The sequence below is a fragment of the Microcoleus sp. Pol8_D6 genome, assembly GCF_036700965.1.
Lineage (GTDB): Bacteria > Cyanobacteriota > Cyanobacteriia > Cyanobacteriales > Microcoleaceae > Microcoleus.
Genome location: NZ_JAUBPW010000005.1, coordinates 57,672 through 158,930 on the forward strand (window position 1 = coordinate 57,672; position 101,259 = coordinate 158,930).

Sequence of the window (101,259 nt, forward strand, 5' to 3'; positions counted from 1 at the left end):
ATACTTGAGAGGAGTTAAAACTAGAGAAGAAACAGAAAGCGCCATTCATAACATGGTCCAACGTTGGGCAGAAAACAATTTCGGAATGTGGGCTTTAGTACATAAAATAGACCGTAAAATGATTGGCCGCTGCGGACTGGCTTTTCTGGATCAGACACCGGAAGTTGAGCTGGGCTATGCGCTAGACAAAGTTTATTGGAATCAAGGATTGGTTACAGAAGCATCTTTTGCTAGTCTTAACTATGGATTTCAAATATTAAAGTTGGAGAGAATAGTTGCGATCGCCCGACCCGAAAATATCGCCTCGCAGCGGGTGATACAGAAAGTTGGCATGAAATATGAAAAAAATGCTCGCTATTACGAAACTGATGTACTATATTACTCTATCTCGCGAGAAACCTACGAGTCATTCGATTTTAGATCTTAGATTTTGGATTTTGGATTGACCCCACGGATCAATTCGGGGGCTTGAGGATTTTAGATTTTGGATTGATTCCACGGATAAATCACGTGGCGGGTACTATGAAGAAATTCTCGGTCAAAAGTAGTTTTGTAAGGCGTGCATTGCACACCTTACTGCATTTAAATTACTCGCATCGCCAATTGGCATTATTGTCGGCTGACAACTAGGAAGTTTTTTGCAATTGCTTGTTAACTTTTTGAATTTTCTTAGCAAAATACTCTTGTCTGTGTCCCAATCTTTTAGCCACGTCCAACCCTTTTTGATAGGATTCCAAAGCCTTATCGTAAGCCTTCATCTCTTGATAAACTTGACCGATATTGTCATAAGTGTTCATCAATCCGTAGAAATTGTAAGCCCGCTCTTCTAACAGCAACTGCATTTGATAAATCCGCAAAGTCGGCTCCCACTGCTTTTGCGATCGATAAAGCAATGCTAATTTATCCAAAGCTTCGCTAGCCTGGGCATACTGTTGAATGGGGACGGCTAAATTGTATGCTTCCTGATAGTATTGAGCTGCTAAATTGATTTGACCTATGCTTTGGTAATCGCTGGCGATCGCAATTTTGAGCGGTGGTATAGCGCTGGGATTTTGCAGGTTGACATACACTGATGCTAGTTTTTCCCTGGCTGCGATCGCCTTTAAGGGTTGTTTCGACTGTTGGTAAACATAAGCTAACTGTCTGAGAGTATCTACCTCAGTTGGAGGAGTTACAGGCTGTGGTGGCGCGCCGTTTCCCGCAACAACAGCAGAAGTTGGCACAGCAGAATTAGCAGCAAATAAATCGCGGTTTTCCTGAATTAAAGTTGCCAATTCCTCATACACAGGAGCCGCTTTATCGTAACTCAACCAATTGATGTGAATAAGCCCGATCGCCTTCAAAATCTGACCTTGAGCCAATATATCTTCGTTTTGGCGCGCATTTTCGAGAATTTCTTGGTAAACTTCTACAGTCGGGCCTTTAGCGCGCACCTGCTGAAAAGCAGCAGCGAAGGCGGGGAGCAACTCAGTATTAAGTGGTACTTGGGATTTGACTTCTTTTTGAATTGCTTGCAACCGTTTGGTAATAAGCTGTAGTTCGAGGTTTTTACCGTTACTCCAAGCAACACTTCCCACCCGACTCAAAGCAGCAATTTCCGCCGCAGGCCCGAGATACCTACGCAGCCGCAATTCTCGGAACCAAATTTCAAAAGCACCAGCGCCGTCTCCAGCTTCCAGTTTAGCCGCTGCTTCTAAGTTTAACTGCTCCAAAGCCGCTGTCAGTTCGTCCCGCTGAGTGCTGCTCAAAGATTCGTTAGCGGGAGCTAGGGGATCGGGTGTGGTAATTTCTAGAGGATTAGGAGAAAATTGATCGAGGCCTGGTGGATTAGTTTGGGCGCTAGCAATAGAACCAGCACACAGCCACAAGAAAAGCAAGCACCCAATTGGCACAGAACTTCTCATTCTTAAAATTTGGTTGCCACGATTCGGCATCTCTTCTGGAAACATCAAGTTTTGCATATCTACAAAACGGTATAAATTATGTCACAAAGATGGCACAAAAGCAAACTGTTCAACAAGAGCAACAAAATAAAAACTACCGCACTGAGCAATTATGAGGATTTAAAGACGTTGGGCGATCCTCTTCGAGGGCTTCGCCAACGTATTTTACGCTTATTTAGTCTAGTCCTAATTCTGTTAACTGTTTGCACAGCTTGCGCCCCCCCTCCCGCAGTTGCAAAGGACCGTTCTTTTCCAGAAATGTCTCTAGAATTTTTGGGCGAGTACCAATTGCCAAAAATCAATTTTGAAGGAGTACCAGTCGGCGGTTTGTCAGGAATTACCTACGACCCCAAAGGTATTAGCGCAGTCAATTCCAAAGCTTATCGCTTTTACGCTCTTTCCGACGACCCCAGCGAAAACGGAGAAGCGAGATTTTACAGTCTCAGACTCGACCTCACATCAAGCGATCCAGCAAATATTCGCCTGAAAAAAGTTACCGTTGAAGGCGTTACATCTCTCAAAAAAGCAGACGGTGAAACCTTCTCTTGGGGTTCCATCAATCCCGAAGGCATCGCCCTTTCTCCTCGCAACTCAGTATTTGTCGCCAGCGAAGGCGTTACTCATGTTGGCATCCCTCCTTTTCTCGGTGAATTTGACCTCAAAACAGGGCAAATGCGGGGAAAATTGCCGATACCAAAGCGCTATATTCCAGATGCCAGCGATGAAAAACAGCAGCAAGGAGTGGTGGACAATTTAGGTTTTGAATCTTTAACCATCGACCCAGAAACCTTTAGTTCTGGCGGTCTAGATCCGTTTCGTTTGTTTGCAGCTACGGAAGCGCCGTTAATGCAAGATTTAGACCCGGAACAGGAAAATAAACTCCGTCTTTTACATTATGTCATCGTCGATAAAACGCCGCAATTAGTATCGGAAAATCTTTACAAGTTAGACCAAGTTCCTATGACAGTTTTGAACGGTTTAACAGAATTAGTAACTGTCGGTGGCGGTCAGATTCTGAGTTTAGAACGTTCTTTTGGGCTGTCGGGATACGGCGCTAGGATTTATCAAGTAGCGGTTGGGGCGGCTACAGATACTTCGAGAATCCAGAGTTTTAAAGGGCGAGTGGCAGTCGAATCTGTTAAAAAAAAGTTGCTGCTCGACTTAAGCCAACTCGGAATTCCGCTGTACAATTTAGAGGGGATGACCCTCGGCCCGCGCTTGCCCGATGGCAGCCAGAGTCTAGTTTTGGTCAGCGATGACAATTTTGATGAAGCGCAGAAAACTCAGTTTATCTTGTTGAGTTTGAAGGGCAAAGGTTAAGTTAGAAGGGCGGGCTAGAAGCCCACCCCACCCCACAAGAAGATTTATTCTTTGTGAAACAGGGATATTGCCTGTTTATGAAAACAGTAGAAGAAAATTAACTCTTTGTGGAACAGGCATCTTGGCTGTTCATAAAAAACTTAAATCACATTTCTCTAACTATAAAACCCCCCAATTATGCCAATGCGTAAAACTTTGCATCTGCCAGGAATGGAATTTTCATACCTAGAATGGAAGCCAGAAACAGGTAAAAAAGTTCCGCGTTTGCTGTTGTTACATGGTTTAGCAGATAGTGCGTGTGTCTGGACTAGCTTGGGCAATTATTTCTCCAACCGCTATCATATTGTAGCGCCAGATATGCGCGGTCACGGAGAGAGTAGCAAACCGAAAACCGACTATACTTTTGAAAGTGCGATCGCAGATTTAGAAGCTTTGATGGCACATCTCAACTGGCCTGACGCCCACATTTTAGGCCATTCTTGGACGGGCAAACTAGCAGCGATTTGGGCGAGGCAAAATCCCGATCGCTTTTGCAGTATGATTTTAGTAGACCCCATCTTCATCACCAAAATGCCCGCCGCGATGAAACTCACCCTGCCAATTGTTTACCGAAAATTAGACTGTCTCAAATGTGTGGGCCCGTTTGCGACTTTAGCCCAAGCAGAAGCAGCAGCAAAACAATCGGGAGAATACGCAGATTGGAGTGACGTGCAGCAAATGGTATTCCAACACCAAATCGAACAAAAATCGGACGGAACTTGGGGCAGTAAATTTGCGATTGCAGCCAGAAATCCGATATTTGCAGAAGTGATGAAAGTTGCGGGTTTAACTGAAAATATTGAGATACCGACTTTGTTTGTACAGCCGGAAAAAGGCGTAAATCGCATGGCTTGGCAAATGCAGCCATACAAGAGATACTTGAAAAATCTTACCGTTGCAAAAGTACCTGGGAATCACTGGTCTTTTTTGACTCAACCGGAAACTTTTAATCAAACTGTGGCAGATTTTTTAGAGGGCACAAGACAGTGAATTTAGAAATTATCGCACATCGGGGATTTTCGGCGATCGCCCCGGAGAATACTTTAGCAGCTTTTGAACTGGCGATCGCCAGCGGAGCTCATTCGATCGAATTTGACATCCAGCTATCCGCCGACAACGTACCAGTGATTTTTCACGACGCCACATTAGATAGAATCACTGGAGTTTCTGGCAAAGTTAGGGAAACAACCCTGTCTCAATTGCAAACACTTAATGCAGGAAAATGGTTTAGCGAGGAATTTTCACAAGAAAAAATTCCTACTTTAAAAGAATCATTAACCATACTCAAAAAGGTTGACAAATTTCTTTACTTTGATGTCAAACCTCACTGCGAGTGGTCTGACGCAGATGTCGCGGATTTTGTCAATACTTTGAAGGGCGAAGAAATCCAACACAAATGCGTTATTACCTCCTTTAACGATGGATTTCTGGAACAAGTGCGGCGGCTATCTGGCGATTTGGCGATCGGACACATTGTTGCTAATCTAGAAGCGTACAAAACTCAATTAGCTCAAGCTGTGGCCTATCAGGATAATTTGATTAGCAGCCAGTATCGCGTTTTGCTGGAAAACCCCGCACTAATTCCAGAAAGCCGGAGTCAGGGAGTTGACATTGTGGCATGGACGGTGGACGATCGAGCGGATATGCAAAAGTTAGTTGATTTGGGTATAACGCGGATAGTCACTAATTGTTTGATATGATATTTTTAATCGCAGATGAAGGCAGATAAACGCAGATAAACGCAGATAATAGATGAATTACTTTCGCAAAAGCATCCACGAAATGTCTGGCTATGTGCCGGGGGAACAGCCACCGCTAGGCACAAAAATTATTAAACTAAATTCTAATGAAAATCCCTATCCACCTTCTCCAAAAGCCTTAAAAGTGCTTCAGGAAATAGACGGAGAAATGCTGCGGCGCTATCCCGACCCAACTGGCAAAAGTTTCCGCATTGCTGCTAGTCAAGTTTTGGGAGTTGCTGACGATTGGATTATTGTAGGTAACGGCAGCGACGATTTATTAAACTTGATAGTTCGCGCTGTGGGCGAAGCCGATAAACCAGTTGTTTGTCCTGCGCCTACCTACGTTTTATACCGCACTTTGGCAGAAATTCAAGAGGCAGAATTTGTCGAAGTTCCTTATGCCGACGACTACAAGTTACCAGTCGATTTGCTAATAGCAGCCCAGGGTGCAGTGACATTTGTAGCTTCGCCCAACAGTCCATCGGGAACAGCCATATCTGTTGCCGATTTGGAGAAACTGGCGAAAGAGTTATCCGGTATTCTTGTTATCGACGAAGCTTATGTAGATTTCGCCGAACAAAATGCTTTGAACTTGACAAAAAAGTACAGTAATGTTATTATTTTGAGAACGCTTTCAAAAGGTTATTCCCTGGCAGGATTGAGGCTGGGTTTTGGCATAGCAAATCCGGCGCTGCTGGCTGAATTAAATAAAATCAAAGACAGCTATAATGTGGATGCTTTAGCTTATGCAGTGGGGGCGGCTGCGATCGCAGATCAAGACCACAAAATAGCCAACGCCGAAAAGATTAAGGCTTCCAGAGCAAAACTAGCCTTTAGCTTCAAGGAATTAGGCTTTGACGTTTGGCCTTCGCAAACCAACTTTTTGTTAGTGCGGCCACCAAACGGCGATGCAGAAAGAATTTATCAAACACTGAAAGTACGGGGAATATTGATTCGATACTTCAATCAGCCGCGATTAGAAGACAAATTGCGGATTAGTGTAGGTACGGAGGAACAGAATCAAATATTAGTTAAAACTTTGAAAGAAATTCTCTAAATAACGATCGCACTAAAATTAGTTTCTAGTGATGACTTTAGTCCTCTGATTGGTATGAAGACTTGCATTCCTCACTACCAACAGCTTGATTACGGATAATTATTAGGATTATCGATCGCCAACCCGGCCGACTGAGCAATATCCAGCAATCTGTTGTCCGCCGAAACAAAAATTAGTTGAGTATCTGGGATTGATGTTAAAACAGATTGAACGCGCAAAGCAGCCGCCAATTGCACAGCATCATAAGCCCGCAGCGGATATTGAACAATCAGTTCACCCGCCCTTTCAACCAGTGCCAGATCAACTTCGATAACTCTATACCGACTATTGAATTCCGAGCGAAATTTTTGAATAAGTGCAGCCACTTCCGCAGCAGTTATACCGCCTTCACGTTGTCTGCGTGCAAAAGCACTAAGAACTTCCACCCAGGTGATGCGGACTACAAGCAGCGAGTTACCCGTCTGGGAATCCGTGAGCGTTTTTATCCAAGGGCTGCCAATTTCAACCACATATCTTTTGATGAGGGCGCTGCTATCCAAAAAATAAATGTTTACCACGGGCCGCGATCCTCGATAATCATTTCTGACAGAGGCTTGCCCGGTTTTGCCCCTAACCTTTTAGCCAATTCATACACATCTTCATCAGTGACAGCCTCGACGTTATGGGGATTGTTAGGTAGTGGAGTCACCAATCCTCGGTCAACTAAAAACTGGATTGCCAATTCTGCCTGCTTTTTTGGGTCATCTGGCCAGAGTTGAATCTGCACAGTTTCCCCATCATTCAATGACAAAGGACTCAAGGGACGAAAAACCCCGTTTTCGTAGATAGCAGTAATAGTTTCTGGCATAATTAGCCTCTTAATTAAATGCTTTGACTTATTGTACTTCTTTTAATTACTTCGTTGCCACCACAGCCAAATTCCAAGCCAAACGCTTCATCAAAGGCAACTTCTTCAAAAAGCCATCCAACCCTTCTAACCGAGAGTATTGCGGTTTCAATCTCTCTTGTTCAATGATAATCTTTTTCCAATAACGCTCCTCATTTGGATGCACTTTTTCAATCAAATAAAAGCGCAAAAAAATCCAAAGCGATGTCAGCCAAAACGTATCGTAAGCGGTCTCGGAAAACAAAGAATTGACAAAATTTACAATATTAATATCCAAAGGACTTTCATCCTCAGTTCGCACCTCAGTCGCCATTCTACGGTAAACATTAATCACCGGATTGTGCTTCATCGGGTCCCAAAAACAAGCTTTACCCCCAGGCTTCAGGACGCGGTGCATTTCGCGAATTGCGTTTTCAGGTTCCGGTAAATGGTGCAGCAAATTAGAAGCGTAAACAATATCAAAACTGTTGTCCGGGAAATCCATAGCCATTGCATTCACCGTGCAGCCGTCTATTTTGACGCCGTTTTTCTCAGCCAATTTCAGGGCAACTTCTACCATGCCCTGAGAATAGTCTGCCGCCACACAATTTGCGCCTTTCTTCGCAAAATAAACGCTATTTTCTCCCGCGCCGCAGCCTAAATCTAACAGGCGTTTGCCTGTAATATCGCCCATTTGCTGGACAATAAATCTATTTTCTGGGGCGGTACAAGCTTCAAAGTAATCATTGACTCGAATCCCGTCAATATCGATTGTGGATGCCCAAGCATCGTGGAATTGTCGCTCTTTTTTTAAAGTTTCGTCTTGCATTTTTCAAGAGTTGGTTATTAGTAAAAAAAGTAATTTTAAACCGCAGATAAACCCGGATTAAGGCAGATTAATTGAGATTTATCTGCTTGGATATGGGTTCGTCTGCGGTTTGTTTCAAGAAAAATGGCTGACAGTAAATTTATCAGCGCTGTGCTTTTGCAACAACTTGGTTTCCGATCGCAGTTGGCTGTTCCGAGGCTTTTTCAGTAGTATGCTGCAATGCCTGATACAGGCGATTTAAAGCGCTGATGTATGCTTCTGCGGACGCTACGATAATGTCGGTATTTGCTGAGTGACCGGAAAATACTTTGCCTTCGTGGCGCAAGCGAATTGTTACTTCGCCGATCGCATCTATTCCCGCTGTTACCGATTGTACAGAAAACTCGATCAACTCGTTGGGTACGTTTACTACCCGGTTAATTGCCCTGTAAATCGCATCCACAGGCCCAGTGCCGATCGCAGCATCGGTCAATTCTTCCCCCGCCGGATTCCGCACAGTGACAGTTGCTGTCGGGCGAGATTTGTCGCCGCAGGAAACTTGCACCAATTCTAACCGGAAAAGTTCTGGCGCTTGGTGCACTTCGTTATTGGCGATGGCCTCTAAATCCCAATCCGTAATCTCTTTTTTCTTGTCCGCTAAATCTTTAAACTTGACAAAAGCCTTATTTAGCTCATCGTCGGCCATTTCAAAACCCAACTCTTTCAAGCGAGTGTGAAATGCGTGGCGGCCGGATAATTTGCCCAAGACGATTTGATTTTCAGTTAAGCCGATCGACTCAGCGTCCATAATCTCGTATGTCCGCTTATTTTTTAGCACCCCATCTTGGTGAATTCCCGACTCGTGAGCAAAAGCATTTGCCCCGACAATCGCCTTATTTGGCTGCACCAACATACCCGTCAAATTGGAAACCAACCGCGAGGTTTTATAAATTTGGCGCGAGTCAATATTTGTCAGCGGTTCCTCAGAATCAGCAGGCCGGCCCAAGAACGGATTATAATATTGGCGCCGCACGTAAAGCGCCATTACCAACTCTTCCAGAGCTGCATTTCCCGCCCGTTCGCCAATCCCGTTAATCGTACATTCTAACTGTCTGGCGCCATTTTTCACAGCTTCCAAAAAGTTAGCAACAGCCAATCCTAAGTCATTGTGACCGTGCACCGAAATAATTGCCCGATCGATATTCGGCACATTTTCCTTAATTCCCCGAATCAAAGCCCCAAACTCGCTCGGAGTCGTGTAGCCGACAGTATCGGGAATATTAACAGTAGTCGCACCGGCTGCGATCGCTCGTTCTAGAACCTGATACAAAAACTCCGGTTCCGATCGACAAGCATCTTCCGGCGAAAACTCCACATCATCCACAAAAGACTTAGCGTAAGCTACCATTTCCGGCACAATTTCCAGAACCTCAGCCCGCGTCTTTTTCAGCTTATACTCCAAGTGAATATCGGACGTAGCCAGAAACGTATGAATTCGCGAATTTACTGCGGGTTTCAGAGCCTCGGCTGCTGTTTTAATATCCTCCTTTCTCGCCCTCGCTAAACCGCAAATTGTCGGCCCATTTTCTGTGCCAACCGATCGGGCTATTTTTTGGACTGCCTCGAAATCTCCCGTGCTGGTGAAAGGGAAACCCGCTTCAATCACATCTACGCCCAATCTCGCTAACTGGCGAGCGATCGTCAGCTTTTCATCCACATTCAGAGATGCACCCGGAGATTGTTCTCCGTCTCGCAAAGTCGTATCGAAAATAATAATCCGGTCTTGACTTGGTTGAGTTTTCATAGCTCTAAAAAAGTGTTTTCCTGATTTTTACTTGTCCGTTTTTCTGGATTTTTAGCCTCCAGTCACCAGTCCCGTGTCTCGCGCCAATAACGAATAATTAATAACCCATAACCCATAACTACTGACTAATGACTGCTGACTAATGACTAATGACTAATAACTAATGACTAATGACTAATAACTACTGACTAATAATCCATCTTCTCGATATGTTCCCTAATTTCATTTAGGTCTATATACCTATCTGTAGCATTTCGTAACTCTCTAGCAATCATTCCTTCGGTTGATACCACAGTAATATGAGTATTTTTCGAGCGGAGCAGCTCGATCGCCCGCTCAAAATCCCCATCCCCGCTAAACAGCACAACTTGGTCGTATTGATCCACGGTATTAAACATATCAACCACAATTTCTATGTCTAAATTAGCCTTTTGAGAATATCTGCCCGAAGCATCGTCGTAATATTCCTTAAGAATTTTAGTGCGAACCGTGTAACCCAGACTGATCAAAGCATCTCGAAATCCCCTTTGATCTTGGGGGTCTTTGAGACCCGTATACCAGAAAGCATTGATCAAGATGACATTCGGCTGCGAAGTTTTGAAATATTCGAGCACCCTGCGAGGATCAAAAAACCAACCGTTCTTTTGTTGAGCGTAGAACATATTGTTCCCGTCCACAAAAATAGAAAGGCGGTTCATTAAGTTTGTCATAGAAACTTAGACCTAATAATTGTAGAAAGAAGTTAATCTAAATATCACATTTTAGCAACATGGAGCTAACTGAGGCAATAGATTAGACTTCAGAAAACTCCATCTCCCCAGTATTTCATATTTTCGGCTCTACCGCCAGAGGGTTCTTTTAACCCTGCTTGCATTTGAGCGAGGGGCCCTCACAAACTATACGCCTAGTAACTCAATACCGGCTGCCGTGTCAAGGTTAATGGCGCCTTCAAACTACCGTGCCCACCGCCCTACCGCCAAGCAGGCATACCGAAGCGCATAGCAGTAGATTTTGCTCCCCTGATTTCATAGCGCAGACTACCTCCGCTCAAGCCTTTTTGCTTTCAAGAGCCCAGCGAGCTAACTCTGTCCGGTTGTGCAGACCTGTTTTGCCCAGCATATTGCTGACGTGGCTTTCGATTGTCCGCTGGCTGACATTCATCACGTCTGCGATCTGGCGGTTTGCCATACCCTGCGCTAGCAACTGTACGACCTTTAACTCAGTGGGAGTCAATTCGACATTGCGGCGCGCCTTAATTTTTGGGCCACTGTCCATACCGGGATTTGAGTGGCTAATCAAGCGGGATGCTGCTTTCAGAGAAGATTCCACTTGGGCCACTAGTTCTTCTGGTTCAAAAGGCTTGACTATATAAACGTCAGCCCCAGTGCTCAAGCCTTTTACTCGGTCTGAACTTTGACCTTTTGCGGACAAGAAAAGAACCGGAATCCAGCTCGTGCGAGGGTCTTCTCTGATGTGTTTGACTAAAGTGTAGCCGTCCATTTCCGGCATCATCACGTCGCAGATCATCAAGTCGGGAACTTCTTGTTCTAGTTTTTCCAGAGCGTCTCTGCCGTTTTCTGCTGTAATGACGTTGTAACCCCGAAACTCCAAGTAGTCCTTGACCAGCAAGATCAAATTGGGGTCGTCGTCAACCAGCATCAGCCGTTTTTGTTCTCCTGAATTATTGTCCTTTGTCATGTTTATTCCCGCTAAAGTATCCCGCATACTTCCTTGTTTTCACTTCTGTTTTTTCGGTCAGTCCCCCGCCACCCGGCTGGGAGTGGAGGACGACGATCGACTGAAGGGATGGCGGTGAGGGAAAGCGGGGCGGGTATTACCGCTTCCCAACCTGTAATCGATGGCTGTTTCTGAGTGTCTTACGACCTGGAACGCAGCCAAAACCAGTAATGGACGATCGCCCTGTCAAGATCGGCCTTGATTGATTGGAGATTGCCTAACAGAGCGCAAGTTAAATATTTAATCTCGATCGGTTCAATTTCAGGTTAATGCCCCGGTTTTAAATGATACTTCTGATATAGAGAAATTTAAGCAGACTCCCTACTTACGTATTTAACTGTTTCTAGTGTAGTTTGGCAACCTCCTGAGTGTCTGCCACTGAGAAATTTTTGCACAAAATTTCACAGTTCCTCCGATCGATTTTTTTGGTGTACCTTTTGAGAAACACCAGGAACACGGGAAGCCACACAGGGAAGACAAGAACCTAACTACAGTTTTATGGAGCTGTAGCAGGTGCGATCGCCCGCAAGCCAAACTGTCTCAAATTCTCACCATTAACCTTAAATTTAACCTTTAATTATACCCATGTACTTTAACAGCGCTATAATTAGACGTTTTGCTCCGCCTCAGCAGGCACTGGCAAAGGATGAGTCAAGAAAGCGTATTCTTGAACGACCTTTGAGTTTAGGAGATGTTCCTGAATAATTCTCTCAATGACGGGTGGAGTAACGTCGCGATACCACACTCCGTCTGGATAGACTACCATAATCGGGCCAGACGCGCACACTCGCAGGCAATTGGCTTTGGTGCGAAAAACGCAGGTTGGTCGAGTGGCACTTGGCTTGTCCAACCCCAATTCTTGCAAGCGTTTTTTTAAGTAATTCCACGCCTCCAGACTGGTTTGCCGATCGCAGCACTTGGGCACGGTTTGGTCGGCACAGATAAAAATATGCCGCTCGATTTGAGCGATTCCCAGGCTTTGGACGCAAGCGTTCAAGCCTTGGCTGCAATACTCCTGGTTATTTTCTGTCATTTTATTCATCACTCAAAAGTAATTGGTTAGCGGTCTAAAGTCATCACCACAGCCTCCACTCCCAGGGCGGTTTCATTCTCTTGTAGGGGCTACCCCCCGTGGCTGCCCCTACCTATGAAATAACCGAAAAATCGTCGGTGGGGAGGGTAAACACGGGGGCACTACCCCTACAAAATCCTCGTTTTTTGGAGAATGAAACAGCCCTGCACTCCCCCCTCTCCTTCCCTTCAACTCATGCTCGGTTCGGGAACCCGTACTGACAACTAAGTTGCGATCGCCCCTGACTAAAGCTAAATTAGCACTCAGGAGTCGAGAGTGCTAATATGTCAGTTGTAAGTAGTCCGCTGTTGCTTTCATCGTGACCCCTGACGACTGACGACAATCTGTAATCTGGAGATTTATTTATGGCAGCAGTATCACTGAGTGTTTCTACCGTTAAACCGTTAGGCGAGCGCGTGTTCGTAAAAGTAAGCGCTAGCGAAGAAAAAACCGCCGGCGGCATCCTTCTGCCCGACACAGCTAAGGAAAAGCCCCAAGTAGGCGAAGTCGCGGCCGTGGGCCCCGGCAAGCGCAATGACGACGGCACCCGCATTGAAATGGAAGTCAAAGTCGGCGACAAAGTTCTCTACTCGAAGTACGCCGGCACCGACATCAAACTCGGCACAGACGAATACGTCTTGCTTGCAGAAAAAGACATTCTGGCGATCGTTAACTAATTAATCATTAGTCATCAGTCCTTAGTCCTTAGTCCTTAGTCATCAGTCATTAGTTTAAAGCGAACGCCGCCAAACAACTAATGACACGGGACAAATGACTAAAATCCATCATCCCCGATCCAAAATCTCAAATCCTCTCATCCCCAAAAACTATGGCTAAGCGTATCATCTACAACGAAAATGCACGTCGCGCCCTCGAACGCGGTATGGACATTTTGGCCGAAGCAGTGGCTGTAACCCTCGGCCCCAAAGGCCGTAACGTGGTTCTCGAAAAGAAATTCGGAGCTCCTCAAATCGTCAATGACGGTGTTACCATCGCCAAAGAAATCGAACTAGAAGACCACGTAGAAAATACAGGCGTTGCCCTGATCCGTCAAGCAGCTTCCAAAACCAACGACGCGGCAGGCGACGGTACCACAACAGCTACCGTTTTGGCTCATGCCATGGTCAAAGAAGGTCTGCGTAACGTAGCAGCCGGCGCAAATGCGATCGCCCTCAAGCGCGGTGTTGACAAAGCAACCACGTTTTTGGTGGAAAAAATTGCCGAACACGCCAAACAAGTAGAAGATTCCAAAGCCATCGCTCAAGTCGGCTCCATCTCTGCTGGTAACGACGATGAAGTCGGCCAAATGATTGCCAACGCAATGGACAAGGTGGGCAAGGAAGGCGTGATTTCCCTGGAAGAAGGGAAGTCTATGACCACCGAATTGGAAATCACCGAAGGGATGCGCTTCGACAAAGGCTACATTTCTCCCTACTTTGTCACCGACACCGAACGGATGGAAGCGATTCTCGAAGAACCCTTCATCTTGCTGACAGACAAGAAAATCGGCTTGGTACAAGACTTAGTACCAGTGCTCGAACAAGTAGCCCGTTCCGGCCGCCCGCTGTTGATCATTGCAGAAGACATTGAGAAAGAAGCTTTAGCTACCCTCGTTGTCAACAAACTGCGCGGTGTGTTGAACGTGACTGCTGTTAAAGCACCTGGTTTTGGCGATCGACGCAAAGCCATGTTAGAAGATATCGCCGTATTGACCGGCGGTCAACTGATCACCGAAGATGCCGGTTTGAAACTGGAAAACACCAAGCTGGAAGTAATCGGCAAAGCTCGCCGCGTCACCATCACCAAAGACAGCACCACAATTGTTGCCGAAGGTAACGAAGTCGCAGTCAAATCTCGCTGCGAACAAATTCGCCGTCAAATGGACGAAACCGAGTCTTCCTACGACAAAGAAAAGCTGCAAGAACGTTTGGCCAAATTGGCTGGTGGCGTCGCAGTCATCAAAGTCGGCGCGGCTACCGAAACAGAAATGAAGGATCGCAAACTGCGTCTTGAAGATGCGATCAACGCAACCAAAGCTGCTGTCGAAGAAGGAATTGTTCCTGGCGGCGGTACAACTTTGGCTCACCTGACTCCTCAATTAGAAGAGTGGGCTAACAGCAGCCTGAAGGGCGAAGAATTGACGGGTGCTTTGATTGTGGCACGGGCTCTGGCTGCTCCTCTGAAGCGGATTGCTGAAAATGCTGGTTTGAATGGCGCTGTGATTGCTGAGCGCGTCAAAGAAAAGCCGTTCAACGTTGGTTTCAACGCAGCGACAAATGAGTTTGTCGATATGTTTGAAGCTGGTATCGTTGACCCTGCGAAGGTGACTCGTTCTGCTCTGCAAAATGCCGCATCTATTGCTGGTATGGTGCTGACAACCGAGTGCATCGTCGTTGACAAGCCTGAACCGAAGGATGGCGCTGCTGCTGGCGCTGGCGGCGGCATGGGCGGCGGCGACTTCGATTACTAAGTCGATAGTTTGATGGGGCGGGCTTTAGGGTCCCCCCCATCAAACGGTAATTCCCTAATTCTACAGGAGCAATAGTTGCTCCTAATTTTTTATTGTCAATCTACCTCATAAAAAACTAAAATTTAAAATTTAAAATTAAATATAAATTTAATATTGTATCGACATATAAATATGCTACAGTGTAATACAAGCTTAAGAAAAATAAGTTATGTCATCTACAGTTACTTGTCCTTATTGTAGTGCAGAAACATCGTCTGAATACAACTTTTGTACTGCTTGCGATCGGCAGATAAAGTGTATTGACCCGAATTGTAACAAAATGTTGGTTCCTGATAAAGCATTTTGCTTTGCCTGTGGTCAGGTCCTTACTGTTACAACTAATGAGTCTTCAACGCAACTAAATAAGTATGTTCGGGATGTCAAGCAGAATGGTAAAAACTATGAAGAACACATCGAATTGAGTGTAACAGATCATGCTGTGAGTGAGCTTGCTCCATTTATTGGAGCAGAAATGATGCCACGACCATCGCAGAAATTGTACGAGGCAGCGAGCCAAAAAAGTTATAATATTCCTGCACGAAAAACGGTATCTACTAATGAGATATTTACTGAAAGCCAAGAGCTTCCGCAACTACCAGCAAATGCTGCTGATGAGGTTGAGGATACTCAAACGGGAAATGACGAGCGATCACCTTACTTTGAAGTGGATGGCGAGTTTCTGATAGCTACGGTAAAAGACTTCAAAGGTAAGACACGGGCTGACCAGCAAAGATATTTTATTCTGCTCTATGCCGATGCTTACTATCGCTATTTTAGGAAGCCTGTTCCGTCGAAAGATCACTTTAAGACGGCTGCTAAAAAGGCAAGCGTTCTTGACCCCACCAACTTCCCCAAGTATGTAGATGAACATACGCGGAAATGTTTAAGTGAGATAGGAAGTGGCTACAAACTAAACCATGATGGAGACAAAGAGGTTAAGCGCATTATCGGCATGATGAAAGATGAGAACGTTGATGCAGGCTTTGAGTATTGGACTCGAAGCCCGAGTTCAGGTACGAAAAGACAACGATTTAGTAATGAGGATAAGGATAAGTTGAACGAATGGGTGCTACAAGATGTAGAAATTGGCAAACTTAAAGTATGTGACATTACGAAGGCACGCGACTATGCGATGATTTCTTTGTGGATTATTATTGACCAATTGGGGAACGCTAAAGCTGTACGGTGCAATGACGCATACTACTTCTTCAAACAAAAATTTGAGACAATATCAGTATCAGCACAGGCATTCAGTCGTGCTATGAGAAGTTCCAAAAATACGAAATATTTTAGGTCAACTGGCGATCAATACTACCTCACGTCAGAAGGAAAGCAAACAGTTGAAAGTTGGATAGCTGGCGACCCCCTTGAATCGGACAATGAAACAGAAGACGAAACAGGTAACTAGCGATGAGTATAGCTAAAAATCAAGTCATTGCAGCGTTGTCACCGCCGCTGCCGAACGAAATTGTGACACACCTTCTTGATGAGTATCAAGATATTAAGCAGCATTTTGCCCTTCGCAAGTTTCGACCTAGTGAACTTAATGGTGGACGGTTTGCTGAGTGTGTGCTGCGCCTTATACAGCATTTGGACAATCCACCCCATACACCGTTCGGAACGTCTTTAGGAAATAGCGATAATATTATAAGGGGTGTTGAACGGAATACTGCATTGCATGACTCTATGCGGTTTTTTATTCCTCGTCTTGTAAGAATTATGCTTGATGTACGCAATCGTAGGGATGTTGCTCATGTTGGAGGTGATGTTAGTCCTAATTACTCTGATTCTTTGTTTATCTCTCAAAATGCAGACTGGATTTTGACGGAAATTCTTCGTATTTATTACAATTGTTCTATGGATAGTGCAACGAAAATTGTTGCCACCATTAATCAAGTCCGTCTACCAATCATAGCTGACATTAACGGTTTTGTTCGCGTGCAAAATACGAATTTAGATCATCGAGGCAAAACGCTGGCTATCTTGTACTACAAAAATCCTGAAAAGGTGAGAGATACAAAACTAATAGAATGGACAAAGTATTCAAATCCATCCTTATTTAAGAAAAACATTCTATCTAAGTTAGATAGTGAAGCTCTCGTACATTACGATAATGGATTTTGTACGCTTCTGCCCAAGGGAATTGTATACACGGAGAAAAATATTTCAATGGAACTGCTAGTTTGAAATTTTACTGAGGGAATTCAAGTTTCAGCAATCGCTGATTGTGGCAGGCGAGCAAATCGAATACCACAAAAAATTAATTAATCTTTATTGAAAAAGTTAAATGTGTTGTACCGGGCTTAAGCTAATCCGCATTTAAATTGCATAGTAAAATAAATTTTTCCTCTTGTGGGGTGGGCATCCTGCCCGCCCTCAACATACAAAATAAATGCACAACAGCTTACCAGCTAGAGTTTTAACTGAGACAAGATGAAAGGGTTACGTTCACTCACCATCGGATATTTTACTGTTATGAAACTTTACCATACTCCCATTTCCGCCAACTCCCGCCGCGTGTGGATCGCCCTCTTAGAAAAAAACCTCGACTTTGAATTAGTAGAAATCCACTTGGACGGCGATCACTTGCAACCTGAGTTTGTCGCCATGAATCCTTTTCACCGCATCCCTGTTTTGGTCGATGATGACTTCACTGTCGTCGAGTCTTTAGCAATTCTTGACTATCTAGAAGCGAAGTATCCAGAACCGGCAATGCTGCCGAAAGATCCGCAAGATTTGGCAGTTGTGAAAATGGTAGAATTGGTCACGGTTAACGAACTTGCGCCGGCACTTTACCCCCTCAGCAGTGAAAAGATGGGATGGGGAACTCCCCAACCGCAGGAAATCGCAAAGGCTAAGGAAAAAGTCGATACTGTGTTGAAATTCTTTGAAGGTTTGTTGGACGATCGCCCTTTTTTCGCTAGCAACACTGTTACCTTTGCCGAGTGCGTTGCCGGCACCGTCGTGCCCTTGCTATCTTGGGTTGATGTGTCCCTAGACGGCTATCCTAAAATTCAAGCTTGGTGCGATCGACTGGTTGCCCGCCCTTCATGGCAGCAAACTCAATTCACCGAGGCAGATTTGGCGGCTTTCGCATCTCGGAGACAAAAGTTTCTCGCACAATCTGAAGCCTCATGAACCAACCAATTGTCAAGCGATCGCTCTTTTTCCTAGCTGTTTTTGCCTGCATCCAAATTCCCATCGCAGCAATGGGGCAGCCCGCCGCCCGATCAAACTACGAACCAATTAACGTCAAACAGTTCCTGGGCGATCGCAAAATTACCGTCTCCAACCCCAAAGCTATCGCAGTAAAACTCTTTAGCAGTGACCAAGAATCTGAAGGCAGAAAAAGCGACCAAATTTCGGTTGAATATCCCACGCGAGAAACAGCAGTAATTGTGCATACTGTCATCGGTTTAGCTGACGATTCTGTGGCCGGAATGCGACACCGCATCGAACTCAGACTCACGGAAAATAAGTGGGAAATTGTCTGGATTGGCCGACAATCCAAGTGTCAACGAAATCGCGGACACCAAAATTGGGCAAGCGGGCGCTGTCAGTAGAAAGGTCGATCGGCTTTTTGCTTAAATTCATTCACCCCGCGTGCGTTGCGAAAAACGAAGCTAGGACTTGACGCAACCGAGGAAAAACAGAGGTCCAGAAAGATTCGCTACCGCTGACTCCCGACAGAAATAAGTTATTCCTGGGTAAGTCCTGGAAGCAATCTGGGCTCTGCGTTGTTCCCGGGTTGCGCCACAATCTTAAAACTATTTTCGGTGTCGATCGCTCTTTTAGTCAAAAAGAGCGATCAAACTCAGAAGTTTACTTGCACATGATCAAATTTCCAGCCGAGATGAATCCGGGCACAGGGCCTGAAATCTCAAGCCAATTGCGCTCTTCTCCATTCTTATCTTTCACTAATTGGAAATTGGGAACAAGCGTTACTTGACCGTTAGCCGCTACGCTGCCTTTAACAGCAGAAGTCTTTGAAGGCTCCGCGCGGATAACTAGACCCTTCGGCGCTACGCGAGGTTCTACTTGGCGACACAGACTTACAGGGCCCACTGCTGGGGCTGGTGCTGGGGCTGGTGCTGGTGCGGGCGCTGGTGCGGGCGCTGGTGCGGGCGCTGGTGCGGGCGCTGGTGCGGGCGCTGGCGCTGGTGCAGGTGCTGGTGCAGGCGCTGGTGCTGGTGCTGGTGCTGGCGCTGGTGCTGGTGCTGGTGCTGGCGCCGGTGCTGGTGCTGGTGCTGGTGCAGGCGCTGGTGCTGGCGCTGGTGCGGGACTTGGGGAAGGAGTTTGACTAATTGTGCACGAACCTAAATTACTTTCGTCGTTGGGATACCCACTAGCCACATACCCTGTGACGGGAGCGGTAATCTGAATCCAGAGGCGACCGTCGGAGGCTTTAACAGAAGTAGCACCTTGGGACAGCGTTACCTGTGTGTTAAGTGCTACCCCGCCAACTCTAGGGGATTTGGGGTCTGGGTTCTGACGAACCGTCAAACCTTCTTTGGGAGTGACTTTGCGGCAAAGGTTGCCAGCCTGGGCTATTTGAAACGTGGCGCTATCTTCAAAGGAAATATTTTCAGCATCTTGACTGACAGTGGATGTTGATGGGGCGGCAACACCGATGGCATTCGCCTGCAAACTTCCGGCTACGATCGCGATCGCGCCCAGCAATGCAGCGGGTTTATTCCAGCAATTCAAGTTTTTCATCCGTTCAAATCCTCACTTAACCACAATAATTATCTTAATTGCAGGTCAATATAGCAAAAAAATCGATTTGTCTTCCACAAAAAAGCTTTATATAACTTTTTTATGACCGCAAGTCAAGTTTTATTGATATTATTTAATGTTTGGTGAGTTGAGCGAAGAGACATAAAGCTGCTACGCCTATAAATGGCTCATTATGGCACAGCGGGATAGGGGGAGAAGGCCAGAGTGTCCGAGTCGGGGAATGGCAGAGGGGGAAAGTCAACAGTTAACTGTTTAAAGACGGGACAGTTTACTAGGAATCAAAGTCATGTGTTGTCCGCCAATATCTTGTCAGGTGTTCGTTAAACCATTTAGCTGCCTGTTGTTGCAGTTGAGTAATATGGGGCTACATTTCAGGTGAATTCTTGGCAGCTTCGAGAGCGCGATTCTGCTGGAGATGCTCCAAGATTCAGATTGACCAAGAATTTCTTGATGGTGCAAGCCCCCGGATTTATCCGTGGAATCAATCCCAAATCGAAAATCGAAATTCCTCAAGCCCCCGCATTTATCCGTGGGATCGCCTCTAAAATCTAAAATCTAAAATCGATTGACAGGCGATTGGTGCGATCGACCCCATCGTCGCAGTGGGGTGTCGGAAGCCGGATACAGTTCTTCGATCTCGCTGACATAACTCCATTGTCGATCGTACCTTACTTAAAATTGTGGTAAACAGCACCAATCGCTAGCATTGACCCGAGGGCTGGCGTCAATTTGATAAAATCTTCCAAAACGGAAACTTATCGGCTTGAGGCACAGTTGTGTTTTTCTGGCTAAAGTCGCCCCGCCATCAGCGACAGTTGCTGTAGCGGTTTGCAAACGGTTTTGTTCCTGTGGAGACAACCAGCACAAAACCTCCGAACAAAAGCAGCCCGCTCACATCAGAAACCAAATATTTGCGCCAATTCTGATTTAATTATATTGCTATAGCAACCGCGCTCCATGTTTATGAGGTTTTTACTTGCTAAAACTAATGCGGTAGATTCCTTCGGAATGGGATCATATTAATGATAGGAATTGTTTTTTTTGAGGGCGATCGGGATTAGCACACTCACAAGGAGAGGAAAAGCCCAACTAATCTCCTCCCTTATTCCTTCTGTCCCAAATAACTAAAGCCTTCTCTATTCGAGAGTTAAAGCTTCTTCCTTCTACTATATAATGACCAAAGCGTTAAATATTTTTGCAGTGACAAAAACTACTAACAAAAAAGACGGCAAATCCTCTAAATATCCCTTTGACGGTCTATCTTTAGACGATCGCAATCCCGACTTCATTCAGCTTTTGTTGCCACTCTGGGAATGGCTGTACCGCTACTACTTTCGCGTACAAAGCGACGGCTGGCACCACGTACCCGCCAGCGGAAAAATGCTCGTGGTTGGTTCTCACAACGGGGGACTTGCCGCTCCAGATATGTTTATGTTCCTATACGAATGGTTCCGCAGGTACGGAACTGAACGCTTGGCATACGGATTGATGCACCCAACGGTTTGGCAAGTTTCTCCTGATGTTGCTAGCATGGCGGTTCAGTGTGGAGCCCTCAAGGCGCATCCGAAAATGGCGATCGCAGCTTTGCGGAAAAATGCCCCAGTTCTCGTCTATCCGGGCGGCGCTCAAGATGTTTTCCGCCCCCACCACTTGCGCGATCAAATCTACTTTGCCGGACGCAAGGGATTTATCAAATTAGCATTGCGAGAAGAAGTACCAATTGTACCAATTATATCGCACGGTGCTCACGATACTTTGATAGTTTTGGCAGATTTGTACGAACAAGCAAAGCAATTGCATGAATTGGGAATGCCGTGGCTATTTGGCATCGATCCGGTGGTATTGCCCGTGTATTTGGGATTGCCTTGGGGATTGAGTATTGGGCCTTTACCAAACCTGCCTTTACCCGTGCAAATTCGGACTCGCGTGTGCGAACCGATTGTATTTGAGAGGTATGGTTCGGAGGCGGCGCGCGATCGCGATTATGTTGATGCTTGTTTCGAGCGAGTTACCGCCCAAATGCAAGAACAATTAGATTGTTTGGCTGGCAAGTAACAATTGCACAAGTCGAGATTATTCTTTGCAGTAGAAACAGATTTTTTTTACGACAAAATAGCGTGAGTCGCGAGGGATATGGGTAAAAAAACTGGTTCCTTGACTCTTGTGGGCAAGTCGTGACTGCAAACAGTTGTTGAAATAAATCTAATGATTTATTTCAACAACCGACAATTGCGGTAATAAATCGGATTTTACCCATCTTAATTACGTGAAATACCCGAAAACCGCAATCGCCAAAGTGATACTTTTTATCATGCAGGTTGTAGCGGACATCATATCAAGTTAAATCAACGCAGATGAAGAGGATTTCATCTACGTTTATCTTTCTTACTCGGCGGTGAAAAAATAGACTTGGCAAAACTAACCTGATTCTGTATAAACTCTTGATCTTAATTTTGCCTTCTGTCGAACCGTGAGTAATTGCCCGATCGCCTTCAGCGCAATACTGGGATGAAAAAGTACAGCCGGCGACTCAATCATGTGCAGAACTTCCAAAAATGCTTGACAAACTTTAGCATCTGGGACCAGCACTTTTAACACTAGATCCATGTAATCAATTGTCAGCCGCGTAGCAAGGTTTAGTTTTGCACCTGTACTTCCCAGATAGCGGGAATCCTGACTGATGGCAAACGTCCAAGGAATAGTGTGTAATTTTGCTAGTTTTTGTTGAAATTGTCGCCCAAAGCCTGTTAAATTGCCTTCTGGATGCCGCTCTCTTTGCTTTTGCAAACATTTATCTAGCATCTGAGCATCCAGTGCAGCAACGGTCATTCCCTGGCCATAAACTGGGTTGAAAGCGCAAACTGCATGACCGATAACTGCCAAATTTTCAGGATAGCGAAAGAGGCGATCGTAGTGTCGCAAACGATTTTCTGTACCTCGATAACTATAAATAGGTGTGATGGCTTCTGCGTCTTTAATCGCATGATAAATTGTCAGGGTTGGCAGACTGCGCGCAAATTCTACAAAACCTGCTTCGTCTGTGGGGGGATAATCGCGATCGCCCCCGGCGACACTCACCAGCCAGCGATTGCCTTCGATCGGGAAAATTGCACCGCCACGGGTGCGAAATGGCGGTGCGGTTGACACAAATACTGGCGCAGTGTCTGACAATTTACCGCTGCATTTATAGATGCGGCTGGCATAGCCAACAAAAGCATTGATAACGGTTTCTTGCGGAGGTTCCCAGCCCAAACTTTTCAACCATTCAGGTGTTTTGGAAACTTTGCCACCAGCATCAACTACTAAATCTGCATACAAATTCTCTGCATGGATGTTACCAGGGTTGTGACGATCGCGAAAACGCACCGATATGCCAGCAATCTTCGCGCGCGAGGCATTCGCCAGAAACCCCGTTACGGTGCCTCCTTCGAGGAAATGCACGTTCGTATTTTCAGCCAAGCGGCGGCGAATTTGCCAATCCAGTAAATCCCGACTGAAAATAATTACATCATTGAGATCCGGGCTAAATTGTGGGGCCCAACCCGCCGGACTAAACCACCCGATCGACCTGGGATCTAAACTAGGAGCACCAGCAGCTACCAGTTCGTTTTCCAAGCCGGGAAACAACTGTTCTAGGATGATTTTCCCCCGATTTAAAAGGATGTGAAGATGACGAGATTGAGGAATCCCGGGGCGAGGTGCGGGTTTTTCTGGAAAAAAATCTCGTTCAACAATACTTACTCGGTCGAAGTGTTTTGCTAATACTCTAGAAGCAAACAGTCCTGCTAAACTGCCGCCAATAATAATTGCATGACTTTCTCGCTGCACTATCGAATTCCTTGAAAGCTAATTTGCTATGGCATTGGTTGATGAATTGTGAGCAACTTGTCTGGGCTTCTGTGCCGACTCTTAATATCGATCGACCAAAGATTTTCCTGTGCGATAGTTTTAACCCGACTTACCATTACTAGCATCTATCTCGGAGGCGCCGCAGCGCACCTTACTCATAACTGAGAACTAACAACTTCACAACTGCCAATTTACATAGCACAAATATTCCTAAAGTGACAGCCTGCCGCAGACATATTTCTACACTTCCGACTGTAGGGGGATGCTTTAGCTCGACAATAAGGCGATGATTGCCATTGGGGGCATGAGTCTAAAACTATACATTAGTTAACTGGCGCCAATGAGCACGCGCACCCACTCCTTAACGAGGAATATACTATGTATCAAAATTTGCCAATAAATCCACAACTGTATAACATCGGGTTCTGGCTGGCTCAAGTGCCAGTAGAGCAGACTACTACAAACACAGCAGAAGACGCAGCACTCCTCTATTCCGGGCCGCAATTTTTTATCGCCTTGATAGCTGGAGTTGTACTCGCCTGCGCTTTCCAACTATTGCTAACAAATTTATCAGTAGCCGCGGGCCTTTCGTATATGGGACAATCCCACGACGACGGCCACCACTCGGATAGTGGCAGCCCCCCAGTCCGCCACATCGGCCGAAAGGTAGGTACTTGGACGCTAATCACCGTCACCGTTGCCCTATTCTTTGCTTGCTTGCTAGCAGTTAAGCTGAGCTTGATTAGCAGCCCCGGTTTAGGTGCGATCGTCGGTTTAGTCGTCTGGGCAACCTATTTCTCAATGCTCGTCTGGGTGAGTTCCACCACGGTTGGTCAGTTGATCGGTTCCCTCGTCAACACCGCGACATCAGGCTTTCAAGCCATTGTCGGCACCGCAGCCTCGGCCATCGGCGCCAAAGCAGCCAGCAACCAAGTAGTCGCCACAGCCAAAGCAGCAGCAGCAGCAGTGGGTCATGAACTGGGTAGCGCTATCGACCCCACAAGCTTGCGCGAAAACGTCGAAGACTACATCCAAAGCCTCAAACCGCCAGAATTAGACATCAAAGGGATGCGTAGCGAGTTTGAAAAATTGCTTAATGATCCGCAACTAAAAACGATTGCAGCCGAAAATTTGCCGAATCTCGATCGGCAAACTCTTGTAGATTTAGTAAGTTCGCGATCTGACTTATCAAAACGCGACGTAAACCGGATTGTAGACCAACTTCAAGATGCTTGGAAACAAGTAGGAAAACAAGGGCAGCAATCAGACGGCATCGCCCAATTAGTAGACTATCTCAAATCTGCCAAATCGGGAGATTTGGTCTCAGATAAATTGGCAAGTAGGGTAGAAAAAGCCCTCAGCAATCTGGGCGGTCAAAATTCTGGACAAAGCCCGACCATGATGTCCCAAGCAACGACAATGGCAGTCAATGCTTTAATGGGAATAGTATTGGGTCGCACGGATATTTCTGACTTGGATGTGGAAAAAGTAGTCGGTCAGCTCAAAGAAGCTAAAGAGAAAGTTACCCAGCAAACTGATAAAATTACCGCTCAAGTCAAAGGCGAACCCGTAACTTACAGCCCAATTCGTGCGGACGTAGAAAACTACCTACTCAACACTTATTCGTGGCAGATGAACCCCCAAGCTATCGAGCGCGAATTTCGGGACGTTCTCTACGATCCTACAGCCGATCCTGGAACTGTGCGCCGCGAATTAGAAAAACTAAAACAGTCTAATTTTGCCGAAATCCTGGCTAGTAGAGGCGTTTTTACCCAAGACAAAATTAAAGAAATTTCCCAGGAATTAGAAGCAATTAGACAGCGCGTTTTACAAACCGTGATCTTTGCCGAGGAGCAAGAAAAATCTCGCGATTTGCAGTGGCGGTTGGAAACTTATTTGAAGCTGACGCCGAAAGAAGAACTGACAGCAGCAGGTATCGGGAGCGATTTCAAAAAAATCTTAGAGGATTCCGACGCTAGTTACGAACAGTTGCGCGATCGGCTTTCTCCTTACACCCGCGACAGTTTTGTGCAAATTCTCCGAGGCCGCGAAAACTTCGGATTCCAGGAAGTAGAACAGATTGTTCAAGAGTTGGAAAGGACGCGAGATGTAGTTTTAGCAGATGCTAAAGGTCTGCAAGAAGCAGCGCAAGCCCGACTAGACAACCAGTGGCAAAGAGTACAAGAATACTTGAAGTCTACGGGCAAAGAAGAACTTAATCCCGAAGGCATCAAGCGCGATTTGAAAACGCTGCTGGACAACCCGGAAGCGGGAATGTGGGCGCTGAGAGCTAGAGCTTCTAAGTTCGATCGCGAAACTTTGGTAAAATTGCTATCTCAGCGGAAAGACCTCAGCGAAGACCAAGTAAATCACCTTCTCGACAGCGCCGAAGAAAATTGGCACAGCGCGGTGCATGCGCCGCAAAAGTTGGCCGAAAAAGCTAAGGATCAGTACGACCATACAACAACCGCCCTTGCAGATTACCTCCGCAATACGGGCAAATCCGAACTCAATCCTGAAGGGATTCAGCGGGATTTGACAAAACTGCTGCAAAATCCCAAAGAAGGAGCTTTAGCGCTGCGTGGCCGTCTGTCTCAAGTCGATCGCGATACTTTGGTAAAACTGCTTTCTCAGAGACAAGATTTGAGCGAGGAACAAGTCAATCAAATTATCGACCAAGTGCAGGAAACCCTTGGCTCGATTGTGAAAGCGCCGCGCCGTTTGGCAAAGCGGATGCAAAGCCAAGTGCAGGATTTTCAGAGCGTTTTAGAAGATTATTTGCGTAATACGGGCAAGGATGAATTAAATCCCGAAGCCATCAAGCGCGACTTGCAACTGCTGCTGCATGACCCGAAAGTCGGCGCTTACAGTTTGGGCGAGCGCTTGTCACACATTGATCGAGCTACAGTTGTTTCTCTGCTGTCTCAGCGGCCGGATATTTCTGAAGCAGAAGCCAATCGCATTGTGGATGGAATTTTGTCGGTGCGCGATGAGTTCGCAATGCAAATTCAGAAAATACAGGAGGGTATTCAGTCGGTAATTGACGGGGTTCTCGGAAAAATTCGGGATTACCTCAATTCGCTCGATCGCCCAGAACTAAATTACGAAGGCATTACGCGGGATGTGCGGAAGTTATTTGACGATCCGCAAGCCGGATTTGATGCTTTGCGGGATCGGCTGGGTCATTTCAACCGCGATACTTTAGTAGCACTAATGAGTTCTCGCGAGGACATTTCCGAAGCAGATGCCAACCGCTTGATCGACCAAATTGAAAGAAGCCGCAACAGCGTCTTGCAAAGAGCAGAACGCTTGCAGCAAGAGGCGCAGCTTCGCCTCGAAAGCATCAAAGTGCAAGCTGAAAAACAAGCCGAAGAAACCAGGAAGGCAGCAGAAGTTGCCTCTTGGTGGCTGTTTTTCACCGCTCTTACTTCGGCGGCAGCAGCAGCCGGCGCCGGTGCTTTAGCCGTCATCCGATAAAAAAAACTCAAGTTGCGATCGGATTGCATATAGTGCCTGATGTGAGTTTATACTGACATCAGGCACTAATGTTAGTAAAGGATTTGATCGGGGAGTGGGAACGGGTTTTTATTAATTTGTTAGTACGGTTGAATAATGTTATGGTAAACCAGTTCCTACCCGTTTTTTGAGGCTGGTGCCAACGGTGAATCTATACATTTTAATTAGCAGTTTTGATTAATTTAAAATATAAAAGTAAAAAGCAGATTTTATTGATTGTTGTATATTTTATGTGCAGATGTAATAAATAAAAAGTCGCTGGATATTCATTGCCTCTCCTATCACAATTTTTGAACGGGGTTCAGGCTTGCAGGCTGGATTTGCTTTGAGGCAGATTCTACAACTGTTGCAAGGATTACTGAAGAATGACAAAAATCAAAACAGTTATTGGAGTGAAAACCTTTTGGCAAAGCAAACTTAGCGGGCCAGTTCCCTCTCTCCTCAATATTTTTTAGGTACAATAATAGAGAGGGTTCTCCACCCAGCACGTCTGTTCTCCCAACCGCCCACCTCCCTGGCTGCGTCAGTATCAAACGCGAATTGTTTTGAGTTCGATCGGCGGTTTATGTTGAAGATGCCGATCGTCAGGTTATAACTTGTAGGTCATAGGTTGTAAATAATATGGAACTAAAGCTGTGAAAATACTACACTGACTGTGGGGGGCAACATACCGGATACCTTGGAAATACCAAGGGCTTTGCTTTCGTCAGCCCAGAACAGTCCAAACACGCAGGCCCTGCGATCGCCAATGCTAAACAACCTACGTCTCAAACCTCTCCTGGCTAGTTGCCTATTAGCACCGTGAGGAGGGCGACGCCATGCAACTCCGAAAAAAAACACTATTAATCATCGGTGCAGCGCTGATCAGCCTGATTGTGGTTCTCTATGCCACTGCATCAACTATTTTGCTGCATGATTTTCACAACCTGGAGGCACAGTACGTCCGCCAGGATGTCGCACGGGCTTTGGACGCATTAGATGATGACTTGTCGAATTTAGACACCAGCGCCCAAGATTACGCCGAGTGGGACGATACTTACTCTTTCGTCGAAACACGGAACGAAAATTTTGTCAAGTCAAATTTCGTCGATTCGACATTTATTTACTTGAGACTAAACTTATTGGTGCTGCTTGACTCCAACGGTAAGACGATCTTCAGCAAAGGTTTCGACCTGAAATCCCAAACCGAAATCCCGATTCCCGAAAGCTTAAAACAGCACTTGACCGAGGCACTAATAGACTCATCGACAGTCGAGGGCGATCGCCCCGCCGCCAAAACAGGCGTCCTCACCTTGCCAGAAGCCAGACTGCTGATTGCCGCCAAGCCCATTTTCAACAGCAACGCCCAAGGTCCGTCGCGGGGAACGCTGATCTTGGGACGCTACCTCGACAGCAGCGAAATCGGTTTGCTTTCAGAACTGACTCACCTGTCAGTCGATTTTAGATTGCCGAGTTTAGATTTTAAAGTGGGAGCCGCGAACTACTCCGGGCACAGCGCCAAGGCGCTGGCTCGATCGAGGCAGGAGCTGGAAAATGTCAAGCTCAAAATTTCCAACCTCAAATCAGTAGAAATTTTAGTTGAGCCACTAAGCGACAGCTTAGTCGCAGGATACGCCCTGATTCGCGACATCCACGGCAACTTAGCGCTGCTGCTGCGAGTAGAGACAGATCGCATCATCTACGGCCAAGGTCAGGCTACCTTGGAGCTGTTTACCTTATCAATACTGGCAGTAGGTTTAATATTTAGCGCCATCACCCTGCTGTTGCTAGAAAGATTAGTCTTGGCTAGATTGGCTTCCTTGAGCACCAGCGTCAGCAACATCGCAGCCAACGGCGACCCAAGCTTAAGAGTTCAGATGGCCGGAGCAGATGAGCTCGCAAGCTTGGCCGACGGCATCAACCGAATGCTAGAAGCATTGGGCAATTCTCAAGTCGAACGTAATGAAAGCGAAGACCGCTATCGGTTGATGGCCGAAAACTCAACCGACATGATCACCAGACACGACCCCACAGGCGTGTTTGTCTACGTCTCCCCCGCCAGCCGGGCTTTACTGGGATACGAACCTTCGGAACTCATCGGCCGCGTCCCCAAGGATTATTTTCACCCCGACGATTTAGAAACCATTGCCAAAGCTCACTGGAAAGTCCTGGCCCTCCCAGTTACTTACACCGTCAGCTACCGCATCCGCCGCAAAGACGGCAAATACATTTGGTTTGAAACCACCGGCCGCACGATCAGTGATCCCCAAACCGGCGAAGTCCAAGAAATTATCGGCATTTCCCGCGACATCAGCGTGCGGAAGCAAACAGAACAAGAACTGCGAGAAAGCGAAGCTGCCATCAAAGCTTTGTACCAAGTAACTTCGGCTCCCCGTACAGACCCGCTAAACCACCTCTCTACGTTTGATTTGCGCCTCCAAGAACTACTGGGAATGGGATGTCGGCATTTAGGCCTGTCCGTGGGAATTTTGTCCTGCATTCAAGGCGACAACTATCAAATAATGGCTGTTGAGTGTCCCGACGGGTCGATTGTCAAAGACCAAATCTATGATCTGGAAAAAACTTTCTGCGTCGCTACGTCAATGGCAAAAGAACCGATTTACTTTGAGTCGGTGCGATTTTCGGGTTTTTCCTTCAACAGCGACGATCGAGCTTTCCCCATCGAAGCTTACATGGGCATTCCCGTCACGGTGGGAGGTGAAGTTTACGGCACTCTGTGCTTCTTTTCTCCGACTCCTGTGACAGAACCGTTCCGAGCTGTAGACAGAGAGTTGGTGAAACTGATGGCTCAGTGGGTGGGAAGCGAACTCGAACGCCAGCAAACAGACGTAGATTTGGCAAAAGCTCGCGATCAAGCACTGGCAGCTACTAGAGCCAAAAGCGAATTTTTAGCCACCATGAGCCACGAAATTCGCACTCCGATGAATGGAGTCATCGGCATGACCGGTTTGCTGCTGGATACCCCCTTAACTCGCGAACAGCGCGATTTTGTAGAAACTATCCGCAGCAGCGGCGATGCCTTGCTGACGCTGATCAACGATATTCTAGATTTCTCGAAAATTGAGTCGGGCAAATTGGACTTGGAGGAACATCCGTTTGACATCCGCACTTGCATTGAGGAATCTCTAGACTTGGTAGCTGCTAAGGCTGCAGAAAAAAAACTGGAAGTGGGTTACTTGATCGATCGTACTGTACCGGCAACGGCGATCGGCGATAGCACCCGCTTGAGGCAAATTTTAATCAACTTGCTCAGTAATGCTGTTAAATTTACCGACGCTGGAGAAGTGGTGGTTGCTGTGACTGCCAAAAAGATTTCAGTGTCGGCGGCTAACGCTAAAGAACCCCCATTAATTGCTGGCGAATCGGTAGCAATTAACCCAGCATACGAAATACATTTTGCGGTCAAAGATACCGGTATCGGCATTCCGAGCGATCGCATGGATCGGCTATTTAAATCTTTCAGTCAGGTTGATTCTTCAACGAGCCGGCAGTACGGCGGTACCGGATTGGGTTTGGCAATTAGCAAGCGTTTGGCCGAAATGATGGGCGGCCGGATGTGGGTGGAGAGTATGGGTAGTGTCGCGGGCAATCCTCCTGCAGATTTTAGATCATCGGCAGTTTTTGATTTGGGATGGGCAGAATCTTGCGAAATTGCCGAAAAATATGGCTATGGCAAATCTGTACTCAGTAACAAGCCGATCGGCCACAATACGCAATCCGTTGGCTCTACTTTTTATTTTAGTACGATCGTTTCTGGCTGCAAGAATTCCTTACCACTTAACTTGAGCAATTCTCAACCTGAATTAGCTGGCAAGCGAGTCTTAATTGTCGATGACAATGCTACCAACCGCAAAATTTTGACTCTCCAAGCTCTGTCTTGGGGAATGGTGGCTAGGGCTTCAGCTTCGGCTCGTTTGGCTTTAGATTGGCTGGCTGCTAAAGAGATGTTTGACTTGGCAGTTTTGGATATGCAAATGCCGGAAATGGACGGGTTAGCTTTAGCGGCGCAAATTCGCCGATATCCTGATTGCGAAAAGTTGCCGTTAGTGATGCTAACTTCGATCGGCAGGCAAGAAATTAATCCCCCTGCTATGGAGATGGATTTTGCTGCTTTTTTGAATAAACCCATCAAACAATCTCAGCTTTACAATGTTTTAATCAATATTTTTGGAGAACAGACAACGGAATTTAAAGGGCAGCGCACTAGCGGGCCTTTCTTGCAAACCATACCCGTGCTGGCCGAGAACTTACCTCTGCGGATTCTGTTGGCTGACGATCATTTGGTGAATCAGAAGGTGGCTTTGCAAATTTTACAGCGGATGGGGTATCGCGCGGATGTGGCGGGAAACGGTATTGAAGTGCTCGAAGCTTTGCGCCGCCAACCTTATGATGTGGTGCTGATGGATGTGCAAATGCCGGAAATGGACGGACTGGAAACTACCCGCCGCATCCGCGAGCAATTTTCAGCAGATTTAACTGTAGAAAATCCCACGGGAGAATCAGAAGTTTCCGTAACAAATGAGCAATCTCATCATCTAGATACGACCACAAATCCCACGGGAAAATCAGAAGTTTTCGCAACTGATGAGCAATCTAATCATCGAAAATCGAAAATCGAAAATCGAAAATTGACTGATGAGGAATCTAACAATCGAAAATCCAAAATCCACAATCTAAAACCACCTAGGCCTTGGATTGTGGCGATGACGGCAAATGCGATGCAGGGTGATCGCGAAGAGTGTATGGCTGCGGGGATGGACGACTATTTGAGCAAGCCGATCGCGATTGACCAGTTGGTGCGAGCTTTGATGGCGTGTAAATCTCGATCGAACTCCGCATTCGATCGCCTGCAACCGATCATTTGTTTGGATGCCCCGGGGGAACAGATCGAAGGAACGAGTGAATTAGAAGTGCGATCGAATGTGGCTGTTGCGGGAAATCCACAACTGACAATTCCCCATTCGCCGGCTGTCGTCGATTATGGTGCATCAAATCTCGATCGGGCTTTGTCACAGAGCCACGATTCCCTGAGTGCCAAGATTATAGAGGGATTGCGAGAAGTGGAAGCTTTGGACGAGGCGATCGAGATTTACCTCGAAACAGCTCCCGAACTGCTGCGAGGCATCTCTATGGCTCTGTCCAACGCTGATCCGCTGGCTTTGCGGCGATCGGCTCACTCTTTAAAGTCGATTAGCGGTACTCTCGGTGCTTTTCGCTTGTTTGAGCTGTGCGAGGAACTCGAAATCATGGGCCGCATCGGCACAAATGCTAACCAGCCTTTACCTGATCCGGCCTGCGCGCTTTTAGAAGAGGTTGAGGCCGAGTATCAAAGAGTCGAAACGGCGTTAAAAATAGAAATGCAGTACAGCGAAACAAGGACAGAATAATTAACAAGTCATAACTAACTATTGTTCGTGGGTGGGGGAGGGTTTTTGATATGGTTGGTTTTAGGCCGAGGCATTGATGGTTGGTGAAACCCTCCCTAGGATTACAAGCTGTACCGATCGGCTAAATCTCTGGCTGCTTGTCGGTGTTTTTCTACCAAACTCGGCGGGGAAAGCACTTGGGCGTTATCCATATATCTGTTCACCCACAGACTGAATTCGTTGAGGGAGCGATCGGGCAAATCGATCTGATAATCGACATAAGCCACTTTGCCAAAACTATTCTTCGGGCCCTCTCTAATCTTTTGTCGCGGATGCCGCCGATCGCCCTCTAACATAAATCCCACCACTTCCTCGAAAAACCGCACCCTCACTTTTTCTAACTTCAGCGTACCCTGCAATTCAGCCTGCTGTTCCTCTAGATTGCCTAAGAACAACCCCCAGCCGTTTTTTAACAACTTTTGAGCGATTTTCAAACGTTGTCCTTGTAAAGCTAAGCCACGTCCTTCTGCATTGATAATTTCGCAGTAGTCGGTAAAGCGATTCACCCGTACTACCTTCAAGTGTCCGTTGTCGTAATTTTCGCAAATGAGATACCAGGCGATATCGTGATAAATCAGTTGCAGAGGCCAGATGCGGTGGAAACCAATCTTGCCTTTACCGTAAGGATCGCTTTGGCGGTGAAGTTCGATCGCCTGGCCTCGAACAATTGCTGTTTCTACGATGTCTAGTTTGTGAAATAGGGTATTGCGATATTCTTGGCGATCAAGCATTTCTACAGGATCGGTGTAAATAATCGCACGATTTAGGTGTTCGCGAACCGGATAAAACAATTGACCTTTGAGTTCGATATCTAACCCGCGCAACAGTTTAGTGAGTTTTTCACAAATTTGGCGGGCTTGGGGATTTCCCTGATATTTGGCTTGAGATGCTATTGCTTGAAATGCGAATAGTAGTTCTTCGCGATTCATTGCGCCGGTGCCGAGATAGTAGCCGAAGCGATACATTCTTTTGTCGAGGATTCCGTAGCGGCGCAAAGTTTCTAAGTCTTTGCGAATTGTGGGAGTTGCGGGATAGTTTTCGGGAAATTCGATGCTGAATTCGGCGGCAATTTTCTGCAATTGAGATTGAACTTCTAGCAAAGCGTCGTGATATTTAGTGTCGGAGGCTTCTGTGTCGGAGTGTCCGATGCCCGGATGGTTTACCAATGTGGCGATGAGGAGCATGATGCGATCAAACGTTAGTTTGTCGGCATAGGGGTGAGGAGTTGGTTTTTTTGCCATGATGGGGGTAAAGCGGGTAAAAGTCAAGGAAAAGACAATATTGACACAAAAGTATAGAAAAACCTTAAAGCCCTTATTTAGATAGCTGTAGGTTTTTCAAGAGATTTGATAAATATTGTAAATGGCGAGACTCGAAGCTGGCTCGACTGATATATTGAGTTGAGTAGAACTTAAGCAATTAGCTACTTGGGAGACTACCAGCAGCATTCAGGTGGGCAGTGCCCGCTTTAAAATTGAATTTATGTCTGCATACACTGCGATCACGTTTGCCCCGGTTCAAGGCTTTATCGAGAAATCCCGCAAACTCCGAGATTTGTATGGGGCCTCACTGATTTTATCTTTTTTGAGTTCTAAGCTCGTACAGAAAGCAGATCCTTTAGGACTTAAGGTGATTTCTCCTGGATTGCCTAATATGCCAGAAGGAATGCCAAACCGAATTCTAGTTAAAGGGAAATTTGAGCGCAACGATGTCCAAAACACTCTCTTAAAAGAATGGCAAGAAATCTTAAAGGTTTGCCGCGAGTGGATAGAAAACAATCTTGACATCCCAAAAGACCAATATTACTGGTCACAAACGGAAGATAAAAAAGGCAGACAAAAAGGAGAGTGGGAACGATGGGGAAGCTATACCTGGGAAATTTTTTGGGGATACGGTGAATCTGAAAAAGAAGCCATCAAAAAGGCAATGGATGACTTGGAGACTCGCAAGCTAAAGCGAGATTGGACAGCTATCAACTGGATTGGTGATAGTTCAAGTTTGACGGGGACGGATGCGATCGCATGGCATCAACTAGGTAAAGAGTCAGACGACCCAGGACGATTGCTCACAAAACAGGAACAGGAGTCACAAGAACTTTTTTATCGCCGATTGTCTTGGCTGCTGGACGACCCAGATTACAGGGTTGGGAAACCAAGTCTATCGCTGGAAAAGTTGAGAGACTATGAAAAATCTAAGCCTGATGGTATTGGGAAATATATTGCTGTCAACGAACGTCTGAGTATTCCCGAATTGGTCAAGCGTTTAGTCACCTACGACAAAATAGCTGATGTTATCGGGATGGAGAAACTCAAAAAACAACCAGATGATCCAGAGTTCAAAGATATTCACCGTGAAGCTGGATACTGGACAGGCTGGTTTATGGGCGATGGCGATCAAGTTGGAGATAAGCTTAAAGAACTTGCCACACGCCCTGAAAGTGATGAAAATAAGCAAGAACATGACCTCAACCGCTTCACTGAGTTAATGAGGCAGTGGGGGAAAAATTTTCAGGATAACAAACATCTGTTTCCTAAAGGTAAGGGGCGTGTTATCTATGCTGGTGGTGATGACTTTCTCGGAGTGCTTTACAGTGAGAAAACTGATACACAAGAAAAGCCTGAGAAAGTGAAACCGATAGAGGCCTTAAATTGGTTGTTAACGCTAGAAGACCACTGGAAAGAACATCAGAACACAATAAAGCAGGAATTTAATCTGGCTCAGGATTTCACCTATAGTGTAGGTTTTGTTTGGGCGGGGCATCAGGTTCCACAGCGAGATATTTTACAGCACTGTCGGGAGGCTGAAAAACGGGCAAAAAGTTTAGGGCGCGATCGGCTTACGATGCGAGTAGTTTTTAACAGCGGTCAATTTGTGCAGTGGACTTGTCCTTGGGACTATCTTCATGTGTTGAGGAATTATCGCGATCGGGATGGTAAAACTTGGGGGGAAGAACCAAACTGGACTCACATCTACAACGATTGGGCGCAACTAAAAGCACGTCATGCTATTCGGCTTCAAGAAATGGAAGAGCTTTCTATAAACAAGGAACTAGCTCTTGTCATATTCAATTTATATTTCGATAACTCGGGAGAGAAGTTTAAGCAAGGAAGGAAATGGAGCGATTTGGCAGGGGATAACTCTAACTCTGCGATCGTGAATTGGATCGATGACCTTGTTCAAGTGGGATGGCAGTTATGTCGAAAGAATTCCAATATTTAATTGCGGTTTCTCCCTTGGGATTCATGTATGGCAGTGCAGGAGCTTTTCTGTCTCCAGAGAATCTAGTCGGGCGATCGGGTAGTAAGTTTCCACCGGATAGCGCCGCGATCGCTGGACTGTTTTTGAATGCCAATCGCGAACAGAAGTTTGCTTCTCACCAAGAGCTTAGAGATAAGCTCGTAATTTCAGGCCCTTTTTGGGCAAAACAGGATACGCCTAAACAATTCTACGTGCCAATTCCTTGGCATCAAGTAATTGCTGAAAAAGAGGATGATGAATGGGTTTTTGTGAAAAAGAAATCTAATGAATCAGGCATTGTTCAAGGAGATGAGGATAAATGGTGTCTGGGTCAGCATCAATGGGAGCGCCAGAACAAAGATTTGAAACCAGAATATAGTTGGCAGTCGATTGATGCCTGGAATTTACCCGCAGAAGAACTGCGAGAAAGAAAAGCGATCGCCAAAGCACCGTGGGAATTTGTCTCGTTTCTGCATCCCAAAATCAAGACCCAAGAGCGTCACGTTGTCGAAAAGAACGGACTTTTCTTAGAAAGCGCCGTGCAGATTCCTGAAGATTACTGCTTAGTATATCTCTCTAACTATGAAATACCTAGTGGGTGGTATCGATTGGGCGGTGAAGGACATCTGGTGGAAATTGAAAGTCACTTTCTCTCAGAAAAACACAAAATCAATCGATTACTTAACCCTAAGAATAAGATTCAACAAGCCTTTGCTCTGATAGCACCTGGAGTCTGGGGGTCGAACAAATTATCATACCGTTACCCTAATCATCCCAGTTTCCCTCGGCAAGGACTCAAAATGTTGACCGATAAACCAGTGCCCTACCGCTATCGCATCGGTCATTCCCAGAAAGAGGAAGAAACAGAAGGTGAGGGCGATCGCTACGATGCCAAGAAAACCGGGCGACTCAGCCGGGGACGCTACGCCGTTCCAGCAGGAAGCGTTTATGTTTTCAAACATCCCCTCGAACTTACTTGGTGGGATTTCCCAGACGAGTGGTTCCCAAAAGAAGGATTTCCCCTCAAACATTTGGGGTGTGGTTTGTGTTTACCCATTGATATTCAAGGATTACCGCAATGTACCGCAAAGCTTACGGAGTAATTGAAACCCTTGCACCTGTCCATGTGGGCGCAACCGCAGGGGAAGAAACTGGCAATCTCAACCTGATTTTTCGCGATCAGTTTACGCAAACAGGAATTATTCCAGGCAGTTCTATTCGGGGACGGTTTCGCGCAGACTTAAGAGATAGGGAACCGGGCGAAGAACAACTATGGTATGGACATGAAGTCGTTGATGGTCGTTCTGATGGGGGGACAACCGAAGCACTTGTAAAGTTTGAATATGCTTCACTCGTTTGGTTCCCCGTGTTCTGTCCTGGTCAGCCTGTAGTTTGGGTAAGTTGCCCTCTACTGTTGAAACGGTTTAAACGCATTGCAGGCGTAACAGCAGATATTCCTGAACCTTACACCGCACAGAAAGGTTTACAGGGTCGGCAGATGGAAGACCGAGGCAAAATTCTCTTTTTTAATTTAGGGTTTCTTGAATTTGAGCATGAGGAGGACTTATCAGCTTGGATTCCCACGGGCACAGATTTAGATGCTAATAAGTTAGTCGTGGTTCACGATAACGATATTGCGATGCTGCACGATATGGCACTGTATCGCCAGAGTCGCGTCAAATTGGGATCGAAAGAAAAACCCAACGAAAAAAAAGTTGATGGTGGTGCTTTTTTCAATACTGAAGCTTTGCCAGAAGGAAGTATTTTAGTATTTCCGATCGCGTTGAAGCAAGGCGATTGGAAACCCTTTGGCGAAAATGAGAATTCATCAGAGTTATATTTCGGTGGTTTGGAATCAATTGGTTTTGGTCGTTGTCTTGTATCACTTTCAGGAGATTATCAGTAATGGGTTGGAAATCTTACGAACTCGATCGCGCTGCTCAAAAGCTAGTGCTCAACGCACGGGAGCGCGATCCAAAATCCCTCAATCAGTCCCATAATATGCGAATGGCTGTAGCTTATGGGTTAGAGCGCTTCTGGGGCGAACACTTGCGACTTAAAGGTAAAAAACTAGAAGATGAAAATAAATCTAAGTTTTGGAAGGAAACATGGGATGCTCTCGTAGAAGTCATGTACAAAGCAGGCGTAATAATTCCTAACGAGCCTTTACATCCTGATAGTAATGGCAAGATTCCGACTAGAGAAATTCAGGCGATGTCTGAAAGTCTCTGGGCATTGCCTGTGGAAGATCAGCGAGTGGCGATCGCAGTCTTGACTCAATTGTGCGATTGTCTTGTGTGGTGGACGCAACGCTATAAAGTTCGGGAGGGTCGTCAATGAAATTGATTCCTAATGCACACAAAAAGATTCCCATGATGTTTCGGGCACAGGTGCAGGGGCGATCGCAACTGCAATATCTCGATCCTGACAAGAAAAGGGCTGGCGAGCAACAAGATGTTGAAAGGTGGGCAGATGAATGGACTGACAAAGCTGAGTTTATTTCTGCGGAAGATGCACAAGACGTACAGACTGAGACATACGGAGCAAAATCTTATCAAATCTCTTGGCGGTTTGTCACCAATGGCGGGCAAGATGATGGAATGCTTCGTCCTGTAATCGGTGCTTCAGGGATGCCCTTCTATCCTGGTAGCAGTATGAAAGGAGCGTTTCGCCAAGCTTGCGAACAAGCGGAAAAAGCAGGTGATATACCGCTAGGAACCTGTAATAATTATTGTGGCGATGAGTCGGAAATTACACCAGGTATTTTGCGGTTTCAGGGCGCTTATCCTACTAATGATTGGACACAAGGGTTACTAGACTTAGTTCATCCTCAACAGGGTTGGCAAGTTATGACTCGCGAGACTGATAAAAAACCAAGAGGGGAGAGTGGATATGCTCAAGTTTCTCTTTACCAGCCGACCCTAAGATTTGCTATCTCCTGTTCTCAACCGCTATCATCCGCTCGGTGGCAGCAAATTTGGCAAATTTGGGAAGCAGCCATCGCGGCCGGATTAGGTTCAAAAGTCTCTACAGGCTATGGACAAATTACCAAAACTTCTCACCCGATTGTTTATCGGGCAAAACTCAAAGGACAAGGACAAGCTGCTAAACTGATTGATGGTACGGGGGAGTTTCGTCCTAACATTTTTCGAGCTGCACTGCGCGGTCATGCCTTAAGGATTTTTGGTGGCATAACAGATAGTGAAACCGCCGAAGAATTAGTACAGAACTTGTTTGGAGGTATCCAGCAAAAAGAAGGAACCTTGGGGTTGCTAGGGTTCCAATTTCATGCTTCTAAATTAGAGGTAAAATCTTTTGGCTCTGGGAAGTATGCTCAACCTGCCTACGAAGTAGAGGGAGAACTGATTTGGTTTTTAGCTAAACCATTATCTGACCCTCAACAAGAATCTCTTCTGAAAAAGTTGGTTAGCAAGTTAATGCAGTTTGCAATGGTTATGGGAGGATTTGGTAAATCATGGCGGCGAGTGGATCACCGCAAATTTTTTGAAGAATATTACGAAAATAACTACAAAGCATTGATTGGTTGTCACTGGCAATGGTTAGGAGAGAATACACAATCACGAAATGTGCAGGTTAGCCGATTAGAGAAGGTAGGTGAATTTTTAGAGATAGTCCAACAAATAGCTAGAGAGTGGATACAATCTCAAAACAAGCCGCTACGACAAACTGAATGGGCAAAAGATTGGCGAGAAGCTTGGCATCCAAGTAATGTTCAGGTTTGGGGTCGAATTGCAGACAATACTGATGAAAGTGCCGCAGTGCGCTGGTTTCACCAACCCTACCAACAAAAAATACCAGGCATTCAGCTAGAAGGCTCAATTTATCAATCATCTGTAACAGGAAAAATTGGGCAAATTAGTCTTATCTGGCATCGACTTTACCCTTTGATTCTTGTTAAAAATAATCCTGACAATCCGCGAAAGCCGATTATTAAACCAACTCCTCGCTATTTGGAACTGATCACGCTCTTTCCAGATGGTTCACCAGAGTCAAATGATTTTTTAGATTTTCTGAATGCTAAACCTGATGGATTTAAACTACTTTGGGGAGAGGAGCAATGATGAATATTTGGATTCTCACAATCGGTAGCAGTGATGTGCAGCTTGAGAGCGATAAAAAAAATCGTGAAAAGGGCAGAGCCGAGAAGCAAAGAAGTCATAAGGTGTGGTCTGAATGGTATGATGAGGCGATTAAAGAAGAGTGTCACGATTTACTTTTTGAACCTAAGCAATCTTATAAAGATAGTGATGAATCTTACCGAGTTGAGGCCCGAGTCTTGGGAACGGTTTATGAATCAAGCTCTCGGCAGCTACAAGATGAAATTTGGTCGTACTTAACTTTCCCTCTACTAGATAACTTTGTGGGAAACTTCACAACATTGCCTCCAGATGCGATCGCTATTCTACTAACAGATCAATCTGAGTTTTTCAAAGATAACAAAGCGAGACGAAAACCGAAATGTGCTTACTGGCAAGATACCTGCAAGTTGGAGCCAATTTTGAAGAGGTATTTTCAGCATAAATTTCCACAGGCACAATACAAACCGATTTTCTTGTTTCCGACATCTAGCGATGAAGGATTAGATGATTGGAATCACGTTCTCGATTTGGTGCGTGGAAACCTACGGGTGATCGAGTTTGATGGCAAAGAAATCAAAAATGAAGAAATTGAGACGGTATATGTTAGCCATCAAGCAGGAACTCCAGCAATTTCATCGGCTGTACAGTTTGTCACTTTGGCACGGTTTAGAAACAATGTCGAGTTTTTAGTTAGCAATGAGTATAATCTAGAAACTCGTAAAATACCTCGTTCTACATATCTCGGAGCTATTCGACTACAGGAGGCAAATGCACTTTTGGAGCGGCATGACTATGCAGGTGTGCGGGATATTTTAGGGCTGACAAAAATAGCTACAAATAACCCTAAAGAGAAACGCATCAAAGATTTACTAGATGCAGGAGAACAGTGGAATTTTGCTGAATTTCAAAAATTTAAGAAAATTTTAGCCGATCGCAATTTGTTACCAGTCGATAATTTTCCGTGGTATCAGTCAGGATATGAATCAATCTATCTCGCTTGGGTTCGCTTGGAACAAGGCAGTACGGTTGATGCGTTATTTCATAGCTTCCGTGCTGCTGAAGGCTCGATTATTAAATGGGCGGAAAAGCGTTTTCGTTCTCACATCGTTCAACATCCAACCTATGGACTTCAAATTCAGATTTCCATTTGTCAAGAATTACCTAACTACTTAAATGCACTGTCTGAAAATCTGCAAAAAAACTTTCAAAAATGGCGCAATTTAGGACTGTATGGCGATCAACTTTATGAGTTGCTAAAACAAGCTCGACCTGATTGGCAAAACCATCCAGATATTAAAACTGTTTGGGAAGTTGCTAAAAAAGAACGCAATAATTGCTTTCACCGTCTAGAAGGTTTACAAGAATCAGAGGTTTTTGCTGCTTGGGATACTCAAAATAAAGATGAGTGGAAACAGCGGATTTTAAGCTGCATGAATTTTATTGCCCAACCAGATTTGCTACAAGAATTTACATCGCTTGAAGAAGCTAGTTTGATGGCGAAAGTGCATAAGGAATTAGTAGGGGCGATCGCCCCTAACAACATTCAAGCCTAAAATTGATATATCGCAGCATCCGGTTTTATGCGGTGTCGCGCCATACTTTGGGAGAGGTGGAGGTTTTGGGAGTGGGAGCACAGGTGACAAAAGCACCGGGGTAAGTGATTATTTAGCTAAGGTTGCGAGGCTGGCGGTAAATTAGCTCAAACGACTTTTTTCCGTCGCAAGCCTCGCAGCATTACTGGGCAAGGGTTTCAGGGTTTATTTTGAGCGAACACAGGTTTAAGTTCCGGGCGAAATATCTGAGCCTCGCAAATGGCCTCTAGACACCTTGCGCTGTCTTGGGTGTATCATAGAGGCCTCCCCACTCGTTGGGGAAACTAATTGAATGGAAACACAAGTTTGTCGTCTAAGCTTTGTCTAGCTTCTTGTAGCATGGCCTCCCCACTCGTTGGGGAAACTAATTGAATGGAAACATTTTAACCAATGCCGGGGTGTAACCTTTCTTAGCCTCCCCACTCGTTGGGGAAACTAATTGAATGGAAACTAATCTACGCATTTCTCTCCTTCTACTACTACTATCTCCCCACTCGTTGGGGAAACTAATTGAATGGAAACTTCAAAGATTGGAGCAAGACTCCAGGTGAAATATTAGTTCTCCCCACTCGTTGGGGAAACTAATTGAATGGAAACGCAAACAACAAACAACACATTTGCCCATTCTTCAATTTTGACTCCCCACTCGTTGGGGCAACTAATTGAATGGAAACATTTCGTTCCAGGTTAGGCTGTCTAGGGATTTTTGGGTGTGTACCTCCCCACTCGTTGGGGAAACTAATTGAATGGAAACTGATTGGTGATACCGATGCAGATGAATCCTTTGTCTTGGTACTCTCCCCACTCGTTGGGGAAACTAATTGAATGGAAACGCAATCGTGTTGCAGTCACAGCAATCCATTTTTTTCTTAGGCTCCCCACTCGTTGGGGAAACTAATTGAATGGAAACGCTCTCATGTCAAACTTGAGGATTGGAACGCCCCACATAGCGCCGACAGTCTTTGCCCTCCCCACTCGTTGGGGAAACTAATTGAATGGAAATAGTTGGTCAAAGTCCCAGCAATCGCACAGTTGCTCCTGTAAACTCCCCACTCGTTGGGGAAACTAATTGAATGGAAACGTGCGGACATCGTTGAATTGGTTTGGCTCGTCGTCATTCAGCCTCCCCACTTGTTGGGGAAACTCATTGAATGGAAACGATATATTTTCTGGCCACCATACCTGCACCTCTCCACTCCCCACTCGTTGGGGAAACTAATTGAATGGAAACGAAATTGTAAGCTTCCTATCCCAGATATCCTGCAATCCTCCCTACTCGTTGGGGAAACTAATTGAATGGAAACCCATTAGCCGTGTCAGCGGTAGCTAAATTACAGTTGAGAGTTTTAACCTCCCCACTCGTTGGGGAAACTAATTGAATGGAAACTGTGCCAAAATTACTAAATCACCAGGAGAATGTCGCGATAAACCTCCCCACTCGTTGGGGAAACTAATTGAATGGAAACAAGTCGTTAAGGGTTCGCGTTTTTATGTAAGTCACCATCTCCCCACTCGTTGGGGAAACTAATTGAATGGAAACTCTGCTTTCGCGTGTGGTAGCACGATCGTAGCAGGCTCCCCACTCGTTGGGGAAACTAATTGAATGGAAACGAACTACAGTCGGCTTTGATATTTTTCCACCGCAGACCGACTCCCCACTCGTTGGGGAAACTAATTGAATGGAAACGCTAAAACAAAATTAGTGGAAGTCTTCTATTAATGCGACAGTTTAAGGGAAACCATAAATAGCTGTTGACAAAAGACTAGATTTCTAATAGCCTAATTTTGGGGGACGCCTCTATCGCATAGAGTGAACGTCCTTAAGGCATCGTCCTATCCCCCAGCCGAAGGGTTACGGCACTGTCTAGCAAGTTAACTTGTCACTTGCTAGAAATACATAGCTAAGACAAAGTATGTCGAAGTCTTCTATTAATGCGGAATCGAAGGAGGCTTCGACTCCACCCGACACCGCAAACAGAAATTAAAAAATCAGAGCCTTCTGTAGTGCCAAAAGCTCTAATTTTTAAGCTCTAGAAAACTCCAAAGACAAACTTTTACAACTCAAATTTCTGCAATCAATCCGAGTTGCGAAGAATTAACAAGCACAAAAAAAGCCCCATAATCGGGGCTAAATATAACTATTCTCAGTCGTTGGGTGGGGGCGGGTTTATTATATTGTTGGTTTCTGACATAGATAGTTGGTGAAACCCGACCCTAGGATAATTGGGGCACACACGATCGCTTATTTTCGAGCTATTAAAACCCAATCGTCTGCTGTTTTGAAAATCTCAGCATTCTGCAAACCTAAATGTTTTAAAACTGGTTGAATGGAAACAACCGATCGCAGCCACGGAAATTAACGTTAAACACTCCCCACTCGCTGGGGAAACAAATTGAATGGAAACTCTTGAAACCATGCACGTATACCTACAGCAGCAAAAGCTCTAAACTCCCCACTCGCTGGGGAAACTAATTGAATGGAAACCTTTTTGCAGAAATTCTAAAAGTTCGGTTTCATCCTCATTTACTCCCCACTCGTTGGGGAAACTCATTGAATGGAAACTCATAATCAGAAGATTGCCTTTGATAAGCAATTATAGTCATTTCAAATAAATGTGAGACAGAGGTAAGATCATGATAAAATCGATAAAAATAGTTAATTAGAAAAAAATGGCTTACAGTCTAGACCTCAGACAAAAAGTAGTCAATTATGTGGAAAATGGAGGGAGTATAACGAAAGCTGCCGCCATATTTAAGGTAGGAAGAGCAACAATTTATAGATGGTTAGGTAGGGAAGACCTTCGACCAACTCAGGTCAATCACCGTCAACGAAAGCTAGATTGGGAAGCCCTCAAAAAAGATGTTGAAAAAAATCCGGAAGCAAGATTAGTAGAAAGAGCAAGAACTTTCTCGGTCAGACCTAGTGCCATCTGCTATGCCTTAAAAAAACTGAAAATTACCAAAAAAAAAACACCTTCGCTATAAAGAAAGAAATAGAGAAGAAAGAATGAAATATTACAGGAATCTGAGAGAATTAATTAAACTTTATGGCAGCAAAAGTCTTGTATTTATTGATGAGTCAGGATTTGAGGAATTTGAAGGTTCTGTCTATGCCTGGGCAAAAAGAGGAAAGAAAGTCTATGGCGAAAGATCGGGAAAACGGGGGAAAAGAGAAAATTTAGTAGCAGCAAGAAGAAAAGGAAAGAAGGACTTAATTGGACCAATGCTCTTTATGGGTAGTTTAAATGCAGAAGGATTTGAAGGATGGTTATCTTTGTATTTGTTACCAGATTTAACAAGTCAATCTATATTAATTATGGATAATGCACCCATTCATCGTAAGACGGTCATTAGACTATTGGTTGAGGATGCGGGTCATCAGATAATATTTTTACCAAAATACTCTCCTGACTTAAATGATATTGAGCATGATTTTAGTGCATTAAAGAGAGCTAAAATGTATGCGTCTCCTGGCACATCTCTTGATGAAGTTATTCGTGCTTATTGTGCAGAAAGAGTGTCTCATACTTATTTGAAATGACTATAAATTCTCTCCCCACTCGTTGGGGAAACTAATTGAATGGAAACTTCATGTCGCCAGCGACCGGGATTCCCCAGATTTCTGTGAAGTCCCCACTCGTTGGGGAAACTAATTGAATGGAAACGCTCGACATCCTCAAGTTGGGTGGGGGCGGGTTTTTGAGATTGTTAGTTTTTCACATAGATTATTGGTGAAACCAGCCCCGGAGGGCGATCGTAGGGGCTGGTTTTGCGAATAATATTTAATACCAGCAGACAATCTAGATAAACCCGCCCCCACCCAACCAATAACCTAGATTAACTTTAGGGTGCGATCGTATTTCACAAATGTAGATGCCGATTTGTGGTTGGGTGGGGGCGGGTTTTTGAGATTGTTAGTTTTTCACATAGATTGTGGGTGAAACCCGCCCCTACAATCATTTTTCAGGTGCAATTTCTGGATCTACTTGTTCAAAATTCACTTTATTATAGATATCGGCCACAGCAATTTCAAAGGATACTGAAGCAAGCGCGATCGTCTCATCCGATTCATTGTACTCAGCAAACGACCATCGCTTATCATCCGTCTTAGAAAAATGTTCGATATATCTCCGATTTTGGTCGATCAATAAGTATTCTTCAAGAGTGGGAATTGTGCGGTATCCCTCAAATTTTTTGCTGCGATCGTATCCTTTAGTTGAAGCTGACAAAACCTCAATAATTACCCTGGAATTGGTAATCGTATCGGTGCGGTTATTGTAATACTCCGGCTTCCCATATACTACCATCACATCGGGATAGGTATAGATGCGCTTCTTGGGTATCCACAAGCGGACATCGCTCATGAAAACATCATAATCCTCAGTCTTGAAAGCAAAATTTAACGCGGCATAGAAATTGCCAGCAATCCGATTATGATTGGTAGAGCCACCGGCCATAGGAAATATTTCACCGTCAATGTATTCGCTTTTGTAGTCAGCAGCTTCTTCTAGTGCTAGATATTCCTCGATCGAGTAGTATCGTTGTTCAGTAAGTTGCATAGTTCTATTAGAGAGCATTTAACTGAGGCTTTTGTTTAGTGTAACATTTTTGGGTAAGCTTTTTAAGGTTGAGTTTGTGTAGGGCGTTTTTTAGATGGTTGGTTTCTCATATATAGCCATTCTAAATCATTTGCATAATTCTTGTAGGGGCAAACCCCCCGTGGTTGCCCAATCTCTCGGAGGGCGGGCACGGGGGCACCGCCCCTACAGATTGCATGAGTGATTTAGACTCGCTATAGATAGTTGGTTAAACCATCTTCTACGTTAATTTTTGGACAAACACGATCGCTTATTTTCGAGTTACCAAAACCCAATCGTCCGCTGTTTTGACAATCTCAGCATTCTGCAAACCTAAATGTTTTAAAACTGGTTTTTCTAACAGAAAATAAGGTTGAGGAAGAGTTTGCCATTTCTGTTTTAGCGTCGGTGCGTCGGCGACAATAACTTGGCGTTGACTGTAAAAATTCAGCGATGGACGGCCCAAGCGGTGAGAAGTAAACACTTGTTGACCGGCCGGAGTGCCTGTGCGGACAATTTCGGCGATCGGCTTAACCGGATAATCCTCCGCCAGTTCCCAAACCCAGTTATCAGAAGCCACTAATACCAATAGCGTCAGGTAAGTTCCCCAAATTAAAACTAATATAAACTGTCGGTCTTTGCGGTGCAGCAATACGGCCGCCATTGTCATTGTCAAACCTACAAACATCAGCATTAACTGCAAATCTCGCTCCATCGGCACAATGTATTTCCCAATTTGCACTAAGCCACTGAAGTAAATGCAGCCGACAACACCAACTACAGCCAGCACTGCCAAAATCGCGGGGTGAGGCAACAAAGAAATAGCATCAAAATGTTCTTCCGCTTCCTCTTTGATCGGTTCTGGCGGCAGCCACAGTTGCTCCCAAACTTCAGCGAGATAACTGCCAACGGCAAGAGCAAAAGCTGGATAAATTGGCAAAACATACCACGGCAATTTAGTAGTCATCACAGAAATAGCCAGCAGATATACTCCAGTCCAAACCAATACTAATTTTGGCCCTGGAAAATTGCGATTTTCCCAACTCAAATGTAGCCCTTGTAGCCAAAATAACTGCCACGGCCAAGCTAATTTTAAAATTTCTAAAATATAATACCAAGGCGGGCCTCTGTGACTGCTCACAGGTTCCGAAATGCGCCGGAAAGATTCGTTAACTAAATTAGCGTGGATGAAATATTGGCCGTAGTGCAGCCATTGGGCAAAATACCAAGCAGCTACTGGCAATGTTCCGATCGCCAATCCGCCCCAAAGATACCCAGAAGTGAGGAGTCGCGGGGTATCCCAAACCAAAAAAATACAGCCCATCCCAGCCAGCAACAGCCCCAACATCACGCCTTTAGTGAGGCAAATGAGTCCGAACCCAATCCCCGCGCCCAAAGCATAGCGCAAGTCGCGGCGCGATCGTAGCAAACACCACATCGCCATCAGCAAAAAACACAAAACCGCCCCATCCAACATCGCCAAACGTCCATGCCGCACCACCGGTAACAGCGTCAGATAAACGAGGGCAGAAAAAATGGCGATCGAACGCGGCGGAAACAACTCCCTGCCAATGGCGTAAAGCAGCGGCACTGAAGTGGCTGTCAGCATTGCCGGTACCAACCTCGCCGTCAATTCGCTAACACCGCCTGCTGCAAAACACAGCCCGATTAGCCAGTGTACCAGTGGCGGTTTGTTGAAATAGGGCATAGAGTCGATCGTCGGATACAGCCAATTTAAGTTGCCGCGCCAAATTTCGCGACTTACCTGCGCTGCAATGCCTTCATCCCAATCCCGCAAAGCCACGCCGCCCAGATTCAGCCCGAAAATCAGCACTGCAGCCAACAGAAAAGCCAGCATCCACACTTTGTCTGTAAAGCTGTCATTCCAGCGATTTTTCGGTTTGCGGCCCAGGAATGGAAAGATTTCTGACATAAGTTAAGAGAGTTTTGAGCGTCCCAAACTGAAGGTAAACTTAGACAACAGTTATTTGCGACTAGGAAAATACCATGAACTTGCCTGTAATTATAGATATTATCATTGGCTTAGTCTTTATCTACCTGACTTTAAGCTTGCTAGCTTCGGAAATTCAGGAACTGATTGCTACTGTTTGGCAGTGGCGGGCGGAACATTTAAAGAAGTCTATCGAAGTGCTAATTTCTGGAGGCAGCGAAGGCGCGAAAGATCCCCTGCAACTTAAGAGAGTTGGACAGTTAGCTCATGCGATTTACGCCAATCCGATTATCAAGGATTTGAATCAGGGAGCGAAAGGGGTTTTATCAGAGGGATTCCGCTCTGTTACACACCGCATGGGGGATTTTTACCACGGAGTTACGGGTACTAAAAATGTTTTCGGCAATAAATCCAGTGGACCTTCTTATATTCCAGCAGAGTGTTTTTCGGCTAGCCTTTTGGAGACTTTAAAGGTTTCTAGTTTGCTCAGCTCTATTTCTAAAACCCGATTGGAAAGATTTAAAAATTTACAATTAGCACAAATTCAACAGATTGGAGCAAATCTGAGTTTACCTGCTGCTACTAAACCGATTATTGAGCAAGAATTTAGGTGGCTGACTGCGGAGTTCAATCGAGTTGTTGAAGATTATCAAAACAATTTAGCAAATTTGAACAACAGCTTAGATCGGATGTCGGAAAAGCTAGGATTTTATATTAAGGATTCTCAGGTTTATCTACCAGAAACCGAGCTGGCAGGGAGAGAATTTCAGAGGCAGATGGCATTTGTCAAGGCTCGTTTTGACAGTAAAATTGAGCGGGTGGCGCTGCTGGGGCAACTGCAACCCACTTTCAGCAATCTGTTAAATACTGTTAAAAAAAGTCAAGATACGGTAGCAGAAATTATGGATATCCAAGAGGAGAGTCCGATTTATCAACAAATTCAAGAAACCTTGGACAGTATGCCAGAATCTTTGAAACGCAGCCTTTATATTTTAGCGCAGCGCGCTGAAAAAAGTGGCGGAGATACTCAAGAGCAGTTGCAGCGGTTTCAGAAAGAAATTGAAATTTGGTTTGACCAATCGATGGAGCGTGCTTCTGGTGTTTACAAGCGGAATGCTAGAGGGGTTGCGATTTTGCTCGGAACTGCGATCGCTGTCGCTGCTAATGCTGATAGCATTCATATTATTAATCGGTTGTCGAAGGATTCGATGTTGCGATCGACTGTTAATGTGTACGCTGAGCAGTTGGTGGAAAAAAATGCTAAGACTAAATTAGATAATTTAACAAGTCTGAGAAAAGTTCAAAAGGATGTAGATATAGCTTTGGATGAGGTAGCCCTGCCTTTTGGATGGAGCGAACAGAACAGCTTAGAACGAGATAAGCAGGGGAATTTATTGTGGCTGGCTTTGATTTCCAAATTGTTTGGTTGGATATTAAGCGGTGTAGCTATTTCTATGGGGGCTGCTTTTTGGTTTGAGGCGCTCAACAAGATTATTAATATTCGCAATGCAGGGAAAAAACCGCCATCTTCCACAGAATCTTGAGCGGTGCAGTTGCTAGGCCAATCAACTAACTGTCATACCCTTTTAGATTTTAGATTGTAGGTGGGGGAATGACTGAAGACTATCGAGGTTTGAAGCACGGGCTTACAGTTGGATTCTTTTTTGAAAGTGGTATCACGGATAGGATACCGGATTGATCGGTAATTTGGCGTTGGCCGGAAGTCAGGGAAAACACGCAGAATATAAATTCCGTGCGATCGCGGATGGCAGTGCTGCAGAAATAGGGGAAACTAATAGATAGGTTAAATAAGAATGGGCGAAATAAACAAGGTCGCTGGCAGTTTCAGAAGCTCTGACTCCAAGGCTGTATCTACCGCTAAACACACTTTTGGAGGACGGAATATGTTAACTTCTTTCAGGGAAACGACTCCCGCCTCGAAATACGGAGATCCCCCATCCCAAAGCTTTGTAGTCAAGGACTCCAGCATCAATGAATGTGGATATTTTGTTTCCAGAATTTTGGCTGGGGAATCTGAGTGCATTGAGAAAATGACCTCCGCGCTTCAAAAATCTGCCTCTATCCTTAGAGAGATTGACAAAGTTGGCTCGACTTCTGGCGGCCGCTCGAACCAAGTGCAATTAGGCTTTGTTATCCTCAGTTCAGATTACCTTGAACCATACAAAAGTCAATTGCCAAAATCGCATACCTCTATGACTCCAAGCAACGGACTTGGTTCGTGTTATGCCGATCGATATAGTGATACACTCAGCAACGGCGGTGGGAGCGATCGACTGTTTGCTAATTAAGGAGAGTAATTTAATGGAGGGTATCGAACCTATCGAGGGCAACTGAACCCGAATACAAATTTAATTAAGGAGGCAGCCGCGATCGCAATCAACGATTTCGATCTGACTAAATCAGCAATCATCTCAATTCGCGCGGAATAACTTAAATCACTTTTGCAGTGAGGATGGCAGTCCTCACAGTGTCGGTAGCACCCCATAAGCCAATTGATTTCCAGTCATAGGTTGCACTTAATATTAGATCGTTTTGACCCCAAGCATCTAGGATACAAGCCCGCGGATTGATCCGTCCAGAAATAAAAAACCTGTATCCGATGAAACTTGCCTCCGAATTTATCCGTGGTGTCAATGCTTCAATTCTAAAATCTAAAATCTAAAATCTAAAATCTAAAATCTAAAATCTAAAATCGATTGACTGTTAGTAAATGCAACCAAACGTCCTGGTAATCAGTATTTAGATGTACCGCCAACCTAGCAGCTTCAAAGCATATAGAATTCTTCAAAATCTACATAATTCAGTTTTCCCTTGGATGAAATACAGCTAGGGAAACTCTAGTGTATTGTGCCTATACGTAAAATATCACAATCAAATAAAAAATACTCAATATAATTAAGAGGAGTTATTCTGGGGGAAATTACCTTCACCCTTTCCGACTACCTGAAATCAGGCTACTTTTAGCCAAATAATGTCGCAAAAATTTGATGGTACCACCTAGATTGATTTATTTAAATCTGCAATATAATGTTGTAATATCTTCCCATCGGTAGAGGTTATAATTTTCATTATGGTCAATGGAAAAAAGGAAAATCTGGATAAAAATAAATCAACAAAAATATTTTTAAAATAACACCATTGCCAAATTAGGTGTTAAGATATAATCAAATAAGTCTGATGAGATTACTCCGGGGTGTATCTACTAATAATGCCCTTAATGGAGTCTCCAATATGAGTTCTACATTCGCTCAAGTTAACTCACAATCTGCTTTTGAAAAAGTGCCACTGCGCTCCTTAGTCTTCATTGACTCCAGCGTGGAAGATTACGAGTCACTTACAGCGGGAGTGCTGCCGGGACAGCAGGTAGTAATACTCGATCGCACCAAAAACGGCATCGAACAAATCACCTCCGAGATGGAAAAATACGCCTCTACTAACGGGGCGATAGATTCGGTTCACATTATTTCTCACGGCAGTTCTGGCAGCCTACAATTAGGCAACACCGCTCTGGGTTCAGATAACATAGAGCAATACAAAAGCCAGTTGGAAAAGTGGCAAACTGCACTAGCCCCACAAGCAGACATCATGCTGTACGGCTGCGATGTAGCAGGCGGTACAGGTGCTAATTTCGTCGATCGCTTCAGCCAATTAACCGGGGCTGACGTTGCGGCATCCACCAACATAACTGGCCGGGGCGGCGACTGGAATTTAGAATTTGCCTCTGGCCAAATTGAAACTCCCTTAGCCTTGGGGCCCGATGCGATGGCAAGTTACCAAGGTGATTTAGCTACGATCGTAGTAGCCAACAATAGCGATAGCGGACCCGGTTCATTAAGAGCTGCGATCGCCACCGCTGTTGCAGGGGATACAATTACCTTCGCTCCAGGTTTAGCCAACCAAACCATTACCCTCACCAGCGGTCAACTCGATATTCCCGTTGGCAAAAACATCACGATTGACGGCGCCGCCGCACCCGGTTTAACTATCAGTGGTAACAACGCATCCCGCGCCTTTTTTGTCAATGCGAACGTTGCGACTTCTACCACATTTGCGGTCAAAAACCTCATTATTACTAATGGCAAAACGGCTGATCGAGGTGGCGCGATCGGCACAACCGACGAAGTAAACCTCACAGTAGAAAACGTTCAGTTCAACAACAACGTCGCCGATCAAGGTGGTGGCGCAATTTTCGGTAATTTCAACAATACCCTGACTGTTACCAACAGTAAATTCAACGGCAACGTAGCTACCGCAGCTAACGATGAACGTGGTGCAGGTGCGATCGGCTTTTTGAGTTTCAAAACTTTTACAGTCACCAACAGCGACTTCACCAACAACAAAGGAATTAACGGCGGGGCAATTAACAGCCTTCAAGGTAAGCTGACAATTGACAACTCTCGATTCATCGGCAACGACACCACAGCAGCCACTTTCGCCACAGGGCAGCCCAATTCTTTCTTAAGAGGTTTCGGGGGCGCACTTTATACCGATCGAGCCAGCAATCCGAGCGAAGCTTCCGGCACAATTAAGATTACCAATAGCGTATTTCAAGACAATAAAGGTCGAGGTGAAGGAGGCGCAGCTTATCTGTTCACCGGCAGCCAAGACAAGGTTATTTTGGAAAAGAGCACCTTCCAAAATAACGAAATTCTGGCGCTACCCGGTGGAAACCCTGGAAACGGTGGTGGGGTAACGATTTTGAGCGACAGCACCAACCAGGGATTGACCATTACCAGCACCACCTTTGCGGGCAACAAAGCCGGCAATCAAGGTGGCGGCCTGTGGACACGCAATGCCCCTGCTACGATTACTAACAGTACGTTTTCTGGCAACTCCACGGCGTTTGCTGCTGGTGATTTCAACAAACTCGGCGGTGCAATGACTCTTGGTGCACCCACAACCATTCTCAACACGACGATCGCCGATAATTCTGCAGGCTGGGTTGGTGGAGGTATCTTCGCCGATGCCAATAATGTCACCCTCAAAAACACGATTCTTTCCAACAATACAGCGGCTAACGGAGGAAACCCTTGGGGCATTCAGCAACACGCCACCGCCCAATATAGCGATCAAGGAGGGAATTTTCAGTGGCCGGTGATTGACACCGATACCAAGGTGACGACAAGTGTGACGATCGCAGACCCCTTACTTGGCCCTTTGCAAACCCTCAACGGCGCTTTAGTCAGGCCACTGCTGATAGGAAGTCCGGCAATTGATAAAGGGGTTGCCACCGGCGCACCCACTACGGATCAGCGTGGCGTGACTCGCCCTCAAGATGGCGACAGCATTCCAGGTGCGATCGTGGACAGCGGTTCTTTTGAATTGGGAGGTAGTGTCGTCCCAGTGCCAACTCCCACACCCGCGCCGGCGCCAACTCCCACACCCGCGCCGGCGCCAACTCCCACACCCGCGCCGGTCCCGACTCCCACACCCGAACCGGTCCCGACTCCCACACCCGAACCGGTCCCGACTCCCACACCTGCGCCGGTGCCAACTCCCACACCCGCGCCGGTCCCCACTGAGACTCCGACTCCGGCGCCGACTCCCACACCCGCACCGGCGCCAACTCCCACACCCGCACCGGCGCCAACTCCCACACCCGCGCCGGCGCCGACTCCCACACCCGCACCGGCGCCAACTCCCACACCCGCACCGGCGCCAACTCCCACGCCCGAACCGGTGCCAACTCCCACGCCCGAACCGGTGCCAACTCCCACGCCCGAACCGGTGCCAACTCCCACGCCTGCGCCGACTCCGCCGCCAACACCAACTCCCGCACCGACTCCAACTCCGGCCTCGGATGATTCCCTACTCGATAGCCTCAACGCCCCGCAACTAGATCCGGCCACCATCACCCCCAACCCCGTCCAACAAACTATCAACGGCGGCGAGGGTATCGATTTCATCATGGGCGGTGTCATCAACGAGTCAATTAATGGACAAGCCGCCAACGATATTCTCTACGGCATGGGTGGGAATGACAACATTGACGGCGGCGCAGATAACGACTCCATCTTCGGCAATCAAGGCAGCGATTTCATCTCTGGCGACGCTGGCAACGATACCATCTACGCTGGCAAAGATAATGACACTGTTGTTGGTGGTGAGGGCGACGACTTTTTGAGGGGAGATTTAGGCAATGATACAGTTGCCGGCGGCCTTGGCAACGACAGCATTTTCGGTGGCAAAGATGACGATATCTTGCTGGGTGAAGATGGTGACGACTACATTTTAGGCAACTTAGGAAATGACACAATCAATACCGGAAACGGCAACGATATTGCCTTTGGCAATGAAGGTACAGACCTGATTTTTGGCGATTTGGGAAATGACACGCTTTACGGTGGCAAAGAAAACGACAGTCTCGATGGCGGTGAGGGCAACGACTTGCTGTTGGGCGGCAATGACAACGATGTACTGTTCGGCGACATCGGTAACGATACCCTGTACGGCGGTAAGGGTAATGATATTCTCAGTGGCGGTGCTGGGGACGATTTCCTTTCCGGGGATATGGGGGACGATACATTGACGGGAGGTTCGGGAAATGATGTGTTTTTCCTCAATCAAAGTTCGGGTAGCGACATCATTAATGATTTCCGCAAGGGAGAGGATTTAATTGGGTTGAATTCTGGTTTGAGTTTCAATCAACTCAGTATTACTTCCAGCAACAATCAAACTTTGATTACTGTGACGGACACCAATCAATTGTTGGCGAAGCTTAACAATATTACCCCCGGTATTCTCACTGCTAGCGATTTCACTCAGGTAACAATCTAACTGCCTGGGGTAGGGTGCGCTATAAGCAGCCAGCCCGCTTAGAAGTGGTGAAGATAGCTCTCAAATTCCTGAAATTTGGTGGATGACGTTAGCGCAGCCCGCCCCTAGGGGGGGTACGCCAACAAATAGGAGCGATCTGATTCTTTTCAACTGCGATCGGTAATAAATCTTGTTTATTGCCGATCGCCCACACCTAGAATGAGGCACATCCGTCTATTGCAATCCTGAGCTGGCTAGCCATAAGTAGCGCCCGAATAAAGCCAGCTTTCTCAACACTAAATCTCAGATTTTTGGGAACTTTTTTCGAGATAGTAAAAAAGTTAAATTAATCAAGATTTTAGGAATTTTTCCTGGTTTTATCTAATGTGAATGTATCAGGTACTAGCTAGAGCAATTCTCAGGAAGTCCGAAGTCCATAAAATCTTTTCTGGATTTTACCTGACCAAGGCTTCTCAATGGTTTGATGCACTACTTATCTGGCTAAGGACGTGCATTGCAAATCTACATATAGAGGTTCCCCGTGTCCGACTATTTACATTACATCCTCTGCTGCATTTAATTGCTAAAAAAATCTCAATTTTCACCCAGAGCAAACTGATTATGGAGACCAGTCTCGGATTTCACTTAGGGATAAAATTAAAGTTTTTCCCTAAACTTTAATCTCCCCGATGGATCACCGAGGTTTTAATTCTGCCTTCTGCCTTTTGTATCTCTAGCCTTCTGCTTCCAAGGTGAATCTACCAGCAAATAGCAAACATTCTCATAGGGTATGCGAAATGAACTCAACTTTTGCCAGTATTGATTCACAATCTGCGAGCCGCAATTCTCGTTCTAAATCTATTGTCTTCATTGATTCCGAGTTAGATGACTATCAAACTCTTACGGTTGGCGTGCTTCCCGGTGCAGAGATCATCATTTTAGATAAAAATGGTAACGGAGTCGAGCAAATTACTGCGAAACTGCAAACAATTTCTGCTGCGGGGGAAACTGTAGACCAAGTTCACGTTTTTTCTCACGGCAATTCTGGCAGCTTGCAGCTAGGTTATACGACGTTAAATTCGGATAATTTATCACAATATGAAAGCCAGTTACAAGGGTGGCGAAATGCGCTAAGCGACAAAGCAGATATTGTGCTTTATGGTTGCGATGTTGCTGCGGGTTCGGGAAGCGATTTTGTCTATCGCCTGGGCGAGTTAACCGGGGCTGATATTGCGGCATCTAGCGATCGCACTGGTCGCGGTGGTAACTGGAATTTGGAGTTTGCCAAGGGTGATATTGAAGCACCGCTAGCCTTGACTCCAGAGGCATTGGCAAATTATCAAGGGACTTTAGCGACGATCACCGTTACTAACAATAATGATAGCGGGCCCGGTTCATTGAGAGATGCGATCGCCTCCGCAGCAGCCGGCGATACCATTCAATTTGCCTCGACTCTGGCCAGCCAAACAATTACCCTCACTTCTGGTCAACTTGTCATCAACAAGAACTTGACAATTGATGCAGTTGATGCAGCGAATTTAACCATCAGTGGCAATAATACTTCGCGAGTAATCCGCACAGAGAGTGCAACAAATGTTACTCTAAAAAACCTGATTATTGCCAATGGCAAAGTTTCTGGAACCGATCAGAATAATGAGACAACTAGCGCCGGTGGTGGCATTCAAACAGGAGGTAGCAGCACTTTAACTTTAGAAAATAGCCAAGTCAATAATAATGTTGCTGGTTTTGGTGGCGGCATTTACACGGGTTTCCGCAGCACGACGACTGTAATTAACAGCAAGTTTAGCGGCAATGATGGTTCACTAGCGGATAATACCGAACGTGGTGGCGGTGCGATCGCCACTAAAAGCGGCGGTGTTCTGACTATCAGAGATAGCGAATTTACAAACAACAAAGGCAGCTACGGCGGAGCTGTTAATAACCTGTTGGGCAGCATGACGATCGAAAACTCTAAATTTATCGGCAACCGCACAGAGAAAGGCGTTGGTGGCGCAGTTTACGTCGATGGTGCTAATGCTTCCGGGCCGAATGCAACCCCCGGCCCCGTTGCCGGAACTATTGCTATCCGCAACAGCATTTTTGATGGCAATATCGGAGCGAGAGAAGGAGGAGCGGGATTTTTATTTGGCTATCTTCAAGATAAGATAGTTTTGGAAAATAGCACTTTTGTTAATAATAAAGCTGTTAAGGATCTAGCAGGAGTTGGAGGTTCCGGAGGCGCAATTCGTCACGGAAATGTGGATCTTACTGTCACAAACTCCACTTTTGCTAATAACCAAGCTGAAGATAATGGGGGCGGTTTGTGGGCAGGAGGGAATGGAAATATCAGCATAGTCAACAGTACCTTTTCCGGCAACAGCGCTGCTAAGCAGGGCGGAGGAATGGTTGTCGCTAACAGAGATTCCTTTTCGACTAACATCGTCAATTCGACTTTTGCTAAGAATACCGCTGAATTTTCGGGAGGTATTGCTACTTTTAACGATCCTGTGAAATCGCCAATTACTGTCAAGAATTCGATTTTTGATAGGAATACGGCAAGTAACTCTTTTAAAACTAGGCAGCACACCGGACGAGAGCTAATCGATGGGGGAAACAATCTTCAATTTCCCGCTAAACTGACTGTGGGAGATCCTAATGATAGTAATGTTACGGCGAATGTGACGATCGCCGATCCCTTACTCGGCCCGTTGGAAAATATTAACGGCGCTTTCGTGCTGCCACTGCTAGTAGGAAGTCCGGCAATTGATACTGGTACTGGTGCGGGCGCGCCGGCGGCAGATCAGCGCGGTGTGAGTCGCCCTCAAGATGGTGATAATAACGGAAGTGCGATCGTTGATATTGGCGCTTACGAATTTAATCCTACAGTCACGCCCACCCCAACTCCCACACCGACTCCGACGCCGACTCCAACTCCAACTCCGACTCCCACACCGGAACCGACTCCGACTCCCACACCGGAACCGACTCCGACTCCCACACCCGAACCAACTCCCACGCCCACACCCGAACCGACACCAACTCCTACGCCAACTCCGGTATTAGATGATTGCCTACTCGATAGCCTCAACCCTCCGCAACTAGATCCGGCCACCATCACCCCCAACCCCGTCCAACAAACTATCAACGGCGGCGACACTACCGACTTCATCATGGGCGGTATCATCAACGATTCAATTAACGGACTTACCGGCAACGATACTCTCTACGGCATGGGCGGCAATGACAACATTGACGGCGGCGCAGATAACGACTCAATCTTCGGTAATGAAGGCAGCGATTTCATCTCTGGCGACGCTGGCAACGATACCATCTACGCTGGCAAGGATAATGACACTGTTGTCGGTGGTGAGGGCGACGACTTTTTGAGGGGAGATTTAGGAAATGATACAGTTGCCGGCGGCCTTGGTAACGACAGCATTTTCGGCGGCAAAGATGACGATATTTTGCTGGGTGAAGATGGTGACGACTACATTTTAGGCAACTTAGGAAATGACACAATTAATGCCGGAAATGGCAACGATATTGCTTTTGGCAATGAAGGTGGAGACCTGATTTTTGGCGATTTGGGAAATGACACGCTTTACGGCGGCAAAGAAAACGACAGTCTCGATGGCGGTGAGGGCAACGACTTGCTGTTGGGCGGCAATGAAAACGATGTGATCTGTGGCGACATCGGTAACGATACCCTGTACGGGGGCAAAGGTAATGATATTCTCAGTGGTGGCAGCGGTGCAGATTTCCTTTCCGGGGATGTTGGGGACGATACATTGACGGGAGGTTCGGGAAATGATGTGTTTTTCCTCAATCAAAGTTCGGGTAGCGACATCATTAATGATTTCCGCAAGGGAGAGGATTTAATTGGGTTGAATTCTGGTTTGAGTTTCAATCAACTCAGTATTACTTCCAGCAACAATCAAACTTTGATTACTGTGACGGACACCAATCAATTGTTGGCGAAGCTTAACAATATTACCCCTGGTATTCTCACTGCTAACGATTTCATTACTCTGTAATTATTATACTAAATCCGGTTTATCTATATCCTCCATCATTCTGCGTATCCTTCGGCGGTTAAAACCGCTACTAAACAAACGAAGTCTGAGTCCGCAGAGTGAGATAAAAGGAGTATTTAAGCCGGATTTATTATTATAATATCTTCCAATCAAAAGTAGCAAAGTATGATAAATATCCTCTAATATTCTGATGCTATAGCCACACATACTAATCTCTTTTTCCTAATAAAGGGGACTTGATATTATTCCGTTTTAATACGATCGCACAAATATCTGTCCTCCTCCTTGACTTCAGCATTGGTTCGCAGATAATCCCCCACGCGATCGCACGCATAACCCAGTTCATCGAGTTTGAGAATGCGCTCTAGATCCCACAGAATGATTGTGCGATCGTCCCCAACCGAGGCAATCTGTTTACCATCGGGACTAAACGCAACTCCCCAAACGTTCCCTTCATGTCCGATTAGCGTCGTTATTTCTGTCCCGTCGGTTTTCCAAAGTTTGAGTGCGCCAGTTGAGCCTCCCCCCACCAGCATTTGACCGTCAGGACTGAAATCAACCGCCATCATGCCTCTAGTATTTCCCTGGAGGGTTTTGACCAACACGCCATCGCTCGTCCAGAGTTTAATCGTGTCATCCCTGCTAGCAGTTGCCAAAGTGCGACCGTCTGGACTGATGGCAACTTCCCAAACAGGGCTGCGATGACCCTTTAGGGTCTTGGAAAACCTACCGTCAAGACTCCACAACCGAGCAGTGCTGTCGCTACTGGCTGAAAGCAGCCTCTGCCCGTCAGGGGTAAAGTCCACATCGTAAACCCTGGCTTGATGCCCTGTGAAAGTTGCTAGGGGCGGTGCCCCCGTCCCCGCCCTGCCGTCCTTGTTCCACAGTTTCACGGTTTTATCGTTGCTAGCAGAAGCGAGTAGCCGACCATCTGGACTTGGGGAGATATCCCAAACTCCAGCTTCATGACCTGTTATGGTTTTCAGTAACGTCCCGTCGAACTGCCAGAATTTAATTGTTTTATCTTCACTAGCGGTAGCAAGGAAAGGTGTATTAGCAGGATTGGTGCTGGCACCAGAGAGGAAAGCAACCGAGTGAACGGCAGTATCGTTTCCGGCAAAAGACTTCAGCAACCTGCCGTCTCGCCCCCACAGTTTGAAACTGCCATCGGAAGAAGCGGAAGCTAGCATCTGACCTTCGGGGGAGAAATCCACATCCCAAATCGTGCCGCCATGTCCGTAAAGGACTTTCGAGAAGGGGTTTGTCGGGTTCCAGAGTCGAGCAGTATTGTCGTCGCTAGCAGAGACAACTATTTGACTGTTGGGAATAAAAGCAAGCCCGCGAATTCCAGATTGATGCCCTTTAAGGACTTTCAAAAGTGTCCCGTCCGGCTTCCAGAGGTTGATGGTTTGGTCGGCGCTAGCGGAAGCAATCACATCACCTGCTGTACTGACGGCGACTTCAAACACTTCCGCACTGTGACCGCTAAGAGTAAGTAGGGGCTGTGCCCCCGTGCCTGCCCTTCCGTCTGGTTGCCAGAGTTTGACAGTGTTGTCAGCGCTGGCAGAGATAATGGTGGGACGTTTTGCACCGCTATTGTCTGCAAGCAAAGCGAACTCAACGTCCCAAACGCTTGCGCTGTGACCTTCCAGAGTGTTCACCAGTTCGCCATCTAGAGTCCAGACCTTGACTGTATTATCTGTGCTGCTAGAGGCTAGCAGGTTTCCATCCGGGCTAAAGGCAACACCCCAAACCGAACCTTGATGTCCTGTCAGAGTCTTGAGCAGTTTGCCATCAACGCTCCACAGGCGAATGGTGCTGTCTTCACTGGCAGAGGCGATGCGCTGACCGTCTGGACTCACGGCGATCGCCCAGATCGCAGCCTTGTGTCCCTGAAAGGTTTTGAGCAGTTTGCCTTCCCGACTCCACAGATAAATGTTGCCGTCCACGCTGGATGTTACCAGGCGCTGGCTGTCGGGAGTAAAACGGAGGGCGTAGACGCTGCTGATTGTGTGTTGGAGAGTATGCAGCAAGATACCATCCCGTTGCCAAACCTTGGCTGTTTGGTCGCCGCCTCCCGTGGCGATGAGTTGACCGTCTGGGCTGACATCAACTGCCAGAACCGGGCTGGAATGCCCCAACAGGCGATTGAATTCTGCCGTTCCATAGATGGCTTGTTGCAGCACTTGTTGAACTTGAGATGGCAACTGGGGGCTGGAATTAGCTAGGCTGTCGATCCTGCGTCTGGCTTTAATGGCACTCACGAGGGCATCTAATCGCTGTTGGGATGCGAATTGCCCTGCGGATGAGGAGGTGAGGGCTTGAACTTCGCTGATGCGGGCTTGGTGTTCGCTGGTGATGGCGTAATGATATTGCCAGAGGGCGAGAATGCCAAAGGCGATCGCAACTATTAGCGCTCCGCTGAGCGCCCCAAGAAATCTTCGCTGCCGCTTCGCTGTCTCTCGCTCTAAAACTAACCGCTTGCGTTCTTCTGTGAGTCTGGCTTCAACTTCTCTGAGCCTCGCTGCTTCCAGCGCTTGCTGCACTTCCAGTCTGTCTAATTCTTGAGAAGCGGCTAAAAAGTGATAATCCAAATCGCTCAAACTTTTTCCCTGGGCCCAGTAGGAAGCGTCTTTTAACGATTGTCCGCGCAACAATCGCGATTCATCGGTTTGTTTTGAAGCGATCCAAGCGTTGAAAGCTTGGGAGTAAGGACGCAGTTGCTCTAACTGTTTTTCTACCCATTGTAGGTGAAACACTGCTTGATAAATCGGGTTGCTTACCTTTAAAAAACCTTGTTGTTTTACTACCAAACCTGATAGCAGCAGTTCGATCTGCTCTCGACTATCATCCGCTTCAATTTCACCAGATTGTAAGACTTTTTGATAGATACCTAAGCTACGTGCAGTGAGTTGTTCGTTGCCAAGAATGCGATCGCGAATTGTCTTTAAATGCTCTGGCTCATCTTGCGATTCCCATTTAGTGATGATATTTTCTATTACCACCGATTCCACAAAAAATCCCTCTGTTCCTGGTGGGATTTTTAAATCACCGCTGTGGGCTTTTTCTGCCATTTTTACTACTAATTCACATATTTTTTGAGTTAAAAATGGTTGTCCTCCAGTCCAATCTAAGATTTCCTTGAGAACTGCCTGCGGATTGGCTATGACCTTTTCTAACCCTTTCGCTAATGGTTGAGCTTCTTCTAAGCTAAATCCTGACAAATCGATCGATTTCCCGATATTAAAAGGTGTCCGATTTTTATCGGTGATTAAATCGCTGGGTGTAGCTACTCCGAAAATTACGAAAGTAATCCGGTTGTATTCTGGATTAAGGGATCGTTGGTTGTAACAATAACGAATCAATGCGAAAAAGTCATCGACGGGAAAATCTAAGCCTAAAATACTATCAATCTCATCGACAAATATAAAAATTCGCTCATTGGAAAATTTGACTAATAAAATTTCTTCAATAAATTGACTCAATCTTTGCAGGAGAGAAACTTCTTCTTGTTCTTGCCACCAGGTTTTTAAATTAACTTTTCCTACAAGATGGAAACTGCGCCACAAATCCCCAACAATTCCTTTGTACCACTGTAAGGGAGTAATGTTTTCGCTACCGATGCGGGTCATGTCGATCGTGCTGCATTGAAATCCTTCGGCTTGCAGTCGATGGAAGGTGCGAACGAGAAGGGAAGATTTGCCCATTTGCCGGGAGTTAAGCACGTAACACAATTCGCCAGCTTTTAAGGCTTCATAAAGTTCGGAATCTGCTTGCCGCACTACGTATGTAGGCGCATCACTGGCAAGACTGCCACCAATTTGGTATGTTACCTGAGTCATGCGGTTTATGAATAAGTTTAAAGGTGAAAGTTTATAAAAAGAGGTAGTCTGAGCGTTAATTTTTGTCACCCTCCTTACTTAATTATAATCCATCCTTGAGATTTACGTTTTCTGAGTAATTTTATAAGAATAATATTGATTAAGTAACTAGGGAAGTTATTCTACAAGATAGATAGCCTAATATTTTTAATTTATATTAACATTGAAATTAACAGCAAACAAGGATAATCAATATGCTCATTCAAGAACAATCGGCCCAGTCTAAACAAATGACCATAGACGAGTTTATGGACTGGTATCCAGAGGGTCAAGGTCGCTTTGAACTACATGATGGAGCCGTTATTGAAATGCAAGCAACTGGAACACACGAACAGGTGGGGGGTTTCCTAGCCCTCAAAGTAGGCGTTCAGATTGAACGTTTGGCTTTGCCCTATTTCATTCCCCGTTAAGGAATTATTAAGGCCATTGATTCTGATAAGTCTGGCTACAGCCCAGATGTGATGGTGTTAGATTGGCAACAAATCGAAACGGAACCGATGTGGAAAAAGCGCTCGACTATTACCAGAGGTGAAACTATTTGTTTAGTCATCGAAATCGTGAGTAAGAATTGGCAAGATGACTACTTACTCAAGTTAGCAGAATATAAAAAATTGGCAATTCCTGAATACTGGATTGCCGATTATTTGGGGTTGGGGGAAGAAGATATATTGGCAACCCCAAGCAACCCACTATTTCCGTTTATCAGTTAGTTGATGGTGAGTATGTAGTTAATCAGTTTAGAGGTGATGATGTGGTGCAATCGCTTGCTTCCCCAGATTTAAACTTAACGGCAGAACAGATTTTTCAGGTAGGGGAATAACTAACTAAAGTTGTGCGAACTAAAATACAGGCGATACAACTCGCAGCTTAGCGTACAGCGGTTGTTATCAATATGAATCAGCCCCATACTAAATAATTTAGAAGCGATTATCGGATCTAATTCCACTCCGTGTTCCGATTTTACCACTTGTTTAAGTGCAACCGCAAGTTCGGGATACTCTTGGAATGTTGCCCAAAAACTCCGCAAGTAATCCTTATAAACTCCCGCTATTGTCGGAGCTTCTTGTAGTAGCTGATCTAGGGTTACACTGTTTTGACACAGGTGGTAAAGAGCTAGCCGCACCAGATAAGGATGTCCCCCCACCATTGCCATTAGTCGATCGGCATCGGGGCTATCTGTCCAATCCAGTCCGTGACGCTGGGCTAAAGCAAGTATCTGCTCTTCTGTAAAATAGGGCAATTGCAGAGGTAAACCGACATTAAAAGGCGATTCAGTGAGCTTTAAAGGAATATAAATTTCTGTGGAGTGAAGAACGATTAACCGCAGTTTTCCCAAAGTTGCAATCCGCTTTGCTTCTTCATGCCAGCTTCGCAGGAGCGGCAAAAATTCTCTGGCAATTTTTGGATATTCAAAAATTATATTTACTTCATTTAAAGCTAACACAAGAGGGGTACTTATTTCGGCTAGTAAATATTGTTGCAAATAGATGGTGCAGCTTACTTTGCTACCCATGTCTTCATCCCAATAATCATCTAATAGAGGTGGTAATTGTAGGTTACGGCTGATGTTGGCACAAAACCAGCGTAAAAATTTATCGATATTGGCTAAAACAGCTTCCTCGGCTTGCTGAAAATCTAAACTTACAGTTCGATAGTCAAGAGAAGTCGCGCGCTCTAAAATCCGTAGCAGAAGGGAACTTTTTCCCATCTTCCTGGGAGCTTTAATCCGCAGCACACTTCCTGGTTTGGTAATCTCTCGATAGGCGAGTTCTTCAATTAGCGGGTGATGGATATAAAATGGCGAACCGAGGGGCACGGGAGAGCCGGGAAATTCTAAAGGTGTTGCGAGGCATTCGCTGCGGGTGAATTCTTCAATTAATTCTCGTTCCTCTGTGGTCAGGGAACGTGATTCTACACAAGAGCGAAAATTGGATTTGCTAATAGATGTCTGCAAGATTTGAGAGAGAGATTGCCACAAGGATGAGGCGATGTTTCTCAGGTAATGCTCTCCGTAATGAGAGGCAGATGCGATACTTGTATAAGTCTTTCCTTCCCAAACTTGGCGGAGTATGATTTCTTGTACGGGATATAAATCTTTTTGTAATCGCACACGAGTTAGCTGTAGTACCTCATCTATCGTCATAACTGGCAATAACCATATAAGTGTATCGTTGATATTATCACTTATGATTGAGTGTAAAGCTTAGAGCGATCGCCGATTGGATTGCGACACCATCCTGTCGCGACATTTTTCAGGGGGTAATTAGTCAAATCGGTTAAATATGCCCGAAGAGTATCACTGTCAATAATCAAGAATTCCCTCGCGGGGTGGGGGCGGGTGTATTTGACCTGTCTGCACTTTTCAAGGGTACAAGAGTGAACGCACCTCTACAGGTTTTTGAGAATGGTTCTCTTCGTTAATTTAAATCCGCGACATCCGTTAAATCTGGTAATTACCCCGTTGCCTGACTGGTCACTCAGTGCTATAACCCAATTTTAAGGGGCGCTGGCCCTCTTACTGGAAAGGAATCTGCGCTCAGTTTTTCTTGATCGTTGCCCAAAATGTCATGCCGGTGTCACAGTTGATAGTGAAAGCAGAATTAAAAATGTGACAGTTGACTTTGCTAAAGCTTAGTCGATTGATGTTAATTTAATTACAAGTAGTTTCATATCGCTGCATTTACTCATCACAAGTGTTAAGTCCAAAAGCCTAATTTTTATTTTGGGGTCAGCAGTTTTTTAAATTTTCCTGTAACCACCTCTCAAAAATATTAGCAAATAACCGAGTTAATTTGATGCAAATGGTTCATGAAATGTTTTCAAATTATTTTATTCCTCACGGTCATTGCTACTTGTGGAAGCCGGGATTAGTGGGGCTACACGTTTTGTCCGATGGCTTGATAGCCGTCGCTTATTTTTTGATACCGATCACGCTGATTTATATTGTCAAAAAGCGGCAAGACCTGCCTTTTGACTGGGTTTTCATGCTGTTTGGCTCTTTTATTATCTGCTGCGGGATTACCCATATTATGGAAATATGGACGCTGTGGCATCCTAATTATTGGTTCTCTGGTTTTCTTAAAGGGATTACGGCGCTGATTTCGCTATGTACAGCAGCAGTGCTGGTGGAACTAATCCCAAAAATCTTGGCTATTCCCAGTCCCGCTCAATTGGCGGCGGCAAATGTAGCTTTACAAAATGAGATTGGCGATCGCAAACAAGCTCAGGAAGCACTCTCGGAATTAATGCTAGAATTGGAAAAACGGGTGATGGAGAGAACGATCGCTTTAGAAGTTGCTAATCAACTTTTGCAACAGGAAAATCGCGATCGCTCTTTGGCTGAAAATTCATTGCGGCACTCGGAAGCAAAACTACTTGAACGAACTCAGCAGCTAGAGGAAGCTCTGCAACAACTTCAAGGCGCTCAAACTCAACTCGTGCACACTGAAAAAATGTCGTCTTTGGGGCAAATGGTAGCTGGGGTTGCTCACGAAATCAATAACCCTGTTAACTTCATTTATGGCAATCTGATTCCGGCGGAGGAATACATTAAAGATATTTTGGCATTGATTAAGGCTTATCAAGTTTATTACCCGACTCCTGCGCCGGAAATTGCAGACAAGATCCACACTATCGAACTCGATTTTATTTTAGAAGACTTGCAAAAACTTTTTGGTTCAATCAAAATTGGAGCAGAGCGGATTAGGGAGATTGTTAAATCTTTACGAACTTTCTCCCGGTTAGACGAAGCCGACATGAAAAAGGTAAATATTCATGAAGGACTCGATAGCACTTTAATGATTTTGCAGCACCGCTTGAAAGAACAACCAAACCGTCCGCCGATTCAAGTGATTAAAGAGTATGGAGATTTGCCACTATTAGAATGCTACGCGGGGCAGCTTAACCAAGTATTTATGAACATTGTTTCTAATGCTATTGATGCTTTAGAACAGAGTGTAGCGCAGGGGGATTTCCCCAACGGCTATTGGGAAAATAATTTCTCTGACAACTTACAAAACGCCCATTGCCCACTGCTAAAAATTCGCATTCGCACGCTTTTAGTTGATGGCAAGTGGGTGCAGATTCACATTGCTGATAATGGCACTGGCATAGATTATGATGCGATCGCCAAAATTTACGATCCATTTTATACAACGAAACCTATCGGTGCTGGTACCGGCCTAGGTTTGGCGATTTCTTATCAGATTATTCAAGCCCATGAAGGTTATTTGCGCTGCACTTCCGAGGTTGGGAGAGGTACTGAGTTTATCATTGAAATTCCTTTGCGATCGCACTTTGGCGATCGCCACCTAGTGCAGAAGCAAGCTGTTATGAACAAGCTGGGTTTAGGCGTTAATAAATAATGCTTAATCCCCAGCTACAATTTTCGGTTTCTTTTATTTTTTGCATAACTTAGGCCTCATCAAATCCATATTATCTGCCAATAACAAGTATTATGTGGGAAGCACTCAAAAATATCTTTTCCCCAACTCAGTATATGCCTCACGGTCATTGCTATCTTTGGCAAACGCCTTTAGTGTGGCTGCACGTAACTGGGGACTTTTTAATCGCGATCGCCTACTATTCAATTCCGGCGATGCTAATTTATTTTATCTTCAAGCGGCGCGATGTTCCTTTTTTAGGAATATTTGCTCTATTTGGTGCATTTATTATTCTCTGCGGCACGGGTCACTTGCTCGACATTTGGACGTTGTGGCATTCCGCTTATTGGCTGTCGGGGATTGAAAAAGGAATTACTGCACTGGTTTCCTGCTACACCGCCGCCTCGATGGTAACACTATTGCCCCAGTTTTTGTCTTTAAAAACCCCCCAAGAATTAGAAGCCATAAATCGCAAGTTGCAGAGTGAGATTGCGGTGCGTGAAGATGCAGAATTAGCGTTGCGCCACGCTTATGATGACTTAGAAATAAAAGTTCAAGAGCGCACCACCGAGTTGAGAGAAATTAATGGTTATTTAGAAGCAGAAATAAGAGAAAGAATAGCCGCTGAATCCGCTTTACGGGAACGAGAAACTAGGTTAACAGAACAACAAAATGGTTTGCTAGAATTAGCAAAAAATTCTAGTATCTACGAGGGAAATATCGGCGAGGCGTTGAGAGAGATTACGCAAATGGCAACTCGTACCCTGAATGTCGATCGGGCAAGTATTTGGTTTTATCAGGAAGATAGATCCGCAATGTGCTGTGCGGATATTTACGAACTGACTCCCAATCAACACAGCGCCGGTGCAGAACTGAAAGTTGCTGACTATCCTAGCTATTTCCAAGCTTTGAATACAGAACAGGTAGTCGCAGCGGTTGATGCCAAAACCGATCCGCGCACCCGAGAATTTAGCGAATCTTATTTGACGCCTTTAAACATTTCGTCGATGCTAGATGTTCCTATTACCCATCAAGGACAAATTGCGGGTGTAATTTGTTTAGAACATCAAGGAACGACGAGGAATTGGACGCTCGACGAACAAAGCTTCGCTAGCTATGTGGCGCAGATCGCAGCTTTAGCAATGGAAGCTCGCGATCGCAAACAAGCAGAGTTAAACTTGCGCTCTGTCACCGAACGCTTGCAATATTTGCTGGCGACTACCCCGGCGGTGATTTTTAGCTGCAAATTAGGGGGAAATTATGACGTAACATTTGTCAGCGATAATATTGTTTCAATGATGGGTTATGAAGCCAGAGAATTTCTTGATGGTTCCCTTGATTGGCATAGCCTCATTCACCCCGACGATAGAGAAAATGTTGCAACTGCATTCGCTCAGATATTGGAAAAAGAATCGATTTCCTACGAATACCGCGAACGGCACAAAGACGGTACTTATCGCTGGATATACGATGAGATCAAGTTAGTCAAAAATTCTGCTGGCATACCTGTGGAGTGCGTGGGTTATGGAGTAGATATTACTGCTCGCAAACAGGCGGAAGCAGCTTTGCAGCAACAATTTAAAAGGGAGCGGCTCGTGAATTCCATGCAAGAGCGAATTCGTTCCTCTCTTAATCTAGAAGAAGTGCTGACAATGGCTGTGGAAGAAGTCCGCCAGTTTTTGTCAACTGATAGAACAGTTATTTACCGCTTTAATCCAGATTGGAGTGGATTTATAGCCGTCGAGTCGGTATCCGTCGGTACGATGCCGATTTTGGGAATTGACATTAATGACCCTTGTTTTCGAGAACACTACGTCTCTATTTACGAGCAGGGACACCTGCGCGCTATCGACAATATTTATACGGCTGGTATTTCCGAGTGCCACATTAATTTACTAAGCGATTTGGAAGTTAAAGCTAACCTCGTCGTTCCCCTTTTGCAAGGTAATAAATTATGGGGGCTACTCATTGCTCATCACTGCCGCAGTCAAAGGCATTGGAACTCTTCTGAGATAGAATCTCTCAAGCAAATTTCCGTGCAGCTAACAATTGCGATCCAGCAATGCACGCTTTTTGAACAAGCTAAAACAGAAATTGCGGAACGCAAATTAGCAGAAACAGCATTACAAAAAGCTGTCGTAGCTGCTGATACAGCTAACCGCGCCAAGAGCGAATTCCTTTCTTCTATGAGCCATGAATTGCGGACTCCTCTGAATGCCATTCTCGGATTCAGTCAGGTGATGGTGCGCGATTCATCTCTCAACAATCAACACCAACAGCACCTAGAAATTATTAATCGCGCCGGTGAACACTTGCTTGCCCTGATTAATGACATTTTGGAAATGTCTAAAATTGAAGCGGGCAGAAGTCAGCTCAATGAAAGCAGTTTTAATTTAATGCGCTTGCTAAAAACCTTAGAAGAAATGTTTCGATTAAAAGCTAAATCTAAGAAATTGCAGCTAAATCTTGAAGTGGGTGACGGTGTACCGGACTTTGTTAGTGGAGATGAAGGTAAATTGCGCCAAATTTTGATTAATCTTGTAGGAAATGCGATCAAGTTTACAGAGGTGGGTAGCGTTACTTTGCGAGTGAAAAAGAAGGTAGAAGAAAGTTTGGGGGCTGAAACCGCAGAGTTTTCGGACACACAAAAAAAACTTGCCGGCGCGGGTTCTGAACATTCCGAAAGCTTAGCGGTTGAAACCGCAGCTATACAAAGGAAACCCGGATGGTGCACTGCTTTTAATCAGTCCGAAAGCTTGGCACACTGTGATTGTGTAGACGCGAATCACCTTCACCCGGAATTGTTACGCCTTCAGTTTGAAATTGAAGATACTGGCCTTGGCATTGCCACAGAAGAAATGAATAAGTTATTTGAACCATTTGAGCAAACAAAAACAGGTCAAAAATCTCAACAGGGGACTGGATTAGGTTTACCAATTAGCCGCAAATTTGTACAAATGATGGGAGGAGATATTACTGTCAGCAGTACACCTCAGTTGGGAAGTAAGTTTGCATTTGATATTCAAATCAACCATGCCACTCCCACTGAAATTAAAATTCTTAAACCGCAGAAAAAAGTAATGGGTTTAGCACCGAATCAACCAGAATACCGGATTTTGGTTGTTGACGATCGCGCCGATAACTGCCTAGTCATAGAGAGATTATTGTCACCACTAGGCATCCTCGTGCGAGAAGCTAGAGATGGTGAAGAAGCTATTGCTGTATGGGAGGATTGGCAACCGCACCTGATCTGGATGGATATGCAGATGCCTGTCATGGATGGCTATGAAGCCACCAGAAAAATTAAAGCTCATCCTCTCGGAAAACAAACTGTAATAGTTGCTTTAACTGCGAGCGCTTTTGAAGAGGAACGACAAACTATTTTAGGAGCAGGATGCGATGATTTCATGCGTAAACCATTCGAGGCAAAGATATTATTTGCGAAAATGGAAGAACTTTTAGGAGTGCGTTACATTTACGAGGAATCTGTTGATGCACCCCTAGAAAATGAAAACGAAATTAGCGGAGTGACTAGCAATCAATCGGTGGAGTCACAAATCGGTCAAATGCCTCTTGAGTGGGTAGAAAAGATATCTCATGCTGCTCATGAATGTTGCGACGATAAAATTGTCAAGTTGATTGAGGAAATGCCGAGCGAGTTTGCTTTTGCCGCAGAATACTTAACTACTTTGGTGCAAGATTTCCTATTTGACGATATTATAGATATAGCGCAGTCAGCAGTTGCAACGAGGTAAAAATAACCATTTTAAACTAATCTTAACTTTGGAGGCTATTTTATTTAAAAAAGACCTAACATTCCGCCCCAATACCGTCTCCTTGCCATCTATTTTTAGCAAGACCAATCGGAATTTCTACCGTTGCGTTTTTTTTGAGGTAAACTTCTTAAGTGTTAATATCTTTCATCTTGACAAACTACCGTGAGCGATCGCATGGACAGCCATCAATATCCTACAATTCAAGCCAACATTTTAGTAGTTGATGATAAGCCAGATAATGTGCGGCTTTTATCTACAATCTTGACCGAACAAGGGTATCAGGTTCGTAAAGCGCTGAATGGGCAAAGGGCGATCGCTACAGTGCAAGAGTTTCCGCCGACTCTAATTTTGCTGGACGTGATGATGCCAGACATGAATGGATATGAGGTATGTGCAAAGTTGAAAGCTTCACCAAAAACCAGCTCCATTCCCGTAATTTTCTTAAGCGCCTTAGATGACGTTTTAGATAAAGTGAAAGCTTTTGATGTGGGAGCAGTTGACTATATTACTAAACCTTTTCATGGTAAAGAAGTATTGGCACGAGTGGCAAATCAGTTAACAATTCAAAGTCAACAACAGTTACTGCAACAGCAAACGAAGCAATTCCAAGAACTTGTCGAACGTTTGCAAAACGAAATTAAAGAGCGGCAGGGGGTGGAGCTAGCTTTACGGCTTGCTCAAACAAAGTCGGATCATTTATTGCTGAATATTTTACCAGCAGCGATTGTTGAAAATTTGAAAAAGGGCGAGGGTTCTCCTGCCCAGAGGTTTGATTCAGCAACAGTTCTTTTTGCCGATATTGTCGATTTTACGTCTATTGCTGCGAGAATGTTACCTCTAGAATTGGTAAATGTATTGAACCAAATTTTTTCCAGGTTTGACCAACTAACTGAAAAACACGGTTTGGAAAAAATTAAAACAATTGGAGATGCTTATATGGTAGCGGGGGGGTTGCCGGTGCCGAGGGCAGATCATGCAGAAGCGATCGCGAATATGGCCTTGGATATGCAGGAAGCGATCGCTGATTTTCAAACTGATAGAGGCGAACCATTTCAAATTAGGATTGGCATTCATACAGGGCCCGTAGTTGCTGGCGTAATTGGCACTAAAAAATTTATCTATGACTTATGGGGAGATACTGTTAATGTTGCTTCTCGGATGGAATGTCAAGGATTACCGGGATATATTCAAGTTACTACGGCTATTTACGAACTGTTAAAAGATCGGTATTTATTTGAAGAAAGAGGTGCGATCGCGGTTAAAGGAAAAGGAGAGATGATCGCCTATTGGCTAAAGGCTACAAAAGATAATTCAGCGGTTGAAAGCGATGCTTGTCAAACGCAGTCCACTCCTACCGAACTAAGAGAGTACCCACATACCCCACTTCTTTAAGAAGTCGGGTATCTAACCTAGGAGCTATGGATGAAGATCGAGCTAATCCTTAAAAAATGAAAATAATTTGCAGTTTGCAATTTGGATTTTCCCGAATGATTTCAATGCGATCGATAAATTCTCGAAAGTAAAACCTGCGTTCTGATTCTGATAAATCGAGCCAAAATTGGGGTAGGGAAACTGTTTGGGCAGTTTCTCGCAAATTTACTGGGGGCAGTTGCGCTAATTTGCTTTGCAGTTCGGCAATTTCGGTGCGGATTTTGTAGGCTCTAAACTCTGCCGTTTCGGTGTCTAATATGCCGCTGTCAATCAGGGCAGAAAGTTGCTCTATAATTTCTTGTTTGGATGCGATCGCTCTGACAATTCCTGCTTTAATTCCATTCATATTCGGCATTTGCAACCCAGCAACAGCATCGGGTAAATCCCGACAAATACCGGCGATGGTTAATTGCAATACTTCATCGTAGGAAATACCGCTACATTTAGGCTGTTTTGGACAGTTAATCGGTCGCAAATAAAGGTATTCTTTTTCTTGGCGGTAGGAGGTGACTTTGGCAACTGTCATGGGGGATTTGCATTCTGCACAAATTGCTAAACCTGCGAGGGAACGTGGGGCGCTAGCGCTGCGAGGAGAAAGGCAGCGGTTACGGCGCAGTAACCTGTCTATTTGGGCGGCTTCTTCTCTGGAAATAATCGGGACGTGGGTGTTAGAAATTACTTGACCGTTTTGATATTCCAAATCGCCTCGGTAGGCTGGATTTGTCAGCCAGCGGCGGCCGGTGCTTACAGAGATTTTTTTGTTGTATTTCTTGGCTAAATACCGCACGGAACCTCGCAAGGAACCGTAAATTAAAAAGTGTTCAAAAAAGTCTTTGACGGTGGGGGCGGTGGTTTTATCGATCGTATAACAATCTTTGCCGCGCCGGTAGCCGTAGGGAGCCTTACCCGGTGGAATCCGGGATTTGATGCGGTTGCGGGCGTGTCCTTTGCGAATACTCCGGCTGTGTTGGCTGCGCTGGATTTCTGCGAGGATTTGCAGCAAGTTTTGGCGGTTTCGCGGTTCTGTTTCTGCTTGTACGATGATTTCGACGCCGAGGTTTTCGAGTTGGGCGAGGTGCGAACACACTTGCTGTACGGTGTCGCCGAGTTCTTCAAAACGCTGAATTAACAGGTATTTGACTGGTTCTGTTTCGCAGTCTTTGAGGAGTTGTTGCAGTTGTTGTCGCCCTCCTAAGTCTTGATAGGTGCGATCGACTTCTTGACCCCAAATTTCCGGTGCGGGTGCTGCTTCGAGTAGCGGTTCGGTGTAAGAATAAGCGATGATTTTCATCTGTTACTCGCTGAGTTCGATGATGTTGCCGTCGGGATCTTGGGTAAATAATGCCGATCGACCTGACGCGCTCATTTGAAACTGGCAATTGTGAGCGATTAACTGCTGTTTAGCTGCTTCTAAGTTAGCAACAGAAAATGCTAGATGTCGGTTGCGTCCCCATTTGGCATTGTCTACCGCATCTGGGATAATTGTTTTAGCTAAAAGTAGGTGGAGCTGGAAGTCGCCCACTTGATACCAGATTCCGGGAAATTTTAAGTCTCGCTCTATTTTTGGCAGTTTTAATACGGTGCTGTAAAAGTGTTGCGATTTTTCTAGGTTTGAGATGAGTAGGGCGCTGTGGAGGGATTTAGTAATTTGCATTTTTGTGGAAATTTCTTTTTTTAGTTTAACCGCTGATGCAGGCAGATGAGCGCTGATGAACGCAGATTTTTTGATGTTGGTTTAGTTTTTGATATGATAACATTGTTAGTCGCTCTTAATATATCCATTATCAAGTCTTGTAACAAAAAACTGCCTGCTGGGAGCGTTTTTAACAATGGTTTCAGAAAAAAGTGCGATCGTCTCCAGATCGGGCAAATTCCGTCTCCGCAATGTCTTAGTAGTTCCCTTTGTTCTCCAAATTTTGGCTGCTGTTGGCTGCGTTGGCTATCTCTCTTACAGAAACGGAGAGCAGATAGTCAACGATATTGTTAATCAGTTGCGGCAGGAAGTGAGTGCGAGAGTTTACGAACGTGTTCAAACCTATCTGGAAGCTCCGCCACTGGTGAATCAGATCAATCAGGATGCTGTACCTTTGGGAGTGTTGAACTTTGACGATTTGGAGCAAGCTAGACCCTATTTTTGGAAACAAGTTCTGCAATTTAAGTCGATCGGTCACGCGGGAATTGCCAACGAAAAAGGTCAGTACCTGCGTGTGGGTTGGGTAAATCGACTTGTTGGACTTGAACAACCTAAGCTTGCCCAGCAACTGATTCCGGGGGGCGGCGACTTGATATATTACAACCTTGACGATAATGGAAACCCGACAACAATCGACAAAACCACGCCCAATTATGACGTTCGCACGCGCCCTTTTTACAGAGTTGTTGTTGAGAAGAAACAGGCAGCTTGGAGTGAAGTTTATATTAATTTTGGCTACGGTACGCTGCAAATTAATGCGAGTCTACCCTATTATGATGCCGACGGCCAACTAATTGGCGTGCTGACTTGCCAGATGGGACTAGATCAAATTCGCCACTTCCTGCAAACCTTAAGGGTGGGTAATTCCGGTCAAGTATTTATCATTGAACCCCAGGGTGAATTAATAGCCACCTCGGTTAAAGAACAGCCTCTTTCCGTGGGAACCGGCAAAGATACAAAGCGGATCAAAGCACAGGAAAGCAGCAACTCGCTGATGCGTCAAAGTGTGGTTTATCTGCTCGATAGCTTCAAGCGTTTGGAAGACATCCATCAAACTGTTCAACTTGACTTTAAGCTAAACGGTGAGCGGCAATTTATCCAAGTTTCTCCGCTAACTGACAAGTACGGTCTCAATTGGCTGATTGTAGTAGTCGTTCCTGAAGCCGACTTTATGGCGCAAATTTATGCTAACACTCGGCAGACTATTTGGCTGTGTATTGTGGCTCTAATTGTCTCTGTTGGAGTGGGTATTTTCACCGCTAGCTGGATTACTCGCCCCCTGAACCAAATTGCTCAAGCTTCAGAATATCTAGCAGGTGGTGCTCTCAACCAGAACGTTGCTTCCAGTCGGATTTGGGAAATTGAAACCTTAACAAATTCCTTTAACAGCATGGCGAGACAACAGCAAGAATCCTTTGAAACTCTAGAAGATAAAGTCAAAGAACGCACCTCTGAACTCGCCACAGCCACGAAACAAATTGCTGCTCTCAACCAGCTCCTGAAAGCGGAAAACCTCCGCATGAGCTCCGAACTCGATATGCTCAAACAAATGCAGCAGTTGATTCTGCCAAAACCTGCTGAACTCGCAGCAATTACAGAGTTAGATATTGCCGGATTTATGGAGCCAGCCTCGGAAGTAGGGGGTGATTACTACGACGTACTTTGTACTAACAGGGTTGTCACGATTTGCATTGGTGATGTCACCGGACACGGATTAGAAAGCGGCATTTTGATGGTGATGACTCAAGCTGCTGTCCGCACTCTTCAGGAAATGCAAGAATCCAACCCGGTGCGTTTTTTAGATACCCTCAACCGCACTCTTTATAAAAATGTCCAGCGCATGAACTCCGACAAAAATATGACACTAGCTTTGCTCAACTATGCGGATCGCACAATTAGTATCAGCGGTCAACATGAGGAAACTCTTGTGGTCAGGAAAGGTGGTCAAATCCAGCGGATAGACACCCTAAATTTAGGATTTCCGCTCGGCTTAGATGAGGATATTTCCGATTGGATTAGCCATGTTATAGTAGACTTAGAGCCGGGGGATGGGGTGGTGCTTTATACTGACGGCATTCCCGAAGCTAGAAATATGCACAAAAAATTCTACGGTATCGAAAGACTCTGTGAAGTGGTTTCTCAAAACTGGCATTTGAGCGCCGAACAAATCAAGCAAGCCACAATCGATGATTTGCGAGAATTTATTGGAGAACAAAAGGTATTTGATGACATTACTTTGCTAGTATTGAAGCAACAGGGACATATTGTGCATAATTAATGATTGACGCTCGTCAACCCGGTTTTTACGATCGAGCTTGGATTGAGTCGCCAAGCATTGAACCAGCAACCGGATTTATCGCTTCGCCCGTGTAAGTTGTAATAATTTACAGCGAGCGAGTAAAACAATTTTGCGCTCCCAGATTCGGGAGTATACATTATGCAACCAAAACTAAATTTACCACATTCTAAATCTCCAGAAGAGCTCAATACCCAGCTACAGGATTTGATGCAAAAACTTGAGGAAGTCGAAGATGAAAAAAATAGCTATGAAACTTTAGTAGAAATTATCACGGAACACTCCACGGATCTTGAAAACCAGATCCATCATAAAAACCGAGAGATGCAGACTTACATTGAGCAGGTAAAAAAGGTTATAGATGCAGCTATTGCTGTAAAAAACAATAGCTTTGAACCCCAGATATTGTCAGATGTGGCAGGGCGCAGCGATGCACTGGGAGAACTGGCACAGGTATTTTCGCATATGGTGCAAAAGGTGAAAGCGCGGGAACAAGAATTAGAGAAACTTTTGCAGGCTTACGGACGTTTTGTTCCCGATGAATTTCTCCAATTTCTCGGCAAGCAGAGCATTGTTGATTTCCAGCTTGGAGATCACGTCAGCAAAGAGATGGCAATTATGTTTTCCGATATGCGTTCGTTTACCACGATGGCGGAGCAAATGACTCCTCAAGAAAACTTTGACTTCATCAATAACTATTTACAGCAAATTAGTCCCGAAATTCGTAAGCACAATGGTTTTATTGTCAAGTATATTGGAGATGGAGTCATGGCAGTTTTTCCTGATGGCGTGGATGATGCTATTCAGGCAGGAATTGTGAAGTTGGAGCAGTTGCAGAAATACAATCAAAGCCGTAAAATAAATGGGGATATACCGCTCAAGATTGGCATTGGTATCCATGTGGGTGATACGATGGTTGGGATTATTGGAGACGCGAATCGGATGCAAGCCGATGCGCTGTCAGATCATGTGAATCTCACCGCTCGTCTGGAAGGTTTGACTAAGTATTATGGCGTATCTTTATTAATTTCTGGAGATGTGGTACAACGTTTGAGTCAACCCGAAAAGTATCATATCCGTTTTTTGGATCGGGCTATTGTCAAAGGTAGACAAGAAGCCATTACAGTTTGTGAGGTGTTAGATGTTGAAGTAGAACCAGTGCGATCGCTCAAAATTCAAACTTTGCCTATATTTGAGGAGGGACTCGAAGAATATTGTCAGGGAAATTTTGCTAATGCCATAGTTTGTTTTGAACAGATAGTGGCGCTAAATCCCGCTGACAAACCCAGCCAACTTTACCTAAAACGCATCCAATCGCTGTTAGAAAAGAGTATTCCTGCTAACTGGAATGGCGTGTGGAAATTCACCCAGAAGTGACATTAATACATCAATTGGAGGCAGAAAAATTATGACATCTGGAAACTTAAAAACAATGACACAAATCTTTGGAGAATTCATTGAAGATTTTCCTCCTGAACACGACTCCCTAGAACTTACATTTACCCCTAGTTCTCGCCCCATCAAACAGCGCTGGCGCAATAACAGGCTTTCGGCTCATTTTGTAGCAGATTATTTGTCTAGCTTTCTACCGCTGGATGAAGAGGATACTAGCAGCGAGAAACGGATAAAAGAAAGCAAGGGAGCTGTGAGTTACGTCGCTAACGAACTGTTAGAAAATGCGATAAAATTTAATAACGATGATACCAATTACAAGGTCAGATTTGGTATACATTTTATTGGTGAAACAGAGGTGATGGCGGTAGTTTTTGCCAGTAATAGTGTCAAGCCCGAAAGGGCGAATAAGTTGAAGGAGTTTATTGAAGAAATTCTGGATTCCGATCCCAATGAACTTTATTTGCAGCAGCTTGAAAATAATGCGGAATCTGAAAGTGACACATCGGGATTGGGATTGCTGACGATGATTAATGACTATTCAGCTAAGATAGGTTGGAAATTAGATCGCAGGCCAGATAGTGATACCATAATTGTTACGACTGTAGTTCAAATTAGGGTCTAGTTGCTAGCATTTCAATATTTACTCTCTTGTGCGATCACACTATTTTAGTCAGGAAACAAAATCACAATGGGCATTCAAGAAATTCAAGGTGAAGATTACAGCATTCAGTACGATCCAGAATCAGTCACTGTCACTTTCCAAGGCGAACTCAGCCTGAGCGGCCCAGCAGAGTATGCGCCAATAGTCGAATTGTTAGATGAGGTCGCCAATCCCGAACCGCCTACTATTACCTTGAACCTAAAAAATTTGGAATTTGTTAACAGTTCTGGTATCAGTATGCTGTCGAAGTTTGTCATTGCCGTTCGGAAAAAGAAAACGATTCAACTTTTGGTATTGGGTTCAAATGATGTTCCCTGGCAACAGAAATCTCTCAGAAATTTAGAAAAGCTGTTGCCAACTTTGAAGCTAGAATTAGCGTAGGATATGTGGAAATTTTAATTACTGTTAACATAGGCGGGACGCCCGTGCCACACACCGTTAACACAGGCGGGACGCCCATGCCACACACCGTTAACACAGGCTGGACGCCCGTGCCACACACCGTTAACACAGGCTGGACGCCCGTGCCACACACCGTTAACACAGGCTGGACGCCCATGCCACACACAGTTAAAATAGATAAATTTCGATGATTAGTAAATTGCTTAAGTTTGCTGGATCGGCAGTTCAATGATAAACTCGGTTCCCTTGCAGGGTTCAGACTCGCACCGGAGCGATCCTCGGTGATTTTCTACTAAGATTTTGTAGACAATAGACAATCCTAAACCAGTACCTTTACCAATTTCCTTGGTGGTGAAAAACTGCTCGAACATTCGCTCTTTTATCTGTGGTGTCATTCCGGTACCCGTGTCAGCAATCCGCACTCTCACGCGATCGGGCCCAGCTAATTCTGTGCTGATCAAAATTTTTAGCGCAGCATGGGGCTGATTTTGTGATGCCTCGTCCAAAGCATCGATCGCGTTGGTAATTAGATTCATAAATACTTGATTTAGCTGTCCTGAATAACACTCTACAGGAGGCAATTTTCCATAATTTTTAATTACTTGAATGTCGCGACGGTCTATTTGAGAATTGAGACGGTTTCGCAAAATTAACACGGTGCTGTCAATGCTGTCGTGCAAATCGCACATGGTCATGTTACTGTTATCGGTGCGCGAAAAGTTGCCCATAGATTTGACAATTTCGCGAATGCGATTGGAACCCATTTGCATGGAAGAGATAACTTTAGGCAAGTCTTCAACTAGAAAATCAAGATCTATCTCTTCGATTTTAGCTGTGATTTCGGGACAGGGATTGGGATAGCATTCTTGATAGAGACACAGCAGGTGCAACAAATCTTGAGTATAAATTGCGGCATGGCTCAAGTTGCCGTAAATAAAACTAACTGGGTTATTAATTTCGTGGACGATACTAGCCATTAGCGCCCCCAGCGAAGACATTTTTTCGCTGTGGAGGAGTTGAGCTTGAGTTTGTTTGAGTTCGCAAAGTGCGCGATCGAGCTGGGCGGCTTGAGCTTCCGCTTTCGAGGTAGCAGCACAACTTTCTTGATAAAGTTCAACCTGTTTAAGGTCGATTTCAAATTGTTCGATTTCGCTTTCTTGCTGGTATTGGCTCACCACGGCATCGAAAGCTTCTAGCAAGTCGCCGCCCGCTGCTTCGACAATGTACAGGAGATGGGGATTTTCCAGCATGAGTTCGGCATCAGGAACTTGCACTAATGCTTTTATTCGATCGATATATGCGCGCACTTGTTTGTCTAAATACAGTGGCGGCTCCAAATACATTGCCTTGAGGGTGGCTGAAGGGGGACTGCCTAAGTTGATGCTGCTGCCAATATTCATTAAGTCGCGGTGGGATTTTTGCATAAGCTCGATCGCCTCTAACAAATTCACCCGCAGTTTGGCTCTTTCTAGCCCATTCTGAGAGCAAACTAACCTCATGCAAAAAAAAGCCGTTCGTTGGGAAAGCATTCGCTGGCGGCCGCTGATATTAATTACCGCAGCACTAATTTTTCTGGCTGTCGTAATTTCTTCCAGATTAAAATAGTTCCTCATTGCCGCCATTGGTAATATCCCCGACTCAACTAAATGTCTGTAGCTCGTGCTGACACAAGATTTAAGAGCCATAAAAATAATTGTACAATACACTAATCAATATATTCTGTATTTCCTAATAAAGTAGTATACTAAAACACAATTATTGGCAATTGGTGGCTTATCACAAGTTTTATGATTCGGCTTATTGCACAGTTTTTCTTAATTATTCAAAAATTTACAAATCAACTTCGCCATAATTTGAGCTTGAGTTTGCGGCAACCCGTGAGCAGCATTGGGAATAATTACTAACTCGGCCCCCGGTATCTCCTTAGCGTAGGTTTCACAGTGCCATAGAGGAATTGTTTCGTCGCTATCTGCTGCGATAACTAAGGTAGGAATTTGCAATTGGTGAATTTCTTTTTCTACTGTATCAACTGCGTCTTCCGGCCGCATCCGACTCATTAAAAATGACCTTGCTACTGGTTGAGACATTAACTCCCTGCGCCACCCGGAAATTTGCTGCAATTTCTCACTTTTTCCAGCTAAACTCGCAAAAGGTTTTGCCAAGTGCAAGACCCAATCAACGGCTGGGGTTTCCCACAGCAGCGGCCGCAAAGCATCGTATTGACCGCAAAAACTGTCGTCCCGAATTCCGGCTGGTGCTGCTAACACTAAACTGCTAACAGAATTAGGATATTTGAGGGAATATGCAGATGCTACCCAACCGCCAAATGAATGTCCGATGATACAGCAGGGTTCGATATTTAGTTGTTCTACAACTTGCCGGACAAAATCAACTTCTACAGCTACGTCGTAGCGGATTTCTGGTTTACTGGATTCTCCAAAACCTAACATATCTAAACTGATGCACCGAAACTGAGATTGCAATAACTCAATTAATGGCAGCCAGCAAGTCTTTTCTCCGAAGAAACCGTGCAGCATCAATAAGGGTCTGCCGCACCCGATGTCGAGGTAGGCGGCTGTTTGGGGGGTGCTATTGACAAATGTACTTAATGTGTGCTTTTGTCCTACAAGTGCTTGAGACTGCATGGGTGATCGACTCCTAATAAGTAAGATACATTTGTAAAGGATTGTAACAAAAAAGCAGTTCAAACGTTAAACTTCATTACGGAGTACACAGTTAGAAATAGACCATGATATTGTCTATGATTATTAGAAAACACTACAAACCCAAAGCAGGAGAACACTTTGAACTCTACTTTAAAACAGTACCCGGCTTGCTCTCTTCGCGAAGATGTCAGTGAGTACGTAGCACACCTACAGCTTCACATGACGTTACAAGCTCGCAACTTGCTCCCTACCATTACCACCGCTAAGGATAGTCGCGAACAACTGTTGCAGCAGACTCAGGCTCATTTTGAGAAACGTGTTTCTCGACAAACTATTTAAACAAATTTAACGATCGCCCGCGGTCGATCGAACTTTCCCACATTTCAGCATCCCAGAAACCCGGTAGCCTCAACAATACCGGGTTTCTTTTCGGCTAATTATGCAGGGGCCCGGTTTTGGGCAATATTCGTTCGGTGTGTTTTAAATTTAATGTCTATGCGAATTCCGATTATTGCATTTTTGACTTTGGCGGCGCTGGCTGGTGGCGAATTGGCAGCGCGGGCGATCGATCCGAGTGCCGCATCGACTGAGGCGGAGTTTAGAGAGGGAACCGCAGAGGCGCAGAGGGCTCAGAGGGAGGAGGATGAGGTCATCGGTGACAACTTAACGTCAAACCGACCATCTCTGTTGTTTGTAGGGAAGTCTAGATCCCCCCTAGCCAAGGGCGGGCACGGGGGCACCGCCCCTACTAAGGGGGGGACAAGAAATATGCTCAAAGTCCCCCTTCTTAAGGGGGATTTAGGGGGATTTAGACTAGATGAGAAGCGACATTTGTTATCGGTTCCAGTCTTAAATAGTCACCAATCGGATGAGGTGAACCCAACTGTGCAGGATTTGCCGGCATCGGATGAGCTCGCAGCTTCTCCAGAAGTACGCGCGGCGCAGCTATCCCTTGGGGAATCTCCCTCATATCGTTTCCGGTTGCATCAAAATAATAAAATCGAGTCAACAGTTAACACTCAACCATTCAGTTTTTCCACCCCGAGTCAAGAGTCAACAGCCAACAGTCAACAGTCAACAATCATTCCGGTGCAACCGGAATTGATATCACTCAAGTCCAGCCATAATAAAGATTTTACATCTCTGTTAAAAACTCCGGCGACGATCGCGACACAAGCCGAAATCCCCGAAGCAGTAAACAGCAACGCCCGACAGCTAGGCGGTACTCTACAAATCAGTCAAGCGGGCAATGCTGAGGGCGTTTACGTTGCAGAGGTGAAAATTCGCTTTGTCAATTCCAGAGGCGAAGCTGTTGATAAAAAAGGGAATCCGGTTGAGGGCAGAATTTCGGAAGATTTTATCCGAGGTGAGCTCAAACTCAAGGCGGGGGATAACTACAGCCGGGAAGTTGTACGATCGGATTTACAGCAGTTGCAGCAATTGGGATTGTTTGACAAAGTGACGGTTTCGATTGAAGAAGTTGGCACGGATGTTAATGTAATCTACAACGTTCAAGAGCGATCGGCTCGCTCTTTTAGCGTTAGTGCCAGTCTTAGTGATGACGTTGGCGTTGCTGTTCCTCTTTCCTATACCGATCGAACTTTCGGCACCAACCCCCAGCGGCTAGCGGTGGAACTTGAACCCAGCCTCCGAGGTATCCAGTACGATGTCGAGTTTGTCAGCCCTTACGTTGCCGCCGAAGACCGTTTGGGATACAGTGTGAGAGCTTTTGGCGATCGCAGAATATCGGAAATTTTCAACAAAGATATTGATTTGCCCAACGGGAACCGAGTTCGGGAAATTCGGATGGGGGGAAATCTCAGGTTTACCAGACCTTTGGGCGATTGGCAATCGACTTTGGGACTGAATTATACAAATATCAGTACGCGCGATCGCAACTTAAATATCGCCCGCCGGGACGAACTCGGCAATCCTCTCACATTCAGCGGCAGCGGCGTTGACGAGTTATACACTGTTTCTTTCGGTGCGATGCTCGATCGGCGGGACAATCCCTTCAACCCCACCAGCGGTTCGATTCTCAGCCTCAGCACCGACCAGTCGATACCTCTGGGTCGAGGTAACATTGTGAGCAACAGGCTGTTAGCAAATTATATACAGTATGTACCACTAACTTTGCTGGGCATCAGCGAGTCCGAAGCCTTGCCCGAAATGCTGGCTTTTAACTTGCAAGCGGGTACGGTAATCGGGGATTTGCCACCAACGGAAGCTTTTCGCCTCGGCGGCCGCAATTCTGTGCGGGGTTACGATAGCGGGGATATTGGCAGTGGCCGGAGTTATTTTTTGGCTTCCGGCGAATATCGGTTTCCTGTGGGCAGGGATGTCGGCGGCGTGATATTTGTTGATTTTGCGTCGGATTTGGGCACAGGAGATAGTGTACTCGGAAAACCGGCCGTAGTCAGGGACAAACCGGGGACTGGGGCGGGTGTTGGGGTGGGTGTGAGGGTGCGATCGTCCTTTGGATTAATTCGCTTAGATGTGGGTGTTAGCGACTCCGGCGACATCAAATTGATACTCGGTACCAAGCAGCGATTTTGAATTAGTCATCAGTCACGAGTTAACTGTAGGGGCGGGTTTTACCAACAATATTTGATAACCGCAAACAATCTTGTAAACCCGCCCCCACACAACCGATAACCCAGATTAACCTGATATTGGAGCGAATCCAAAAAATGTAGATTCGGATTTGTCGTTGGGTGGGGGCGGGTTTATTATATTGTTGGTTTCTGGCATAGATGATTGGTAAAACCCGCCCCTACAGGATGCGTGAAGATACAAGAAGCGATTTCAATTGCCAGTTGCTAAAAAAAGGTTTCAGCCTACGGTTTTAAACAGATTTTGCGCGACGAAATTGCCGACCGCCAAACCCGTTGGCAGCGCATCATCAACCGTAGCCTCGCGCACGTGCACGCCACCGTAAACGCGACTGATCGCATCCTCATAGGCAGCATCGTAAAAACTGTTGTAAGTGCGCGTTACACCGGGCATTTCTTGGGAAACTGCCGTAAAAGAGTAGTTTTCACCAAAAAAGTTGGTCATCACTCCGGCAAATGCACCGCCAAAAGTCGAATGTCCAGAGATGTAATCTGGGAAGGGCGGGGTGGGGCTGAGTAGGGGCTCCCATTCCGGGTCAGTCACCGTTCCTGAAATGCCATGTTTCTCGCCAAATCCCCCGGTAATCAAATCGTCTGGTCGGGGTTGAATGACTTTGCTGTTGTACTTGGCATCCCAAGCCACAATTCCAGCATCGGCCAAAGCGACGTTCAACTCAGCAAACAAGCGCGCATTTTCCGGGACGGTTTTTTCCTCGCGCATGGCGACTTCTTCAGCAATTTGATTCAATTGTCCGTAAGGTCGGAAAGTGTCGGCGCGATCGTCAGCCCAGAAAAAGGCGATTTCAGTTTGGTCAGGAGTTCGCGTCACGGTGGTGTTTGCGGTACTCTGTTTCCCCCCCAACAGTCGAACTTCTTCCAAGTCTTGCACGAAGCGATCGGTTCCCGGTACGCCATCTAAACCGTTCGGGGCAAAGGCTGCGGTGTTGGGGATAGCAAAGGGCTTGACTTTGCCCCAGTTTGGCCCGAGTGCCGCGCCTTTGTTGGGGCCTTCGGTATTCGGTCGCCAAACGTAATCACCCTCTGGGGGAACGTAAGGGGCATTGTTGCTGGAACCATCGTTGGCGCGGGAGGCGAGGATGGTATCAGCAACGAAGTTCCCAAAGGCGACTCCATCGGCCTCGGCTTGCGGTGTGTCGTCGATTTGTGCTAAGGATCGGGCGAGTTGTCGATCGAATAATTGAGTTTGATTTGGCAGCAGTGTGACTAACGCTTTGTGGGCTGCTGCTGCTGCTGCTGCTTCCTCGGATGCGCCAATGGGGGCGGGAGTGTTGACAGCATAGGACGTGTGAGTGCGATCGAACGCATTCACCGCATCGTAAACTGAGAGGGAAGTAATCGCCATCAGGCGCGATCCTACAGTAGGCGGCACGCCCCGTCCCGCTTTACCTTCAGCTTGGATCGCATTTAAAGCGATGGCATTCCAGTCGATGACAACATCGCTTCCGGTTGCCGAAACCAGTTTCGAGATTTGCTTGCTTTCGTTGTTCTGGTCAATTTCGGCAATCAGGTTGCAAGCCCCCGGAGCCCCAACCGAGGTCATGTTGGCATAGTTCAACTTAACGGTTGTGGATTGTCCCGGCAGCAGGTTGACTTGTTGGACAGTGGAGGTAAGTAAGCAATCGTTGACTAATTTGCCGTCTGGGGCGCGATCGAGCATCTCGTCTGTGGAAGTGTAGAGTTTGACCGTGACGGGGCCTGTAACTGGTGCGGAACCTTGATTTGTCAGCTTCACAGTGACTTTACCTCGATCGCCCATTTCAATGGTTTTGGGTAAATCGATCTTGCTGAATTTAGCCACTAAATCTCCCTGGGAGGGAAGTAAATTTGGGGCAGCTACTCTATCTACCTCTTCCTGATTCATGTATGTTACTTTATTGAAAACTTTAAGCTTTTTGTGTTTTTTCAAATGTATCCTACCATTTACTCCTTCGATTAGTTCTTATGTAAATCTTTATAAAAATCGACCTATTCACCATTCCTTTATCGAATCTTTATAAATGTGCTAAAAAGTCCGTATTACTGAGTAAGCGCGCATATTTTTTTCTTTTCCTTTTTTTACAAAACTTTACTCTCTAAGTCGGTTCATAATTTCTTCAAAAAAGCTAGATAGCATTTATTGACAATTAAAAATAATAAGTTTTTTATCTACTCTCTTCAGAACTCGAACATATCCTCGGTAGGGACATAACAATTTTGTGTACTGTGTTCTAGGCAATGGAGAATTGCTATATGTTGGTAATATTAATCGAAATTGAGTACAATAAATAACTCGGTAGGAACCGAACAATGTTGTGTCCTGTATTGTAGGAAATAGAGAATTGCTATATGTTTGTGGTATTAATCGAAACTCAGTGCAATACCGCACCTCGGTAGGGACACAACATTGTTGTGTCGTGTGTTGTAGGCAATTGACAATTTCTAGATATTTGTGATATTCATCGAATAGGTAAGGACACAACAAAGTTGTATCCCTACTGTGTTGTGTGAACAATTGACAATTGCTATCTTTATCCTAGTAAATGCTTAACGCTTTGGTTTCTTCACATCAACAGTTTTCGACTTAGCCGCCGGAGTGCGCGGATAAAACTTAAACTTATTGAGCGCAGCACTTGCCGATTTAGCCACACCGCTATCTATATCTCGCAAAGCTTTTTGTAGCAGCGGAATCACTTTTTCAGACTTAATCATTGCTAGTGCTTCCACAGCAGCTTCGCGCACCTCCGGGTGAAGATCTTGAGCTAATTTTCCCAAGGTTTCTATTGCTCGCTGACCTTCGGATCTCAGAGCATTAGCAGCAGCCATTTTACCTAAAGCAGACGCTGCAAACTTGCGGGTTTCTTTGTCCTGACTTTGAACACATCCCATCAACTGCGGTAGGGAATAGCTTGGTGCTTGTCTGGTAATTGGAAGCTGTTGTTCGAGTGCTGGTTGATGTAAATCAATTGGTTGTGGTTCCGAAAAATCTGTGTAATTTAACTCTTCTTCAACTTCTGTTTGATTTAACTCACTTGACAGTTCCTGCCAAACTTCTTCTTCTTGTGATAAACCTTCGGCAAATTCTGTTGAATTTAACTGACTGAACTGCTGCTCCGGGACTTCTTGTTGTACATTACTTTCGTACTGGTCTTGCAAAGACCTGATAGTAGCTTGCATCTGAGCTTCGTGCTCTCTCAACTGCTCGTGAGCCGCTTGCAACTGACTCTCGTATTGCTCTTGCAAAGCCTCCATATTTAACTGCATCTCAACCTCGCGGTTCTCATATTCCTCGGCAATTTGCCTCAAGCGAATTTCGTGTTCATTTTGCAAGTTTTGCAAATGTTGCTCCATCTGAGCTTGATAATTTATATGCAATTCGTCAGCAACTCTAAGTAAATGATGTTCGTGTTCTGCTTGCAAAGATTGGATATTTTGCTGCATCCTAGCATTGTTAGCGGCTTCTAATTCCTCGCTGATTTGTCGTCGCAGCTCGTACTCGTCTACGCTGGCAAGTGGTTGGACCTGACTCTCGCGTTCTGCCAAAACTTGTTGGAGCTGACTGTCGCGTTCTGCCCGAACTTGTTGGAGCTGATTTTCGTATTGAGCCGCAACTTGTTTGAGCTGGTTTTCGTATTGGGTAGTAACTTGTCTGAGTAAATTTTCGTGTTCGATAGTAGCTTTTCTAAGCTGATTTTCCCGTTCTCCTTGCTGAGATTCGACAGCTTGTTGCACCCGAGACATCTGAGCTAATTCTATTTCCTCACTAATTCTGCGAGTTTGCTGCAAGTATTCTTGCTTTTGCTTCTTTAAGCGTTTTTCCACTAACCAGTAAGCAACTGCTACCCCTGCCAAAAAACCTACGATCGCTCCTATGATACCCACAACTGAGATCCTCCCGACAAAATAGTGATGCTGGACTTTTTACATTTAACCATAGAGCCTCCTGTAACCGCCCAGTAGCAACAGCCAAGCTGTCACTGCCAGCCAGTGAAGTGCCACCGCAGGCCAGATAGAACCGCTTTGCAGGTAGGCGATGGAGCACGCAACTCCCAAAATTGCCGCCAGTAGCAAAAATACTGGATTCATAAAGGTCGATCGACCAACCGGGTAAAAAGTCAGCGCGTTCAGCGGGTGGTACACTACAAAAACCGCCAAACTCGCGCATCCCCAAAACCACAGCATTAACCCAGAAGCATTCTCTAACGGATGTGGCAGCATTAACACGCGGAAATATACTTCCTCGGTGATGCCGGGACTTAACAAACAGCCAACGAGCACTCCCACAATTGTAGGCCGGGAGGTTTGCACATCAACTTTCAAAAATCCCGACCAAAAACCGATAGGAAGCGCGATCGAAGTGTAAACCAGCGCGAGCATAGCTGCAACCAGCCAATCAGTGAAATCGGGAATAGTTGAAAAAGCTAGGGTGACGCGGCGTACCAGCAATCCCAGCAGCGTCATCGCACTAAAATTTAACATAATCAAACTGATCCTTAAAATTTTCAAACAGATGTTAGCAGTAAGTTGAGCCGTTTATTATGCAAAACCAATCATTGCCACCCGTCAGAGTGCACGTTTTTGTTTCGGGATTAGTTCAAGGAGTAGGATACCGATATTCAACGATGAATCAAGCAAAGTATTTCGGCCTGGGCGGCTGGGTAAGAAATCTCCCCGATGGCCGCGTCGAGGCTGTCTTTGAAGTATCCAAAAAAGCTGTGGAAGGAATGATTAGTTGGTGTCGTCGGGGCCCCACCGGTGCTACGGTTAGTGAGTTGGTTTTGGAATACGAAGACCCGGAGGGCGATTCCCTTGGCGATAGCTCCGCTTCACGCACTTTTGAGATCCGCCGATAAAACAATAAAGGAAATAAACTGCGGTTGAAACCGCTACTATACAAACGAAGTATGCCTAGTCTACGGCAGGCTTCGCCCAAGCAGACTAAAGAATAAATCCGATAAAAAGCGCGAACTTGGTATTGCCAATTGATCAATGATTAGCAAGTTGACTTAAATTAGCAAACAACTGAGAAACTTTGGTCAAATCTTTATCTCCCGGCGCTATTTCTACGCCGCTAGAAAGGTCAACACCGCTGAAATTATTGCCGATCGCACTATCAATTGCATTTAAAATATTATCGGGTGTTAAACCGCCCGCCAGCAGCCAAGGACACTGGGGTCTAAACTCTGATAGCATCATCCAGTCGATCGTTTTACCAGTACCGCCCAATTGCCCTGGATGGTAAGCATCCAGCAGTAAAGTATCGACACGAACAGCATAAACAGCAGCGGTGGCTAAAGTTTCAGGAGTCTTAACTCTCAGGGCTTTGATAATTTCAATTCCCGGCAAAAACTCCCGCAGTTGATCGCAATATTCCGCTGTTTCATCTCCATGCAACTGCACCCCGCTTAAATTTGACTCTGCCGCTACTTGACAGATATTTTTTATTGTGGTGTTGGCAAAAACGCCGATGCGATCGACATTTTCCGGCAACTGCTCGACAATCAGGCGAATTGTTGCTGGGCTGACATAGCGCGGGGAAGCCGGCACGCAGATAAACCCCAAAGCTTGGGCTCCCAAGCGGGCGATCGCAATTCCTTGGTCTAATTTAGTGATTCCGCAAATTTTAACCCGCACTCCGACTTCTCCCTTCCAAATTTGTATCAAAATATAAACGAATTGTTAACTATTAAAACAAATCTTAGTTTAATGCAAAACGCTTTTTATAATCTTGGAAATCAATTGATCTGTAACATCAGGAGATAAGAACGTGATCAACTCATCTTTGCTGTTAGCCGTACAATCTACCGCTCCCTCAACACCGGAGTGGTCGCCACTGGTAGGACTGACAATGATTTTATGTAATTTGCTGGCGATCACGATCGGCTACTACGGCATCTCCAAGCAAAACCGAGGCAAGGGCCCAGCTTTACCCGTTGCACTCCCTGGAATGTTCAAAGGCTTCGGCGTACCAGAATTGCTGGCAACAGCCAGCTTCGGTCACTTGCTCGGAGCCGGAGTAATCTTGGGCTTGGGTAACGCCGGAGTTCTGTAAAAATCAGGGGAAAGGCAAAGGCAAGGGGTAGAAAAGATATAATAGAAACTCTTTCTTGCTCTCCTTTCCCAGGAAACTTCATGCAGACAGGTTGGCGAATCGGCTCTTTATTTGGCATCCCCCTAGTTATAGATTATTCGTGGTTTATAATTTTAGCCTTAGCAACCCGCGAATACGCCAGCAGTTACCGCCTGTGGGGGCCTGCGCTCTCTTGGAGTGCGGGGTTAGCAATAGCCCTGCTACTGTTTGCTTCCGTGCTCTTGCACGAACTCGGACACAGCTTGGCGGCGATATCGCAAGGCATTAAAGTTAATTCTATTACCTTATTCTTATTTGGCGGGGTAGCTTCGATCGACTCGGAATCAAAAACTCCCGGTCAAGCTTTTCAAGTAGCTATTGCCGGCCCTCTCGTCAGCTTTGCGTTGTTTTTAATCCTCGGTTTGGGTTCTCAAGTTCTTCCCCCGAAAAGTTTGTTAGCAATTGTCACGGAAAGGGTAGCACTAATCAATCTCGTTTTGGGATTATTTAACTTAATTCCCGGTCTACCTTTGGATGGAGGACAAGTTTTAAAAGCAGCAATTTGGAAAATCACTGGCTCTCGATTTGCCGGCGTTCGCTGGGCGGCAAAAACCGGACAAGTTTTAGGTTGGCTGGCTGTTGCTTTGGGTCTGAGTTTATGCTTTTTAGCGCGCGAGTACGGCGGCTTGTGGATTGCGCTGATCGGCTGGTTTGGCATTCGCAATGCCACTGCTTACAGCCAAGTTACTTCGCTGCAAGAAGCCCTGCTCAAAATTAAAGCCAGCGATGCGATGAGTCGCGAGTTTCGAGTTGTAGATGCAGATTTGACTCTGCGAGAATTTGCCGATCGCTATTTGTTAGAAGTCAATCCGTTTCCATTTTACATTGCTGCGACCAACGGCCGGGATTTGGGGTTAGTGTCGATCGACGATATCCGCTTCACAGAACGCAGTCAATGGCAAGTTCAGACTTTGCACAACATTTTGAAACCCCTGGGAAAAACCCCCACAGTCTCGGAAAAAGCATCCCTCGCAGAAGTAATTAACAGCATGGAAGCCCGTCAACTCCCCCGAATCATCGTCCTCTCGCCGATTGGTTCAGTAGCGGGGACGATCGATCGGGGCGACGTGATTAAAGTTTTAGCAAAATACCTCAGACCCCAGATTTCAATGGCCGACATCAAGCGCAGCAAAGAAGAAAACAGCTATCCGCAGGGATTGCAGTTAAGTGCGATCGCCAAAACTGCACAAGAAAACTAAAAATTGGCTATCGGTAAGGGGCATCAGCGATCAGTTAAGATGTAGCATACTTTGTGACTCAGGGTTGAAACACTAAATTTTATGCCCCAATTCTTTAAGAGAATTTATCATAAATTTGCGGAGGGACTTGGGAAAAATTTAACTCATTTATTCCCCAACGCTGACTTGCAACCTGTTGCTATTATCTGGATTGTCGTGACGGGAACTCTATTGGGCGTAAGGCATTTAGGCGGGTTGCAGCCACTAGAATTAAATGCTTACGACCTCATGGTGCAGTTGCGCCCCGATCGGGGCCCTGACCCCAGGTTGCTGATAGTTGAAATCACAGATCGGGACATTAGTACTTTAAACAGATGGCCAATTTCCGATCGCGTTTTAGCAAAAGCGATCGCCGAAATAGCGCGTTTGGAACCCAGAGCTATTGGTCTCGATATAATTCGTGATATTCCCTACGAACCGGGGAGTGCAGAATTAGCAACTCAACTGAAAAACCCCAAAGTATTTCCCATTACCTTCATCGGCTCCTTAAAGTACGATCGAGTGCAGCCACCTCCCAACATACCCGAGGAGCGGGTAGGATTTAACGATTTGTATCTCGATCCCGATGGTATAGTGCGTCGCAATGTGATTTCTATTGGCGATGGTAAAAACACGTTTTATTCATTTTCCAGCCGGCTAGCTTTTGCATATTTTGATAGCCATAAAATAGAATCTAAAGCTACAGAAAATAATGAATATTTGGTAAACAAAACACTATTTTCCAAGTTACGCTCAAACTCAGGAGGTTATCAGAACATTCCTGCCCAAGGCTATCAAATATTGCTCAATTACCGCTCTGCTAAAAATATAGCAGAAACGGTGACACTAACTCAAGTTTTGGAGGGCAAAGTAGACGCCAAATTGGTAAAAGGTAAAATAGTCTTAATTGGCGTTACAGCCCCAACTGTAAAAGATATTTTTTCTACCCCTTACAGCGCTACCAAAAACGGTAATATCCCGACGCCTGGGGTATTAATTCATGCAACTGCCACCAGCCAAATTCTCAGTGCAGTTTTAGACGGCCAAGGGCTATTTTGGTATTGGGACGAATGGCAAGAAATTCTCTGGATCGCTTTGTGGAGTGCAGTGGGTGGCTGTTTAGCTTGGCGGCTAGAAAAATCGCTGACTTTGATGGGAAGTGCGATCGCAGCTTGCGGCTCATTATTCGGATTCACCTTTTTCCTCTTTATGCAACAGGGGTGGATACCTCTAATTTCCCCTGCTATGGCACTTTTAATCACCGCAGGAGTCGCAGTTACTTATAAATACGAGCAGTCGAGGCAACAGCAAGGGATTGTGATGAAATTATTAGGACAACAAACTTCACCCGCGATCGCAAATGCCTTGTGGAAAGAGCGCGTCCATCTGCTCGAATCAGGGTTATTGCCAGGGCAAAAAGTTACTGCTACGATCGTCCTCACCGACTTGCAGGGTTTTAGTACAATCTCCGAAAAACTACCGCCTGAAGTGGTAATGAGTTGGTTAAATGAGTATTTATCAGCAATGGCCCAAGAAGTCCAAGCACATCAAGGGGTAATTAATAAATTTACCGGAGATGGAATGCTGGCAGTATTTGGCGTACCCATTCCCCGCACCACTGCAGAAGAAATTGCAGAAGATGCTCGCCTTGCCGTATCTTCCACTTTAGCTATAAGTTCGCGCTTGCCAGAAATGAATCAAAATTGGCTTGATCGCGGTTTACCGACAGTAAAAATGCGAGTAGGCATCTTTACAGGGCCTGTGATGGTGGGTAGTCTGGGAGGCACAACCCGTTTAGAATATGGAGTGATCGGCGACAGCGTAAATATTGCCTCTCGCCTGGAAAGCTGCGAAAAGGATCGGCAAGAGGACACTTGCCGGATATTGATTGCAGAAGAAACCTTTCTGTATCTGGCGGACAAATTTGAGGTAGAATCTTGGGGACCTTTACCGTTAAGAGGCAGAGAACAAAAAGTTAATGTCTACCGGATTTTGGGAAGGAAAAAAAAATAAAAAGAGAGAATCTCTCCCTACAAATTTATGGAGTTAATATGAAAACAATTACTAAGTTTCTCATCAATCTGATATCAGTTGGCTCAATAGTATTGATAGCCACACTTAACATTTCTCAATTGGCAGTTGTGGGACAGCCCAAAATAAACACACCTGACCGCCCACCCAACCCTATACCGGGAGGGCCGCGCTTCATTCAGCCTACTGAAGATAGGGAGGCTCCACCCCCCACTCAACCGAGACGGCCTATACGCGGTGGCTGCGCGAGCATTAGTCAGCTAAGTCTCACAGCCTTAGTGCCTAAAAATAATATCGGACGGACTGTTTCCGACTATCCAACTTTCTTTTTCTACTTGCCTCAAACAGAGGCAGAATTAGCCGAATTTACCCTAAACGATGAAAGCGGCAAGCAGATTTATAAACAGGATCTCACAATTAGGAATTTATCAGGGGTGATCGGCGTTAGTATCCCTGCTGACAAAAATGTGCCACCCTTGGAAGTAGGCAAAAGTTACACTTGGAATTTGACAGTGATTTGCGACTCTCAAGACCGATCGAGCGATCAGATCGAAAGCGGTACTGTAAAGCGAGTTGAAATCAGTGCAGATATCCGTCGTCAATTAGATCAGGCAGAACCGCGCCAGAAAAGCGTTATTTATGCTGAAAATGGGATTTGGCAAGATGCCCTCAGCACTTTAGCTGCGGCTCGCCAAGCCAATCCTAACGATGCAGAATTAGCTGCTGATTGGGAAAGCTTGCTAGATGCAGTGACATTGGGCAAAATTGCCAAAGAGCCGATCGTTCCAACTCAGCCACAGCCATAAGCGGTACTGCATTTTAATTTAACTTTTTTGGTGGGGTTACAGCAACGGGCCAGAAAAGTTTTAATAAAAAGAAGTGTACAAGTTTTTAACTTGTATCAGTAACAGCCAAGATGGATGTTCTACAATAAAAACTATGTGTTGTGGAACGGTCATCTTGGTTGTTCCCAAAAGGCGACCGACTTTTTGACATCCCCCACAATAATTATTCCAGAAATCTCTTGTAGAACGACCATCTTGGCTGTACCCTAAAGGTGGCAGTAAAGCCCACCCCCAAATATGTAGGTTAAATGTGAAACCGCTTATTACTTGTTAATTCCAAAATATCCCGCCATTCCCGATCCGAAAGCGGCTGCACTTTCAAATCTATTTCAAAACAGCGACCAGCCGCCGCACTCAAAACATCAATTACAGTTGCAATCAAATCATCTCCCCCTTCAGATAGAGGTAATTGCACAGGAATTAATTCCTCCCCAAACACTTGAGAAAATAATTTAACATCCGGCTGCAAACGCATGGAACCGTGCTGCAAAATAGCCTCACCCCGTCGCAATTGCGCGCTACCAATTAACTTGCAGCCATCAAGTGTAACTAAATCTGCACCAGTCGCAGTACCAAAACAATTTGGATTGTGAATATAACTTCTTCCTGCTTCCCCGTATTGCAAATCCAAACCCATCGCCCTCCAACCCTCAATCAAAAACTCGCAAATAGTCTGATAAGCTTTCATACGGCTGCTTCCAAATCCCGACGCCACAACTGCATAAGTTAAATCCCCTTGGTGAAGTACGGCGCGCCCGCCGCTGGGCCTCCTCACCAACTCCACAGGCATTCCCTGCCAAGACAACTGCTGCCAAAACTCCGGCCATCGGCGCTGGTGGTAGCCCAAGGAAATCGCCGCCGGTTGCCAAGTGTAAAATCGCAGAGTTGGCGGATGTTTGCCCGCTAGATGCTGTTCCAGTAGCCATTGGTCGATCGCCATCTGCACGCTACCAGACACCGACAACAGTGGAATTAAACGCCATACAGAATTAGCCATCCGTCCCCAGTCCTGAGTTTGCACTCAATAATTCACAGAATGTTTTAAAATTAGTAACAGTTTTTTGGGCCTGTCTTCTAAGTTGGTGCAAGTTTCACGCCCGCCGGTGCTTTAGAAATAAATAGAAAAAATAATCGCAGAACCATGAGCAACAGTGTAATTGTCATTAACGACGAAAAATTTGAAACAGAAGTCCTGAAAGCTGAGCAACCAGTGCTTGCCTATTTTTGGGCGAGTTGGTGCGGGCCTTGCAAACTGATCGCGCCTTCGGTAGACTGGGTGGCGGCCAACTACAGCGATCGGCTGAAAGTGGTTAAAATGGAAATTGACCCCAATCCTAATACTGTCAAACAGTATAAAGTAGAAGGAGTTCCAGCTCTCAGGCTGTTTAAAAATGCCGAAGTAGTGCTTTCCCACGAGGGAGCTATTACTAAACAAACTTTGGTCGGTTTGCTGGACGCTCACTTATAAAGTTTGGAAATGATTCGGGAGTTTCCAACTCCCAACTCACAACTATAGCAATCGAAAAGATTTTTTAATATCTCTCTTTTCTCCTCGATATTCCTCTCTGACTCTGCGCCCTCTGCGCTCTCTGCGGTTATAAAAAAACTTTACAAAGCAGCACATAAAAATGAAAAAAAAATAATTCAGCAATGTAAGAAATATTAATATGCCCCAAAAATTAGAAAAAATATGCAATTTGCTAAACGTTTAGAGCCACTGCAATTTAATGTATTTGCCGATATGGATCGGGCAAAAGCTCAAGCTAGAACAGCGGGACAAAATGTGATTGACTTGTCTCTGGGTTCTTCGGATTTGCCGGCGGCGGCTCATATTACAGATGCGATCGCACATTCTCTGTCAGACACCAGCACCCACGGCTATTTGCTATTTAACGGCACAAGAGATTTTCGGGAAGCAGCAGCTATTTGGTACCAGCAAAAATTTGGAATTGCAGTCAATCCAGAAACAGAAGTGCTCCCGTTAATAGGTTCCCAAGAAGGCACGGCGCATATGCCTTTAGCTGTACTCAACCCTGGAGATTTTGCTTTGTTACTCGATCCGGGCTATCCTTCCCACGCGGGCGGTGTGCATTTGGCTGGTGGTCAAATTTATCCGATGCCGCTATTGGCAGAAAATGCGTTTTTGCCGATATTTGAAGATATTCCGACAGCAGTGCTGGCTGAGTCGAAGATGATGGTTTTGAGCTATCCTCACAATCCTACAACTGCGATCGCCCCGGTTGCTTTTTTTGAGAAAGCTGTGGCTTTTTGTCGGGAACATCAACTTGTTTTAGTTCACGATTTCCCTTATGTGGATTTGGTGTTTGACGATTCTGTAGGGGCGGTGCCCCCGTGCCCGCCCTCTGAGATCGAGGAAAACCGCAAATTGATGGCGCCGTCAATTTTTCAGGCCGATAGAGATAAGAGTGTGGCGATCGAGTTTTTTACACTATCCAAATCCTACAGTATGGGAGGTTTTCGAGTCGGATATGCGATCGGCAATTCCGAACTAATTGCAGCGCTGCGCCAGGTAAAAGCCGCAGTGGACTTCAACCAATATCGAGGGATTTTAAACGGAGCGATCTCCGCATTAACAGGCCCTCAAGATACCGTCAGAACCAGCGTAGAAACCTTCAGAAAACGGCGGGATGCCTTTGTAAACGCGCTACAGGGCATCGGCTGGCAAGTCCCAGTACCCCCCGCTACCATGTACGTCTGGGCGAAACTGCCGGAACCTTGGGCCAACGATTCCGTGAAATTTTGCACTCAGCTAGTACAGAGTACAGGAGTCGCAGCTTCCCCCGGTGCCGGTTTCGGGAAATCAGGAGAAGGCTACGTGCGATTTGCCTTAGTCGAGTCGCCAGCAATTTTGGAAACAGCAGTTAGAAAAATTGCTGAGTTTCTCAATTGAGCGATGTAATCTGTCTCAACTTAACCCGAAACACCCTCGTGATCTCGTTTCCGGTTGCATCGGAATAATAAAATCTAGTTTTCGACCCGCCCGTCAACAGTCAACAGTCAACAGTCAACAATAATTCCGGTGCAACCGGAATTGATATGAGACTTAAGCCCACCCGACTTGAGCTTTTAGGCAGGGGTTAAAACCCCTGCCGGACTGGGGTTTTGACGTTTTTGGACACAGGAATAAGGGCACGGCGTCTAAGTGCTTACCCGCAGATCAAGATGGATGCAATTGCTAAAATAGTGTGATTTCTACCTAAAGGAATAGATATTTGCACGCAGTATCTGTCACAATCTTTTTTAAGAAATGTTAACGTGAGACATCTTGGGAATTACCAGTTCCGCTCACCCACTCTAAAAATCCTTGAAGTGAATTCTGTCGGGGTAGCGATTGTTCCGTAGCGGCGAGCGCACACCCGAGAAAGACCACACTGCCCAAAATTGCGATCAGCGGCAAAGGCTTGCCCAGCCCAAAGTCCCGCTGAAGGCGAGCTAACGGTCTGCTCTCGCGCCGGAGCATCTTTCCCACCGTCAGTTGTTTGAGACTAAAAGGATCGCGCACAAAATGACCGCTCCAGCTAATTACCATATGAGAATGACAGTGGGGACAAGTGAATAGTCCACTGACCATCCCGACTGGGCCTACGACGCTGGAACGGTTGCAGATCGGGCAAGTGACAGAATGAGTGTTATAGGTAGGAGCGTTCATAACTGTTTTTCTTGAGTAAAAAAAACTAACAAGTAATTGGGAGCCTGTGTTAACGCCAAAGGTATAGACCTTGAGAGGCACTTTTCCTTAATTCCTAGTTTACCGCTCCGATCGGGTCGATCGGAGCTCACTGCTTGGGAAAACCTTCAACTTGCCAATCCCGCAACGAGTGCAAGTCTGGAGCACAGGTGAGATTATATTGCAAAGGAGTTACGGTTATTCTGTTGTCGCGAATAGCTTGTACGTCTGTAGGAATATCATGCGGCACCGCCGAATCGGCGATTTCTTCTACATCTTCTAACAATTCCCCAGCCAGCCAATAATAAGTTTTGCCGCGCGGATCGGTGCGCTTTTGAAATATGTCGAAATAGCGGCGAATGCCTTGACGGGCGATCGCAACTCCGGTAATTTCTGCTTGTGTGACTGCTGGTATGTTGACATTCAACAGCATCGGTTTCGCCATTGGCTGTTTTTCCAACTGTGCCAGCAAGCTGACAGCGAAATCCACCGCCGGCCCAAATTCCTGCGAAGTAAAGCTGGCGAGGCTGAAAGCAATGCTGGGAATCCCTTCCATAATTCCTTCCATTGCGGCCGAAACCGTACCCGAACAGATGATATCCGTGCCTAAATTGGGCCCGTGGTTGATACCTGAAATAACAAAATCCGGCGGTTTGTCAAGTAAAGCCCACAAAGCAAGTTTCACGCAGTCGGCGGGAGTGCCCGAACAGGCCCAAGCTTGGACTGCGGGATCAAAAATAGATTCGACAATTTCGGCGCGGATGGGTTGGTGCAGAGTAAGGCCGTGGCCGGTAGCAGAACGCTCTCTGTCGGGACAAACTACGCTCACGTCGTGGCCAGCCTCGGCGAGAGCGTTGGCGAGGCTGCGGATGCCTTGTGCAAAGATGCCGTCGTCGTTGCTAATTAAAAGTTTCATTGAAATTTTTATAAGCCTTATAACAATACTAAACTAGATTCAACTAGCGCGATCGCTCTAACATCGAATTCCCTATTACAAATTATCCGTAACTGCCGAAAATCTAAAATCTAAAATCTAAAATCTAAAATCTACAAGCTGTCGAGCCAAAATTGCGCTAAACTCAACTTGGCCCAAAACTGCCATCAATCTAAAATCTAAAATCTGTCGAGCCAAAATTGCGCTAAACTCAATTTGGCCCAAAACTGCCATCAATCTAAAATCTAAAATCTAAAATCTAAAATCAAAATGACTGTCCAGCTAAGCGACATTGAAACTCAACTAGAAACCCTCGGCCAAGAGTCCAAAAGTGCGATCGCAACTGCCAATACCCTCGATCAACTCGAACAGTTGCGCGTCGGCTATCTCGGCAAAAAAGGCCAACTCTCTCAAATTTTAGGCATGATGGGCAAACTGTCGCCAGACCAACGGCCCAAAGTAGGTGCGATCGCCAATACAGTCAAAGAAGCCCTGCAAGCCGATTTAGAAGACAAGCGCGCCGCCCTGCAAACCGCCCAAATCCAAGCAAAGTTAGCCTCAGAAACCATCGATGTCACCATGCCGGGGATTTTTCGCCCCCACGGCCGCGTTCACCCATTAAACGCAGTCATAGACCGCGCTCTCGATATCTTTGTCGGCCTCGGCTACACCGTCGCCAACGGGCCCGAAATGGAAACAGATTATTACAACTTCGAGGCGCTGAACACACCGCCAGACCACCCAGCGCGGGATATGCAAGATACATTTTACCTACCAGGCGGCAACTTGCTGCGGACTCAGACATCATCAGTGCAAATTCGCTACATGGAACAGCACAAACCGCCGATTCGGATTGTCTCTCCCGGCCGCGTTTACCGCCGCGATACTGTTGATGCTACTCACGCCGCAGTTTTCCACCAAATTGAACTTTTAGCAATTGATGAAGGTCTGACATTTACTGACTTGAAAGGCACAATTAAAGAGTTTTTGCGGCAAATGTTCGGGCAAGATTTGCCGATTCGTTTCCGCACGAGTTACTTTCCGTTTACCGAACCTTCGGCCGAAGTTGATTTGCAGTGGAACGGCAAATGGCTGGAAGTTTTGGGGTGCGGAACAGTCGATCCTAACGTTCTTAAAGGAGTCGGTTTAGACCCAGAAAAATATACTGGGTTTGCTGCAGGTTTTGGGGTCGAGCGGTTCGCAATGGTACTTTATGAAATCGACGACATTCGCCGGGTTTATGCTAGCGATTTGCGTTTTTTGCGGCAATTTTAAAGCATGGTTTGGGGTCGGTTCTACAAACCCTCTAGAGATTTTGCTTAAGCTACATCAATTTTTCAGTTTCAAGTAAGTAAGTACAAATAAACATTACTTGGGGAGAGGGCGGGTTCTGCAACGATGACTCGCCCTTACTGTAGATAAGCGCTAAAGCTGCACCTACAAGCCCCCGCAAGATATTATTGTTTTTTTTGCGCTTACCTACTTATTTATTGTCTACTTCCCAAAAACACCCTTGATGCTGTCAACAGCGCTCTCGACAGCATTCTTGGTATTATCTACTGCTTTCTGAGTCCGAGCTGAATCTTCCGATGCTCTTTTCTCAATTGTGGCCGCATCTTTCTTAGCTTTGCGCTCTACTACACTACCATCCTCCGATGATCGATCGACTTTAGCAGCATTTGTCTTGGCAGTTTCCTTAACTTTATCTTCTGTATCTCGGATGAAGTTCTTGGCTCGTCCAGCATCTTTGCTGGCTTTTTCTTGAACCGCATCGCCCGCATCTGCTGCTGCGATCAAGTTTACAGCAGGAGAGGCCATTGCTGCGGTGTTGGAGAAGAACGCACCAGACCAGACGAAAGCCATCGCAGACACGCAAAGCACAGTTGTAGCCATCAAGCGCCCTAAAGTCGAAAGCCGTTTCGTAAAATAATTCAGTTTCATAGAATACAAAAGGAGATGTGACCTTCTATTTTTACTCGATTTGAGCGATCGGCGTAACCGTTCTCTAGATAGAGGTTATCCGCCGGCCATCGGTTAAAAAAGTTCAGTCTTTTGATAGATTCAAGCAAGGAATGTCAGTCACTTTTAGATTTTAGATTTTAGATTTTAGAGTTGACTCCCCAGCCGCCATTTGGAAGGTTGAACTTTGGTGAGTCGATTAAAAATTAAAGATTACACAATTGACTCCCCAGCCGGAGCGCTGATCCGCGCGCTTAAGTAGGTAGGCGGAAAAAATTATGTTTATGTAAAGAAACATTAACTAGCGTGATTCAAGTTAAATTTAACACATTGTTTACGGTCAGTAAGTAGGTGCACATAAACTTTAGTATGTCACTGACTATCAAGCTATCATCAATCGGGCGATTGTTTGCATAAAATATCGCTTCTAAAGAGCGTTTCACGGAGTGAATCTCGCTTCGGACTACATAGATATTTTGCCGCTGATCTCATCTACTGTAGTTTAGACTAACCAAAGATGAGAACGGTGGCAAAAGAAGAACTAGAGCCACCGCGCCAGGAGAGAATGAGG

70 protein-coding genes, 2 pseudogenes and 1 CRISPR repeat array (1 of these 73 cut by a window edge) are annotated in these 101,259 nt (G+C 45.6%); of the genes and pseudogenes, 44 read left to right on the forward strand and 28 right to left on the reverse strand.

Annotated features, from left to right (window positions below; all coding sequences use genetic code 11):
* A protein-coding gene (locus QUA10_RS03580; RefSeq protein WP_333081115.1) for a GNAT family N-acetyltransferase crosses the window boundary here: on the forward strand, positions 1–427 show its 3' portion. 98 nt of this gene lie to the left of the window's left edge; the window shows 427 of its 525 coding nt (coding positions 99–525); its start codon lies off the left edge, out of view; the stop codon is at positions 425–427.
* Positions 428–626: 199 nt separating this feature from the next.
* Here the strand turns inward: QUA10_RS03580 and QUA10_RS03585 are convergent, their stop codons facing one another.
* A complete protein-coding gene (locus QUA10_RS03585; protein ID WP_333086171.1) occupies positions 627–1,961 on the reverse strand; it encodes a tetratricopeptide repeat protein in 1,335 nt (444 codons plus the stop codon).
* A 240-nt stretch (positions 1,962–2,201) separates the two neighbouring features.
* Between QUA10_RS03585 and QUA10_RS03590 the strand changes: the two genes are divergently transcribed.
* The 4 genes from QUA10_RS03590 to hisC all read left to right on the forward strand — a co-directional run bounded on the left by QUA10_RS03590 (position 2,202) and on the right by hisC (position 6,101).
* On the forward strand, positions 2,202–3,263 hold the full coding sequence (locus tag QUA10_RS03590; RefSeq protein ID WP_333081113.1) for an esterase-like activity of phytase family protein: 1,062 nt from the start codon (positions 2,202–2,204) through the stop codon (positions 3,261–3,263).
* 177 nt (positions 3,264–3,440) lie between these two features.
* Positions 3,441–4,292 (forward strand): alpha/beta hydrolase, encoded by an 852-nt coding sequence (locus QUA10_RS03595; protein WP_333081111.1) that lies wholly within the window; start codon positions 3,441–3,443, stop codon positions 4,290–4,292.
* Positions 4,289–5,002, forward strand: a complete 714-nt coding sequence (locus QUA10_RS03600; protein ID WP_333081110.1) for a glycerophosphodiester phosphodiesterase family protein — start codon at positions 4,289–4,291, stop codon at positions 5,000–5,002. Before QUA10_RS03595 ends, QUA10_RS03600 begins: the two co-directional genes overlap by 4 nt.
* Before the next feature lie 52 nt (positions 5,003–5,054).
* On the forward strand, positions 5,055–6,101 hold the full coding sequence (hisC, locus tag QUA10_RS03605) for a histidinol-phosphate transaminase (protein ID WP_333081109.1): 1,047 nt from the start codon (positions 5,055–5,057) through the stop codon (positions 6,099–6,101).
* An 89-nt stretch (positions 6,102–6,190) separates the two neighbouring features.
* Here hisC and QUA10_RS03610 read toward each other — a convergent pair whose 3' ends face one another.
* From QUA10_RS03610 to QUA10_RS03640, 7 genes are all read right to left on the reverse strand, one after another.
* Complete coding sequence (locus QUA10_RS03610) at positions 6,191–6,658, reverse strand: type II toxin-antitoxin system VapC family toxin (protein ID WP_333081107.1); 468 nt, start codon at positions 6,656–6,658, stop codon at positions 6,191–6,193.
* Positions 6,652–6,948 (reverse strand): antitoxin family protein, encoded by a 297-nt coding sequence (locus tag QUA10_RS03615; RefSeq protein WP_333081106.1) that lies wholly within the window; start codon positions 6,946–6,948, stop codon positions 6,652–6,654. The genes QUA10_RS03610 and QUA10_RS03615 overlap by 7 nt, the downstream gene beginning before the upstream one ends.
* A gap of 46 nt (positions 6,949–6,994) precedes the next feature.
* The gene (locus QUA10_RS03620; RefSeq protein WP_333081105.1) at positions 6,995–7,795 is read right to left on the reverse strand and encodes a class I SAM-dependent methyltransferase; all 801 of its coding nucleotides are present in this window, start codon (positions 7,793–7,795) and stop codon (positions 6,995–6,997) included.
* Positions 7,796–7,937: 142 nt separating this feature from the next.
* The gene (locus QUA10_RS03625; protein WP_333081103.1) at positions 7,938–9,578 is read right to left on the reverse strand and encodes a 2-isopropylmalate synthase; all 1,641 of its coding nucleotides are present in this window, start codon (positions 9,576–9,578) and stop codon (positions 7,938–7,940) included.
* A 188-nt stretch (positions 9,579–9,766) separates the two neighbouring features.
* Positions 9,767–10,288 carry a LabA-like NYN domain-containing protein gene (locus tag QUA10_RS03630; RefSeq protein WP_006633075.1) on the reverse strand — a complete coding sequence of 174 codons (522 nt, stop codon included), beginning with the start codon at positions 10,286–10,288 and terminating at the stop codon, positions 9,767–9,769.
* Between the two features lie 337 nt (positions 10,289–10,625).
* Positions 10,626–11,276: a response regulator transcription factor gene (locus QUA10_RS03635; RefSeq protein WP_333081102.1), complete on the reverse strand. Its 651-nt coding sequence runs from the start codon at positions 11,274–11,276 to the stop codon at positions 10,626–10,628.
* 646 nt (positions 11,277–11,922) lie between these two features.
* The gene (locus QUA10_RS03640; protein ID WP_333081101.1) at positions 11,923–12,348 is read right to left on the reverse strand and encodes a ferredoxin; all 426 of its coding nucleotides are present in this window, start codon (positions 12,346–12,348) and stop codon (positions 11,923–11,925) included.
* A 404-nt stretch (positions 12,349–12,752) separates the two neighbouring features.
* Between QUA10_RS03640 and groES the strand changes: the two genes are divergently transcribed.
* The 6 genes from groES to QUA10_RS03670 all read left to right on the forward strand — a co-directional run bounded on the left by groES (position 12,753) and on the right by QUA10_RS03670 (position 18,459).
* The gene (groES, locus tag QUA10_RS03645) at positions 12,753–13,064 is read left to right on the forward strand and encodes a co-chaperone GroES (RefSeq protein ID WP_332945088.1); all 312 of its coding nucleotides are present in this window, start codon (positions 12,753–12,755) and stop codon (positions 13,062–13,064) included.
* 152 nt (positions 13,065–13,216) lie between these two features.
* Positions 13,217–14,857: a chaperonin GroEL gene (gene groL, locus QUA10_RS03650; RefSeq protein WP_333081100.1), complete on the forward strand. Its 1,641-nt coding sequence runs from the start codon at positions 13,217–13,219 to the stop codon at positions 14,855–14,857.
* A 208-nt stretch (positions 14,858–15,065) separates the two neighbouring features.
* A complete protein-coding gene (locus QUA10_RS03655) occupies positions 15,066–16,304 on the forward strand; it encodes a zinc ribbon domain-containing protein (RefSeq protein ID WP_333081099.1) in 1,239 nt (412 codons plus the stop codon).
* 2 nt (positions 16,305–16,306) lie between these two features.
* Positions 16,307–17,083: a hypothetical protein gene (locus tag QUA10_RS03660; protein WP_333081098.1), complete on the forward strand. Its 777-nt coding sequence runs from the start codon at positions 16,307–16,309 to the stop codon at positions 17,081–17,083.
* A 288-nt stretch (positions 17,084–17,371) separates the two neighbouring features.
* On the forward strand, positions 17,372–18,034 hold the full coding sequence (locus QUA10_RS03665; protein ID WP_333081097.1) for a glutathione S-transferase family protein: 663 nt from the start codon (positions 17,372–17,374) through the stop codon (positions 18,032–18,034).
* Positions 18,031–18,459, forward strand: coding sequence for a hypothetical protein (locus tag QUA10_RS03670; RefSeq protein ID WP_333081096.1), 429 nt, complete (start codon positions 18,031–18,033; stop codon positions 18,457–18,459). The genes QUA10_RS03665 and QUA10_RS03670 overlap by 4 nt, the downstream gene beginning before the upstream one ends.
* Before the next feature lie 259 nt (positions 18,460–18,718).
* Here QUA10_RS03670 and QUA10_RS03675 read toward each other — a convergent pair whose 3' ends face one another.
* Entirely contained in the window at positions 18,719–19,612 is an 894-nt protein-coding gene (locus QUA10_RS03675; RefSeq protein ID WP_333081095.1) for an SH3 domain-containing protein, read from the reverse strand.
* Positions 19,613–20,806: 1,194 nt separating this feature from the next.
* Here QUA10_RS03675 and QUA10_RS03680 point away from each other — a divergent pair.
* The gene (locus QUA10_RS03680; protein WP_333081094.1) at positions 20,807–21,688 is read left to right on the forward strand and encodes a lysophospholipid acyltransferase family protein; all 882 of its coding nucleotides are present in this window, start codon (positions 20,807–20,809) and stop codon (positions 21,686–21,688) included.
* A 363-nt stretch (positions 21,689–22,051) separates the two neighbouring features.
* Here the strand turns inward: QUA10_RS03680 and QUA10_RS03685 are convergent, their stop codons facing one another.
* Positions 22,052–23,461: a 2-polyprenyl-6-methoxyphenol hydroxylase-like oxidoreductase gene (locus QUA10_RS03685; protein ID WP_333081093.1), complete on the reverse strand. Its 1,410-nt coding sequence runs from the start codon at positions 23,459–23,461 to the stop codon at positions 22,052–22,054.
* A gap of 399 nt (positions 23,462–23,860) precedes the next feature.
* Between QUA10_RS03685 and QUA10_RS03690 the strand changes: the two genes are divergently transcribed.
* Positions 23,861–26,959 carry an MFS transporter gene (locus tag QUA10_RS03690; RefSeq protein ID WP_333081092.1) on the forward strand — a complete coding sequence of 1,033 codons (3,099 nt, stop codon included), beginning with the start codon at positions 23,861–23,863 and terminating at the stop codon, positions 26,957–26,959.
* 857 nt (positions 26,960–27,816) lie between these two features.
* Positions 27,817–32,385: a response regulator gene (locus QUA10_RS03695; protein ID WP_333081091.1), complete on the forward strand. Its 4,569-nt coding sequence runs from the start codon at positions 27,817–27,819 to the stop codon at positions 32,383–32,385.
* Positions 32,386–32,486: 101 nt separating this feature from the next.
* On the opposite strand, the gene QUA10_RS03700 is transcribed toward QUA10_RS03695, so the two are convergent.
* The gene (locus QUA10_RS03700) at positions 32,487–33,665 is read right to left on the reverse strand and encodes a WYL domain-containing protein (protein WP_333081090.1); all 1,179 of its coding nucleotides are present in this window, start codon (positions 33,663–33,665) and stop codon (positions 32,487–32,489) included.
* 241 nt (positions 33,666–33,906) lie between these two features.
* Between QUA10_RS03700 and QUA10_RS03705 the strand changes: the two genes are divergently transcribed.
* The 6 genes from QUA10_RS03705 to QUA10_RS03730 are packed head-to-tail and all read left to right on the forward strand — an operon-like array spanning position 33,907 to position 41,314.
* Entirely contained in the window at positions 33,907–35,643 is a 1,737-nt protein-coding gene (locus QUA10_RS03705) for a Cas10/Cmr2 second palm domain-containing protein (protein WP_333081089.1), read from the forward strand.
* Positions 35,619–36,764 carry a type III-B CRISPR module-associated Cmr3 family protein gene (locus QUA10_RS03710; protein ID WP_333081088.1) on the forward strand — a complete coding sequence of 382 codons (1,146 nt, stop codon included), beginning with the start codon at positions 35,619–35,621 and terminating at the stop codon, positions 36,762–36,764. The genes QUA10_RS03705 and QUA10_RS03710 overlap by 25 nt, the downstream gene beginning before the upstream one ends.
* A complete protein-coding gene (locus QUA10_RS03715; protein WP_333081087.1) occupies positions 36,740–37,567 on the forward strand; it encodes an RAMP superfamily CRISPR-associated protein in 828 nt (275 codons plus the stop codon). The genes QUA10_RS03710 and QUA10_RS03715 overlap by 25 nt, the downstream gene beginning before the upstream one ends.
* On the forward strand, positions 37,567–38,001 hold the full coding sequence (locus QUA10_RS03720) for a hypothetical protein (RefSeq protein WP_333081085.1): 435 nt from the start codon (positions 37,567–37,569) through the stop codon (positions 37,999–38,001). The genes QUA10_RS03715 and QUA10_RS03720 overlap by 1 nt, the downstream gene beginning before the upstream one ends.
* The gene (locus tag QUA10_RS03725; RefSeq protein ID WP_333081084.1) at positions 37,998–39,743 is read left to right on the forward strand and encodes an RAMP superfamily protein; all 1,746 of its coding nucleotides are present in this window, start codon (positions 37,998–38,000) and stop codon (positions 39,741–39,743) included. Before QUA10_RS03720 ends, QUA10_RS03725 begins: the two co-directional genes overlap by 4 nt.
* Positions 39,740–41,314: a hypothetical protein gene (locus QUA10_RS03730; protein ID WP_333081083.1), complete on the forward strand. Its 1,575-nt coding sequence runs from the start codon at positions 39,740–39,742 to the stop codon at positions 41,312–41,314. Before QUA10_RS03725 ends, QUA10_RS03730 begins: the two co-directional genes overlap by 4 nt.
* Positions 41,315–41,617: 303 nt before the next feature.
* Positions 41,618–43,040: direct repeats of the CRISPR family, unit length 36 nt; unit sequence CTCCCCACTCGTTGGGGAAACTAATTGAATGGAAAC.
* Between the two features lie 757 nt (positions 43,041–43,797).
* Here QUA10_RS03730 and QUA10_RS03735 read toward each other — a convergent pair.
* The gene (locus QUA10_RS03735; protein WP_333081082.1) at positions 43,798–43,920 is read right to left on the reverse strand and encodes a hypothetical protein; all 123 of its coding nucleotides are present in this window, start codon (positions 43,918–43,920) and stop codon (positions 43,798–43,800) included.
* 103 nt (positions 43,921–44,023) lie between these two features.
* On the opposite strand from QUA10_RS03735, the pseudogene QUA10_RS03740 reads away from it, so the two are divergent.
* Positions 44,024–44,894: pseudogene (locus QUA10_RS03740) on the forward strand (IS630 family transposase).
* A gap of 415 nt (positions 44,895–45,309) precedes the next feature.
* Here the strand turns inward: QUA10_RS03740 and QUA10_RS03745 are convergent.
* A complete protein-coding gene (locus tag QUA10_RS03745) occupies positions 45,310–45,912 on the reverse strand; it encodes a Uma2 family endonuclease (protein ID WP_333081080.1) in 603 nt (200 codons plus the stop codon).
* 289 nt (positions 45,913–46,201) lie between these two features.
* Entirely contained in the window at positions 46,202–47,863 is a 1,662-nt protein-coding gene (locus QUA10_RS03750; protein WP_333081079.1) for a glycosyltransferase family 39 protein, read from the reverse strand.
* 74 nt (positions 47,864–47,937) lie between these two features.
* On the opposite strand from QUA10_RS03750, the gene QUA10_RS03755 reads away from it, so the two are divergent.
* The 4 genes from QUA10_RS03755 to QUA10_RS03770 all read left to right on the forward strand — a co-directional run bounded on the left by QUA10_RS03755 (position 47,938) and on the right by QUA10_RS03770 (position 58,692).
* Positions 47,938–49,425, forward strand: coding sequence for a hypothetical protein (locus QUA10_RS03755; protein WP_333081077.1), 1,488 nt, complete (start codon positions 47,938–47,940; stop codon positions 49,423–49,425).
* 360 nt (positions 49,426–49,785) lie between these two features.
* On the forward strand, positions 49,786–50,190 hold the full coding sequence (locus QUA10_RS03760) for a hypothetical protein (RefSeq protein ID WP_333081076.1): 405 nt from the start codon (positions 49,786–49,788) through the stop codon (positions 50,188–50,190).
* A gap of 943 nt (positions 50,191–51,133) precedes the next feature.
* Positions 51,134–54,679 carry a DUF4347 domain-containing protein gene (locus QUA10_RS03765; RefSeq protein ID WP_333081075.1) on the forward strand — a complete coding sequence of 1,182 codons (3,546 nt, stop codon included), beginning with the start codon at positions 51,134–51,136 and terminating at the stop codon, positions 54,677–54,679.
* A gap of 776 nt (positions 54,680–55,455) precedes the next feature.
* Positions 55,456–58,692: a DUF4347 domain-containing protein gene (locus QUA10_RS03770; protein ID WP_333086172.1), complete on the forward strand. Its 3,237-nt coding sequence runs from the start codon at positions 55,456–55,458 to the stop codon at positions 58,690–58,692.
* Positions 58,693–58,934: 242 nt separating this feature from the next.
* On the opposite strand, the gene QUA10_RS03775 is transcribed toward QUA10_RS03770, so the two are convergent.
* On the reverse strand, positions 58,935–62,534 hold the full coding sequence (locus tag QUA10_RS03775) for an AAA-like domain-containing protein (protein ID WP_333081073.1): 3,600 nt from the start codon (positions 62,532–62,534) through the stop codon (positions 58,935–58,937).
* Between the two features lie 233 nt (positions 62,535–62,767).
* Here QUA10_RS03775 and QUA10_RS03780 point away from each other — a divergent pair.
* A pseudogene (locus tag QUA10_RS03780) lies at positions 62,768–63,393 on the forward strand (Uma2 family endonuclease).
* On the opposite strand, the gene QUA10_RS03785 reads toward QUA10_RS03780, so the two are convergent.
* The gene (locus QUA10_RS03785) at positions 63,394–64,716 is read right to left on the reverse strand and encodes an AAA-like domain-containing protein (RefSeq protein WP_333086173.1); all 1,323 of its coding nucleotides are present in this window, start codon (positions 64,714–64,716) and stop codon (positions 63,394–63,396) included. It abuts the pseudogene before it with no gap.
* Positions 64,717–65,368: 652 nt separating this feature from the next.
* Here QUA10_RS03785 and QUA10_RS03790 point away from each other — a divergent pair.
* From QUA10_RS03790 to QUA10_RS03800, 3 genes are all read left to right on the forward strand, one after another.
* Positions 65,369–66,937 (forward strand): ATP-binding protein, encoded by a 1,569-nt coding sequence (locus tag QUA10_RS03790; RefSeq protein ID WP_333081071.1) that lies wholly within the window; start codon positions 65,369–65,371, stop codon positions 66,935–66,937.
* A 92-nt stretch (positions 66,938–67,029) separates the two neighbouring features.
* Positions 67,030–70,710, forward strand: coding sequence for a GAF domain-containing protein (locus tag QUA10_RS03795; RefSeq protein ID WP_333081070.1), 3,681 nt, complete (start codon positions 67,030–67,032; stop codon positions 70,708–70,710).
* A gap of 195 nt (positions 70,711–70,905) precedes the next feature.
* On the forward strand, positions 70,906–72,123 hold the full coding sequence (locus QUA10_RS03800) for an adenylate/guanylate cyclase domain-containing protein (protein WP_333081167.1): 1,218 nt from the start codon (positions 70,906–70,908) through the stop codon (positions 72,121–72,123).
* A gap of 49 nt (positions 72,124–72,172) precedes the next feature.
* Here QUA10_RS03800 and QUA10_RS03805 read toward each other — a convergent pair whose 3' ends face one another.
* Positions 72,173–73,453, reverse strand: coding sequence for a recombinase family protein (locus QUA10_RS03805; protein ID WP_333081069.1), 1,281 nt, complete (start codon positions 73,451–73,453; stop codon positions 72,173–72,175).
* A gap of 3 nt (positions 73,454–73,456) precedes the next feature.
* Positions 73,457–73,816 carry a VOC family protein gene (locus tag QUA10_RS03810; RefSeq protein ID WP_333081068.1) on the reverse strand — a complete coding sequence of 120 codons (360 nt, stop codon included), beginning with the start codon at positions 73,814–73,816 and terminating at the stop codon, positions 73,457–73,459.
* Positions 73,817–73,991: 175 nt separating this feature from the next.
* Between QUA10_RS03810 and QUA10_RS03815 the strand changes: the two genes are divergently transcribed.
* The 5 genes from QUA10_RS03815 to QUA10_RS03835 all read left to right on the forward strand — a co-directional run bounded on the left by QUA10_RS03815 (position 73,992) and on the right by QUA10_RS03835 (position 78,800).
* Positions 73,992–76,133, forward strand: coding sequence for a SpoIIE family protein phosphatase (locus QUA10_RS03815; RefSeq protein WP_333081067.1), 2,142 nt, complete (start codon positions 73,992–73,994; stop codon positions 76,131–76,133).
* Positions 76,134–76,292: 159 nt separating this feature from the next.
* The gene (locus QUA10_RS03820) at positions 76,293–77,528 is read left to right on the forward strand and encodes an adenylate/guanylate cyclase domain-containing protein (RefSeq protein ID WP_333081066.1); all 1,236 of its coding nucleotides are present in this window, start codon (positions 76,293–76,295) and stop codon (positions 77,526–77,528) included.
* Between the two features lie 31 nt (positions 77,529–77,559).
* Positions 77,560–78,168, forward strand: coding sequence for a DUF6272 family protein (locus QUA10_RS03825; RefSeq protein WP_333081065.1), 609 nt, complete (start codon positions 77,560–77,562; stop codon positions 78,166–78,168).
* 66 nt (positions 78,169–78,234) lie between these two features.
* Positions 78,235–78,588, forward strand: a complete 354-nt coding sequence (locus tag QUA10_RS03830; RefSeq protein WP_333081064.1) for a slr1659 superfamily regulator — start codon at positions 78,235–78,237, stop codon at positions 78,586–78,588.
* A 5-nt stretch (positions 78,589–78,593) separates the two neighbouring features.
* The gene (locus QUA10_RS03835) at positions 78,594–78,800 is read left to right on the forward strand and encodes a hypothetical protein (RefSeq protein WP_333086174.1); all 207 of its coding nucleotides are present in this window, start codon (positions 78,594–78,596) and stop codon (positions 78,798–78,800) included.
* Positions 78,801–78,812: 12 nt separating this feature from the next.
* Here QUA10_RS03835 and QUA10_RS03840 read toward each other — a convergent pair whose 3' ends face one another.
* Positions 78,813–80,294 (reverse strand): ATP-binding protein, encoded by a 1,482-nt coding sequence (locus tag QUA10_RS03840; protein WP_333081063.1) that lies wholly within the window; start codon positions 80,292–80,294, stop codon positions 78,813–78,815.
* A 129-nt stretch (positions 80,295–80,423) separates the two neighbouring features.
* Positions 80,424–81,254: an alpha/beta hydrolase gene (locus QUA10_RS03845; protein WP_333081062.1), complete on the reverse strand. Its 831-nt coding sequence runs from the start codon at positions 81,252–81,254 to the stop codon at positions 80,424–80,426.
* 159 nt (positions 81,255–81,413) lie between these two features.
* Between QUA10_RS03845 and QUA10_RS03850 the strand changes: the two genes are divergently transcribed.
* Positions 81,414–81,614 carry a hypothetical protein gene (locus tag QUA10_RS03850; RefSeq protein WP_333081061.1) on the forward strand — a complete coding sequence of 67 codons (201 nt, stop codon included), beginning with the start codon at positions 81,414–81,416 and terminating at the stop codon, positions 81,612–81,614.
* A gap of 150 nt (positions 81,615–81,764) precedes the next feature.
* Positions 81,765–83,831, forward strand: a complete 2,067-nt coding sequence (locus QUA10_RS03855) for a BamA/TamA family outer membrane protein (RefSeq protein WP_333081060.1) — start codon at positions 81,765–81,767, stop codon at positions 83,829–83,831.
* A gap of 276 nt (positions 83,832–84,107) precedes the next feature.
* Here QUA10_RS03855 and QUA10_RS03860 read toward each other — a convergent pair whose 3' ends face one another.
* From QUA10_RS03860 to QUA10_RS03870, 3 genes are all read right to left on the reverse strand, one after another.
* Positions 84,108–85,769, reverse strand: coding sequence for a vanadium-dependent haloperoxidase (locus QUA10_RS03860; protein ID WP_333081059.1), 1,662 nt, complete (start codon positions 85,767–85,769; stop codon positions 84,108–84,110).
* 662 nt (positions 85,770–86,431) lie between these two features.
* Entirely contained in the window at positions 86,432–87,766 is a 1,335-nt protein-coding gene (locus QUA10_RS03865; protein WP_333081058.1) for a HEAT repeat domain-containing protein, read from the reverse strand.
* Positions 87,767–87,811: 45 nt separating this feature from the next.
* Complete coding sequence (locus QUA10_RS03870; protein ID WP_333081057.1) at positions 87,812–88,363, reverse strand: CPBP family glutamic-type intramembrane protease; 552 nt, start codon at positions 88,361–88,363, stop codon at positions 87,812–87,814.
* A gap of 59 nt (positions 88,364–88,422) precedes the next feature.
* Here QUA10_RS03870 and QUA10_RS03875 point away from each other — a divergent pair, with 59 nt between their 5' ends.
* On the forward strand, positions 88,423–88,737 hold the full coding sequence (locus tag QUA10_RS03875; RefSeq protein ID WP_333081056.1) for an acylphosphatase: 315 nt from the start codon (positions 88,423–88,425) through the stop codon (positions 88,735–88,737).
* A gap of 133 nt (positions 88,738–88,870) precedes the next feature.
* Here the strand turns inward: QUA10_RS03875 and QUA10_RS03880 are convergent, their stop codons facing one another.
* A complete protein-coding gene (locus QUA10_RS03880; protein WP_333081055.1) occupies positions 88,871–89,518 on the reverse strand; it encodes a phosphoribosylanthranilate isomerase in 648 nt (215 codons plus the stop codon).
* Positions 89,519–89,651: 133 nt separating this feature from the next.
* Here QUA10_RS03880 and psaK point away from each other — a divergent pair, with 133 nt between their 5' ends.
* The 4 genes from psaK to QUA10_RS03900 all read left to right on the forward strand — a co-directional run bounded on the left by psaK (position 89,652) and on the right by QUA10_RS03900 (position 94,068).
* Positions 89,652–89,936 (forward strand): photosystem I reaction center subunit PsaK, encoded by a 285-nt coding sequence (gene psaK / locus QUA10_RS03885; RefSeq protein WP_333070476.1) that lies wholly within the window; start codon positions 89,652–89,654, stop codon positions 89,934–89,936.
* Between the two features lie 80 nt (positions 89,937–90,016).
* The gene (locus tag QUA10_RS03890; protein ID WP_333081054.1) at positions 90,017–91,213 is read left to right on the forward strand and encodes a site-2 protease family protein; all 1,197 of its coding nucleotides are present in this window, start codon (positions 90,017–90,019) and stop codon (positions 91,211–91,213) included.
* An 81-nt stretch (positions 91,214–91,294) separates the two neighbouring features.
* Positions 91,295–93,244, forward strand: a complete 1,950-nt coding sequence (locus QUA10_RS03895) for an adenylate/guanylate cyclase domain-containing protein (protein ID WP_333081053.1) — start codon at positions 91,295–91,297, stop codon at positions 93,242–93,244.
* 38 nt (positions 93,245–93,282) lie between these two features.
* Complete coding sequence (locus QUA10_RS03900; RefSeq protein WP_333081052.1) at positions 93,283–94,068, forward strand: DUF928 domain-containing protein; 786 nt, start codon at positions 93,283–93,285, stop codon at positions 94,066–94,068.
* Between the two features lie 283 nt (positions 94,069–94,351).
* Here the strand turns inward: QUA10_RS03900 and QUA10_RS03905 are convergent, their stop codons facing one another.
* Positions 94,352–95,104: a biotin/lipoate A/B protein ligase family protein gene (locus QUA10_RS03905; RefSeq protein ID WP_333081051.1), complete on the reverse strand. Its 753-nt coding sequence runs from the start codon at positions 95,102–95,104 to the stop codon at positions 94,352–94,354.
* A gap of 144 nt (positions 95,105–95,248) precedes the next feature.
* On the opposite strand from QUA10_RS03905, the gene QUA10_RS03910 reads away from it, so the two are divergent.
* Both QUA10_RS03910 and QUA10_RS03915 read left to right on the forward strand, forming a co-directional pair.
* A complete protein-coding gene (locus tag QUA10_RS03910; RefSeq protein ID WP_015177073.1) occupies positions 95,249–95,575 on the forward strand; it encodes a thioredoxin family protein in 327 nt (108 codons plus the stop codon).
* Between the two features lie 222 nt (positions 95,576–95,797).
* Positions 95,798–97,018, forward strand: coding sequence for an LL-diaminopimelate aminotransferase (locus QUA10_RS03915; RefSeq protein WP_333081050.1), 1,221 nt, complete (start codon positions 95,798–95,800; stop codon positions 97,016–97,018).
* A gap of 360 nt (positions 97,019–97,378) precedes the next feature.
* Here the strand turns inward: QUA10_RS03915 and QUA10_RS03920 are convergent, their stop codons facing one another.
* Positions 97,379–97,777 (reverse strand): hypothetical protein, encoded by a 399-nt coding sequence (locus QUA10_RS03920; RefSeq protein ID WP_333081049.1) that lies wholly within the window; start codon positions 97,775–97,777, stop codon positions 97,379–97,381.
* A gap of 127 nt (positions 97,778–97,904) precedes the next feature.
* A complete protein-coding gene (gene surE / locus QUA10_RS03925; protein WP_333081048.1) occupies positions 97,905–98,711 on the reverse strand; it encodes a 5'/3'-nucleotidase SurE in 807 nt (268 codons plus the stop codon).
* A gap of 288 nt (positions 98,712–98,999) precedes the next feature.
* Here surE and pheS point away from each other — a divergent pair, with 288 nt between their 5' ends.
* The gene (gene pheS, locus QUA10_RS03930; protein ID WP_333081047.1) at positions 99,000–100,004 is read left to right on the forward strand and encodes a phenylalanine--tRNA ligase subunit alpha; all 1,005 of its coding nucleotides are present in this window, start codon (positions 99,000–99,002) and stop codon (positions 100,002–100,004) included.
* 219 nt (positions 100,005–100,223) lie between these two features.
* Here pheS and QUA10_RS03935 read toward each other — a convergent pair whose 3' ends face one another.
* Positions 100,224–100,670, reverse strand: a complete 447-nt coding sequence (locus QUA10_RS03935) for a hypothetical protein (RefSeq protein ID WP_333081046.1) — start codon at positions 100,668–100,670, stop codon at positions 100,224–100,226.
* Between the last annotated feature and the right edge of the window lie 589 nt (positions 100,671–101,259).

Coding starts and splice junctions, on each gene's coding strand:
- QUA10_RS03585 (WP_333086171.1), bottom strand. CDS start 1,961: ATGCAAAACTTGATGTTTCCAGAAGAGATGCCGAATCGTGGCAACCAA.
- QUA10_RS03590 (WP_333081113.1), top strand. CDS start 2,202: ATGTCTCTAGAATTTTTGGGCGAGTACCAATTGCCAAAAATCAATTTT.
- QUA10_RS03595 (WP_333081111.1), top strand. CDS start 3,441: ATGCCAATGCGTAAAACTTTGCATCTGCCAGGAATGGAATTTTCATAC.
- hisC (WP_333081109.1), top strand. CDS start 5,055: ATGAATTACTTTCGCAAAAGCATCCACGAAATGTCTGGCTATGTGCCG.
- QUA10_RS03615 (WP_333081106.1), bottom strand. CDS start 6,948: ATGCCAGAAACTATTACTGCTATCTACGAAAACGGGGTTTTTCGTCCC.
- QUA10_RS03620 (WP_333081105.1), bottom strand. CDS start 7,795: ATGCAAGACGAAACTTTAAAAAAAGAGCGACAATTCCACGATGCTTGG.
- QUA10_RS03625 (WP_333081103.1), bottom strand. CDS start 9,578: ATGAAAACTCAACCAAGTCAAGACCGGATTATTATTTTCGATACGACT.
- QUA10_RS03630 (WP_006633075.1), bottom strand. CDS start 10,288: ATGACAAACTTAATGAACCGCCTTTCTATTTTTGTGGACGGGAACAAT.
- QUA10_RS03635 (WP_333081102.1), bottom strand. CDS start 11,276: ATGACAAAGGACAATAATTCAGGAGAACAAAAACGGCTGATGCTGGTT.
- QUA10_RS03640 (WP_333081101.1), bottom strand. CDS start 12,348: ATGACAGAAAATAACCAGGAGTATTGCAGCCAAGGCTTGAACGCTTGC.
- groES (WP_332945088.1), top strand. CDS start 12,753: ATGGCAGCAGTATCACTGAGTGTTTCTACCGTTAAACCGTTAGGCGAG.
- groL (WP_333081100.1), top strand. CDS start 13,217: ATGGCTAAGCGTATCATCTACAACGAAAATGCACGTCGCGCCCTCGAA.
- QUA10_RS03655 (WP_333081099.1), top strand. CDS start 15,066: ATGTCATCTACAGTTACTTGTCCTTATTGTAGTGCAGAAACATCGTCT.
- QUA10_RS03660 (WP_333081098.1), top strand. CDS start 16,307: ATGAGTATAGCTAAAAATCAAGTCATTGCAGCGTTGTCACCGCCGCTG.
- QUA10_RS03665 (WP_333081097.1), top strand. CDS start 17,372: ATGAAACTTTACCATACTCCCATTTCCGCCAACTCCCGCCGCGTGTGG.
- QUA10_RS03670 (WP_333081096.1), top strand. CDS start 18,031: ATGAACCAACCAATTGTCAAGCGATCGCTCTTTTTCCTAGCTGTTTTT.
- QUA10_RS03675 (WP_333081095.1), bottom strand. CDS start 19,612: ATGAAAAACTTGAATTGCTGGAATAAACCCGCTGCATTGCTGGGCGCG.
- QUA10_RS03680 (WP_333081094.1), top strand. CDS start 20,807: ATGACCAAAGCGTTAAATATTTTTGCAGTGACAAAAACTACTAACAAA.
- QUA10_RS03690 (WP_333081092.1), top strand. CDS start 23,861: ATGTATCAAAATTTGCCAATAAATCCACAACTGTATAACATCGGGTTC.
- QUA10_RS03695 (WP_333081091.1), top strand. CDS start 27,817: ATGCAACTCCGAAAAAAAACACTATTAATCATCGGTGCAGCGCTGATC.
- QUA10_RS03700 (WP_333081090.1), bottom strand. CDS start 33,665: ATGGCAAAAAAACCAACTCCTCACCCCTATGCCGACAAACTAACGTTT.
- QUA10_RS03705 (WP_333081089.1), top strand. CDS start 33,907: ATGTCTGCATACACTGCGATCACGTTTGCCCCGGTTCAAGGCTTTATC.
- QUA10_RS03710 (WP_333081088.1), top strand. CDS start 35,619: ATGTCGAAAGAATTCCAATATTTAATTGCGGTTTCTCCCTTGGGATTC.
- QUA10_RS03715 (WP_333081087.1), top strand. CDS start 36,740: ATGTACCGCAAAGCTTACGGAGTAATTGAAACCCTTGCACCTGTCCAT.
- QUA10_RS03720 (WP_333081085.1), top strand. CDS start 37,567: ATGGGTTGGAAATCTTACGAACTCGATCGCGCTGCTCAAAAGCTAGTG.
- QUA10_RS03725 (WP_333081084.1), top strand. CDS start 37,998: ATGAAATTGATTCCTAATGCACACAAAAAGATTCCCATGATGTTTCGG.
- QUA10_RS03730 (WP_333081083.1), top strand. CDS start 39,740: ATGATGAATATTTGGATTCTCACAATCGGTAGCAGTGATGTGCAGCTT.
- QUA10_RS03735 (WP_333081082.1), bottom strand. CDS start 43,920: ATGAGTTTCCATTCAATGAGTTTCCCCAACGAGTGGGGAGTAAATGAG.
- QUA10_RS03745 (WP_333081080.1), bottom strand. CDS start 45,912: ATGCAACTTACTGAACAACGATACTACTCGATCGAGGAATATCTAGCA.
- QUA10_RS03750 (WP_333081079.1), bottom strand. CDS start 47,863: ATGTCAGAAATCTTTCCATTCCTGGGCCGCAAACCGAAAAATCGCTGG.
- QUA10_RS03755 (WP_333081077.1), top strand. CDS start 47,938: ATGAACTTGCCTGTAATTATAGATATTATCATTGGCTTAGTCTTTATC.
- QUA10_RS03760 (WP_333081076.1), top strand. CDS start 49,786: ATGTTAACTTCTTTCAGGGAAACGACTCCCGCCTCGAAATACGGAGAT.
- QUA10_RS03765 (WP_333081075.1), top strand. CDS start 51,134: ATGAGTTCTACATTCGCTCAAGTTAACTCACAATCTGCTTTTGAAAAA.
- QUA10_RS03770 (WP_333086172.1), top strand. CDS start 55,456: ATGAACTCAACTTTTGCCAGTATTGATTCACAATCTGCGAGCCGCAAT.
- QUA10_RS03775 (WP_333081073.1), bottom strand. CDS start 62,534: ATGACTCAGGTAACATACCAAATTGGTGGCAGTCTTGCCAGTGATGCG.
- QUA10_RS03785 (WP_333086173.1), bottom strand. CDS start 64,716: ATGACGATAGATGAGGTACTACAGCTAACTCGTGTGCGATTACAAAAA.
- QUA10_RS03790 (WP_333081071.1), top strand. CDS start 65,369: ATGCAAATGGTTCATGAAATGTTTTCAAATTATTTTATTCCTCACGGT.
- QUA10_RS03795 (WP_333081070.1), top strand. CDS start 67,030: ATGTGGGAAGCACTCAAAAATATCTTTTCCCCAACTCAGTATATGCCT.
- QUA10_RS03800 (WP_333081167.1), top strand. CDS start 70,906: ATGGACAGCCATCAATATCCTACAATTCAAGCCAACATTTTAGTAGTT.
- QUA10_RS03805 (WP_333081069.1), bottom strand. CDS start 73,453: ATGAAAATCATCGCTTATTCTTACACCGAACCGCTACTCGAAGCAGCA.
- QUA10_RS03810 (WP_333081068.1), bottom strand. CDS start 73,816: ATGCAAATTACTAAATCCCTCCACAGCGCCCTACTCATCTCAAACCTA.
- QUA10_RS03815 (WP_333081067.1), top strand. CDS start 73,992: ATGGTTTCAGAAAAAAGTGCGATCGTCTCCAGATCGGGCAAATTCCGT.
- QUA10_RS03820 (WP_333081066.1), top strand. CDS start 76,293: ATGCAACCAAAACTAAATTTACCACATTCTAAATCTCCAGAAGAGCTC.
- QUA10_RS03825 (WP_333081065.1), top strand. CDS start 77,560: ATGACATCTGGAAACTTAAAAACAATGACACAAATCTTTGGAGAATTC.
- QUA10_RS03830 (WP_333081064.1), top strand. CDS start 78,235: ATGGGCATTCAAGAAATTCAAGGTGAAGATTACAGCATTCAGTACGAT.
- QUA10_RS03840 (WP_333081063.1), bottom strand. CDS start 80,294: ATGGCTCTTAAATCTTGTGTCAGCACGAGCTACAGACATTTAGTTGAG.
- QUA10_RS03845 (WP_333081062.1), bottom strand. CDS start 81,254: ATGCAGTCTCAAGCACTTGTAGGACAAAAGCACACATTAAGTACATTT.
- QUA10_RS03855 (WP_333081060.1), top strand. CDS start 81,765: ATGTCTATGCGAATTCCGATTATTGCATTTTTGACTTTGGCGGCGCTG.
- QUA10_RS03860 (WP_333081059.1), bottom strand. CDS start 85,769: ATGAATCAGGAAGAGGTAGATAGAGTAGCTGCCCCAAATTTACTTCCC.
- QUA10_RS03870 (WP_333081057.1), bottom strand. CDS start 88,363: ATGTTAAATTTTAGTGCGATGACGCTGCTGGGATTGCTGGTACGCCGC.
- QUA10_RS03875 (WP_333081056.1), top strand. CDS start 88,423: ATGCAAAACCAATCATTGCCACCCGTCAGAGTGCACGTTTTTGTTTCG.
- QUA10_RS03890 (WP_333081054.1), top strand. CDS start 90,017: ATGCAGACAGGTTGGCGAATCGGCTCTTTATTTGGCATCCCCCTAGTT.
- QUA10_RS03895 (WP_333081053.1), top strand. CDS start 91,295: ATGCCCCAATTCTTTAAGAGAATTTATCATAAATTTGCGGAGGGACTT.
- QUA10_RS03900 (WP_333081052.1), top strand. CDS start 93,283: ATGAAAACAATTACTAAGTTTCTCATCAATCTGATATCAGTTGGCTCA.
- QUA10_RS03905 (WP_333081051.1), bottom strand. CDS start 95,104: ATGGCTAATTCTGTATGGCGTTTAATTCCACTGTTGTCGGTGTCTGGT.
- QUA10_RS03910 (WP_015177073.1), top strand. CDS start 95,249: ATGAGCAACAGTGTAATTGTCATTAACGACGAAAAATTTGAAACAGAA.
- QUA10_RS03915 (WP_333081050.1), top strand. CDS start 95,798: ATGCAATTTGCTAAACGTTTAGAGCCACTGCAATTTAATGTATTTGCC.
- QUA10_RS03920 (WP_333081049.1), bottom strand. CDS start 97,777: ATGAACGCTCCTACCTATAACACTCATTCTGTCACTTGCCCGATCTGC.
- surE (WP_333081048.1), bottom strand. CDS start 98,711: ATGAAACTTTTAATTAGCAACGACGACGGCATCTTTGCACAAGGCATC.
- pheS (WP_333081047.1), top strand. CDS start 99,000: ATGACTGTCCAGCTAAGCGACATTGAAACTCAACTAGAAACCCTCGGC.
- QUA10_RS03935 (WP_333081046.1), bottom strand. CDS start 100,670: ATGAAACTGAATTATTTTACGAAACGGCTTTCGACTTTAGGGCGCTTG.